Source organism: Clostridium akagii DSM 12554 (assembly GCF_000686725.1).
Taxonomy (GTDB): Bacteria; Bacillota; Clostridia; order Clostridiales; family Clostridiaceae; genus Clostridium_I; species Clostridium_I akagii.
In genome coordinates, this window is record NZ_JMLK01000016.1 from 1 (window position 1) to 115343 (window position 115343).

Genomic DNA, 115343 nt, shown 5'->3' on the forward strand with positions numbered 1-115343 from the left:
GAGATCATTATTCTTTACATGATTACTTAATTGTTTTATCTCTGGATACTGCATTATATCCTTTATTTCAAGACTCATACCATACTTTTGAAGCTTTGATACTATTAATATTGATTTTATAGAATCTCCGCCCAGTTCATAATAATTATGATCAATTCCAATATGGTCTATGCAAAGTACATCTTCCCACACCTTTACTAAGATTTCTTCTGTTTTATTTCTTGGCGCTTCATATTTTGTTTCAAGTTCCTGAGTAATATCTATTGAAGCCAATACCTTTTGGTCAACTTTCCCATTTTGTGTAATTGGCATTTTATCCAATTGTATTATATAGTTAGGTATCATATAAATTGGTAATTTCTTTGATAGTTTTTCCTTTAATTTTTTAGTGGTTATTTCAGAATTTGTAGTTACATATGCACATATATATTTGTTGTTGTTTTTATCATTTCTACTTGTAACTACAGCTTCTATTATTTCTTTTTGATCTAATAAATTTCGTTCTATTTCACCTACCTCTATTCTGTATCCTCTTATTTTTATTTGATTATCCATTCTTCCTAGATACTCTATATTTCCATCAGGTAGCCATCTTGCCAAATCTCCTGTTCTATACATTTTCGTTCCAATATAAAAAGGATTATCCACAAAACTTTCTACAGTTGATTTTTCATTATTCAAATATCCTCTGGCTAAACTCTCTCCTCCAATGCATAATTCACCTGCTACCCCTATTGGGACCAATTGGTTATTTGAATTTACAATATAACATTTTACGTTACTTATCGGTTTACCAATAGGTATATTATTACATTGCTTAGTTACCACAAAACTTGTAGTAACTACCGTACCTTCCGTTGGTCCATAATTGTTTACCAATTTATAGCTTTGCTTTTTATAAGTATTAAGTTTATCTGCCCCCGTTAATAATATTCTTAATGAATTATTTTTTAGCCTCATAAATTGTTCGCACAACTGAGTTGGTAGAAAACTTATTGTTATATTGTTCTTGTTATAAAATTCATTAAGTTTCATAACATTTAATCGTATTTCATTTGGAATTAAAAATATAGCCGCCCCTTTAATTATATAAGGTAATATTTCCCACACAGATGCGTCAAAACCAAATCCAGCATATTTTGTTACCTTATCGTTTTGCGTGACATTAAAGCATGTATTATGCCAGAAGCATAAGTTTACCAATGATTTATTTTCTACCATTACACCCTTAGGCTTTCCTGTAGACCCTGATGTATATATTACATAAGCTAAATTTTCAGGTCTACTAACTATTTTCAAGTTACTTTTGTCCCTTTCATATAGCAAATTATTTTCTAAGTTTATAATTTCACAACCATGATTTATTCTCCCAATAAATTTACTTTGTGTTAATATTATATTTGCTTTACTATTTTCTAGCATATACTCTATTCTGTTATCTGGATATTCTGAATCAATTGGTAGATATGACCCTCCTACCTTCAGTATTCCCATTATTCCTACTATCATTTCCAGTGAACCTTCTACCATTATTCCTACTATGGTTTCTCTAACTACTCCCTTTTCTTTTAATACCCTTGCTAAAGAATTTGCTCTTTCATTAAGCTCTTTGTAGGTTAATTGCTCATTGCCAAATACCACCGCAATATTATTAGGTGTTCTCTCAACTTGTTCTTCAAATAATTCGTTTATGTTTTTTCCTTTACTATATTCCTCTTTTGTATTATTAAATTGATATAATATCCTGTTATTTTCCTCCACAGTGAGTACTTCTATTTCTGATATCTTTATATCTGCATTTGTGGTTATAATTTTCAGTATATTTTTGTAATGATTTATCATTCTCTCTATTGTTTCTTTTTTAAACAAACTTGTACTATATTCTAAGTCAAAATTTATTGTATCTTCTTTTTCGACTACTATTAAACTCAAATCAAACTTTACTAGATTAGATTTTAATTCAATTACATCATTTTCATTATTTATACTCATGTTTTCAACTGTAAACATAACATCAAACAATGGATTTCTACTTACATCTCTTTCTATATTTAATTTACCAATTAGATCTTCAAATTGATATTCGCTATTTTTAAGATCATTTATTGTATTCTTCTTTACCTCTTCTAAGAATTTCCTATAAGTCTTATTACCATTTGGGTAATTTCTAAGTGCTACAGTATTTACAAACATTCCCACTACATTTCTAAATTCAGCCTTTGCTCTTCCAGCCTCTGCAGTACCCACTATAATGTCTTCTTGACTGCTGTATTTTGATAATAATATATTTAAAGCTGACAAAAGTACCATATACAGTGTTGTTCCTGTTTCTCTTGCCATATAGTTAATCTTTGATGTCAATTTCTCACTTACTGTAAAACTTATTTTATTTCCTTCAAGTTTTCTAATTATAGGCCTTTCATAATCAGTGATTAAATTTAGTATAGGTATTTCACCTTTAAACCTGTTCACCCAATACGCTTCTTGGTCTTTTACCTTTTCTTTTTCCTCTAATCCATTTTGCCACTCTGAATAGTCCTTATATTGAAATTCCACTTCACCTAATTTGTCACCTCTATAAAGCCTCTTAAACTCGTCCATAATTACAACATTTGATACACCGTCAAATATTATGTGATGAAAATCCAAGAGAAATATATAGTTGTTTTCTTCTGTTTTTATAAGTTCACTTCTTAATAAAGGTGCTTTTGCTAGGCTAAATGGTTTTATAAAGTCACCTATTTCCTTTTTTATATCCTTTTTATACAATTCTTTATACTTAAAATCTAATTTCCATTGTTTTAGTACCTTTTGAAGTATTTCTCCATCTATGATTTCAAAGCTTGTCCTTAATGCTTCATGCCTGCTTATAAGGCTGTTTAATACTTCTTCCACTTTATCTTTATCCATTTTTTCTTTTATTTCTACAATCATTGGAATATTATATTCCACACTATTTTTATTTATTTCCCACAATGTATATATTCTTTTTTCTGCAGATGAAGCCTTATAATATTTCTTCTCTTCTGCCTTTTTAATTTTTATATATTGTTTTTTATCCAATTTTTCAACTAGTTTACTTAACATTTTTATAGTTGGATTATTAAATATATCCCCAACATCTATATCTATTTCCAATTTCATTTTCATCTCAGATATAGCTATTAATGCCTTTAATGAATGTCCTCCTAAATCAAAGAAATCCTCGTTTATTCCTATAGTTTTTCTTTCTAATACTTTTTCCCATATGTTTACAAGATTCTTTTCTGTTTCATTTCGTGGTGCTTCATATTCTTGCTGCATAACGTTTGTATCATCTATTTTGGATAGTGCTTTTATATCTATTTTCCCATTAAGTGTTAATGGCATTTTTTCAACTCTTATATAAGATGACGGTAACATATATGCTGGTAACTTACTCTTTAGGTAGCTTTTTATTTTAAGTAATAGTTTTTTTTCTAACTTACCTTTTACAGGATTATTACAATATTTTCCCCAATCACAACTGAGTGTATTGCTATCTTGCCAAGAAGGTAGTGCATAGTTATTTTCTTTAGTATACATTGCTTTATCCATAAATATCACATTATAATATCTGTCGTTTCCATCTCCTGCCCAAATAACTTCGGTAATATAATCTTCATTATTTATTTTAAAAAATTCTTCAGGCTCAACTCCATTGTTATATAATTCGTTATTTACTGCTTTATTTAATTCTCCAATATTTTTAAAATATTTTCCATTAGCCAATATTTTTTCTTGTTTTAATACTTCCGCTAATCTAGCGTTTGGAACATTCTTAACTTTAAGTATTTTAGGCTTTTCTTCTACAAGAATGTTATTTATTGCATCAACACTTAATCTATTGCTACTCCAATCGATGGCAGTATCAACCTCATCTTTTATTACTGGATCTATTTCTGAATTTATATGAAGAATAGCATCATATCTGAATTTAGTTAACTCATTATGACTATTGCCACGCTTATATCTAATTTCTACATGAGTAATTTGAGACAAGGACTGCTTTAATGCATAAAAAAACATAGGATTAATAGTTAATTCCTTTTCATTTAAAACAGATTTAACTATTCTATTTTTCAACAAATCTATTTGAGTATCATTAGATAATTGATATATTGATATAGACGTATAAAATGCTTTTAAGAGAGAATAATTTCTTATATCTCCAAGAAATATCACTCCTCTACCATTTATTTTGCTGATAGAATCTTTTATTACATTAATTAAATAATGAATGTTAGGAAAATATTGTATTACAGAATTTATAATTACAGTATCAAAGTCATTCTCTTTAATTTTTGAAAAATCTTCTGCACTACTTCTTATAAGTGTAACCTTATCTTTAATATTTTCTTTCTTTCCAATAACATTCCTAACATATTCAATTGCTTTATTAGAAATATCTGTTCCATGATATTTTTTGAATTTATCTGCTATACCAAAAATCAACATACCAGATCCACAGCCTATTTCCAATAAACTATTTGGTTTTAGGGAAAGTATACGATCTATCGTGAATTTAATCCATTCTTGCATTTCCTCATTTTTAATATTTTTACCGGTATAACTACTTTTCCATTCAGAAATTTGTTGTTTTTGCATATCTTCATTCTTAGTGCATTTATCATCATTAACTACAATATATGCAACTAATTTTAATTCTCTACTACTATCTTGCCTAGCTAATACCACACTTTCTTTTACTTCATTACATTGATTTAACAAATTTTGAATTTCTCCAAGCTCTATTCTAAATCCTCTTATCTTAACTTGACTATCTATTCTACCTAAGTACTCTATATTACCATCTTTTAACCACCTACCAAAATCTCCAGTTTTATACATTGTATTTCCTGGTCTAAATGGATCTTCCACAAATCTTTCTTTTGTGATTTCTTCTCTATTTAAATAACCTCTAGCTAAACTATCTCCAGATACACATATTTCACCTTCTACCCCTATTGGCGCTAAATTATTATTTTCATCCACAATGTAAGTTCTTAGATTATTTATTGGTTTTCCTATTGGTACTGCATCCAATTTCGCAACATTATCATTGTAATGCCATATACTAGAACAAATTGTAACTTCAGTTGGTCCATATGCATTTATATACTTTACTTTATTACTCCACTTATTTAATAATTTTTTATCTATTGATGACCCAGCTGTAATTAATAGTCTTAAAGTTTTAACTTCAGTGCTATCCAAACTATTTAAATATGCTGGTGGCAAAGTGGCAACCGTAATTTTGTTACTATTTAAGTAGTCTTGAAATTTTATGTAATTCATGGTTGTTTCTTTTTGGGGTATATTTAGTTGTGCACCATTTAACAAAGCCATTGTAATTTCCCACACAGATGCATCAAATGAAAAGCTTGCAAATTGTAATATCCTATCGCCTTCACATATTTGCATCTCATTTTTAAACAGGACTTTTAAGTTGCTTACTCCTAAATGGCTTATCATTACTCCTTTAGGTTTTCCTGTAGTACCCGAAGTATATATAATATATGCCAAATTTGTTGCTTTACTTGCTATTGGTAAATTTTCTTTATTTTCTTCGAATAAATTTGAACTTTGTAAATCTATAGTCTCACCATTGTAACCTTTAATTTCGTACTTCTTCCCTTGTGTCAATAATACCGATGCGCCACTATCTTGAAGCATATATTCTATTCTGTCTATTGGATAATCTGGATCTATTGGAAGGTACGCTCCACCTGCTTTTAATACCCCAAGCATTGCTATTATCATTTTTGTGGATTTTTGAACTAATATTCCTACTATTTTCTCTTTATCCACTCCACTTTTCCTTAAGACTCTTGCAAGAGAGTTGGCTTTTTCATTTAATTCTTTATATGTCATTTGTTTGTCCTTAAATACTAATGCTATATTATTAGGCGTTTTTTCTACTTGATTTTCAAACAACTCCTGTATTGTCTTATCTTTTCCGTATTCAACATCTATATTATTAAAATCATATAGTATTTTTCTTTTTTCCTCATCACTAATAATTTTACATTCATCAGTACTTAAATTATCGGTAAGTGCACTATAAGGTTTATCTGCTGCTTTTTTCATACTCATCCCCCCCCCCAAATATTTAACTTTATGTATTTCATGCAATTATTAAAATCATGTTGTTTTACACTCCATACTGGCATTTAATATATGATTGTCTTAACTTATAATAAAGTGCTTTCAATTAAATTTATAATTTTATCAACATTATCGTTAATAAAAAAATGTCCTCCCTTAAATGTAACTATTCTTGTGTTTTTTGAAGAATGCTTTCTCCATTCATTTAGTTCTTCAAAAGTTATTTTATCTTCCCTACCACTCAAGATAGTTATATCACATTGTATAGATTTGTTTTTCTCTATATATTCATGTGTTTCCAGTATTCTAAAATCATTTTTTAATATTGGAATTACTAAATTATAAAGTTCTTTATTTTCAATTACTTCAATTGGTGTACCACCAAGCTTTATAACCTCACTCATAAATTCAAAATCAGGAAGTTTATGCATCATTCTATTTTTTTTATGGCACTGTGGTGCCTTGCATCCGGAAAAGAATATACATTTTGGTACTTTACCACCACTTTCAATTATTTTATAATAGAGTTCAAAAGCAAGACTACTTCCCATACTATGTCCAAAAATCGCGTATTCGTCATCTACTATTTTATCTTTTATGTTCATATATACATCGTCAACTGCCTCTTCAAAATCAGCATAAAATCCATCATTATATCTAGACCCCCTGCCCTTTAATTCAACCAGTTGTAGTTTTATGTTACTGTTTAGTACACTCTTCCATTTATGATATGAAACACTGGATCCACCTGCATAAGGTAAACAAAATAATATCATCTTTCTCACCTTTACTTTAATATTTTAGTGATTTTGGGTATATATTTTCAATTATTTAAATTAATAATATAATTTTTTTATAATTGGCACTATTAATTCTTCTTAAGATTTTCATTACAGTCTTCGCACAATACAAATTCATCTAGATATGCTGCAAATTCTGCAATACTTGGCTTCTTTAAAACCTCTTGCATATCTATTTTTTTATTCATTGTAGTACTTATAATATTTACTACCTTCATTGCTATTATGGAATCTCCACCTAAATCAGCAAAATTATCAAATATATTAATTTCATAAAATCCAAGAGACTCAGCCCAAATACGTGCAACCATTTTTTCAGTGTAAGTATAAACTTCATCTTTTCTGCCTTTAATCTTTACCTCTATAACCTCGTTATCACTATATTCTAACCTTTGTGGAATAACATATTCTGCATCATCCAAAACGGCATTTTTTTCATAAGTTCCGTCACTTTCAGCAACTATTATTGATAAAACAGAATGTTGTTTTTCAGAGCTATCCGAATATAGGTCTCCAAATGCATCTACATTTTTAAATCCAATGCTTTTCAACAATTTTTTCCAAAGATTGCGGTCTAAAAGTGGAGAGTATTTAATTCTTTCTTCTTCATCCTCAAAAGCCCACCATCCAGATGTTAATCCAAATGTAAGTGTTGTAAAATCTTGAACTCTTGTCACTTCATTTAAAAGCAAAATTCCATTTGTCCTAAGCAGCTTCTTAACCTCATTTAATGAGTTCTTCAAATTACGCATACCATGAATAACATTTGCAGCTATGATAATATCAAACTCTCCTGGATTAAATCCCTGGCTCTCTATTGTTTTCTCCATATTTAGCGGTCTGAATTTAATGAAAGGATACTTTCCAGCATAATTTTCCCTTCCATAATTAACAAATCCTAAAGAAATATCTGTATAATAATATTCAACATTATCTGAAAATTTACTTATCGCAGGAAATATATATTCACTAGTTCCTCCAGTACCTGCACCTATTTCAAGTATTTTTAATTTAATCTGTGAATCCATATCACCATTTAATTTTTCCTCCACATATTTTGTCGTACTTACCGCAACTAATTCATTAAAATAATCCACCCCTCTATTTCCTTGATATATATCTCCCACTAAATCCATTGAACAATTTGGGAACATTATTGAAACAGCTGATGTTTTGCCTGTGAGTATTTTATCGTAGTTACCAACACAATTTTCAATTAATTTAAAATAAGCCTCCATATCAGGATATTTCTTTACTATATGTTTTTCCATATTCTCAAGATTTTCAATATTGTAAATAGTTTCACTACTATTTACTAATTCACTTACATTAATTACGTCGTCCTCAATCTTTACAAAACCACCTTTTTCAAGTATATTCATTAGTGCCATAAATAGTCTTCTATAAAGATCTACAATCCCTAGTTCCTTAATAAGTGTATCCTTATGATAACTTATTCCAGGTCGTAACAATATTCCCATATTTTTTAAAACTTTAAGTAGCATAAATCTTCCGTAATCTTCAATCAAAGAAAATACATCCTCTTTGTCATTTTCACTTTCATTGGTGCTTGTCTCTGCTATTAACTTGGATCTTTCAAATCCTCTCATTCCCTGAATAACTCTATCTACAACTGAAAAATCCTGCTCTTTTAACTGATGGGTTACTATAACTTTTTCTTTACTATTATTTTCTTTAATTGCTTTATAATGGCTCAAATCTACCCAGTAACGTGTTTTTTCAAAAGGATATAGTGGTAACATGACTCTTTTTGTTTTCTTTTCTGAATAAATTAATCCCCATTGTATATCTGCTCCTTTTACATATTTACTACATATTTCTTCAAATAATCCTTGACATTCATTATGTGAAGCCACTGTTTCCCTTATCTTTGAATTGATAGCTACACTAAGCTGTCTTTTTTCACCTTCAGTGATTTCCCCCTCATCCTTGTCATGTTTTGTGCTACTAACAAGTTTGTATTTACCATAATATATTCCATGGACTTCATTATTCTCAAAGCCTTTTTCGCTAAGTATATTTATTTTCTCTCTAAGGTCTTCAATGCTGTCTATAATCATAGCAATCCTAAATCCATAATGTCCTCTTCCTACACATGAAGTAAAACATATATTAGAAATACTTTCATTATGATTCCTATGTAAGTATTTTTTATAGTTTTCTATGCTATCTTCAAGGGCTTTCTTAGTTTTGCAAGATAAAATAAATATTGAAAATTCCTCATTTTCAACAGATTGTAATTTATTGTTATATGGTGGTTCTTCAACTACTATATGGCAATTGGTTCCTGTAAAACTAAAGCAACTTATTCCTGCCCTACGCACTTCATTAGATCTTTTCCAAGGGGTTGGCTTGTCCACAACATACACAGATGAATTACTTAAATTTGCATATGGATTAGGTTCCTGATAATTTATGGTTGATGGTATCACTTCATTTTTCATACCAAGTATTACCTTAAACAATGAAGCCATTGCGGAACAGGAAACCAAGTGCCCGATGTTTCCTTTAACAGAACCTATTCCACAAAAATTCTTTTTCTTTGTATGCTCTCTAAATGCGTTATTAATACCACTAATCTCAATTGCATCCCCCATAACTGAACTCGTTCCATGGGCCTCAATATAAGATATAGTTTCTGGATTAATCTCTGCATCCTGCCATGCTCTTAGTAACAAATCTTTATGTGCCTCGGCACTTAAAGCAGTAATAGCATTGGAGGAGGCACCATTATTATTTACTGCACTTCCTTTTATTACAGCATAAATATGATCACCATCTTCAATAGCATTTTTCAGTGGTTTTAGAAGTACAGCTCCAACACCTTCACCCCATAGCGTACCCTCAGCATTCTTATCAAATGGTCTTACTATTCCATTATTAGACTCCACACCACCAAACATATCATTTTCCTGTACTGGACACAGTAACAGATTTACTCCTCCTGCTAAAGCCATAGTGCATTCATTATTCCTCAATGATCTACATGCGTTATGCAATGCAACTGCAGAAGATGAACACCCTGTATCTATTACCATACTTGCACCACGAAGGTTTAATAAATACGAAACCCTAGTAGCCTGCATACCTGACCATGAACCTGTCATTGCAAGAAAACTTGGTCTGTCAATCTCCTTTAGATAAGCAAATCTTAATTTTGGGGTGTGATCAACTCCGACAAAAACATCTGTTCTACTACCACCTAAGCTATCTCCTCCATATCCTGCATCTTCCGTAGCTTCATATGCCACCTGCAAGAAGAGTCTTTGATATGGATCCATCATCGTAGCTTCTTTTGGTGAAATATTAAAAAATCCAGCATCAAATTTATCTATTTCATCAAGATAACCAGCTTTTAAGTATGGATCTTTTTTAAGTTTTTGATCTTTGGTTAGAAATAAATCTGTATCTTCTCTTCTTAATTTGGGAAAGCAGCCTATTTTACTTTTACCATTTTTTAAAATTTCCCAATATTCATTTATATTATTTACTCCTGGAAATCTTAATGACGACCCTATAATGGCAATATCCTTGTTTTGCTTAACCTCACTCTTATTATTAAGTGCACTTAGTATACTTTGTGCCAAATCCTTGGTCATTTTTCCGTCCTTTACCATACCAAGGACTTGCTTATTTATTTGATTTATATTTTTATTCATCTTATCCTCCCTCTATATTTTATTCATCTTCCTTTAACATACTTCCGTTAAGAGATTCCATTGCATCTTCTACTGAGGTGAATCCACCTTCCAAATCATCTAACAATTCTTTAAATTTCATTTCTGAAAACTCTTCCTCTGATTCTCCATCTATTTCCCTACTACTAGATTCTTTCGTTAATATACCAATTTTTCTATCAATGTATTTTGCAAGATCTACCACTGTTGAATATGTAAAAATGTCAGATATATCAACTATCCCAGTGTATTGTTTTTCGATAATCATTAAAAGATTAGTTGCAAGTATGGAATTTCCGCCCATGGAATTGAAAGCCCCATAGACATCAATTTCTTTCAAACCTAAAACAGTAGCATATGCATATGCTATATTTTTTTCTATTTCCGTATATTCTTCATTTTTACCAATAATAACTGTTGCATTTCTATTAAAATTTTTTTCTTTTTCCAGTTCCATTGAAAAATCACCCCTCATATTATATATATTTTTTAATATTTTTTTACATTTAGATGCATATATTGTGTATAATTTCCATATAAGTTTTATTTGTTTGCCCGCTAACTCTTCTAACTTAAGATAAAGTAGGATAAAATATGTTTTTAATTTGTACGAATTTTCGTAATTTGTACGAATTTTCGTAATTTGTATATGTTTTTGTAATATGTACAAATTATACATTTGTATTATAGTAATGTCAATTGTTATTTATATCTATAAATGAGCGAAAATGCTTGAATAGTTTTCGAAAAAAGAAAAGAAAAAAACATCTATGAAATCTCCTGTTATAATTAAGTTACGACACAAAACATAACTTATGGATGATATAGTACGAGAATTAGATGAAAAATATGCCTTAAATGAATTTTATTTATCAATAATTACAACAATCTTATTAACACTAGCATATAGCTTTCTCATAACAGTACTCATTGGATTTCTCACAAAAATAAAGCTACTAGGAATAGATAATTCCTAGTAGCTTATGAGTACGTAATCTAGAGAAACAAACAAGATTTTCATAAAGTATTTCCTTATTTATTATTTTTGAAAGCGATACCTTCCTAAAAGTTTTTGCTTTGTTGCTATTCCAATCGTATTCATTAAAAATACAGTAAATAGCTTCATGAATTTTTTCCAATTATATTTTATCAAAATATTGATTTTATATGTTCAAGCCTATAACTTTTGCCATTCATATTAATAAATTGGCATTTGTAAGTAATCCGTTCCTACATACATTAAGACGTTATGTGGGTTGACTAGATAAAGTCTTGCAAGTAAATTACAAGCTCAGTCCGGTTAGTTACTTGCAGCTTTTCTAGTATCTTAGACACATAATTTTTCACAGTGCCTTCAGTAACGAATAAAGCCTCACTTATTGCTTTGTTACTTTTTCCATCCATGATGTGTTTGACTACGTCAATTTCACGGGGAGTTAATGTTTGTAGCAATTTTCCTTTTTCTTGATTTTTCTTTTGGGCAGAGGTCTCAGCGGGCCTGGAGTTTAAAGCTTTAATAACTTTTTCAGTAACTTTAGGATTTAAAAGTATACTTCCTTCTAAAGCAGTTTTTATAGAATTTATTATTTCTTTTGAGCCAGAATCTTTAAGAATGTACCCGTCAGCTCCATATTTTAATCCTTGAAAAATATAGTCGTCTTCGTTAAAGGTAGTTAATATAATAACCTTTATACCTGGGTAATTTTCTTTAACAAATTTTGTTGTTTCTATACCGTCCATAACGGGCATCCTGATGTCCATTAATATTACTTGGGGAGAAAGTTTTTTAAGCAGCTCCATTAATTGTTTACCATTAGAAGCCTCACCTATACAATTTATTTCTTCGTTTAAACTTAAAACCATTTTAAGACCTTCACGTACAATTTCTTGGTCGTCTACAATAACTAAATCAATCATGAATTACCCTCCACTATAATGTTTTCTGGAATTTTTCCTTCAATAGTAAATCCATCTTTATCCTCGGAATAAAAAGTAATTTCACCATTAAGTAAATGTATTCTTTCTTCCATGCCTATGATGCCATTAGAAGGTACAATTTCCTTGCATGGACTGCCGTTATTCTCTATTTTGAAAATTATGTCCTTTGATGATTTATAAATATGTATATTAAAAGAAGTAGCATTCCCATGTTTTATGCCATTGGTAATTGCTTCTCTTAATGTCTTATAAATACAAGTTTTAATTTTGCTATCTACCTTTTCTACGGTTTCATCAAAATCTAAATTAAACTCATATTTGTCTGCAATTTTAAAGTCAAGGAAAATTTGGTCAATATCATTTTTTAAGGTAATGGTACTATTTTCTTTAAGCACGCTAACTGCTTCTCTTAAATTATTCAAGCAATCTTTAGAAAGGGAATAACAATTTTGAATAGTGATTTTAGCTTTCCCTGGTTTTATATCAATGATATTTTCTGTATATTCTAAATTCATACTTAATGCCACCAGAGAATGTCCCATGGAATCATGAAGTTCTTGGGCAATTCTAGTTCTTTCTTTTGTAATGGTAAGCTCTTCTATTTTTCTTGAATACTCTTTTAATGTTAAATTATTTTCTTTAAGTTCTTCATAAAGTTGTGTTTTTTTCTTTTTTTCTATAATCATTCTTCTAATTAAAAAGCAAATAATAAGTGTAAGAGCATAACTAGATAATGCGTTTGTAATAGTAACATGAAGATTATTTGAATATAAAATTCCATTCGAAATAATATTAGAAATGAAATTGACAATTACTATACTTTTTAAAATTTTCTTATTCAATATGATTAAATCAACAACCATAAGAATATAGTAAAATGATGCTCCATACGTTTTAAATTTGTATAAAAGGTAACATATTATTAAGTTGCTTAAAATATAAGAAATATATTTTATGGGTTCGCTGAAATCTCTTGCAAAATAATCGTTTATAGCTAAGAAAACAATTAAGCATATATTTAATATTTGTATATGGCCATTTAATGAAGTTTTTAAAATTGGTAAAAGCGATAATAATTGCAAAATTTTGAAAATCATATATCCATCTTTGCTAGATGAAAAAAATTTCATAATGTATACCTCACATAATTAAGTTTAACTTTATAATAACATATTATACCATTATAGCTATATAAAAGTATAGTGCTTTCAGAGCTGAAGATTAATAACTTTTATATGCCGAACGAATCCTATACTTGGACTTTTGAAAATATTAATGATATGATATCTACGATAACAGAACTTAGTGGAAAAATTTCAGAAGATGTTTCGCCTCAATGGAAGAGCAGGAAGCATCTTTTGGGATAATAAATGGTAGTGCAAAAAAGCTTAAAGCAATTGTGCTGAATTAAACAGTGTAGTTGAAAAATTCAAACTATAGAACAAACTCAAATATCATCCCCAAATATACTTTTTATTGTATTCATATAAACGTTGTAGTCATAAGCTTTTTAGTTATTATTAGGTATTATATTGAATCCCACCATCCTCACCAGATTACTATAAAAAAAGACTGCACCAAATAGCTGTGAAGCTATTTGGTGCAGTCTTTTTTATTTGTTTGCAAGAGCTGGAATTAAAGATTGATAAGTCACCTTTATATATCTTTTAGTCAAATTATTAAGTAAATCTGAGCTAATTAGATCTAAAGTCGCCATGTATCCATAAATGTTAAATTTAAGGTCAAAATAGGCATTTTTTTGACTTGAGTATATATAAGTGTAATCATATAATGAACTTGTCACTACATAGTGATAACTTATCTAGCAGGAGTGAATATATTATGAAGGACATTAGTATTATTACAACAGATGATAGAAGACTATTCCCAGCAAAAATTTATGACAATATTGATAATTTACATATGAAATTGGCCACTGGTATCAACGATATTTATAATTTACTTTATGAAAAACAAAATATATTTGTTATATCAAATCAATATGATAAATATGGCAGTAAGCTAGATGTCTTTAATGGGACTTTAGGAAAAGATGATATAAAGGCTTTGTTTGCTACAAATGATGAGGAATCAACCACAGATTTAAGTGCTATTATGACATTATCGGAGGCAGCAAAAAAATGGAATTTATCAGATGGTTCTACTATTAGGAAAGCTATAGAGAGAAAAAAATTTCAGAAAAATGAGATAAAACTGGCAGGAGATATATGGATTGTAACTTATTCTGCTATGGAAAGAGTATTTGGATCAGTAAAGAATGAAGAAAGTGAATATATACTTTATGATGACTTTGAAATCTATTTATACAAAACATATTTAAACAATTATAAATTAGATTATTTAGAAGGGAATCTATATGATAAAAAAGTGAAGGAAAATGAAACGCAGTATCAGTATGTAAAAAAAATATTTGTTGATGCCTTAGATGCTATAAGAAACAATCAAAAAGTAATTATAAAAAGAAGTAAAAATAACAAGGTTAGGCAGATAATATCCTCAGAGAAGGAATTATTTTCTTATATAGAAGTATTTTCAGTTAGAAGTAGAAGTGCGATTACTCCCTTGGGTGCCCTAAAATACAGGCTAATAGAAGAATTGGTGGAAATTGATAAAAAATAAGGAGATCTTAATATGGGTATGTACAAATTTTCAGTGAAAATGTTAAAGACAAATTTAAAGCAAAGCACTCTATATCTGCTATCTATAATTTTGTCTACTAGCATTATAGTAAATCTTCTGAACATAATAACTAATAGTGATTTCATTTTAGCTAAAAGCAAAGAAGGTGATGTAGCAGCTAATATACCAACTGATGTCATTTTTTTGTTAATACTTCTTGTATGTGTATTTACTTTTTATGCTAATTCGTATTTTGTTATGAGCAAAACAAAGGAAATGGCTATTGTAGAATTAAGTGGTATATGGCCAAGTAAATTGGCAAGAATGATGCTTTTTCAAAATGCTATTATTGAAATAATGGGTGGTGCCATTGGAATATTAGTTGGTATAATATTCGTCCCAGCTTTCCTTTCCCTTATGTATATTATATTAGGAACGAGTGGAAATATATTGGTACTATCAACTCCAGTTATATGGGGAACTGCTGCAATTATAATTTTGCAGCTTTTATATGTGAGTCTAGGTGATTTTGCTTTTACAGCTAATAGAGAGATTATTGATTTAATAGGTGAACAAAAAAAAGTTAGATCTAAGGATGTAAGAGTTATCAAAATAAATTCAATTGTATATATTATTGCATATTTTATTCCAGTTGGTTCTCTATTTCTAAAATCAATACCTCAAAATGCTGTTTCAGTTGGGCTGGTTGATATTTTCTTTACTATCGTTTCTATTAGTGGTATTTTAAGCTATTATGTTCCGGAAAAAATATTAAAACTTAAAAAGACGAAATATTCGGATAATAAGATAAAATTGATATCCTTAAGTAATTTATATGTATCATTAAAACAACTAAAAATTTTGATTATAACATTGACCGTCACTTCAGAAATGCTTTTATGTGTTATTGGAATCTACAAAAATTCACAGCAGGTAAAAACTATATGTATATGTTCATATATTACTTTAATAATTCTTATCGCAGTGAGTATTATATATAAAATCATGCTGGAGACCGATAATAAGAAACATAATTTTAGGCAGTTAGGTCTCATTGGATATACTACTCTAGAAATCGAAGAAATTATTCGGCATGAGTTTAAGATGTTTTATTCTATAACTATGGGAATACCATTATTTCATATTTTAATATTTCTAATTCTCTTTAAAAAGAATTATATTTTATCTATTGGTTTATTAGGAATGTTATTATTTACATTTGTAGTTGTGTTTTTAATTACAGGTGTAGTTTCTTATAATCTGTATAAAAAATTAGTACTTAAAAATAATTCATATAGATTTTTATAATATGTGGCAGCACTCAAATATTATTATAGGGGGATTTAAGTTGAAAGAAATAATATCAGCAAAAAATATCATTAAAATTTATGGTGAAAAAAGTAAATTAAAAGTCTTGGACAATGTTAATTTGACAGTTAATGAAGGAGATTTTGTGTGTATAATGGGCCCATCAGGATCTGGGAAATCCACCTTTTTGAATGTATTATCTACTGTGGACACGCCAACTAGAGGTACTATTAAATTTAATGATAAAAATATATTTGATATGACAGAGGCACATGTTGCAAAGCTTAGATATGAAAGCATAGGTTTTGTTTTTCAAGATTTTAATCTTATAGATTCGTTAACTATAAGAGAGAATATTGGAGTGTCATTAGTATTAGCTAATGTTGGAAAAGTAGAAATAAATAAGAAAACTGAAGACATTTCTAAAAATTTAGATATTTTTGAAGTACTTGATAAATTTCCTAATGAATGTTCTGGTGGACAAAGGCAGAGGGCTGCATCGGCAAGAGCATTAATCACTAATCCTAAACTAATTGTAGCAGATGAGCCAACAGGCAATTTGGATACAACTAATTCTCACCAATTGCTAAAGATATTTCAGAAGCGTAATGAAGATGATGGAACTGCAATACTTATGGTTACCCATGATTCCATGATAGCAAGTTATGCGAAAAAACTTGTATTTTTAAGGGATGGAAAAATCGCAGAAGTCCTTGATAGAGGAGATTTAACTCAGAAAGAATTTTTCTATAAAATTGTAGATATAACTTCTAAAGAATCTCAAAATTTGTTTGACGTAATGGGATAATAAGCTGTGTGGTTGTTTTAAATAGACATGCTTATCATCATATTTTTCACTCATTAAATATTTGATTTCATATCACTTTTTTTAAAACAAATTTATACTATTTGCCTTAAAAAAAGAAAATAGGAATAGCAAAATCCAGTGAACATCTTGAAAAACTAAATGATAAAATTAATTATTATAAAACTACAGGTAATACTGTTGAAAATAGAGGTGCTACACTAATTTCTTAGTGCAACACCCCCTTTCTCAATGGTATATTTCTTTAACTATTTAATGATTCTATATCAATATGTGCAAGATAAAAATTAAATTCCATTTTTGCTTGTTTAAATATCTCGTTTTTCAAAAATAAAGTAACCTAAAAAGCAAAACAGTACACTATATGCAAGTGATATTATAAGAGCAAAAGAAAGACTTGTACCTGCTATTGTTGTACCGGTAGATACAAATCCTGAAAAATTAGTCACTGCTAATGGTAAATATTTTCCCCATGTGAAAAGTGTAGCTAGCAATGTAAGAATAGATGTTCCGATAACAACCAAAAATATTGAAAATCCAGTTGCAATAGACCGTGATCTAGATATTGCGGAAATTGCGAAAGCTACTATTATAAATACAATGGTTTGAAGAAAATCAAGACCAAATATAAATAGTGTTTTTAGTGCAGAAGGAGCATAAACTATTTTGCTACTTATCCAAATCATTCCCTTTGCATTTATTCCATTAAATCCGAAAAATATCCCCAAACATAAGAATAGTAGCACAAATGTTGTTATTAAAAGAACTATTCCATAAATTAATGTAGATATTAATTTTGCTGAAAGAATCTCATAACGACGGTAAGGCCTGGATATCATCATTTTCATAGTGCCTTCTGAGAATTCACCAGCTACTGAAGCTGTGCATACAATTACTACAAAAAGTACAATAAGTGAACTAAACCCAGATGTATACAGACCAGTTACCATTGTCCAAATACTTGACTTTGATTCTGGCTTTATATTATTATTAATTCTATATTCATTTTCTGCTATACTTTTTTGGATAGGTCCTATGCTTGCAGCTGCTGTCTTACTTGTTGATTTTTCAGTTTGGTCTAGCTGAATTTTTTCAGCAGTGACAGTCTTTTGGAGTTCTTGCTTCCAATTTTGTGAAACTGTAGTTGTTGTAGAAGTTTTGCTAGACACTATATAATATTTATAAATACCAGTACCTAAAACTATTAAAACTACCATTATTATTAACATTACTTTTGCAGAAATTCTTTTCCATAACTTCGTATTTTCTATTGAAACCAGTGTAATAAAGTTCCCCATATTATTTTCCCTCCCCTGTAAGCTTCATAAATACATCTTCAAGTGATTGTGCATCTTGTTTATCCATGCCATAAACAGATATGCCTGCAGTTGTTAATGTTGTAATTATTTCAGGAACGCGCTCCTGGGTGGTCTCAACGTGTATTCCATCACTCATAACGCTACTATTAATGTTTACATTTAAAAGAAGCGAAGCGGCCTTTTCATTATTATCAGTTTTTACTAATAAAATACTTTTGCCATCTGCTGCTGTCATATTAAGTATCTCATCAACTGTTTTCACTGTTATTATCTTTCCTTTGTTAATTATACATACACGGTCACAAATCTGCTGCATTTCACCTAGTATATGGCTGGAGATAAGAACTGTAAGTCCAGTTTCTGTTGCAAGTTTTTTAAGCAGATTACGCATGTCTTTAATTCCAGCAGGATCAAGACCATTGGTAGGTTCATCAAGTATGAGTAACTTTGGATTATGTAAAAGTGCTTGGCCAATACCTAGCCTCTGCTTCATTCCAAGAGAATATGTCTTTACTTTATCTTTTATTGCCTTTTCAAGATCCACAATTTTCACAACTTCATTAATTCGTTCCTCACCTACACCTTTATACATTTTTGCAAATACTCTTAGGTTGTCTAGTCCGGACATATACTTGTACATATCTGGATTTTCAACAATGCAACCAATATTGCGCATTGCACCCTTAAAATCATCTTTTACTGAACATTGGTTTACAAATACATCACCTTCTGTTATTTTTGATAAACCAACAATCATCTTAATAGTTGTTGACTTACCCGCGCCATTAGGTCCAAGAAAACCAAATATTTCTCCACTTTCAAGTTCCATGGAAATATCTGAAACAATGGTACGCTTGCCAATTACTTTTTTTAAATCTTTAATTTTTAATACTGCATTAGCCATAAATATGTCCCCCTTATAAATTGAGCCTAGTGCAATTATATATGTTATAATTTATTATGTCAATACCTTAGTAGTACACTGTTATATTGAATGAGTATATTAAATATATTTGACATTTATGTTTTAATTAGCTATTATCCTATTAAGTACTTACTAGGATAATAGTAAATATATTTAAAGGGGATTAAAAAAAATGCAAAAAGTCAGAAAGATAGGTTTAAATATACTGTTGGCGGTTCTTCTTATAGCTTTTAGTTACAAGGTTTTACCTGTGATATCCCTAAGATTTGCAGCATTATGGATAATAGCAGCATTAATACTAGCACTTGTATCCATTAATGTAAGTGGTATAAACACCTTATTTAAACAAATAGTACTACCTTTACTTCCAATCATAATATTTGCACTAATTAGTTTATTCTCTACTCCAATGTTTAGGTCATCAAGTTATAAATCGCTACTACCCAAAATAAGTACAGTAAGCTTTACTCAAAAAATTAATCCTATAGACCCTAAACAGTTACCTACCGTGAATGCTGCAGTTGCCTTGAATTTAGCTGATAAGGTGTTAGGTCAAGATGCAACTATAGGAAGCAAATCAGAACTTGGGGATTTAACACTACAAAGTGTTAATGGCAAAATGTACTATGTAGCCCCTTTATTGCATAGTGGATTTATGAAGTGGCTATTAAATGATGGCACTCCAGGATATGTAATTGTATCAGCAACAGACCAGACAGATGTTAGATTAGTTACCACTCTTAATGGTCAACCCTTGCACATTAAATACCAGACAAAAGCATTTTTTAATGATTATGTGTATAGGAAAGCCTACTACTCAGGTAATATGAGTAAAGGATTGACAGATGCTACATTTGAGATTGATAACAGTGGTAGACCGTTTTGGACAATATCTACTTACGATAAGACAATCGGAACCCAAGGCGCTAAAGTTACAGGGGTTGTAACTGTGGATGCTCAAACAGGAAATGTATCTAACTATAACATGACAGATATACCTAAATGGATAGATAGAGTACAACCATATAATATAGTTGAAAATCATATAAATTCCTATGGTGACTATATTCATGGTTTTTTTAATTTTGACAATTCAGGTAAATTCTCAACTTCATCAGACTTAACCTTGGTATATGATAAAGGTAATTGTTACTACTATTCTGGATTAACTTCCGTGGGTAAAGACACTGGAACTATAGGATTCATTCTAGTTAATTCTAGAACAGAACAACCTTTTGTATTTAATATGTCTGGCGCTAGTGAAAAATCTGCCGAGGCATCCGCAGAAGGTAAAGTACAAAATCTAGGCTATAAAGCATCTCCATCTGTATTAGTTAATGTAGACAGTATCCCAACTTACTTTACCACACTTAATGACAAAAATAATCTTACTAAGTTATATGCAATGGTTTCTGTAAAAGATTATAATGTAGTAGGTACAGGAGATACATTACAGGAATGTAAAAATAATTACTTGCAATACTTATCATCAAGTGGTGGTAGCTCAGGTGTAGGTAGCACCGGAATTAGTAAATCTTTAACCGGAACAGTAGACAGAATAGGTTCATTTACAATTAATAGTACAACCTATTTTAACTTTACTCTTAAAGAAGCACCCGGCGTTATCTACACCGTAGCTTCAAATTTGGATGCCTCTGTACCTGTAACTGAACCAGGTGACAGTATTAGTATTAGTTATGTAGATATAGGTCAACCCAATATCACTGTTAACTCTTTCTCTAATACAAAATATGGAGTTTTGAGATCAACAATAAAAACTTCAAATAAATGAAAATTTCAGAATCAAATTAAATCCTATAATTCTTACTTATGAAGGATATCATAATCCATATTATTTTCATATCACATATGAACTATTTACTTGGATTGTTTAATTTATCAGCAATAACTTTTGATATTTTATCATATCCTGCTGCACTAGGGTGAAGATTATCAAAAGTATATTGCGATAGATTGTTTTCATTGATGCCACTATCATTAAATAAGTCGATTACCTGTATTGATTTTTCACCACAGATTACCTTAATTGCTTCTACATACTGCTTAAGTTTAAACCCTGCCTTATTTGATTTTGGATAAACAGGTTGATTTGCAAATTTCCCTCTTTTTAAGGGAGTAAAAAAAACAATTTTGGCTTTAGGATTTAATATTGATATTTTATTAATAACATTTTTTATATTCCCATAAAATGTGTCTATAGTTTTATCATCGCTTATTTTCCCTAGTAATTTATTTTTACCATAATCATTAGTACCCCCAAATACAGTTACTAAATCCACATTTGCTAGGTTCTTTTTTGTTAACGTGCACGCCATAGATCCAAGTTGTTCGCCATAAACCGCATCAGTAGTAACTGTATGGATTTTACACAGATTTGCCACTATGCTCTGATATTTATTATAATGTGTAATACTATCACCAACTGCTAACCAATTTCTATTTTCGTATGGAAATTTAAGTTTCTCTATTTTTTCGTCTTTATTTTCTTTAACTTCTATTTGTCTATTAACTATTTTTGCTTTATATGCATTTACCTTGTCAATTTTATTATCCTTATAAAAACCAATGGTTAGTACCCCTATTGTTAATATAATTAAAAAATTTATTAAAATATTTATTTTATAACTTTTATATCTTCCTAACATTTTTTTCCCCCAATATACTGTAACAATACTCACTATATTAGCATAAAATCAAATAACCTTGTATAAAAATATATAAAATAGAAGTTTCAATAACTATAAAATGAACTAGGGTTTTCCCCCTAGTTCATTTTACTGATTACTAGATTTTGCCTGGCTACCAATTTTTTCATTACATTAACCTTTGAGTATCCGGAGCATTTTTCGTAAAAATACTCTAAATTGAAATATCCATTTCTTGTTTCATTTTAAAAATCTCTTCAACTGCTTTTTTATAACCACCCGTTTGCTTAAAAGAATCACTTATTTTTTTAATGTTTTCAAGATAGCTTGGATTAGATAAAACTTTTTCCACAGAACTTTTTAGAATTTCTTCAGTTAGCTTGTCTTTATCAAGTGAAATGGCCGCTCCAAGATCTTCTGCTCTTCCAGCCATATATGGTTGATCTGCCCCTATAGGTATGGCCACAAAAGGTATATTATTATACAATAAATCATTTGTACTATTCATTCCAGCATGTGTTATAGCAACATCTGTATACTTTAGAATTTCAGATTGTGGTACATAATTCCTAACAATAAAGTTATCTGGTATATCAAATGATGATAAATCCACGTTATATGCGGCCATAACTACAACCATTCCATTATTCCCAAAACTTTTGAAGAATATATCATAAAAATCACTATTAGTATTATTAAAAACTGTACCTAGTGAAATGTACATAACCTTTTTCCCTTGTAATTTTTCAAAGGGAAAATCCAAATTTTCCTCCCTATCGTATATTGGTGGTCCAATAAATATAAAGCTGTTATCATAATATTCTGGATGTGAAACAAAATAATTAGAGGTGTATGCAATATTAATATTTCCTTTACTATAAAACATATCAATAATTTCAGGCATTTTTATTCTGTATTTATTTTCTAGTTTACTCCCTATCTTTTTATAAATATCAATAACTTGATTATTTAATATTTGTTCTTTTGATATAGATAATGAGTTCAGCGATATAATTTCTTTTGGTGTGGCAAATACTGCAAATGAAGAAACAGATGGAAGTTTTAATATTTGAGCAATCATATTCCCATATGGAAAATTAGCGCTGTGTATTAGGTAATCAAATTTCTTATCTTTGATCTTATCCAAAATTCCTTGTATAACTACTTCGCTTAAATTAAGAGTTTTAATCATGAAAGCAATATAATCATTAATATTATTTTTCTTATGATTATTATGGTCCATTTTGAACAAATCATTTTCTTCTCCATAGCTCATAAAAGTAGCACCAGTTTTTTCAATTTTGTCCTTAAATTCATCTGTACAAAAGTAAGTTACATTTTCTCCCTGTTTAACTAATTCATCTACCAGTCCTAGAGTTGGATTAACATGACCATGGGCTGGAACATTTAAAAAAAGCACATTTGACATATCATCACATCCTAATATTATTTGTATACATATATTTTACTATAATGTTGCATATTGTCAATAGATTGCAAAAATGTAAATAAAAAAACTCTAGCAATAATTTATTTCATTCCATGATGATCCGCGGAATGAAATAAACTGCTAGAGTTTTTTTAAAATCATATTAAGATTGTTTATTCTTTTTTATTAGAAATAGTTTTTCCAATTTCTTTTGATAATGCTGAGATTAATTGTTTAGAATCATCCTTAGTTATACCATGATTTAATTCTATAGATTTAATTTCTTTATCGTATTTCTCAGCCTTTTCTGCATCATTTTCATCCTCAGCAACTTCTCTTTTATCTATTAAATCAAATAAATCAACTAAGTAATTATTTTCAATTAGTTCTTCATAAGCTTGAGATCCTAAATTAGAAGATCCAGGAAGTCTATCGATTACATTTGCTAGAAGCACTAAATCATGTTTAACTCCACCTGTTTTCTCTAAAAATCTCTGAACTGCTATAGTTATTTTCTGCTTGGTTGTCTTATCTTTCATTTGACACTCCCCTTTTATATAATTAGTCATTTGCTTAGAATTCCTGTTAATTAAATGAAATTTTTACTGAAAAGATCATTATTTTAAAATATACAATACATAGAGTTTATCATATATTTTAATATATACCTACTCTTCTTTATTTATTCTACTTGAAAAATGAGGATGTAAGAAGATTTATTTATACAAATTTTCTTACATCCTCATTATATTCATTTTTCTCCTAATGCAGAAAAGTCCTAATCTTTAGTATTTGCCAAATTCATTATTACCCAAAGATATTTTGGGTTTATTTTTAGTTAGTGCGATTTCAGTACGGGATGAAAATTTATTATTTAATCTATTTGTACTTTTCTCCGATACTATACCATTATTTAATAAAGTTGTATCTCTTTTTAGTATAAATTTTCCTACCATACTTTTTAGCATTGATGCTTGACCTGATAGTTCTTCGCTGGCTGCTGCACTTTGCTCTGCAGTTGCGGAATTAGTTTGCACCACATCTGAAACTTGCTCTATCCCCTTATTTATTTGATATATGGCAGTTGCTTGTTCATTTGAAGCAGATGCTATTTCTCCAACTAAAGTTGCGGCTTTAGTTACACCTACCACTATTCCGTTTAGAGATTCTGCAGTATTATTAGCAATTTTTGTTCCGAATTCTACCTTTTTAATTGATCCTTCAATTAATTCCGTTGTTTCCTTTGCAGCACTAGTACTTCTTGCTGCAAGATTTCTTACTTCTTCTGCAACTACTGCAAATCCTTTCCCATGTTGCCCTGCTCTCGCCGCTTCTACCGCAGCATTTAATGCTAGCATATTGGTTTGGAAAGCAATATCATCAATAACCTTAATTATTTTTGAAATATTTGATGATGACTGATTTATTTCCTCCATGGATTTAAGCATATCTTTCATATGTGAATTTCCAAGTGTTGCTCCTTCTTTGGCACTAAGTGCAAGCTCATTTGCCTGTCCTGCATTAACTGCATTCTGTTTAGTTTGAGCTGCTACTTCTGTTATGGATGAAGTTAATTCTTCTATAGAACTTGCTTGTTCTGTAGTTCCTTGAGATAGTGCTTGGCTACCATCTGACACTTGATTTGAACCAGATAGAACTTGATCTGATGCATCAGCAATGCTACCTAACACTTCATTAAAAGCTTCTAAAGTATGGTTTATTGACTCTTTTATAATGCCATAACTACCTTGGTAATCTCCATCCATACTTATAGTTAAATTTCCCTCCGCCATTGCCTTTAATACTTCTAGAGTTTCATTTATTGGTCCTTCTATAGCATCAAGTGTATTATTAAATCCTTCTAACACCTCTCGATATCCTCCCTGGAATTTTGATATATCACTTCTAACCTTAAGGTTACCTTCTACAGCATAATCTGCTATTGTATTAGCCTCTTTTACTAGATTTTCTATTGTTGTCATCATAACTATCATTGAAGGCATTAACTCGTCATTTTCAGACCTTTTTCCAATGGTAATAAGTCCCTGAATCCCACTTATATCCCCAACTGATATTTCAATAAGCAATTTTACTACAGCTGAAATTCTTGCATGAACAGAATTTATGTCTTCCGCAAAGTCCTTCATATTCCCTTTGTATGTTCCTGTCATTGTAAGAGAAAGATCATTTAAAGCCATTTTAGACAGCACTTTCCTTGATTCATTTATTGGTGCTGTAATGGCATCAATAGTATTATTTACACCCTCAACTATTTTCTTATAATCTCCATAGTGTTTACTTGCATCAGCACGTATATCCAGCTTTCCATTTTCAGCAGCTTCAACTAACATATCTGTATCCTTTACTAGGTTTTTAAGTGAAAAAATTATCTTTTCAAAATCTTTTCCTAAATCCCCCACCTCATCTTTAGTATTAAAAGATAACTTTACATTAAGGTTTCCCGCAGCTATACTTTTTGATGCCTCAACAAGTTCTTTTATTGGTTTTCCAATAATTCTTGAAATCACAATTTCCAAAATTATTGCGATAATTATGGCCAATAAAATAACCAGTACTATTATAATCACATCTCTAGTGCCTTCAGCCTTATTATCTGCTTGACGCTGAGCTGCCTCATCAATACTTATTTGAAATGCCTTAGTAATACTTGCATCAAGTTTGCTAGTTAAAATTGATGCATCCCCATTCATTAGCGCTATAGCATCATCAATTTTATTTGAATTTATTAGTCCTCTTATTTGATCTTTGTCATTATCATATTTTTCAATGTATTCTTGCATTATTTTAAGATTGGCTATTTCTTCTGGTGATGAAGCACCTTTAGAATAGTTTTGTACGTTGTCTTTTAAATCTTTATATAATGTGTCAACTTCATTGCTTAATTTAGCCCTATCTTCTGTGTTTTTACTAAGGATCATATCTCTTAGTTTGACCCTCACAGTTAAAAAGTCAGTTTCAATTTTTGATGCTGGTTTAAGTGGCACCAAATTTTCTTCATATAGTTGTGTACCTCGGCTAATAATTCCATTTGTGTTTACAATAGCCACAATTCCAACTACACCACTTAACAAGGCTACCATAATAAATCCAATTAAAAGTTTGGTAGATATTTTTAAATTTCTATAAGATTTCATTTAATATTCCCCCTTTATTCTCTATCGCCATGATTTCCCCTAATTTTTCTTTGTCTATTCTTTCCTGTAAACTGCAGGCATAATGTATTTATATTTAGTCTCGTTTTTATTTATTGACTCAGAATGACCTATAAAAAGATAACCGCCTGTTTCAGTCATGTCATAAAATTTATTAATCAGCTCCATCTTTGTTTTAGGCTCAAAATATATCATCACATTTCTACAGAATATAACATGAAACTTTTTTTTAAAAGGAAATATTCCAGTCATTAAATTAAAATCCCTGTATATTATTTCATTTCTTATTTCCTCACAAATTTGATATTTTCCATCTTTAATCTTATTAAAATATTTTAGCGTCCAATATTTAGGTATAATATTTACCGCTTCTTCGGTATAAATTCCATTTTTAGCTTGTTCTAATACTTTTTCGGATATATCAGTAGCCAATATTTTTGTATTCCAAATAGATTTTTCGTTTTCAAAATAATCTGCAATTATCATAGAAAGAGTGTAGGGCTCCTCTCCACTAGAACATCCTGCACTCCAAATCCTTAAATCATTATTTTTAGAGCTAGATGCTAAATATGGAAGCACCTTATCCCCAAAATATTTAAAATGTTCTGCTTCTCTCATAAAATAGGTATGATTGGTAGTAAGCCTGTTTATAAGTATATTGATTTCATTCCCCGAAGCATTTTTAAAAACAAATTTCAGATAATCCGAAAAATTAGTGAAACCCATTTCTGTAACCATGTTGGCAAGTCTACCCTCAATAAGAAGCCTTTTTGCAATAAGATTTATTCCATAATTTGCTTTCATATATGTAGTTAGTTCTCTAAATTCACTGTCTTTTAGTGTTATCATCTCTTCACCTTTAATTCTCATATAAGAACATGAGTCTTAGTAAAATAACTGCTCATGTTCTACTATGAATTTTTTCTTAGTATTTTCCGAAATCATTATTACTTAAAGATATTGTTGGCCTATTTCTTGCCACTGGCAAATCGTCATTATTTTTGAATTTGCCTTTTTCTACTTTCACACTGTTATGTTCATCATATTGTATAGATGCACTGGTTTTTAACTTAAATTTTCCAACCATATTTTTAAGCATTGATGCTTGACCTGAAAGTTCTTCGCTAGCCGCTGCACTTTGTTCTGCAGTTGCTGAATTAGTTTGTACTACATCTGAAACTTGTTCTATTCCCTTATTTATTTGATATATTGCAGTTGCCTGTTCATTAGAAGCAGATGCTATTTCTCCAACCAAGGTTGCTGCCTTAGTTACCCCAGAAACTATTTCATCAAGTGATTCTGCTGTATTGTCAGCAATTTTTCTTCCTAATTCAACTTTCTTAATTGATCCTTCAATTAATTCCGTTGTTTCCTTTGCAGCACTTGTGCTTCTTGCTGCAAGATTTCTTACTTCTTCTGCCACTACTGCAAACCCTTTCCCATGTTGTCCTGCTCTTGCTGCTTCCACTGCAGCATTTAGGGCTAACATATTAGTTTGAAAAGCAATATCATCAATAACCTTAATTATTTTTGAAATATTAGATGATGATTCGTTTATCTCCTCCATAGATTTAAGCATTTCTTTCATATGAGAATTACCAAGTGTAGCACCATCTTTTGCCTTAAGAGCCAACTCATTTGCTTGGCTAGAATTAACTGCATTCTGTTTTGTCTGGGCAGCTACTTCTGTAATCGAAGATGTTAGTTCTTCTATGGAACTTGCTTGTTCAGTTGTTCCTTGTGAAAGTGCCTGACTTCCATCCGATACTTGATTTGACCCTGAAGAAACTTGATCTGCAGCATTATTAATCTCTCTAAACACTTCATTAAGGGATTTTATTGTAAGGTTTAATGCGTTTTTAATATCAGCATGTTCTCCTTTATAATCTCCATTAACATTCACCCTTAAATCTCCCTTTGAAATTTCCTCAAGTACCGCTGCTGATTCTTTAATTGGCTCGACAATAGCATCTATCATCTCATTGATTCCAGATATAAGTTCTTTCCATCCGCCATTAAATATATCAGCATTACCTCTTGTATCTAATTTCCCTTCTTGTGTGGCTTTTATAAGCTTACCTGTTTCTAATAATAGTTCTTTAATAGTTTCTACCATTCCCACTATATTTTTACCTAACACATCTTTTTCAGATTTAACTTTAAATTCAACTGTCAAATCACCGGCAGCTATCTTTTCAACTGCATTTACTTGTTCTCTAATATTGTCTAGCATTTTCTTAAAAGCTAGCATCAATATTCCTGTTTCATCCTTTGAAAAATTACTAATTTCTATGTCAGTATCTCCAATGGAAAGTCTATCTGCAAATTCAACTAATTTTTTTATTGGTTTTGTAATTGATGCAGAAATTAATATTCCTAAAAGTATAGCCAGTGCTGCACCAATTATTATAAATCCTAGCATTATACTTTTTGAATTTGATGCAGTAGCTGTATTTGAAGCTGCTGAAGTTTTTGCTAGGGAAATTTTCAAATCTAACAATTGTTGCATATTTTTTTCCACCAGGTTGTCTGCCTTAGCGCCCTCTCCTTTTAGCAATGCCATTGCTTCATCATCTTTATTTTCTTTTGCCAGTACCATGATTTTATCTACCACATTTTCATAAGATGCGATTGACTGATCTGTGGTTTTAGTAAGTTCTTTACCTGAGTCTGTTAATAAAGTTTTTTTCAATATATCAGAACTTTTATTGTAATTCACTTGATTTATTTTTATTTGATCTTCAGAATCCAACATATCCTTTTCATTGCTAGATATAACTACATCTCTTAAGTTCGACCTCATTTTCTGGAAAGCCTCATCCATATCATAAAGATCATTCATTGGAACCGTCATTTTTTCATACATCTCAGTGCCCTTAATATCCAGAGTGTTTAAATTTACCATTCCAACTATACCAATTACAGTGGCTATAATTGCCACCATAAAAAAGCCAGTTAATATTTTTGTACCTATCTTTAAATTGTATAGTAGTTTCATCTGTAGTCCCCCCTTATATACCATTTGAATCATTTATCTTTTATCTTGAAGAATAGTGTATATTAGCCTTGGAATATTTCTTAATGATGCTTGTTTCATAACGCCACCAATGTCATAGGCAACTTTGGGCATTCCATAAACTACGCTGGACTGTTCATCCTGCCCAATGGTAACTGCACCTTTTTGCTTCATTTTCATAAGTCCTTTTGCTCCATCGTAACCCATTCCTGTTAATATGATACCAATAGCATTACTTCCTACATTTTCTGCCACAGAATTAAATAGTACATCCACTGACGGGCAATGACCATTTACTTTATCACCAGTAAAACATTCTACAAAATAATTATTTCCACGTCGCACTAATGACATATGTCTATCCCCAGGAGCAAGAAGTATTTTTCCTGGAAGAACAACATCCCCATTTTCTGCTTCTTTCACTTCCATAGAGCAAATATTATTTAATCTATCAGCATATATTTTTGTAAACACTGGAGGCATATGTTGCACAATTACAACACCTGGCATATCTTTAGGGAATCCTTTTATTACTTCAATAATGGCTTGAGTTCCACCAGTAGAAGCACCTATAGCAATTATTGAATTACTACTTTTAGTGTTGATTTTATCTATATGTGCTTCATTTAAAATGTTTTTTTTAAGCTGCCCGATTTTTGCCATAGATGCAATTTTAACCTTTATAATTAATTCATTAATAAATACGTCCTTACTTGTTCCTGCTACTGAGTTTATTTTTGTAACAAAATCCACTGCTCCTGCGTTTAACGCATCAAAAACATTTTCTCCTACAGAACTTACCACCACCACAGGTATAGGATACTGTGGCATAAGTCTTTTTAAAAATTCAATTCCGCTCATTTTGGGCATTTCTACATCCAACGTCATAACATCTGGTTCTAGTTCTATTATTTTATCTCTTGCCTCGAAAGCATTTGCTGCTGTTCCAACTACCTCAATTCCACGATCCGAGCCTATTCCTCTAGCAATTGTTTCTCTGAATAGTAATGAATCATCAACAACTAGCACCCTTACTTTTTTTGCTATATTCATATCCAAGAATCCTTTCCTCTTTACTAATTAATGAGTTTTAAGGCATCTGAAAGAAAATAACAAGTCAAAGATGCGACGGATATTTTGCGCCAGACAAGGCGACATGTCCCGCTAATAGTGGTGCTATTTAAGGGTTATGTCTACGCAGTATGGCACAAAATAGACTAGCATACTGACTAGTTATTTTTTTGAAGATGCCTCGTTAATATTTTCCGAACTCCGTACTACTTAAAGATATTCTTGGTTTATTTTTAGTTATAACCATATCATCATCCACTTGTTTGTCCTTTTGCCAATTATAATTTTTCTCAAGCCCTAAGGATTGTTCAGTATAATTCGCATTGTTATCTGTTTTTAGTCTAAACTTCCCTACCATGCCCTTAAGCAGAGCCGCTTGACTTGAAAGTTCTTCACTAGCTGCTGCACTTTCCTCTGCCGTTGCTGAATTAGTTTGTACCACATCAGAAACTTGTTCTATACCCTTATTTATTTGATATATTGCAGTTGCTTGTTCATTTGATGCTGAAGCAATTTCTCCCACTAAAGTTGTTGCCTTAGTTACCTCTAAAACTATTTGATCAAGAGATTCTGCTGTATTATTAGCAATTTTAGTTCCATATTCAACTTTTTTAATAGATCCTTCAATTAAATCCGTAGTTTCCTTTGCTGCATTAGCACTTCTTGCTGCTAGGTTTCTCACTTCCTCTGCTACTACCGCAAACCCCTTCCCGTGTTGACCTGCTCTTGCTGCTTCAACTGCAGCATTCAGTGCTAATATATTAGTTTGGAAAGCAATATCATCAATTACTTTGATTATTTTTGAAATATTAGAAGATGATTCATTTATCTCCTCCATAGATTTAAGCATGCCTTTCATATGGGAATTTCCAACTACTGCACCTTCCTTAGCCTTAAGCGAAAGTTCATTTGCCTGACCAGCATTAACTGCATTCTGCTTTGTTTGAGCTGCCACTTCTGTAATGGAAGATGTTAATTCTTCTATTGAGCTTGCTTGCTCAGTAGTTCCCTGCGATAATGCTTGACTCCCATCTGAAACCTGATTTGAACCTGAAGAAACTTGATCTGCAGCATTGTTTATTTCTATAAATACCTCATTAAATGAGTCCAGTGTATGGTTTAATGAATCTTTTATTACTTTATACTTACCTAAGTACTCTCCTACCATGCCTCCACTTAAATCACCTTTAGCCATTTGCCTAAGAGTTTCTGTGGCTTCATCTATTGGCAAAGATACAGCATCAAGTGTCTTATTTAATCCTTCCAATATGTTTCTATACCCACCTTGAAATTTTAATGCATCACTTCTAGTTTCAAGCTTTCCGGCTATTGCACCATCCGCTATGAACGTAATTTCTTTAATGAGATTTTCTATGGTTGACATCATTATAATCATTGCTGGCATTAATTTATCATTTTCTGATCTTCTTCCAATCTTGTTAAGCTCCTTAAGTCCGCTTGTATCGCCTAAAGATGCTTGTGTAAGAAAAAATGATATACTCTCAATTCTTTCATTAACGGAGTTTATATTTTCAGCAAATTCCTTCATAGTTCCCTGATAAGAACCTGTCATTTTATTGGTGAGGTCATTTAACGCCATACTTGCCAAAACTTTTTTGGACTCATTTATTGGTTTACTAATTGCATCAAGAGTTTTATTAAATCCTTCCACAATTTCGCGATAACCTCCTTTAAAATTTGAAACATCACTTCTAGTTTCAATATCCCCACTAACAGCAGCCTCTGATAAAACATTAACTTCTTTAATAAGGTTTTTTATGTTAGTCATCATAACAATCATTGTTGGCATTAACTTATCATTTTCTGACCGTCTACCAATATTAATGATTTCTTGAATTCCATCTATATTACCTACTGATATTTCTGTATTTAATTTCACTATATTTACAATTCTTTCATTAACTGAGTTTATATTTTCAGCAAATTCCTTCATCATTCCTTTGTATGAGCCTGTCATTTTAATTGTAAGATCATTTACAGCCATATTTGCTAAAACATTGTTTGATTCATTTAATGGTTTAATGATTTCATCAATAATTTTATTTATGCCTTGCATTATTTTTTTATGATCTCCATTGTGCATTGCTACATCTAACCTTGTTTGCACTTTGCCTTCAGCTATTGTATCCCCAAGTATATTTATATCAGAAACCACATTCTTAATAGATTTACTTATAAAATTAGATATTGTTAAATCTATTATAATAGCAATTAAAATAATCACTATTATAGAAATTACAAGCATTATAAATGTTGAATTATAAACTTGTTTTGAGCCTATGTTTTCAATTACTAAATGCATCATATAACCAATAAAACATCCTAAAATTGTTGTAATACTAAAACCAAATAATAATTTTGACGGTGTTTTCATATTATTAAACCATATCATAATTTATTTTCCTCCCATTTTTTGAAAATAATCAATGAATATTTAATATTTGCTAGTATTTTCCAAAATCATTGTTACTTAGAGATATTCTTGGTTTATTTTTAGTTAATGGTATATTTTCAGCAAAGACCCCTGGTTTTTTTGATGAATTCTGAATTTTATAAGAATTTGCAGATGATTTGCTGTTTTGTCCTGTTGCATCCATTTTTAGCTTGAACTTTCCTACCATATTCTTAAGCGTTGATGCTTGCCCTGAGAGTTCTTCACTAGCTGCTGCACTTTGCTCTGCAGTGGCAGAATTAGTTTGTACCACATCTGATACTTGCTCGATTCCCTTGTTTATTTGATATATTGCAGTTGCCTGTTCATTTGATGCGGCTGCTATTTCTCCTACTAGTGTGGCAGCTTTAGTTACCCCTACTACTATTTGGTCCAGTGATTCTGCTGTACTATTTGCAATTTTTGTTCCAAACTCTACTTTTTTAATTGAACCTTCTATTAAATCTGTAGTTTCTTTAGCCGCATTTGCACTTCTTGCTGCAAGATTTCTTACTTCCTCTGCAACTACTGCAAACCCTTTACCATGTTGTCCAGCTCTTGCTGCCTCAACTGCAGCGTTTAATGCTAATATGTTAGTTTGAAAAGCTATATCATCAATTACTTTAATTATTTTTGAAATACTTGATGACGAATCGTTGATTTCCTCCATGGATTTAAGCATGTCTTTCATATGAGAATTTCCAAGTGTTGCTCCTTCTTTGGCATCAAGTGCTAATTCATTTGCTTGACTTGCATTAACTGCATTCTGCTTTGTTTGAGCTGCCACTTCAGTAATAGAGGAAGTTAATTCTTCTATAGAACTTGCTTGCTCTGTTGTTCCTTGAGATAGTGCTTGACTTCCATCTGAAACTTGATTTGAACCTGAAGAGACCTGGTCCGCAGAATTATTTATTTCCGTAAATACTTCATTAAAAGATTCAATAATAAGGTTTAATGCATCCTTAATCTGAGCAAAATCACCTTTGTATTCATTATTAATTGATAAATTAAGATTTGAATTAGACATTTGTTCTAAAACTTCTGAGATTTCAGCTATATAAGAAGATAATGAGTTTATAGTACCATTTAAAGCATTTTTAATCTCCGCATGATCCCCTTTATAATCACCTTTCATATTTACCTTTAAGTTTCCATTTGACATTTCTTGCAATACTTGTGATGCTTCCTTAATAGGTTCAACTACAGCATCTAAAATGTTATTTAAGCCTTCAACTATGCTCTTATATCCTCCATTAAACTTTGTCACATCTCCACGTGTGGATAATTTACCATCTATAGCAGTTTTGGTTAACATGTTTGTTTCTGCTTCAAGCCTGCTAACAGCTTCAACTACAAGAATCATACTTTTTGCTAGTACATCTTTATCAGATTTAGGATTTATTTCAACACTAAAATCTCCCTTAGAAATTCTCTCAGCATAAACTGAGTTTTCATATATGTTCGCAACCATTTTCCTAAATGCTATCATTAATGTTCCTATCTCATCCTTTGATTCACCTGTGATTTTTATTTCAACATCACCAAGTGCAATTCTATCCGCATAATCCACTAATTTTTTTATTGGGCTCGTAATTGATTTTGCTATAATCATTCCTAGTACAATAGCCAGTGCTACACCAATAACTATAAATCCAATCATTAGATTTCTAGCACTTGATTGAGTAGCTTTATTTGAATCAGAAGCTGACTTAGCCAATGATATTTTTAATTCGGATAATTTTTGCATATTAGCTACAACTGTATTATTCGCCTTTACACCTTTATCATTTGTAAGTGCCATAGCTTCATCGTGTTTATTTTGCTCTGCTAGTGCTATAATTTCATCTACTACTTTCGCATAGGCTACTATTGAATTTTCCGTAGCTTTCGCAGATGCAATACCATTAGTTGTTAGTAGTGTTTTTTCAAATTCATCGGAATTAGTATTATACATGGCTTCATTATCTTTTACTTGCTGCTTAAGATCTGCTATGTTTTTTTCATTAGTTTCTAATAATATGTCTCTAACATTTATCCTGATTTTTTCAAATGCTTGATCCATATTATAAAGATTACTCATTGGAACTGTCATTTTTTCATACATTTCGCTATCTTTATTAGATACTGTATTTAAATTGATTATACCTGTTATACCAATTACCATCGCAACAATTGCCACAATAAAAAATCCTAATAATATTTTTGTACCTATCTTTACGTTGCTAAATAGTTTCATTTAATAATCTCCTTTTATACTAGAGCACCGATTTTCTCTAGTTCCTCGTCCTTGAGTAATTTTCCACAATCAAGCAATAACTTAACTTGGTTTCCCACTTTCCCTATTCCTCTAACATAGCGATTATGAAATCCTGTTTTTATATCTGGTGGAGGAACAATATCATTTTCATCAATATTGATTACTTCAGCAACATTATCTACAATAAGTCCTACAGATGTTGCCTTTATTTCAATTACAACGATACATGTCCTATCGTTATATTCCTTTGCTTCTTTTTTAAACCTAAGCCGTACATCAATAACTGGGATGATTTTTCCTCTAAGATTTATTATTCCCTTCACATAGCTTGGTAATTCAGGAACTTCTGTTATCTCTTGTATAACAATTATCTCTGTTACAAACTTAATTTCAATGCCATAGGATTCCTTACCAACAGAAAATGCTAAAAATTTTCCTTTTTGAGTATCCTCTGAAGTTTCCATAAATTCATCTAAAATTTCTTCCATTTTAATACCACCTTTCTTTAATTTTACCTGCTTAAAATTCCACTTACATCTAAAATGAGACTGATATTACCATCTCCAAGTATTGTACATCCAGCTATTCCTTTAATTTTCTTAATATAAGTTGGTAGCGCTTTAACAACCACCTGCTGTTCCCCAATTAATGAGTCTACGAATAAACAAGCAGCTCTTGTATTATCTTCTACCATAACCATTATTCCTTCAGTAGCTTTTTTTACTGTGGTATTTATATTAAATATTTTATGAAGTCTATATATTGGGTAGGCTCTGCCCCGTATCATTATCATTTCATTCCCCTCAGAATCAGCAATTACCTCGTTCTCTTTTGGTTTAAAAGATTCTCTAATGCTTGTAATTGGTATTGTGTATTTAGATTTTCCAACTGCCACCTCTAGTCCATCAATAATAGCTAACGTTAACGGAATTTTAATTGATATAGTGCTTCCTTTACCTTTCTCACTTTCAATTGAAATAGATCCCCCTATACTATCAATATTTTTTTTCACTACATCCATCCCAACTCCACGGCCAGAATACTCTGTTACGTTATCATTTGTGGAAAATCCAGGTAGTAAAATATTTGAGAATATTTCTTTATTCGATAATTCATCTTGAGATTTTGTAACTAAACCTTTAAGTTTAGCTTTATCATATATTCTTTTTTTGTCCAATCCTTTTCCATCATCTTTAACAATTATAAATACATCTCCACCAGCATTTTTTGCTTCTAATGTTATTTTTCCAATTTCAGGTTTACCAGAAGCAAGTCTTTCCTCTTTTTCTTCTATCCCATGATCTAAAGAATTCCTTACAAGATGCATAAGTGGATCGGAAATATGGTCGATAATATTTTTATCAACCTCTGTTTCCTCACCTATAATAACAAGTTCAACTTCCTTATCTAGTTTTTTACTCATATCCCTAACAATTCTATTCATCTTGTGGAATGTCATTGACACTGGTATCATCCTTATGGACATTACAATATCCTGTAGTTCATTGGTAAGTTTTCTAAGTTGCCTTGAAGCTTTTTTAAAATTGTCTAGTTGTAATCCCTCTAAATCTGGATTTTTTGCAACCATAGCCTCGGAAATAACTATCTCACCTACCAAATCTAGTAGCATGTCCAATTTTGAGATGTTAACACTTATAATACTTTGTTGCTTAGCACTTTTTGTTATATGCTCAGCTCCATCTTTATTTATTTGTGGCTGCTTTGCTAGTTCTCTCGTTACAATTGTTTCTGTATTTTCTACTAAATCTTCTAAAACTATTGTTTTTTTAGATTTTAATACATTAAGTTCTGGTGGATATTCTTTAACCTCAGCGAAATCTAACTCCTTTAAAAAAATAATTCCATTAAGTTGTTCCTCCACCTTTTCTTTTCCTATATCTGTACTAAATCCTATTAAAAGTCCATTTTTCCTAATTGCATCTGTACTATGTTCACTTTCAATAACATCCTCAGGTATGTGATAAATTTCACTTACAATATTCTTAAGATTGTGAATTACGGCGTAAGCTCTCACGTTCTCCATCTCACATCCATCTTCATAAAAAATTCTTGCTACATATTTACGTTTATCTTCCTCACTTGAGTTTTCACGTAAACCTATGTATTCTGGAGTATCTTCATGGTGTTCTAATACAATATCTTTAACAGCGCCTTCACTGGATTCTTTCATATTTTTAAGCAGGTTTGAACTTTTTAATACTAAAATTTCACTTGATCCATCAGCATTTCCATCATTCTCTATTTTTAAAACTTCCCCTTTAATAAAGTCAATTCCCGAAAGTACCAAATCAAATAAATTTTCAAAATCTATCTTAGCTTCATTGTTCTCTCTAATAAAATAGAACAAATCTTCCATTGAATGTGCTAAAACAGAAATATCGTTAAATGTCATCATAGCTGATGAGCTCTTAATAGTATGCATAATTCTAAAGATTTCATTTATTGCTTCAGGGCCGATTTTTTTGTTTTTTTCACATTCAATGCTAATTTTTTCAAGTTGCTCCATTAGCTGTGTTGCTTCAAAAAGATATATTTCTAACATCGGTTCTCTAGTAGTTCCATCATCTGACATAAGATTTCTCACCCTTTCTACAAAAATACTATAGTTTATTAAAAGCCTTTAGTAATGTTTCCTCATTAAATGGCTTTATTACAAATCCAGTTGCACCAGTCATCACGGCTTCTCTTACAATACTTTCTTGTCCCATTGAAGATATCATCATAACTTTTACATTTTTGTCCACATCTCTAATATGTTTTAATGCCTCTAAGCCGTCCATTACTGGCATTGTTATATCAAGTGTTATAATATCCGGTTTAAGTACCTTGTATTTTTCAACTGCTATAGCTCCATTTTCAGCTTCACCGACTATTTCAAATCCATTTTTTGCAAGCATAGTTTTTAAGGACATCCTCATAAATGCTGCATCATCTGTAATCAAAACTTTTTTCATAAGTCCCATCTCCTCTAAAATTTTTTTATATTTTCAACTGCTAAGAGAATTTACCCATTAACAGCCCTCCTTATTCAATGTTTTTTAGGAAAAGAAAGTGGAAAATGATATGTATTCTCGCATAATATACCTATAATTTAGTAATCATTAACTCATAGTACAATATAATTTTGCACAAATCAACATATTATGTGTTATTTTTTATAATATTGTATATTTTCTTTGAAAATTATAAATTTAGCTTAATTCTAAATTCAATATATTTTACATAAACAATGTAAAATATTCTAATTATTATTTAAAACATACCTCAAAAAGTCAAAAAACTCGCTTCTAAAATACTTAGAAAACGAGTTTTTAATATGGCAACTATTCCATATATTATTCTATTAGCCCTAAATTTTTCATGACCATAACGAATTTTTCAGTTTCAATTGGCTTCCAAGCATATGCTTCACACCCTTCGTCATATGCACTCAATACCGTATCTTTGTCGTTTAATGCTGTGGTCATAATTATTTTAACTTTTTCATCTCCCTCAATGCCCTTTTGTTTTTCAATATCCCTAATGGACTTAAGAGCCTTCATTCCATCGAGTCTTGGCATCATAATATCAAGACAAATCAAATCATATACATTATCTTCATTTGTTGCATTTATGTAGGAATCTATTGCTTCTATACCATCAACAACAACGTCACATTCCCCATATTTAGAAAGAAATTTTTTCATAAATAATCTGCTGGCAAAATCATCTTCCGCTATTAATATTCTCATTAATATCACACCCTTATTTATATTTTTCTTTTGGAATTTCAATATAAAAGCAAGTTCCTTCATTTTTATTTGAAGTAAAGCCAACATCACCTTTTAGATATTTCTCACCTAGAAGCTTCATACTGTATGTACCTAGTCCCCTAATATTTGCTTTAGTTGAAAAAGCACGCTTGAAAATATTTTTTTGTACTTCTTCACTAATGTAGCTACCATTTTTCACCCAATATTTTAAACTTCCATTGCTAATTTCATTACATCCAATAGTAACCACTCCATTTATATCTGTAGCTTCAAGGGCATTTTTAATCATGTTTCCTACTACTCTCTTTAATAAAGTAATATCATTTTTCATATTTATGCTTATAGAATCTTCATCTATATTAATTATCTTATTTATTGAATTACTATAGCCCTTATAAAGCTTTTTTAATGTAATTAATACTTCTTTAGAATTAAAATCTTCCATTGCAATAAAAAGTTCATTATTTTCAGCAGCTAAAATCTGCTTTTGAGATTGTATTTCATCTATGAGTCCTTCAAATAGCCCTTCAACCTGAATAATTTGATTTTCGTAAGTTGAAGGAATTTCATCCTTTAATAGGTTAAGTATTCCTTTTAAAGCCCCTGCAGTATTTATTACATCATGAAAAAATATTTTTTCCATAGTTCTTCTAATAACAGAGTCCGTGGCATCAATAAAAGAAACTAGATGGAATATTTCATCATTTATTTCTATAGGTGCAACCTTTTCAAATAGGTTAAGTGGTGTATCAAACCCATCTATTTTTCTAATTATTGAAATTTCATCTTCAAATTCTTCATTTACTATAATTGATTTTAGTACAATATTATCTGCGCTACAATTTTTGCAGGCAGATGCTGTTCCACATCCACACTGGTTTTTAAAAGCATGAATACAACTTAAAGTCTCACCTAGTGTTTTGCCTAAAATTTGTGATATACTATTTATGTTTATTAGTTTTAAATAGGTTTTATTTGCATAAACAACTTGTCTACAGGAATTCAATATAATTATGAAAATGTTCAAAGAGTCAAATGCTTTAAGATAAGGTTCGTTAAGATTAAAATTTTCAGCCTGCTTTTTTATACTGCTAATATCCAGCCTTTTTGCTAGATTACTAAAATTTTCTAAACGTTTTACATCCATTAGCTCCTCCATTCTGCCCAGCTATTTTTTATCCTCTAGAATAGAATAAATTAATTTTGGAATGCTTGCCAAGGGCACTTGTTTCATAACACCACCAATGTCATAAGCAACTTTAGGCATACCATAAACTACACTAGATTGCTCATCCTGCCCAATAGTATAAGCACCTTTTTCTTTCATTTTCATAAGTCCTTTTGCTCCATCGTAGCCCATTCCTGTTAATATGACTCCAATAGCATTACTTCCTGCCCTCTCCGCCACTGAATTAAACAGTACATCCACTGAAGGGCAGTGACCATTTACCTTTGCACCGGTAGAACATTCTACATAATAATTTGTTCCCCGCTTTGTTAACTCCATGTGCTTATCACCTGGCGCAATAAGAATTATCCCTGGAAGTACTATATCTCCCGTTTTAGCTTCTTTTACTTCCATTGGGCATAAATTGTTTAATCTGTCAGCATACATTTTTGTAAATACAGGTGGCATATGTTGTGTTATAACAACGCCTGGCATATCTATTGGGAATCCTTTAACTACTTCAAGAATAGCCTGAGTCCCTCCCGTTGATGCACCAATAGCAATTATTGTGTTACTCTTTCTTGCATTAATTTTATTTATGTGTCTCTCATTTGGGATATCTTTTTTAAGTTGACCTACCTTAGCCATGGATGCAATTTTCACTTTTATAATTAATTCGTTTATAAAAACTTCCTTACTAGTGCCAGTCACTGAATTTATTTTTGTAACAAAGTCCACGGCTCCTGCATTTAATGCATCAAAAACGTTATCACTTACTGCACTTACTACCACAACGGGTATAGGATATTGAGGCATAAGTCTTTTTAAGAACTCAATTCCATTCATCTTTGGCATTTCTACATCTAAAGTCATAACATCTGGCTCAAGTTCTATTATTTTGTCTCGTGCTTCAAAGGCATCTGCCGCAGTTCCAACTACTTCTATGCCACGATCTAGTGCTATACCTCTAGCGATTGTTTCCCTAAAAAGTAATGAATCATCAACAATTAATACCCTTACTTTTTTTGTTATACTCATATTCCACTATCCTTTCCTATAAACCGCAGGCATAATATAATCGTACTTAGTCTCATTCTTATCTATTGATTCAGAATGACCTATAAAAAGATATCCGCCCGGTTCAGTGATGTCGTAAAATTTATTTATTAATTCCACCTTTGTTTTTGGCTCAAAGTATATCATCACATTCCTGCAAAATATAACATGGAACTTTTTTTTAAAAGGGAATATTTCAGTCATTAAATTAAAATCCCTGTATATTATCTCGTTTCTAATTTCTTCACAAATTTCATAGTTTTCACCATCAATTTTGTTAAAATAATTTAATAACCAATACTTAGGTATAGTGTTTACTGCTTCTCCAGAATAAACTCCATTTTTTGCTTCATCTAATACTTTTTTAGATATATCAGTGGCTAGTATCTTTGTATTCCACATATCCTTTTGATTTCCAAAATAATCTTTAATTATCATAGCTAAAGTATATGGTTCTTCACCACTAGAACAACCTGCACTCCAAATTCTTAAATCTTTATTTTTAGAGTTTTCCTCTAAATATGGAACTACTGTATCCCTAAAGTATTTAAAATGATCTGCTTCTCTCATAAAATAAGTATGGTTAGTAGTAAGTTTATTTATCAGAATACTGATTTCATTTCCAGAAGTATCCTTAAATACAAATTTTAGGTAATCAGAAAAATTGCTAAATCCCTTTTCCATAATCATATTACTAAGTCTGCCTTCAATAAGGACTTTTTTTTCTGTTAGATTTATTCCATAATTTTTTTTCATATATGCAGTAAGTTCTTTAAATTCACTAATCTTTATATTTATCATATTTTCACCTTTAACTTTTTATATTAGACCATGATACTTAATAAAACTAAGCATTATGGTCTTAATAAATTTTTTCTTAGTATTTTCCAAAATCATTATTACTTAATGATATTCTTGGTTTGTTTTTATTCTTTGTAGCCTCTGCACTACTCGAAAATCTATTTTTAGTTGCATTATTTTGAGCTCCTACTACTTCATTCATTGCTGAAACATAGTTACCTCTTTTTAGTTTAAATTTTCCAACCATATTTTTAAGCATTGATGCTTGGCTTGATAGTTCTTCACTAGCTGCTGCACTTTGCTCTGCAGTTGCGGAGTTTGTCTGAACCACATCTGATACTTGCTCTATTCCTTTATTTATTTGATATATTGCGGTTGCCTGCTCATTTGACGCAGCTGCGATTTCCCCAACTAGTGTTGCTGCTTTAGTTACTCCTACAACTATTTGATCAAGGGATTCTGCTGTATTATTTGCAATTTTTGTTCCAAACTCAACTTTTTTAATTGACCCTTCTATTAAATCTGTAGTTTCTTTAGCCGCATTTGCACTTCTTGCTGCAAGATTTCTTACTTCCTCTGCTACTACTGCAAACCCTTTACCATGTTGTCCTGCTCTTGCTGCCTCCACTGCAGCATTTAATGCTAATATGTTAGTTTGAAAAGCTATATCATCAATAACTTTGATTATTTTTGAAATATTTGATGAAGACTCATTGATTTCCTCCATGGATTTAAGCATATCTTTCATATGAGAATTTCCAAGTGTTGCTCCTTGTTTAGCATCAAGTGCTAGTTCATTTGCCTGACTTGCATTAACTGCATTCTGCTTTGTCTGAGCTGCCACTTCAGTGATTGAAGATGTTAATTCTTCGATTGAACTTGCTTGTTCAGTGGTTCCTTGAGATAGTGCTTGACTTCCATCTGAAACCTGGTTTGATCCTGCTGAAACTTGATCTGCTGCATTATTAATTTCAGTAAATACTTCATTAAATGATTGAATTATAAGATTTAGTGCACCCTTAATTTGAGCAAAATCTCCTTTATACTCATTATTGATCGATAGTTCAAGATTTGAGTTTGACATTTGTTCTAAAACTTCTGAAATTTCAGTTACATAAGAAGCTAAAGAATCAATGGTGTCATTTAATGCATTTTTAATATCTGCATGATCTCCTTTATAATCTCCTTTAACATGTACCTTAAGATTACCATTTGACACTTCTTCTAATACTGCCGCTGCTTCTTTAACAGGTTCTATAACCGCATCTAATGTATTATTTATTCCTTCAACTATTTTTTTGTAATCTCCATTATGCTTGCTAGCATCTGCTCTAATAGAAAGTTTTCCCTCTAATGCAGCTTCAACTAGATTACCTGAATCTGAAACTAATAAATTAATGCTATCAATACATTGATTTAAATTGTTTTTTATTATGTTAAAGTCTCCATTATAGTTATCTGTTATCTTTTCTGGTATTTTACCTTTACTTATTTTATCCACATAGTCTGAAGTTACATTAATAGGTATTACAAACGCATCTATCATTTCATTTATTCCTACTATAAGCTCTCCCCATCCGCCATTAAATAATGTAGCATTACCTCTTGTTTCAAGTTTACCATCTTGTGTTGCTTTTATAAGTTTGTTTGTTTCAACTAATAATTCTTTAATGGTTTTTACCATACCTATTATATTTTTGCCCAGCACATCTTTTTCTGATTTTACATTAACTGTAACCGTCAAATCACCGGCTGCTATACTCTCCACTGCATTAACTTGCTCTTTAATGTTCTCTGTCATTTTTTTAAAAGCTATCATCAAAGTCCCAACTTCGTCCTTTGAAATATCATCTATTTCTACGTCAACATCTCCAAGTGTAAGTCTATCGGCATAATTCACTAATTTTTTTATAGGATTTACAATTATTTTTGAAATCACTAGCCCTAAAATTATTGATAAGACTATAGCTATAATAATTATTATTGTTATGGTTATTATTGAATTACTCCCTGCTGCATCATTAATTGTTTCATTTGCATCCCCTTGATCCATATTTAACTTAAAAGCTTTAGTAATACTTGCATCAAGTTGGCTAGTTAAAACTGCTGCTTCACCATTCATCAAAGCTAAAGCCGCATCAGTATTACCTGCATTTATTAAAGTCCTAGTTTGGTCTTTAACAACAATATACTTTGTAATTGAGTCTTTCATAGTTTTCAAATTGGCCGTTTCTGCAGTAGATGAAATACCATTAGAATAGGTTTGCACATTGTCTTGTAAATCTTGGAATACGGTATCAACATTATTACTAAATTTAACTTTAGCTTCTGGTGTTTTCGCTAGAGCCATGTCTCTTAGATTAACTCTTACCTTTAAAAAATCAATTTCAATTTGTGCAGCTGGCTTAAGTGGCAATAAGTTTTCATTATATATTTGGTTACTTCTGGTAATGATACCATTAGTATTAACGATGGCAACAACGCCAACCACCGCACTCAATAAAGCTACAATAACAAATCCAATTAAAAGCTTAGTGGATATTTTTAAATTTTTATAAAATTTCATTTAATAATCCCCCTTTTATACTAGTTCAGTAATTTTGTCTAATTCCTCATCATTAAGCAATTTGTCACAATCAAGTAGAAGCTTGATTTCGCTCCCAACCTTTCCTATTCCCCTAACATAGCGATTATGAAAACCAGTTTTTATATCTGGTGGAGGTACAATATTGCTGTCCTCTATAGTAATAACTTCAGCCACATTATCCACAATGAGCCCCACAGAAGTTGCCTTTATGTCTATTACAACTATACATGTTCTATCATTATAAACTTTTGCCTCTTTTTTAAACCTGAGCCTTACATCAATTACTGGAATTATTTTTCCCCTGAGATTTATTATTCCTTTCACATAATCAGGAAGTTCAGGTACTTCCGTTATATCCTGTATCCCTATTATTTCTGTAACAAACTTAATTTCAATGCCATAGGCCTCCTTGCCAACAGAGAATGTAAGAAATTTTCCCCTTTGAGTATCCTCAGAAGTTTCCATGACTTCATCCAATATTTCTTCCATCTTATTACCACCCTTCCTTTGCTTTATCTGTCTAAAATGCCACTTACATCTAAAATAAGACTTATATTTCCGTCACCTAGTATAGTGCATCCTGCAATACCTTTAGTTTTTTTTATATATGTTGGCAAAGCTTTAACCACTACCTGTTGTTCCCCAATTAATGAATCTACAAATAGACATGCTGCTCTTGTATTATCTTCTACCATTACCATTATTCCTTCTGTTGACGATGTTACTTTTGTATCAATGTTAAATATTTTATGAAGTCTGTATATTGTATAGGCTCTGCCCCTTATCATTATCATTTCATTTCCTTCGGCATCAGCAATTACATCATTCTCTTTTGGCTTGAAAGACTCTCTAATACTTGTAATTGGTATTGTATATTTAGATCTTCCTACTGCTATTTCCAGCCCATCTATTATTGCTAGAGTTAATGGAATCTTAATTGATATTTTACTCCCCTTTCCTGTTTTGCTTTCAATGGAAATAGCTCCCCCTATGCTATCAATATTTTTTTTCACTACATCCATGCCAACCCCACGTCCTGAATACTCTGTAACGTTTTCATTCGTAGAAAACCCCGGTAGTAATATATTGGAAAATATCTCTTTATCAGTTAATTCATCTTCTGCTTTTGTTACTAATCCTTTAATTCTTGCTTTTTCATATATCCTTTTTTTATCAAGACCTCTTCCATCATCGCTAACAATTATAAACACATCACCCCCAGCATTTTTTGCCTCTAAGGTGATTTTACCAATTTCAGATTTACCAGTAGTCATCCTTTCATCTTTTCCTTCTATTCCATGATCTAATGAATTCCTAACAAGATGCATAAGTGGGTCTGAAATATGATCAATAATGTTTTTGTCTACCTCTGTGTCTTCCCCTATAATTTCAAGTTCAATTTCTTTATTTAGCTTCTTACTCATGTCTCTCACAATTCTATTCATCTTGTGAAAAGTCATAGATACTGGTATCATCCTTATGGACATTACAATATCCTGTAACTCATTGGTAAGTTTTCTAAGTTGCCTTGAAGCTTTTTTGAAATTATCTAGTTGCAATCCCTGTAAATCCGGATTTTTTGTAACCATTGCTTCTGAAATCACAATTTCTCCTACTAAATCTAGTAGCGTATCCAATTTTGAAATGTTAACGCTTATAATGCTTTGTTGCTTTGGGATTTTCGCTATATGATCATTATCATCTTTATTCTTCTCTACCTGTCCTATAGGCTCTTCTAGAATAATTTCTTTTTTAACCTTTCCCCCTAATGCTTTAAGCTCCTGTGGATACTCCTGAACTTCCAAAAGTTCTAATTCTCTTAAAAAAATAATTGAATTTAGTTGTTCTTCAACTTTTTCTCTGCTCATATCAGTGGCAAACCCTATTAAAAAACCACTTTTTCTAATTACTTCTGTGCTATGGTCACTTTCTATAACGTCTTCTGGTATGTGATACATTTCCCAAACGTTATCTTTTAGATTATGAATTACAGCGTAGGCTCTAACATTTTCCATTTCACATCCATCTTCAAAAAAGATTCTTGCTACAAATTTTTGCTGTTTCAAATCTTTATTTGAGCTTTCGTAGGAACTTATGTAATATTTAGTATCTTCTTCTGCTTGAACTACATCGCTTTTTATAACCGATCCCGTTGCTTGTTTCATATTCTGAAGAAGACCAGAGCTTTTTAGTACTAATGCCTCGCTAAGTCCATCAGCTTCCCCATCATTTTCAATTTTTGAAACTTCCCCTTTTATAAAATCAATACCAGAAAGAACTAAATCAAACAAATTTTCGAAATCGATACTTGCTTCTTTGTTTTCTCTTATAAAATAGAACAAATCTTCCATAGAATGAGCTAAAACAGATATATTATTAAACATCATCATAGCTGAGGAGCTTTTTATAGTGTGCATAATCCTGAAGATTTCATTTATTGCTTCTGTACCAATTTTTTTGTTTTTTTCACACTCAATACTAATTTCTTCAAGTTGTTCCATTAGCTGCGTTGCTTCAAATAGATATATTTCTAACATTGGTTCTCTGCTGCTTCCATCTTCTGACATAGATTCCCCCTACTTTCTACAAAATTATTACAATTTGTTAAAAGCTTTTATTATTGTTTCTTCATTAAATGGTTTTACAACAAACCCTACTGCACCTAAAATTACAGCTTGTCTTACAATTGTTTGTTGCCCAAGTGCTGAAATCATCATTATTTTTGCATTTTTATCAAATGCAATTATCTGCTTTAATGCCTCAATACCATCCATTACTGGCATAGTAATATCTAATGTTACAATATCAGGTTTGAAAATTTTATATTTTTCAATAGCAATCTTCCCATTTTCCGCCTCCCCAATTATTTCAAATTTATTTCTTTCAAGCATAGTTTTTAATGCCATCCTCATAAAAGCTGCATCATCTGTAATCAAAACCGTTTTCATAAATCTCATCTCCCTCTAAAACTTTATTATATTATCAACTGCCAAAATAATTCTCTGTTTAACATTAAAACTACAATTTTTCATTCTCCATAGAAAAGTTGTCCCCCATAAAATACTAAATATTGAATCTGTGAGCACCTCAACACCTTTATTAAATGGAATTTCCTCCTTTTCAATAGCTTTTGAAACAAAAGAAAATAATAAATTATACCTATCTTCCATAATATTTTTCATTTTTTGGTTAATATCCTCAAAATATTTAAAAGTATCAAAAGAAAACATTATAGTGGTGATTTCTGGATAATTTTGGTAATATTCTGCATAAGCTTTGCAAAAATATTTTATTGCTTCTTTACCTTCTATTTTGTTATCAACAATTGTATTTTTTATTACTTCATCGTAGATAGAATATCTTCTGAAAATTTCTTTGATAATTTCTTTTTTCCCATTAAAATGTCTGTAAATGGCTGGCTCTGATATATTCTGTCTTGTAGCTATTTCTTTAATCGTCATTCCATTAATTCCAACTTCATATAACACCTCAATAGCTGTTATAATTATACTTTCTTTTCTCTGCACTATATCAAATTTCACCTTGTTTACCTCCAAGTTAGTTATAGCTAACTAACTTATCAATATAATACTATACAAAATTATATAATTCAACATATTTCGACCATTTTTTTAGAAATATTTACTAATATTTTTAATTCACAATTAAAACATTAAATTTGATTATAATATCATTTAATATTATAATGTAACAAGAATCACTTTAATTCGTTAATAGTACGATAATTATCATATATTGTCAATAAGATTAATTATTTGAACCCATGTTAAATAGACAACTGATGTCAGAGGGGGCTACTATATGAGAAAAATATTTAGTTTGAAATATCAGATGTTATTAAATAATATGTTAATATTTATCTTACCTGCTTTAATTCTCGGATATATTTCTATATCTAGTAACGGAGATTTTTTTTCATTGAATAATATCAAAACTCACCAGTACATAACTTTAGTTGTGATTCTTTTATTTTGTTTTGTTTTATCTACAATGTGTGTACTAAATATAACAAAAACTTTTAAAAATCTTATACATAAAACAGAACTTATTTCTACCGGTGATTACAGCATCTCTCCTGACACTAATATTTATAAAGAATTCGCTCAGTTATCTTATTATTTTGAAATAATAAAGGAAACTATGCGCCAAAAGGAAAATGAAATACAAGCATTAAATTTAGAATTGGAGAATAATGTTCTTTCTAGGACTAAACAGCTACATGAGACAAACTGCGAGCTTGAAGAATTAAATGAGGAATTAGACAATACCGTAATAAAACGAACCATAGAATTACAAGACATGAATGCAGAACTTGAAGAAACTAACGCTCTCCTTGAGGAAGAAGTTTTAGAAAGAATGAAAATAGAGAAGGCACTTCAAAAAAGTGAAGAATTTTATCGTAGTGTATATGAAAACTCTCCACTTGCTTTTGGTATTTGGGATAAAGATTTTAAGTTTATAGATTGGAACAAAAGGGCGGAAGAACTTTTTGTATGGTCCAAAGAAGAGGTAATTGGAAAAAAATTAATGGATTTTCTTGTGCCAAAGGAAATTATTCCTTCACCTTCAATAAGTGATATGGCACAAACCCTAATTAATAATGGAATACAACGCATTACAAGCAATGAAAATCTAACAAAGGATGGTCGCATATTATTCTGTGAATGGCATAGCTCAATGCTTCACGATGAAAAAGGGAATATTATGGGCTTTATATCTATGGGACTTGATAAAACTGAAAATATTAAGGCTGAAAAATCAGCAGTAGACTCTAAAAAACAAACTGATAAACTTAATGTGAAATTACAACAAGCTAATAGTGAACTAAAAAATGAAATTTTTGAACGTATTGAAATTCAAGAGGAGCTAACCAAGTCAAAACTCCAGGCTGAGCAAGCAAATATTGCCAAAAGTCAATTCCTTGCAAACATGAGTCATGAAATTAGAACCCCTATGAATGGGATAATGGGAATGATCCAATTAGCTTTAATGACTGATTTAGATGAAGAGCCAAGGGAATATTTAAGCCTGGTAATGAAATCGACTAAAGTACTACTTACAATAATTAACGATGTTTTAGATCTTTCTAGAATTGAAGCAGGTAAAATCGTAATAGAATCTAAACCATTTAAAATCAAAGATATTGTTAATGAGGTTACAACTTTATTTCAAATTAGTGCAAATCAAAAAAATATAGCACTAACCGTTGAAATAGATAAAAATATACCGGCTATTTTGAGTGGTGATGAAGCCAGACTAAGGCAGGTATTATCAAACGTAATTGGAAATTCAGTTAAATTTACGAAAATTGGTAACATAACAATAAAGGTTTTACCATACCATTTGGATGCAAATTTTATAAAAGTAAAATTTGCAATTAAAGATACTGGAATAGGGATAGCTAAGGAGAAACAGAACTTATTATTTGAAAGATTTAACCAACTAGATATCACCTACACTAAGCAGTATCAAGGTGCTGGTTTAGGCCTCGCTATATCTAAGAGTCTAGTACATTTAATGGGCGGAACTATATGGTTAGAAAGTGCTGAGAATGTTGGTACTACATTCTATTTCACTGTTAATCTTAAAAAAATTGGATCTATGGTAAATAACAACTACCTTGTAAAGGATAGTTCTAGAATCAAGTCTGATTATAATAAAACTGTGCTATTAGTTGAGGATGAAAAAATAAATCAAAGAATAGTGGAAATAGTTCTTAAGAAAAAGCATCTAAATGTTCTAATCGCTGAAAATGGTAAAGCAGCAATTGAATTATATGATAAATTCCCATTCAACCTGATAATTATGGATATCAATATGCCCATCATGGACGGGCATACTGCAACATTAATAATAAGAGAAAAAGAATTATTATCCAAAAGACATACGCCTATTATTGCTATGACTGCCTATGCATTATCAAGCGATAAAGAAAATTTCATTTCTGCAGGTATGGATGATTATATATCAAAGCCAGTGGATTTAAATTATTTAACATCAAAAATCGATAAATGGATTAAGTGAATCTATATTGATTTTATAATTTAAAACCATATTTAACTATAGGTGTGAACAATTTTAATATCTACTTCTCATATAGTGTATTTTAATGTAAAATATAAAATAAAAGAGAGGTAAATATATGGAGCTAAAGATAATAAAAAAAGTAATAAGATTCATGATAAAGTTTATAATTTCAATTTCCTTGTTGTTTTCTATATTCATGTTATTAGTTTTTTATTGTAATTTTAACCCATTCACAAACTTGAGAACCTTGTGGGTTACTACTGCTATGAGCACTTTTAAGCACCAGTGGTTAGCAACAATGTTTATATCAAAGACCGAAATAGATAAAATTTTAAATGAAAATAAAGTGGTACCTACAAGTGCTAAAACAGATATAAGTAAAATCAAAATAATAAATCATGACCCACCCGAAAGCGTTGTGAGTGAAGCTAGTAACACTACCAGCACAGATACCGTTTACAGCAATTCTAATAATATATCAATAATAAACATTAAAGATACCAATTATATTGGGAAACTTATGATAGTAGACAACCCTGCTAGAATTCAATTAGCCTTAATTAATGAATTTGGTAAAAATCATTCTGGACTCAAGTTATCCGTACTTGCAAAAAAATATAATGCAGAAGCCGCAATTACCGCCAGTGGATTTCAAGATTATAATGGAGAAGGTAATGGCGGAATTCCAACAGGCATTGTAGTTAAAAATGGAAAAGTTTTATACAATGATGGTATGCAATCATTTAACATTGTTGGCTTTGACTATAATAATAGGCTTATTACTGGCGATTTTACATTAGCCGATATTAGAAAAAATAATATTAAGGATGCGGTTTCTTTTGGTCCTGCACTAATTATAAACGGAACCGCAACTACTATTATAGGCGACGGTGGCTGGGGAATTCAACCTAGAAGCGCAATTGGACAAACAGTGGATGGAAGGGTTTTGTTACTTGAGATTGATGGCAGACAACCTACTTACAGTTTAGGTGCTACCATAAGAGAAGTCCAAAATATAATGATCAAATATGGTGCTATTAATGCTTCAAATCTTGATGGTGGTTCTTCAACAGTAATGTATTATGATGGAGATATTATAAATAAACCATGTGGTCCTCTAGGAAGTACAGGAGGGCGATATTTACCTACAGCCTTTATTGTTACTAAATAAAGAAGTTTCAAATGACAAGTTAAAAACTTTTTTTTGCCTTGTCACTATTAACGCCAATTTTTATCTTATCCATTATTCCTTGTGATTATTTCCTTTATGTCACAAATAACTTGAAGCATGTCTCTATTTGCGTCAACAACATAATCACATTTAATGCTATTAAAAATTCCTGTATGAGATTCGTGTTGCATCCTTCTTTCAGCTATTTCTTCACCTCTGTCCTTTTTCATTCTTTTATATCTTTCATTTTTATCTACTTTTAAATAGATCAATAATACTTCACAATCCTTAATACTATTTTTAAGTTCTATAGCTCCACAAGGTTCTATTATGTAAATGGAACTACCCTTACCCATGAATTGTTCCCTAGTGCTCCAATATCTACATTTATCAAACTCGACATAGGCAATAAGCTCCTCTTTTTTAAATTTACTAAAGGAGCTTTCATTTGAAAATATATGCCCATCTTCTGTTTTGTTTCTCTTAGCTCTAGTTGTATAACTTTTAATATAATTATATCCATCTTGTTCCAAAATTTTTGCTACGCTTGATTTTCCAGAACCAGACTCTCCAATTAAACATATTATTTTGTCCATATAGCACTCTCACAATCACCTGTTAATAATCTTTAGTGGTTTTTATTTTGCAAACTTTCGTATCTGTTTAATGCTGCATTAAGCTCTTTACTTACATTTACAACTTCGGAATCTAATAAATTCCCGTGTTTTTCTTTTATTAGACTCTCAAGCCGATCTCTAAGAATATCAATTTCAGAAACTTCTCTATGAAATTCAGACGTAAACAAACACCTCCTGTATACTTTTAGGAATCAATATTATATTAAATATTTAATTCCCTTTAGTATTTTAACCAACTTATGTATATATTAATCTTAATGTTATATTTTATAGAATGCCAGTTCTCAAAAATTGTTTTAATTTTTTATTTTTAATTAGCTTCGCCACAAAATAAATTACAATAACAAGTCCAAGAATTTCAGTTACATAGTAAGTAGGATCTGTTAGTAGTCTTTGGAAGCCCTCCATAAGCCACTTGCCCTCTGGTCTAGTTGGAAACTTCCATCCAAGAAATGGCCAGTAAAAAGTCCTAGCATATAGCCACATACTATCAAGAATCTGATGGATAAGGCTACATATACCTAAAACAAAAAAATTATTAGCTCTATTTTTATTTTTTATCATTAAATATAAACCGATTAACAATAAAATCCCTGAAAATAAAAGTGAATGAGCAAAAAGCCTAGTATTTTGAAATTCTTTTCTAAAAAATACATCGCCAATAGGTTTGTCAATTAAATCCGGTAGAACAGAACCAATTACAACAAATCTATAATCAATTGGAGTCCCATTTTTTTTCTCAGTGAGTTTATCGTAAGCTTTAAGTATTAAAGTTGTAGGTCCAACATGTCCAAAAAATATCATGTGATTTTTCCTTTCTGCCTTATATTGCTCTTATTATTACATTAATTTTGTAATTTATCAACTGTTTCCCTAACATATATTTTTTATTTTAACACAATATATTATCATAAAGTGCAACTTACTTTGAGATAAGGCTTTAGACCAAGTCTTGCCGTTAGTTGAACTGATCCTTTTTATCTATTGTTAGTTATAAACTTAAGAATGATAAAAAAAGGATAAAATTATAAGGAGGTAATTAACTTGGCTAGTAGAGGAAATAGAGTTTTAGTTCCAGAAGCAAAAGAAGCTTTAAACAAATTTAAAATGGAAGCAGCTCAAGAAGTTGGAACTCCATTAAAAGAAGGTTATAATGGAAACCTTACTTCAAAACAAAATGGCTCCGTTGGTGGTCAAATGACTAAAAAGATTGTTGAAGACTATGAAAAGAAAATAAGTGGAAAGTAGTATTTGCATAAAAAGATGAAAGCATAAATGCTTTCATCTTTTTATTTATAAAATACAAAAACAATACCATATATGGAGATTGGTATTGTTTTTGGAGGTTTCCGAGTGAATACAAAAACAAATAAACTATGGAGGCAAGTTGGCTTATTCTCACTAACCTACTTGCCTCCATATTAAAGTTTTTTATTTTTTCTTGTTTTCGGCTTTGAATTTTGCACTTCTGGAGTGATACTTTTCACTAGTAGGATCAGTAGACCATTTTTTAGGTTCATTCCCCGTATCTTCTCTTTTATGCTTAATATTTGTGTTTTCTTCCATTTAGTAAATCACCTCTTAACCAAATAATCCTTTATGCTTATGTTCTACTAAGTCAATAGATCCAAGCACAATGTGCGCCAAACCAAATCCTAATATGCCAGCAGATACTGCTGGTGACATTTTCCTTGCAATTAATGTTGCTCCTGCAGCTGTAACTATTGTACCAAGTGCCGTTGGAACTAAACCTTCTTTAATCATCATAAAAAAACTCCTTTCAAAATTTTATCGAGATTTTTTTTCATTATCTTTTGCTCCAAAAATGGCTCTAGTGCTTTCATCTTGAGGACTATGTTTAATATTTTTCTTTGTAAATTTGCCATCTTCGCCTTTATTATTATTAGTATTAGTTAGTTTATTATTCATATCAATTCCCCTTTCCAAAATATTTTCCCCAATTTTAATTAATAATTACTATGTTTTTTATTCAAATTATGGCTTAATAAGGTTTATGAAAAACGTCCCAAACATAGATTTTATTCCATGTTCAGGACGTTTAAATAAGAAAATTTAGTTTTACGCTAGTTTATTTTTTTCATAGAATTTATATACAGGATTTTCAATAAAATCGTCTACGATATTCCAAGATTCATCATAATCTTTATCAATCATAAATTCATAGTATAGCTTGCCACCCATAAGTCTTTTGATTATATCTTCTTTTTTATAACCTTCTTTGTATAGCTTGAATTTTTTGCATATAGTTCTAGCTTGAGATGGGTTTAAAAGTAAAAGCTTAATTAATTCATCCATAAAATAATATTTTTTCACTAAAATTTTGAATATCTCTTTTTGAAATTTTAGTTTATATGCTATATTTACCTTCATATCTCTGTGTGGACTATGCTTGCCTCTATGATGCTCAGCACAAAGATATACATAATTTAAGCAAAAATCAAGACCACCATCTCTTTTAAATATTATATGATGTTTTTCTCCTACTTTTCCACAAACTATACATTTTTCTTCCTGCAAAAACTAACACTCCTCCCAAAGTTATTTATATTAATAATATTTGCTTTTTTACTTGTATTCTTACTATATATTATGCCAATATATTTTGTGTGACTCACTTATATATTTAAATATTCGCCTGAAAATTGTATACTTTTTTCTAAATTATCCTCCTGATTATGGGTACTATAAAAGGATCATAAAGTACTTTTAAAAATATAAATAGAATTCCACCTATTAGACCTCCAACTACAGATCCATTAATTCTTATCCATTGAAGGTCTTCCCCAAATTTGTCCTCTACAAATGCATTGAGTTTTTTATCATCATACTCATTTAAGGTTTCACTTACTAATGAACCAATGAATCTAAAATTTCTTTCTGTAAACTTTATCAATGCATATTTTATAACATTATCTAAGCCTAAATTAAATTCATGATTTTTTGAAATTTTATGAAAATAAATCTGTATGTTTTTAACTATAAATTTTGTTAAAAGTGATGATTTATTATCACTTTTAGTGATTTTGTCTACAATCTTATTTATATCAATTGAATCTATAAATTTTTCTTTAGTAAATTCTATTTTTTCTCTATGCTGCTCTATGCTAAGAAACATTTGGAAAATCTCTTTTTTTATGATTTCTCTAAAGCTATTATCACTATTATTCATTTTAAAAAGTTCATCTATTATCCCTTGCTTGAAATTTGTAGCAGCATTTCTTAAATTCACATTATCTGTTTTTTCTAAAAAATCAAAACTTAATTTTGATAAAAAGTTATCACATTTTTCTTCTTTTAAATCCATAAGTACCTTATAAACTAATGCTTCGAATTTTTCATTTCTACATAATATTATAATCTGCTGAATAATATTATCAATTATTTTCTCATCATATCCTGAGCTATATACTTTCTTAGAAAATAAGTTAAGAAGATTTGTGAGACTATACGATTTTAGCTGCTCATTTTTTATTTTTTCACTTATTTCCACTAGTTTATCTTTTCCACCACTAGAGAAATATTCATTTAAATATTTTTCCAAATAGTTTAACATTGTCGTTTCATTTTCTTCTAATATGCCTAAGACTACTTTTGATAAATCAAGTTGAGAAATTTTTTCTTCTATAATCTCTTTAGTAAGAAGTTGATTTTCTACTGCCGAAGTTATACCCTGTATTATTTTCTCCCTATTTCTAGGTATAATTGCAGTATGAAACGATATACCTAACGGTTTTCTAAATATAGCAGTGATTGCAAACCAATCCGCAGCGCCACCTACCAGTGAAGCCTCAGACACCATAAATAGGAAGTTTATTAGAATTAAATCTCCATAAATATATTTTAAAATTGAAATCACTATAAATGTTATAAACACAAATAGTAATGTAATATTTGCTTTATTTTTATAATTCATAAAAACCATCCTATCTTATCCAAAATGTTAATAAGTAAGTAATTATACCAACTACCCCACCAACAACAGAACCGTTTATTCTTATAATCTGTAAATCATCTTCCACCTTTTCTTTAAGCAGATTTGTTATTTCATCATTATTGTACTTATCTAAATTTTTCTTAACAAGTTTTCCTATCTCTCCATGCTTTTCGTCAATTGCCTTGAATATGAGCTCCTTGATGGTTTCATCCATCTTTTGCATTTTTTCTTCTTCCCTTAGTAAATTATATAATATTTTACGTTTTTCAAATTTAAGATTTTTGAAAAGTTCATAAGGTCTATTAACATTATTTTCAATATAATTCACCGTAATATCTTTTATACTTTCCTTTAATCCATGATTTTCCAGTAACCATTTATTTTTAAAATCTTGTATTTTATTAATTAAAACTTGATCATATTTTAATTTTTTAATATACTGATTCATGATATTTTTAATAGCTATTCTGTTCTTGTCATCTTTAATTAACATATGATTTAAAAGAATTATTAATTTATCCTGTATTATCTTTGCGGCTTTATCACTGGATATACCTAGTACATTTCCCAAAAGAAATTTATTTACTAGTTTTCTTCCTGTGCTGTTTTTTTCATAACTCTTCATGGAATCATGGTAAATCTTTTGCACTAAGTTAAAGCTATCTTCGCTCTGAACATTTTTTAGTATCACTGGTATGATTTTGTCTATAGCTTTATCTTGGTATCCATTAACTAGTGTCCACTGTAAACCTTCATATAAAAAATCATTTAGGTTAATTTCGTGCAATACACCTAATATAACTTCATATGAAAGCGTTCCTATTTTCTCCTTCTCCACCAAAGCCATGCTAGTAAATTCATCTATTACTTTGTCTAAAAGCTTATCACCGATTTTTGATTTAAGGAAAATAATTAAGACCACAGATAATTTATAACTTGCAAATTTAGCTTTTAGCTTATCTTTATTCAGCAAGTCATTCTCAACAGCATCTACCATTGTATCTATAATTCTATCTCTGTTTCTATTTATAATATTCGTTCGAAAAATTACACTTGGCCAGTTTATATTCATCGGCTTTTTAAATATAGCTGTAATTCCAAACCAATCAGCAAGACCTCCAATTAGAGCTGCAGCACTACAACCTGAAATTAATCCACCGATAAAATTATCCTTAAAAGCATAGGAAAATAAAAATACTATAGCAAAAATTAACAAGATAATATTTGCCATTCTTCTATTAGTTCTTTTCAATATTAATCACCACGTTTTATTTATTATACACTGCTATTTTTCCCATTATATTATTAAATAAATCACTTATATATCTATTAGTTTATCACAGCTACATATATAAAACTATATTTTAAGTATTTTCTATAAAATTGTTTACAATTTATCAATAGTGAGCATAGTATAATATAGTAATTTTTTGTAATTTATTAATTTAATCCAGGAGATAGATATGAAAAAACAGCAAGCAGCACTTCTGTCTATAATTTCAAACTCAATTTTAATATTATTTAAGTTATTTACTGGCATTTGCATTAATTCTGTAAGTGTAATATCTGAGGGGATACACTCTTCAATTGACTTAATAGCCAGTGTTATTTCCTTTCTTTCAATAAAAAAATCTAATAAAAAGGAAGATGCTGAGCATCCTTTTGGGCACGGAAAATATGAAAATGTATCTGGCTTTTTTGAAGCCATACTTATTTTAGTTACTGGAGTCATAATTATGTATGAAGCTTTTAGTAATCTTATTTTGCAGCACAATATTAAATATTTATATTCAGGTATGCTAGTAATGGCTTTATCCTGTTTTTTAAACTTTATGGTATCTATAAATATACTGCGTACTTCAATAAAAACAAAGTCAATATCATTAAAAGCAGATGGTCTGCATTTACTTACAGATTCTGCTACTTCTTTGGGTGTACTAATAGGTTTAGCACTTGTAAAGATTACAAGTCTTTCATTTTTTGATTCCCTATCCGCCATTTTTGTAGCACTACTTATTATTAGAACTTCAGTTACTCTTATAAAAAATTCAGTGAAAGATCTTGTTGATAGTAGCCTTTCACGAATAGATCTGGAAAAAATCATAGATATTTTAAAAAATCATCCCGAAATAAAGTCCTTTCATAAACTTAGAACAAGAAAAAGTGGTGAAACCTGTGAGATTAATATACATCTATTATTCGATTCTAATAAATCATTAATAGAAGTTCATGATGTATGCACTTGCGTGGAGGTTGAAATTAATAAACTTTTCAGTAATTCTAATACATTGATTCATGCTGAACCTTTCATTAATAACAAAATGTAAAAGATCCAAACTAAAACTTGCATGATAAGTTTTATTGTATTATAATTTTATTATACAAAATAATAACAAATTAGCTAGGGGTGCCTTAAGGCTGAGAGATGTTTTTGCATTAACCCTTTAACCTGATCTAGATAATTCTAGCGTAGGGAAGCAGTTTATATATCTGCTGTAATTACAAATTACAGTTTTTTATTTTAAATAAAGCTTTCTCATTGATCCTTTAGGTCTCCTAGTTAAAATACAGGAGGTCTTTTTATATGTTTTCTTTTATTAAAAACCTAGTTCCATCATTTTTAACAAATGTAACTGAAATATCACATCATCCATCATCCGTTATAACTTTAGTAGGTTTATTACTTCTTGTTTTGGGATTTGTGAAAATTAGAAAGGTTAAACTAAATACTAAAATGATAACTCAGATTGGTATCGCTTTGGCGCTTTCTGCTGTGCTTCAAATATTTAGGATATACCATTTTCCCCAAGGTGGCGGTGTAACCTTTGGAAGTCTTGTACCAATACTTTTAATAGCCTTTATTTATGGACCAGAAGTTGGAATACTGGCTGGATTTTTACACGGAATGTTAACCTTAATAATAGATCCATATATACTTTATCCAACACAGCTTTTATTTGATTATCCTCTTCCTTCTATGGCACTAGGCCTTGCTGGATACTTTAGAAATCAAAAAATACTAGGAAGCGTAGTAGCATTATTTGTTAAATTTATATGTCATTTTATATCTGGAGTTTTGTTTTTTGGGAGTTTTGCTCCAAAAGGAACTTCACCTATAATTTATTCTCTTTCAGTAAATGGTTCACTTATGCTTGCAGAAGGTGCTATATGTGTTATTATAATTGGTCTACTACCAATGAAGATACTTTCAAAGGCACTCACCGGCGAAAGAGCTCTAACATAATTAGTTGTCAATTAGCAGTGATTTTTATATGATAATTTGCTTACAGAGGAGATGTTACAAATGGTAATTGCAGACATAGCTGTTATGCCTTTAGTTCCAGCAGTTTCTGAAGAAGAACTGTATAAACAAGTTGATGCAGCAATAGATTATATTAAAGATAGTGGCTTAAAATACGAAATTGGTGCTATGAGCACTACTGTTGAAGGTGAATATGATGAAGTATTTGATTTAATAAAAAAAGTACACAGAATACCCTTTGAACTTGGTAGCGAAAGAGTTATTACTATCGTAAGAATAGATGAGAAAAAAGGTGGCTTAACCATTGATGGAAAACTGAAAAACCACCCGGCTGGCAGAAAGTCACTTTAGTAATATAAGGCATCTTTAAAAATAGCTTTCTATTAGAATTAATATTTCTAATAGAAAGCTATTTTTTTTACTTTTATCTTTATTGCACCCTAATTATGTCTTTAATAACTTCTCCACCGATTATCATCCCCGCAACTGGTGGAACAAAGGAAATACTTCCTGGAATTTGCCTTTTAGCAAGGCACTTCTTACTTCCTCCAGTACAGACGCAGCCTTCTTTACATGTAATAACCTCATCAGATTTTGGTTTTAAAGGCATTTCTTCGGAATAAAGCACTTTTAGAGACTCTACCCCTCTCTTTCTAAGTTCATGTCTCATGACTTTTGACAATGGACAAACTTTTGTCTTGTAAATATCTGAAATCTTAAATTGTGTTGGGTCAAGTTTATTACCTGTTCCCATACAACTAATAATTTTAACTTTATGATCTCTGCACCACATTATTAATGCTAATTTTGAAGTTACAGTATCAATAGCATCCACAACGTAATCTGCATCTTCCCCAATTATTTCATCTATATTATCCTCTTTTACATAAGTCTGATGAAGTATAACTTCACACTTAGGATTAATGCTTAAAATTCTTTCCTTCATAACTTGAACTTTTGGTTTACTTATAGTGCCAAAAGTTGCATGAATCTGCCTATTCAAATTTGTAAGGCAAATTGTATCATCATCTACAAGAACTATTTTCCCAACTCCGCTTCGTACTAAGGCTTCTACGGTATAACTACCTACACCACCTATACCAAAGACTACTACTTTACTGCTTTTCAATTTCTCTAATGCTTCTTTACCTATAAGAAGCTCCGTTCTTGATAATGAATGTTGCGGCATTATTACATCTCCTCGTGAATTTATCTTATAGCATATTCAAAAAAATAACAAGCCAGTATGCTATTTTTTTCTTTCAAATGACTAATAATATTATATTATAACATAACTGTATTTACTAAACCAACCCTATCTATGTTATATAAATTTGTACTAAAAGTTACTTACATATCATATCATATTTTAAGACACTGATGAAGGGATGATATAAGTGAAAAAGAAACTGTACATATTTATTTTATTATTTTTTTGCATAAGCCTAACTTCTTGTTCAAATCTCCCCACCTTTCAGCAAAAAAAGCCGAATAATTTTTATTATACTGAATTATTGTGCGGAGACTTAAAACTAAATAATGATTATAAAATATTATTGCTAGACACTAATTTCTATAAAAAAGTTACTCTAGATAAAGCTGAATGTAATCTTATAAAAAATTCTACACTAACTCTTCGTAGTGTGGATTTTATTAATAAACCAAACGATCTAACAATGAAGGCACCATACAAGTTATATTTTATTTTTAAAAATACAAGTTATGTGGCTGAGGTTTATAATGAAAAATATTTATCAATCTATCCCTGGGATGGAGACTATCCTAGAGATTATATTAATATGGACAGTCTTCCAGTTTCCTATAATCTATTTCAATTTTGTAAAAATATAATACCAAGAGATTAGTAATAATTGACATCTAAAAAAAATAGATTTAGTATAATTATTATTTTGAAATAATATCATATACCTTAACATCATCTTGTTCATTTTTAATTAAATTTTCCTTTAGATTTATTATCCTCTCCCTTAGTACTGGGTGAAGTTTGTATGGTGCTAAATCGCATAATGGCTGAAGTACAAATAGCCTTTCATGCATTCTAGGATGAGGAACTATTAAATTTTCCTGAGACACGATTTCATCATCAAATAATAATACATCCAAATCTATTGTCCTTGGTCCCCATTTTATAGTTCTTTCCCTTTTGAGTTGTCCTTCAATTCCTAATAGTTCTACTAACAATTCTTCTGGTTTAAATAGTGTTTTTATTTCTATCACACAATTCAAAAAATCTTCTTGTTCTATATATCCTACAGGTTTAGTCTCATAAAGCTTAGAAACTTTAGGAACAGTAGATGTGGCTATACCTATTTTTTCTATAGCACTATGTATATTTTCTTCTCTGCTACCCATATTGGATCCAATCCCAACGTATGCCAAATGCCAAAATCTGCTTATCTCCACACCTGCAAAATCTAGAGGTTTACCAATTGGTGCCCATGGTTTTTTAATATTCACCTTAACTCCCTGTACTAAATTAAAACTACTAAGAATAAATTTTGCAATACTTTCAGCAACTGCCTCAATAAGGTCAAATTTATTTTCCCTGAATTTTTCTTCCACCTTTTCGCATATTTCTGCATAATTTACCGTATGTTTAAGATTGTCTGATTTACCAGGAACACTTAAATCCATGTAAAGCTCAAGTGAAATTAAAAATCTCTGACCCATTTTTTTTTCTTCTTTATTAACGCCGTGATACCCATAGACCTGCAAGTCTTTAATAAATATTTTATCCATTATATTTCACTCCTTGGCCTTATTATGGCATCAGTCATCATTGCTGCCCTTTTATTTTCCAAAACATCATGAACTCTTACAAAGTCGCATCCCTTCATTATACCAATTACAGTAGTTGCAACTGTTCCCTCAACTCTTTCATTTACAGGAAGTTTTAATACATTGCCTATCATAGACTTTCTGGAGGTGCCAAGAAGAACTGAATAGCCCATGGCTATTATTTTTTCCAATTCATTCATTACTCTAAGGTTTTCCTCATGATTTTTAGCAAAGCCGATGCCTGGATCTATTATTATATTTTCAGGTTTTACTCCTGCTTCAATTGCTATTTCAATACTTTCATTTAAATCAATAATTATATCTTCCATTAGATTATTATAAACGGCATTCTCTCTATTGTGCATAATACAACATGGTACATTATATTTGACTGCAACCTTTGCCATATTCCTATCTCTTTTAAATCCCCATACGTCATTTATCAAACTGGCACCATTTTTTATTGCAATCTCTGCAACATTTGATTTATAAGTATCTATGGATATTGGTATATCAAACTCTCTTACCAGAAGTTGTATAATAGGCACTACCCTTTTTATTTCTTCATTTTCACTAATGGGAGCATAATTAGGTCTCGTTGATTCTCCGCCTATATCAATAATGTCTGCTCCATCAGCTATAAGCTTCCTAGCTTGTTCAATTGCTTTGTCAGTATTGTTGAATTTTCCTCCATCGGAAAATGAATCTGGAGTTACATTAAGTATTCCCATTACATATGTTTTTTTCCCTAAATCAAATTTTTTATTTCCAATCATCATTTTTAAAATTCACTCCTTAGGCATACTAATATTTTATTGTATTATTTTTCTTATCTTCTTTCCAATTGCATTTTTTTTTCACCTTACATGAAAAACATTTTCTTGAAAGTTTGTCCCCTTCATAAATTATTTTTCCAAGTGCAGAAGTTTTACCATGATTTTGTCTATGTTCTTCAATAGCATTTACTATATCATTTATTTCTTCTGCACTAAATCCTGAATCCATTAATATACCTGGCGCTATTTCAGCACTTGCTTTTTCATGAGGTATCCCCTCTTCATACTGCTTATGTCTTCCTATATCATGAAGAAATGCTGCTGCATATATAATTTCCTTATTAATATTTATCTTTCTTTCAAGATTCAAAATATATGCAATCCTTGCCACATCTAAAAAGTGTTTTTTATTGTGTTTACAAAATTTTCTGCTTTTCTCCAGCGACTTTATTTCACTTAAACAAGCTTTATATCTACGATTTTCCACTATTTTTGTTATTCTTTCCATTTATATTTCCTCTCATTTTTAATGGTTGTCTCATTTTATTATTATAGTATATACTATATACTATATACTATATAATAATTCTAACACTATATGGAAGAAGTGATAAAATGTACTTTAAAGGAGATTTTCATACCCACTCAAATAAATCAGATGGATCCTTTTCACCAATGGACCTGATTAATCTTGCCAAAAATAAAAATATAAATATTATGGCAATTACAGATCATGACACCACTGCAGGCATTGATGAAGCAATACTAGAAAGTAAAAAATTAAATATAAAAGTAATTCCAGCCATGGAACTTTCGACTCGCTATAATGGTGAAAGCGTACATGTCCTTGGATATTTTAAGGACCAATCTTATAAAAATAAGAACTTTCAAGCTTTTTTGAAAGAAATAACTGACTTTAGGGTCATTCGAGCAAAACTCATTGTGGAAGGGCTAGAAAAATATTTTAACATATCTATTGATTATAAAAAAGTGCTTAAAAATTCTAATGGTGTTGTTGCGCGACCACACATTGCCAGAGCAATAATTGATGCTGGTTACAAATATTCTTTAAATTATATATTTGATAATATAATAAATGAGGGCAGTCCTGCCTATGTGCCAAACAAAAACCTTGAACTTGAAGATGGAATAAAGCTTTTAAAATCAGCTAATGCATTAGTTGTCCTAGCTCATCCTATTCTAGTTAAAAAGAGCCCCATTCCTAAACTTATGGAATTAGATTTTGATGGAATAGAGGCAATTTATCCATTAAACAGCACAAATGATACAATAAGATTTATTAAAATAGCCTCTGATTACAATAAAATTATTACAGCTGGCTCAGATTTTCATACTAGTAAATCTGATGATACAAAACACGGCTCACTAGCTTCAGTTTTTTTAGATGAAAAAAGAATAGACATTTTTTTGAAAAAGCTAAAAGAATAATAAGTAAGCTATTTCAAAATTATTTACATCATTTTGAAATAGCCCCTTTCTTTTAAATATACCTAATTAAATATCCTTAAAAAATGCCACATATGCATTTTTTGCTTCGTATATATCAACTTTACTTGCTATTTCCCAAGGTGCATGCATATTAAGAAGTGCAACTCCACAATCTATTACTTCCATTCCATATTGAGCCAAAATGTATGCAATAGTTCCACCGCCGCCTTGGTCAACCTTACCAAGCTCAGATGTTTGCCATGATACATTATTTTTATCCATAACCTGTCTTATCTGTCCAAGAAATTCTGCATTAGCATCATTACAACCTAATTTTCCTCTAGAACCTGTGTATTTATTAAAAACTACACCTTTTCCAAGATAGGCACAATTTTTCTTTTCCATTACCGATGGGTAATTTGGATCAAAGGCAGCACTTACGTCTGAAGACAACATCTTTGAATTAGAAAGTGCTCTTCTAAGTTTTAAATCATTGTAGTCCTCATATAATGCAATAACTTCTGCTGTTGTATTTTCAAAAAATCTTGAATTCATTCCAGTTGACCCAGCGCTTCCAATCTCTTCTTTATCCACAAGAATTGTTACACATGTTTTATCAGTTTCCTTAATTTCAAGCATAGCTTCGAAAGACGTATAAGCACATATTCTGTCGTCTTGACCATAACCCATCACCATACTTCTATCTAAACCATAATCTCTTGCTGCACCTGCTGGAACAACCTCAAGTTCAGCTGAAACAAAATCAGCTTCGTCTATACCATATTTTTCATTTAAAATATTAAGCATATTGTATTTAACCTTTTCCTTAATATCCTTATCTTTTACTGGTATACTTCCTATTAGAATGTTTAAATTTTCGCCTTCTATAGCTGTAGCTAATGGTTTTTTTAGCTGGTCCTGAGATAAATGTACTAAAAGATCAGACACCCCAAACACAGGGTCCGTATCATCTTCACCAATTTTTATATTCACTACTTCTCCATCTTTTTTAACAACTACACCGTGAATTGCAAGTGGAATAGTAACCCATTGATACTTTTTAATTCCGCCATAATAATGTGTTTCAAGATGTGCTAAATCACTATCCTCATATAGTGGATTTTGCTTTAAATCAAGCCTAGGTGAATCAATATGTGCTCCTAAAATTTTCATTCCACTTTCAAATGAATCTTTCCCAATTAGATATAATGCTAAATTTTTTCCCTTATTATTAGCATATACCTTATCTCCCATTTTTAATTTTCTGTTACTACTTATAATTTTATTTAAATCCTCATAACCATTTGCTTCTGCAAGCTTTATGAATTCTGTTACGCATTCTCTTTCAGTCTTGCACTTTGAGATAAATTTTCTATATGTATCTGAAATTTCGAATACCTTATCTAGGGTCTTACTTGTATACTTTTCCCAAGCATATTCATGTTTACTCTCTAATACATTTTTTTTCTGTGCCAATTTAATTCCCCCTGTATTTTATAGCAATTTTAACATTAAATATTAAAATCTATAAAATCTTTTTCTGTTATTACGCCATCTATTAATACATCATATTTTTCCATTGGGATAGCTTTTAACATTTGGAATTCATATGCTAAAGCTATCTTTTTACATACGCCACATGAAAAAAATCTATCATAAAACCCACCACCATAACCAATCCGACCACCAATTCTATCAAAAGCAAGTCCGGGAATTATGGCTATATCAATTTCATTTGGTAAAGATGAATTTTCACTGTCTTTTGGTTCTAATATACCAAATTTACTAACTACAAGCTCACTAAGAGAATTTATAAATAAAGCTTTCATTCCGCTTTGTTTATTTATAACCCTTGGCACACATACCCTTTTACCTAGTCTTAAAGCATATTCTATTATCCTATGAGTATCAACTTCATTATTAAAACTTACATATATAAATACAACACTAGCATTTACAAAAATACGATTATTTATAACACTATTATAAATTAACTCATCCATTTTTTTCTTTTCATCAAATACTAGCCTTTTCCTCTGGCTAAATATGTACTTTCTTATATCTTCTTTACTATCTATCTTCACTATCTGCCATTCCATCCATTCTTTCATTTATAGTCTGAACAGGTGATATTTTTGATGTGAGGCTATATCTATAGTTTGCAGCTGCCGCTTCAATTATTACGGCTAAGTTTCTACCTGGCCTTATTGGAATTGTCATTTTTCTTATAGGAACATTTAAAATCTGAATAAATTCATTATCTATTCCAAGTCTATCGTAGTCGCTGCCTTCTTTCCATTGTTCTAGATACACAACCATATCTATAGTTTTTGTATCTAATACTGAGCTAAGGCCATACAATGCAGGAACATCTATTATTCCCATACCCCTTACTTCAAGCATTCCATTGGTTATATATGGAGATTTTGCATGTAAAATACCTTCAATTGCTTTAATGTCTACAGCATCATCTGCCACTAACCTATGCCCTCTTTTTATAAGTTCCAAAGCAGTTTCGCTTTTACCTATACCGCTTTCACCCGTTATTAGTATTCCAAACCCATACATATCCACTAAAACGCCATGCATTCTTGTCTCTGGTGCCAATTTTTCATCAAGATAATTCATCACTTTGCTTATAAAACGTGTGGTAACCATGTCGGTTCTAAGAACCCAAGTATTGTGGGATTTAGCTTCATCCAAAAATTCTTCATGTGGCACCATATTTCTAGCGATAACTATACATGGCGTCTCGAATTGAAAAAACTTTTTCAACCTTTTTGTTCTTATTTCAACTCTCATTGCATCAAGAAAACTCCACTCTGCATTACCAATTACTTGAATTCTTTCACTGGCAAAATAATTGTAAAACCCAGAGAATTGTAATCCTGGCCTATTTATATCACTTTGGTAAACTTCAGCCTCTTTATTTCCTGTTATAATTACATCTAATTTCATGTCCTCAGCTAATGTTTCTATCTTAACAGGCATTGCATTCAAACCGCCTTTCTATTTATAACTAATTTTATTCTACCACGATTTTACTTTTATTCAAGTCATGTAATGCCTCTACAAATCTTATAGTGCCTGTTTTTGAACTCATTACAATGGAATGAGTTGTAACTATCTCATTTTTTGAATATATAACTCCTTTAAGTAAGTCACATTCTGTTATTCCAGTAGCTGCAAAAAATACATCATCGGATTTTGCTAGATCATCTATTCCAAATATTTTATTCACATCAGAAATGCCCATAGATTTACATCTAGCTATTTCTTCCTCACTATGTGGTACAAGTTTTGCTTGCATTTCTCCACCCATACATTTTATGGCCGCTGCTGCTATAACTCCCTCTGGAGCACCACCAATACCCATTAGCATATCTATACCGGTTTCTTCAAATCCGCAAGCAAGAGCTGCTGCAACATCCCCTTCTCCAAATAACTTAACTCTGGCTCCAACTTTTCTAGCTGCATCTACTATGTAATTATGTCTTTCTCGCTCTTGAACAATTATTGTAAGCTCAGTTACATCTTTTTTAAGAGCTCTTGCTACATTTATAATATTTTCTTCTGGAGATTTTTTTATATCAATAGCACCTTTTGCCCCAGGTCCTACAACAATCTTTTCCATATACATATCTGGCGCATGCAAAAGGCTACCTTTTGGTCCCATAGCAATTACTGCTATAGCATTAGGTAACCCTTTTGCGATTAAGATTGTTCCATCTAAAGGATCTACTGCTATATCCATTTCAGGCATATTAGCTTCACCAATACCAACCTTTTGTCCAATATATAACATTGGTGCTTCATCTAGTTCACCTTCACCAATAACAACTGTACCCCTAACTGGCATTAACGTAAATGCCTTTTCCATACCATCAACAGCCGCTTGATCAGCTCCCATTTTATCTCCTCTACCCATAAAGGTTGCTGATTGGATGGCTGCTGCCTCTGTAACCCTTACAAGTGCCATACTTATATCAATATTTAACATAAACTTCCTCCTAGACTTCTAATTATGCAGTACATGAATTTTACCTATATTGTAACATATAATTTACCTAGCTTCAATCTACAGAAGCCCTGAGAACAATCTGAAAAACCCTTCTTGAAACTTATACCATAAACTTCTTGATTTATACCATTCTGCAGTAACTAATTTACATATTTTCATATCATTTTCAAAAATATTAGAGCAATTTAATGAAAAGCCAGCATCATATATAAATGCATTGACTTCAAAATCCAATTTAAAACTTCTTATGTCCATGTTTGTTGTTCCAATTGAGGTTACCTCTTCATCTATAACTAGCATTTTAGAATGCAAAAATCCAGGATATATATATACCTTTATGCCATAATCCATTAAATCTTGTATGTATGAAAAAGTCACTCTATAAACCATTTTTTTGTCAGGAATACCAGGAATCATTACTCTCACATCCTTCCCCGACATAGCTGCAATCTGTAATGATTCTAAAAAAGTCTCATCTGGTATAAAGTATGGTGATTGAATATATATAGAATCCCTTGCACAATTTATCATTTTTATGAATCCTCTTTTTATTTGCTGACCACTAGCATCTGGACCACTAGATACAATTTGCATTGCTATTTTACCATTAGATTTCACCGGTGGGAATAATTCTACACTTATTCCCTGTTCATTTGAGGCGTAATACCAATCCTGCATAAGCCTTGTTTGAAGCATATAAACAGCTGATCCCGTAATTCTAATATGAGTATCTCTCCATGGCACCTTTTTCTTACCTAATCCCATGTATTCGTCACCTATATTCATACCACCTAAATATCCAATATTGCCATCAATAACTACAATTTTACGATGATTTCTGTAATTTGCCCTAAGATAAGTTCCAAACTTAATAGGGAAAAATCTACTAACCTTACCACCTGCATGTATTAAATCCTTAAACATTCCATCTGGTGTAAAATAACTCCCTAAGTGATCATATAAAAGACGTACTTCTATTCCCTCACTGGCCCTTTTAGTAAGTAGATTAACTATTTTTTTGCCTATGTTATCATCCTTAATTATAAAATATAAAAGATGTATTGTGTATTTTGCTTCTTCTATATCTTTTATAAGACATGCATACTTATCTTTTCCATCAATAAAAATTTTAATATCATTATCATTTGTCAATATACTTTTGCTCTCATTGATATGCATTTCAATGATATCATAGTAGGATCTGCTATTTTTATCTTCAAGTGAAAATTCTTTGTTTTCCAATAAATTTTTTTGTTCAATAATCCTAGTATTATACTCGTCATCATATTCTTTCTTTATCTTAAACAATTTCTTTTTACTAAACCTTAAACCTCTCCCTAAAAAAAGATATAATACAAAACCCACACCAGGTAAAAATGTAAATATAAGAATCCACATCCCAATCTCCATTGGTTTTTTTCTTTCTACGTATATTGCAACTATAATAAATAATAAATTCATAAAAAAAATTATTGATGAAGCCACCGAAACAAATGATATATTCATAAACTGCCTCCTTGTGTACTTAAAGCCTTCCTACCGCTACTTGATAGATTATAACACCTTTTATAACTAATGCTGACGTGATTTTTACTAAAAATATTTATGATAAAGACTAATTATATACAATTTTCCCATTTGTGTCAGCATTTTTTCATTAACAAGATAAAAATAAGGAAACATGTAAGCTTTCAAATCTAGAAACTTACATGTTTCCCTATTATTTTATCATATTTTCACGTAGATGGTGAATAATTACACTCAAGCTATTTACTAAATACTAGAATTACAATTGGATACGTTTCATATTCTACTAATTATGGTAAGCGCTGATACAAGCGTCCAGTCCATAATATTTAAAGGGACTGTTCCAATCAAAGATCTTATAACTGGAACATAAATTATACCAGTAAATAGTGCTACTGAAGATGCCATAGCTACCACCATATATTTGCTTAGCCTTATACTTGTATTGTTTCTGCAATAATAACAATTTATAATTTGAGTAAATACTAAATTTGTAAAGGCAATAGTTCTTGCTTTGGCTATTCCCATACCTAACAGTTGAGGAATTTCAAAAGCCGCAAATGTTGACAAGCCAATACCTATACCTCTTTTTAATACTTTTTTACTTAGTTCTCCATCAATAATAGGTTTTTCCTTTTTTAACGGTGGTTTATTCATGATGTCTTCACTAGGAACTTCTAGTGCTAGTGGTGCTCCTAGAATAGACTCGCAAATTACATTAACTAGTAATATCTGAATAGACAGTAGTGGCAAACTTCTAGTAAATGTTGTGGTCATAAAAATTGCTATCATCTCTCCAACACTACCTGTAAGTAAATAGCTAACTGATTTTGTTATATTATTAGATACGTTTCTACCTTCTTCTATAGCACTTACTATAGTTGAAAATTTATCATCCACTAAAGTTATATCTGCCACATCTTTTGCTACATCACTTCCATTGCAACCCATAGCAATTCCTATATTTGCCTCTTTAATGGCTGGAGCATCATTTACTCCATCTCCAGTCATAGCAACCACACAGCCGAATCGCTTAAATGCTTTTACAATTCTCAACTTCTGTTTTGGGGAAGTTCGTGCAAAAACCTGAACTTTTCCAATTTTAGAATCCAGTTCACTATCACTCATATTCTCCAGCTCAAAGCCTGAAATCACCATACCATTTGTTAATATGCCTAACTCATTTCCAATGGCTGACGCAGTATTTTTATTATCCCCAGTTATCATCACTACTTCAATACCAGCATTATGACACTTTTGTATAGATTTTTTCACATCTTCCCTTGGCGGATCCTCCATACCAACCATTCCAAGGAATACATGGTTATTTTCTATGTTTTTTTCTTCTCTCTTTTCAATTTTCTTAAAACTAAAGCCTAATACTCTAAGAGCACTTTTTCCCATGTCTGTACAAATTTCATTGAGTTTTTCCCTATGGGTTAAGGTCAAAAGCTTTTCCTCTCCATTCTCATAAATAGTTTTACAGTTTTTTATTACTGAACTCATGGCTCCCTTGCAAATAGCTATTTTCCCCTCTGGAGTCTCTACTAACACAGTCATATAGCGTCTTGAACTTTCAAAAGGTATTTCTTGTAACCGCTTGAAAGTTTCTTTTATATATTTAATATCTATACCGAATTTTTTTGCTACGGTTATAAGAGCTCCTTCAGTAGGATCTCCTTTTATAACCCATTTACACTCTTTTTCTTTCGAAAGACTTGAATTATTGCACAATACTCCATACCTTAAAAGTTCTCCTAGTGCACTTTTACTTGCACAGGTGCTTTCAGTAGATGTTATTTCACCTTTTGGATCATAGCCTGTTCCTGATACACTATAGAAGGTGTTGTCTACATAAATTTTTCTTACAGTCATTTCATTCATGGTTAAAGTTCCTGTCTTGTCGCAACATATAACATTTGCCGCACCTAAAGTTTCTACTGATGGAAGCTTTCTTACAATTGCTTTTCTCTTAGCCATTCTCTGAACACTTACTGCCATGGCAACAGTTACTATAGCTGGAAGACTTTCTGGCATTGCTCCTACTGAAAAACTTATTACCATAGTTAATATACCACCTATGGTTCTCCCCATTACCAAGCCTCCAATTCCTGCAATAAAACACATAGATATACAAATCTTAGTAAGATTATTCGTGAAATTCATCATTTTTTTTTGAAGTGGTGTAAGTTCAGTATTTATATTTTGAATCATAGTTGCTATTTTTCCAATTTCAGTGTTCATACCTGTGTTTACAACTAATGCCTTTCCTCTTCCAGATAATATGTCCGTCCCCATATAAACCATATTAAATCTGTCACCTAAATCCGCATATTTATTACATACTTCAGTAGATTTTGATACAGGAAGCGACTCCCCTGTGAGAGATGCCTCGGAAGTTTTAAGATTGTTACATTCAATTATCCTAGCATCTGCAGGTATTTTTTCCCCAGCCTCAAGCATTATAAGATCTCCTGGAACAATATATTTTGAATTTATCTCCTGCTCATATCCGTCTCTAATAACTTTTACCTTATGAACCATCATATCTTTTAAAGAATAAATAGAATTTTCTGCTTTGTTTTGCTGTAATGTGCTCAATGTGGTCTGAAGGATTACTATTCCAATTATAGCTATGGCATCTGGTATTTTGCCAATTAAAAATGAAGCACCACTTACTACAATTAATAATTTTGTTGAAAAGTCTTTTATATTTTGAATAAATCTATTAAAAATGGATTCTTTTTTCTTTTCTGATAATACATTAAATCCAAATTTTTTTGTACGCTGAGTAATACTATGGTGATTTAATCCTAGCCTTTTATCTGTCCCCAGAATAGTTGCTACTAACGAATAGTCCTTATAATGCCATAAACTACTTTCACTCAAATCTCTGCCCTGCATGATTTTTTTTGCATTAATTTCTAATTTGGCTTGTTTATCATTTCTTTTACTATTAAGTTTTATTACATTTCTTTGTGTTAAAGTTTTTGAATTTCCAATGAAAATTTTTAAGTGCTCTAAAATGTTTTTTTCATTAGCTAGTTCCTCATTAAATACCACTAAAACATTACCTGTTATTGGATTTGCTTTGCAATGAATTACTCCGCTTAACATAACCATATGTTTTACTAATCTCTGTGCTACTTCTCCATTTCTGTACACGATTTTAACAGGTATCCTAATCCTTTTAGACAATAATTTTTCATCATACACACTTTGGCTAATTATACTCTCGCTAGAATACAACATCTTTAACACCATCCATATTTTATAGTTATGTTAATTTCTTGTTAACTTCATCAATAAATTTTCCCCTAAAAATCTTCTGTTATTCATGGATGTATAAATCTATATTTTTTTATAGAATAAATTTTATTATTATGGAAAATATATATTTATAAAATGTATTGTAGAGGTGTATTAATATGAGTGACGAAAATATTGAATTACAACAAAATTCACAGAAAATGCAAAGGGATATTGATCAGTTGCATTCAAACTATGACAACTTAAGTAAAGAGGTAAGCCAATTAAAAATCAATACCACCAACATAGGTGGGGACCTTAAGCAAATTAATAAAAGTATAGAAATAATTCTCCTAAAACTAAACAAACTTTCTGATGAATACGAAGAAATAGGTAGTGAACTGGCTGAAGAAAAACCAATAACACATTCTATGAAAAAAATTTTTACAAATCCTTTAAGAAATATTGCGGTGGGTGCATTGAGTGCAGTTTATTCCATAGCAGATGTAACAATAGAAAAAGCCTCAAGTTTAAGAGAAAACTTGGAAGATATTGTGGCAGAAGCTCAATATTCAAATAAAAAGAAAAAAATGCCACCTGTAGAAAATAGTTAATATAGTTTATGTATGCCACAAATTATCATCTAAGTAAAAGGAGCATTTTAATGAAATCCAACCTTCAAAATACAATACTAAATGATAATATTAGAGATTTAGATAATAATCTTAGTAACATTGAGAAAACATTAGAAGACCTAGTTAAAGTTAGTGTTCAGCAAATAAAAGATAACCCAACACAAGAAAAGCAGCTAATTTCTTTATGGGCAAGTCACGCTAATAAAATAAGTAATTTTTTCTTTAATGAATGCCAAATCACAGATAATAAACAGCTTTACAAAAACATTATAAAGTATATGCTATTCAACAAATAATGATTAAAACCTCTCTATTAGTCAATAATTTAGATGTTAATTAATTGGAGGTGTTTAATATATATGAATAATAAAAAGTTTTTATATGGTGTTGGAGTTGGAGTTTTAGGTTACAATATAATTTATTCTTTAATCAAAGACAAATTGCACCCCATGGCTGTTAACATAGCCGCAGGTGCAATATCCATGGGAAGCGCTACTAAATCCTTCATTGAAGATGTTAATGAAAAAGCAATGACTCATCGCGAAGAACGTTTTAAAAGAGTTGCTAGTAGCTTTGATACAAAACCCATAAAACGTAATGAGCAAATGTCTGAAAATATCCAGACATTAAAAAAACAACTTACTGAGTTAAAAAATAAAATTAAATAAACATAACTTTTTAAAGGAGGCAGTCCCTGTGCTTAATGAAATAAGTGTCATCCCCGGGCGAATACATTTTAGACTTCGGGAAGTTTACGGCGACGCACTAAAGGCAAGATATATAAATTCTTATATATCTTGCCTTTATGGAGTTGTTTGTAGTAGGACTAACCATACTACTGGCTCTATTTTAATTGTATATGATGCAAAAAAAACAAACCATAACCTTCTTTCACAAAATATTGAATCTGCTATTGCTTCAATGGATTATTCAACCAAAGAAAAAAAGCAGAATCATGAGCTTTATTATAAAACTATAGAAAAAAAAGATAAGGTTAAATGGAAATTTCTTTTCTTTGACATGTTATATTTACTGCTTAAAGTAAAACATTATACTATTGGAAAGTTTTCTATAAGTAAAAATGTTGTAGCACTTGAAGCTGCCTCTGCCGTAACAATTATAGGTGGATATCCTCTATTAAAAAAACTGTATAAAAAATTCAGTAGTGACATCCCAACTGATTCAGATATACTGCTTAAACTTATTGCTACATCATTTACCATATTACGTGAGAGTAGTAAAGGTGTCTTAGTACTTATTTTAAAAAGTCTTAGTGAATACATTAAATATTCTGCTGAAGTCCAATGCATTGAAACTCTAACCTTAGGAATGGGCAAAACCGCAGAAATGATTTGGACAGCATTGGATAATGATGAACAAATACTTGTACCTGTAAGCACTTTAAGTATTGGTGATATAGTCTATATCCATAAGGGAGAAGTTTCACCTATTAATGGTGATATTATAAATGGTACTGCCATAGTTAATAATCTATATACTACTGGTCAACCTATAGCAAATCAGGTAACAAGTGGTGAAAAAATACAAGAAGGTCAGGTTATTGTTTTTGGAGATTTGAAAATAAAAATGCAAAGTGCTCCAATGTCATTTACAAAAAAAGATATTTCATTAGATAATTTAAATATACATAAAAAAGTTGGTGCCTATCAAAATAAAATAACAAAAGCAGCTTTGGGTCTAGCAGGTCTAAACTATATTTTCACAGGTAACATGTTAAATGCTTTATCCTTACTACTTGTTCTTACCCCATCAGCCACAGCCACTGCACTTAGTCATGGCATGAAGAACTATATAGCTCTATTAAAAAATCACAATATATATTTAAGAAACCCCAATACCTTTGAAAACATCATAAACACAAATAATATTATGTTTGATAAAACAGGAACATTAACCTATGGACATATGAAAATTGTAAAAATCGAATCTTTTAACAATTCTTATTCTCCTCAAGAATTACTAAAGATATGTGATGCCTGCGAATCCAACAACTATCACCCAATTTCTATTAAACTCCAAAATAATGTAGGTGAAACCAATGATGTATCAAAACTAAAAAGCTCTGTAATAATCCCATCACAAGGAATAGAATCAGTTTATGACAACCATAAATTACTTATTGGTAATATGAAATTTTTTGAAAATAAAAATATTGATTTTTCTCATGGAATTGGCAAATATAATAAATATGAGCAACTATTATATTATCCCCTATTTATTGCCATTGACAATAAACTTGTTGGTATTATTTCTATGGAAGATGAAATTCGTAACAATGTCCACTTACTTATTGACAAACTAAAATACAGAGGTATACGCAATATTAGTTTATTGACTGGTGATACTTATGAAAAATCATGTTCTTTTGCCAAATCACTTGGCATTGAAAAAGTTTATGCTGAATGTAGCTGTGAAGATAAGTTATCAGTTATATCTGAAGCTAGAAGGTTTGGAACCATTATGATGGTTGGAGATGGCATAAATGACATTGATGCCATGAAATCGGCTGATGTAAGCATAAGTTTTTCTAGCTCTGCCTGTGATAAAATCAAGCTTCACTCTGACTGCATTATTTTTGATGACAATGCTAAAAGTCTATCAGACCTTATTTATATGTCGCAAAAATCTTACAAATTTATAAAACAAAATATTATTTTTTCACAATTTTATAATATTGCATTTGGTGCTTTATCATTTTTTCAATATTTTGATGCATTTACAGCTAAAAGTTTAAATACTATTAATTCCTTAATAGTCCTGCTACTCAATGAAAGAATAAGATGGATTGTGCCTGATAAGATGTTTGAGTATGAAAATAATGAAAATAAAAAAACCTTGAATAACAGTAGCTAGGCTTAATTTCAGTTATAAAGCAGGAAAATAATAACTTTTGTAGAATATAACTTTATAAGAAAGAAGGGATTTAATGAAATTTAATGAGTTTCCATACAAAAGACCTGATATTGGGTTACTTCAAGCTGATTTCAATTCTGTCTTAGACAAATTTATCGCAGCCGAAAATTTTAAAGAGCAAGATGAACTAATGGTAAAAATAAATAGTTTGCGAAGCGATTTTGAATCTTTATACCAGATTGTATATATTAGAAATACTGTTGATACTACTGATAAATTTTATGATGAAGAACGAACTTTTTTTGATGAAAATGGCCCTTTGTATGAAGAACTGATTTCTAAATATTATACTGCATTAATAAATTCTAAGTTTAAAAATCAGCTGACAGATAAGTGGGGCAAACAGTTATTTACTATTGCTGAACTATCCCTTAAAACTTTTTCTCCTGAAATCATCGAAGATTTACAGGAAGAAAATAAGCTTTCAAGTCAATATACTAAATTAATTGCCTCAGCTAAAATTATTTTTCAGGGAGAAGAAAAAAATCTATCTGGATTAATACCCTTTCAGCAATCTACAGACAGAGACATTCGAAAATCCTCTAACATTGCAAGATGGGGATTTTTTAAAGACAATGAATCAGAATTAGATCGCATTTATGACTCATTGGTAAAGGTTAGAACAAAAATAGCCAAAAAACTGGGTTATGAAAATTTTGTTGAAGTTGCCTATGCTAGAATGCTTAGGTCAGATTATAATCCTGAAATGGTTGCAAATTACAGAAAACAAGTGGCGAAATATATTGTTCCAATAGCAAGTAGTCTAAGAGAAAAACAAAAGAAAAGATTAGGTGTTGAAACTCTAAACTATTATGATGAAAATATTACCTATAAGAATGGTAATGCAAAACCAAAGGGTGATGCAAAATGGATTGTAAATAACGGTAAAAAAATGTACTCTGAATTATCTCCTGAAACAGAAGAATATTTCAATTTTATGGTTGAAAATCAACTTTTAGACCTAGTAACTAAAAAGGGGAAAGCTGGGGGTGGTTATTGCACTTATATAAGCAAATATAAGTCACCTTTTATCTTTTCAAACTTTAATGGTACTTCAGGTGATGTAGATGTCTTAACCCATGAAGCCGGTCATGCTTTCCAATGCTACGAAAGCCGAAGTTACGAAATACCCGAATACCATTGGCCTACTTCAGAAGCTGCTGAAATACACTCTATGAGTATGGAATTTTTAACTTGGCCTTGGATGAACTTATTTTTTGAAGAACAGACAGATAAATATAAATTTTCTCATTTAAGTGAAGCTCTTCTATTCATTCCTTATGGAGTTACAGTAGATGAATTCCAACACTTTGTTTACGAAAATCCAGAAGCGACGCCTAAAGAAAGGAAGCAAGCTTGGAGAACTATAGAAAATAAATACTTACCACATAGAAATTATGAGGATAATGAATTTTTAGAAGACGGAGGCTACTGGCAGCAGCAAGCACATATTTATGAGGTGCCTTTTTATTATATTGATTATACCCTAGCCCAAATTTGTGCTTTTCAATTTTGGAAAAAAGCAAATGAAAATAGACCTAAGGCCTGGGAAGATTACAAAACTTTATGCCAGGCTGGCGGAAGTAAATCCTTTCTAGAGCTGTTAAAGCTAGCAAATTTAGATTCTCCTTTTGAAGAAGAAAGCTTCAAAGGAATAACTTCCTGCATTGAAGCATGGCTAAACAATATAGACGATTTAAAACTATAAACAGAGTTTTTGGTTTCAGGTGGAGTTTTTTACTCCATCCGAAACTTATTAACATAGTTTTCTGATTTTCCCATTTAAAGAAGATGGCAGTATTCAAATAGTCTCCATGGGATAAATTTTAATCTAGTGTGTTGATTTAACACCATTCACCGACATCCATGTTGATGAAGGAGTGGACAATTTTACAACAATACAACCATTTAATTCTTTAATGCTATATCTGCTTGGCCAATTTATCAAATTCTTAGAATTATCATATGCATATTTTATTTGACTAGTAGAAGGCATAATAACCCCATAACCTTCCGATCTTAAAAAGTTTATTATTCTAGTATTATTACCATCATCCCAGCTAAAAAAAGATCCACCGGTGGACCCTGAAGTATTTGAAATGATCTTTCTATCTACATCATGCATGCCTATAAAAACAATAGGTACACTATTATAAGCATATCCATCAATACCAATATCATGAATAATTTCATTTCCTACATTTGTGTCAAACTGATATACCATATAGCTATCGTAAAAGAGCCTATTCATATACATTGAATTGAAAAACAAAATGAGCACACTTGCCATTATTACTATTGGATTAATTATTCTAATCTTAATTGTTTGATTGTTAACTAAAAGAAGTTCGATTGCTCCAGCCAAAGGAAGTGCAATATAAGTACGCCCAGTTATCCCTGAAGTTCCAAGCACAATAGACAACATAAAAGGAGATATTAGCAATAAAATTGCTAATACGCAGTTTATAGATTTATTAATAATTTTTTTTGTATTAATAAAAGAAAAAATTGAATAAATAAAAAATAAGCACGTCACTACTAAAATAACTTTGCCTCCGTACACAGCTGAATCACCAAATAATATTTTTTCTACATAATGCAAAGTGGTTAGCATTACATGGATATTACTTTTCCCTCTGTTCCAACCTATATATCCTGTAAGATAATTTCCTGGATCAGGGGCAATAAACTTAGTTATAATTTTATTAATCAAATAATATGATAAAACTCCAAATATAAATGCAAATATAGCCTTTATGATATTTATTAGAATTTGTTTATTATAATTATGTATTAGACCAAAAATCAATACATATGCAATAATCATTACTATATACACAACCACAAATGCCTGATAAATTGAGATGGATACAAATAATAGTATTGAACTAATAATAATATATTTTTCATGCCTAAATTTAAAATATGTATATATAAATAATACCGAGATTGACATAAGTAACATACCTAATGATTGTTGCAAGTTAAACATGGAATATGAAAGAATTTCTCCTACGACAAGTGGAAGTGAAGAAAAATAAGAACAAAATACAAATGATGAGAATTTATTGAATTTTGTATAAAACATCGAAATACAAAATAAAAAACAAACACCAGAAAAATTCCATATTAGCACTGATAAAAAGTCCCATAAGAATGGAATATAATTACCAGTTGGTGAAATAACTTTATCAATTAAAAAAACTCCAAACCTCCCTTGCATTAGCCATAATCTAATATTACTAGGATCACTACTATTAATCCAAGTTTCTTCATCTATAGTCAATGAATGATTGGTTAGCATAAATCCAAAACAAATCAAACTAAATATAAGAGAACAAATTATAGGAATCTTATATTCAACAATAAACTCCTTAAAATTGCGAATTTGTTCAGATATATTTTCACTTATTACTAAAAAATCCATATTTTCACCTCAACATTTATTTTTTAAAAAATCAGTTTTACGACAAGATTTTTTTTCATACTTATCAACAAGTTACTTTCCCTGACTAACTTAATACTTCTTACTTTTTATGTATCCAATAGCAAATAATATAAAAGACAAGAAAACTGATGTCAATACAATAATAAAAACTGATATATTATTTCCACTTCTCCTTTTCAAAAAGTTATCTATAGTATTCATACCAACTTTATCGCTATTCTCCTTTGTACTGAATTCACCATTTAGAAGTTCTCCAGTTGTAACTTCTAGAATTTCAGCTAATGTAGGGATTGTTGTTATCTCAGGATATCCTTGCCCGGTTTCCCATTTTGATACCGCCTTGCTTGTAACGTTAAGTTTATCAGCTAAGCTTTGTTGTGTCATAGATTTTTCTTTTCGTTGACTGGCAATAAAACAACCAACCTTTTTATTATCCATTCTTTACCCTCCCCATAGCATCGTCTTATAATTAAAATAATATCATAAGTCTTCCAATTATATCAACCTACGTATGCTTGAATCTGATGTCTACGTAAAGTGGAATATTATTTTTTTTATAATAAACCTTATCTTCTGATTTTCCAAAAGTTATTGGAGCTGTATTACTTTAAATTTTTAGTTATAACTTCGCTGCCTTCAAATGGGAGAATGCTGTAACAGTAGTTACCAAATAAATAAAGCTAGATATCTAATTTTAGATATCTAGCTTTATTTTACTAAACATTGATTATTTTGTGAACAATCAATTAAATACTCTTTTAAGCGTATTTCTACCTTTATCTGTTATATTCCAAATTCCAATTTCTATATTACTTTTACCATCACAACAACTACTTTTGCTCTTTGTAGTACTTGGCATGCAGTCACTACAACAATCACAACTTGAAGATGCATTCATATTATCTTTGTTAATGTATCCCATGTTTTGAAGTTGTATTATCATATCTTCTACCATAGACTCATCGACCCCAAGCTCTTCAGCCATTGAGCTATTTGAATACAGCCCACCTTTAGATAATCTTTGTAATATTTTCATTAACATTTTCATCAACCCTTTCTGTTAAAGCATTTCGCATAATTTATAATAATGAATTTCATTATCAATGTATAAACTAGTTAAACCCCAAAAGCCTTCCACCTTGATACACTACAACTGCTAAAACCCATGCAATTGTGCATGTATAAATTACAACAATAATAGCCCATTTAGCTGAATTTGTTTCTCTTTTTATTGCACCAATAGTTGCAACACATGGTACATAAAGAAGTGTAAATACCATAAATGATAGTGCTGAAAGAGGTGTGTATGCGCTATGAACTGCGGCTATAAGTTTAGCACCCTCGCCCACTCCATATATTGTGGCCATAGTTCCTACTACCGCCTCTTTTGCCACAAATCCGGTTATAAGCGCTATTCCTGCCTGCCATGTACCAAACCCAGCTGGAGCAAATACTGGGGCTATAAACGCACCAATTATACCAACCAAACTATCTCTAGATCCTGCCTCTACTCCAAATGGAAGATTTGAAAGAACCCAAACAACTATAACAGCGCCTAAAATAACCGTTCCTGCTTTTTTTACAAAGGCTCCTGCTTTTTCCCACATATGAATTAATGTACCTTTAGCTGTGGGGATGCGGTATGGTGGTAGTTCCATTATAAAATATGATTCCTCACCCTTAAATACTGTACTGCTTAAAAACTTACCAACAGCTATTGAAACAACAATTCCTAAAACATAAAGTCCAAATACAACAACTCCACTTGCATCAAAAATCCCCACTTTTATTTTTGAAAAGAAAGCACTAGCAAATACAGCATAAATTGCAAGTCTTGCAGTACAAGACATAAATGGGCTTATTAAAATTGCTATCATTCTATCTTTTTTACTTTCCAAAGTTCTTGTAGACATAACTCCTGCAACATTGCAACCTGTACCTATTATAAGTGATACAGCTGTTTTTCCATGAAGTCCAACGGCATTCATGAACCTGTCCATAACATAAGCTGCTCTTGCCATATAACCAGTATCCTCAAGTATTGATATCAAAAGATACATTAAAAAGATCATTGGCGTAAACCCAATTACTGAACCAAGCCCTGCAATAAGTCCATCTGCAACAAATGAACGAATCAAATGAGGAGCGCCTAAATAAGCTAAATTGTTAGAAGACCAAGAACCTAAAGAATCAAAAAGTCTGCCAACTAAATCTGTTAATATTCCATTTCCTATAGTCATAGTTATTTGATACATTATGAACATTATAATTGCAAAAATCGGTATACCGAGCCATTTATTAGTTACTACAGCATCAATTTTATCTGACACGTTTTTTTTGCTTTCATTTGATTTATCTCGTTTTACAGCTTGTTTTACTACGTTACCTATAAATTCATAACGTTTATCAACTATATATGCATCAACGTCATAACCAATTGAATTTTCCAATATATCCTTGCTATTTTTTAATTGATTCTCTACCTTTTCAGCATTCTCAGTGTCATGTACATATTTATTTATAAATTCGTCATTTTCTAATAATTTTATAGCAAGCCAAAAAGGCGGGTATTCTAATTTTAGATTATTTTCATGAAATGTACTTTCTATTTTGGAAACTTCAGTTGCTACAGCTGTTCCATAGTCAATTTTATATTTATCTACCCTATCATCTTCCTTAGTTTCACCTAAACTTATAGCTGCTTCAATAAGTTTCTTCACTCCAAGACCTTTAGTAGCTGTAGTTGGAATCACTGGAATATTTAAGAGCGTTGCTAATTTATGTACTTGTATTTCTATTTTTTTATTTTCAGCTTCATCCATCATGTTTAATGCTAAAATAACTTTAGCTCCAGTTTCTAAAATTTGAGTTGTTAAATATAAGTTTCTTTCGATGTTGCTTGCATCGATTACGTTTATCACTACGTCTGGATTATCCTTTAGTATAAAATCACGTGCAACCACTTCATCTTCTGAATAAGCTCCTAAGCTATATGTACCAGGTAAATCTACCACAGTAATTTCTCTTCCACTAGATGTAAGTTTACCTTCTTTTTTTTCAACAGTTACCCCGGGCCAGTTTCCAACATGTTGTCTTGCACCTGTTAATTCATTAAACAAACTTGTCTTACCACAATTCGGATTACCTGCTAAAGCAAATACTAAATTTTTATTCATTATTACCTCCCAATATACTTTATTAAACTTCTCGTGCCATCACCTTTTGCGCCATAGCCCTGCCTAAAACTAACCTTGATTCTCCTACCCTAATTAACATAGGCCCTGACTCATTATTTATAATTTCAACTACGGCACCTTTATTAAATCCCATCTCCATAAGTCTTTTACAAATTGTTTCTGTTCCTACAACCCTATCAATCTCTGCTAATTTTCCCATAGTGATAAAACTTAGCGGCATATAGATTTTATCCATAATAGTCCTCCCTTTATAAAATTAGTTTTACAGCAATTCTACAATAATATCCCTTGCTTCTTTTTTTCTAAGACTTAAATTATATCCTCTTAGTTGTAGTTCAATTGGATCTCCCATAGGTGCTTTTCCTGATACCAATATCTCTGTTCCTCTAACAATACCCATGTCCATTATTCGTCGTCTAGTCTTACTAGTTGGGTCTACTCTCAGTACTTTTGCTTTGAAGTTTATTTGTACTTCATCTAGAGTTATTTCCTTAGACATAACACACCACCTCATTATTTTCTATTAATAATCATTCTCAACACCGCATCAAAAAATAAATGCCTTTCAGCATTGTTTAATATTGATTATCATTCTCGTTTATATAATACAATAGCCCTTTTAAATTGTCAAGTTAATTTATTCTAAGTAGCGGACGTATATCGAGAATATCAAAACAAGAAAAGTAAGTGTATTGATAAGATTAACTTTATGACTAACAAAATTAGAGATTTTTAGCCTAAATTAAAATAAGCAAGTTTACAAACTACGTAAACTTGCTTATTTTATATATCTGGTAGCCCCAACGGGAATCGGACCCGTGACTCCGCCTTGAGAGGGCGATGTCTTAACCTCTTGACCATGGGGCCATATCATAATCATGTGACATGAATACACTCCATGTCACATATTTTTTAATTAATATTTTACAATATTATTCCCAACGTGCCGTTACACCTAAGAGTCACACCCGCACTTTCGCAGGTGGGTTTCCCTCAAATTATTTCTGCCTACTTCTCCTAATATGGAAGCTTGACATCCACAACTATTATTGAAAATCCCTAAATATATCTGTCGGTTGAACATATAAGTTTTACGAACACCTCAGGACTTGCTACTTGTATTATTATATCATTTTAAATTTTAGTTTCAAGTTATAATTATGCTGTTATTTATGATTATAAGACTGTAGCTCTATTATTATACACATTTCTTGTAAAAGCTTGTATTCTTATAATTTTAAATCATCTATAACTTTTTCTATGTCTAAATCTTGACCACGTTTTCCAAATTCAACGATTACTTCAACGCAATCAATTTCTTCTTCATCTATATCGTAAGTGATATACTGCGCTTCCACTGAAAATTTTTCCATGCAATCCTCAATTATTTCTCCTACATTATCTATCACTAAATCATTAAGATAAGGTATAAAAAATTCTTGATTCCATTTTTCCCCGCCAGACACCTCTGTACATTCATCGTTTGCATAAGCTGTTGCAGCTTCGATTTCAGGATCATCAAAATCATAATAAAATCTTGCAAGAAAAACATCATCTTTATATTTGATTTCTTCTATATCTCCTAAATCATTTTCTTTTAAATAATCTATTATAGCGTTTTTTTCCATAATAATCCTCCTACTTTGCTTTTATTAAAATATATATCAGATTATCCACATATTTCAATAAAAAATTTTTCTAATATTTATAAGTTTTTTTTGATTAAATTTAATAGTAAAAACTCATCTACTAACTATAATAACACATTTATGGCTATATTATAAATATAATATATTATTATTGTGCATGATTATGTATTATTATAATTTTGCAAATATTCCGCATATTGCTTAAACTCTTTATATATTTTAAAATTGCTATATAATCAAACAGTACGCAACAATATCATTAATATCTAAAGAAATAACTAGTCAGTATGCTAGTCTATTTTCTTCCAGATGTTTTACTCGGAGGTATGTGAAATGAACGTAAATTTAATCGGCGTTCCATTGTTTTATGGATCTGATAAAAAGGGCGTGGACCTTGGCCCTGATAAATTAAGAGAAAATAAAATAGTAGATGTCATAAAAAATAATCATCATACAATACATGATTTAGGTAATATATATGTACCAAGCGTTAATACTGATGAAAAATACTCTTCAGATACTAATATGAAATATCTTTCACCCATTGTAGATGTAAACACAGATTTAGCAAAACAAGTATACAATTCGCTTAAATCGAATTGTTTTCCTTTTGTGGTAGGTGGGGACCATTCACTAGGAATTGGAAGCATCGCAGGTGTAAGCAAATATTATAAAAATATTGCGGTAATATGGGTTGATGCTCATGGTGACATAAATACTGATAAAACTTCTGATACAGGGAATGTTCATGGAATGCCACTGGCCGCATCGATGGGATTTGGTTCATCTTCACTTACAGATATCTATTATAAAGGTATTAAGGTTAATCCTAAAAATGTTTTCATCATAGGTGCTAGATCATTAGATAATGGTGAAAAAGACCTTACAATACAAAAACATCTAAATGTTTATTCAACTCAAGATGTTAAAAATAAAGGTATTGATACAATACTTGATGAAATTCACAAAAAAATATCTGAAAATAAAGTAGATGCTATACATCTTAGCTTTGATATAGATTGTCTTGACCCAACCCTAGTTCCTGGAACTGGAACACCAGTTTCAAATGGAATGAATCTTGAGGATGCTAAATATCTAATTAAATATTTAATGGAAACTGAGCTTGTAAAATCCATGGATTTAGTTGAGCTGAATACCTTACTTGATAAGGGAAATACTACAACTGAACTTGTAATGGGACTTGTTGACTGGACCTTTAAATATTTACAGTAATAGTTTTGAAGGTTTCTTATAGTTATTATAAATTGCTACAAATCAATAATTATATAATTCAACAGTTACAAGTGATAAATGACAAGTTAATGAAGATTTTCTGCTCGCGCAGAGAAATCATTAAAAGGATGGAAGCAGATTTGTGTGAACAAATCTGCTTCCATCCTTTTTTATTTACAACAATTATAAAAACCTGTAACTCGCCACTTATCGCTTGTAACTCTAAAACTTATTCATAATTTCTAGCTACTTTGATATATTCACTATTAATAGATTAAAGTAGTTCTATAAACTTTTCTATAAATTCATCTGCTGCTTTATATTCTTTTTCTGCTGGTACAAATTTAAATTTCAAACCACCTGGTACGATTTTAAATTTAAGTGATTTAAGTCTTTCTGTAATCATTGGAACACCTTCACCGCTCCAACCAAATGAACCAAATGCACCAGCTGCTTTACCTCTACCAGTGATAGCACTTGCATGTGAAAGTAAATCCCATGATGGTTTTACAGCATCCTGATTTATAGTAGGTGATCCTACTAATATGCCACTTGCATTCTCAAGGAGCTGGGAAGCTTTTTCTGGATCAGTCTCTGTTATTTCATGTACTTCTGCTTTTATTCCTTTTTTATTTATAGACTCTGCAAGATACTCTGCCATTGCTTTTGTATTGCCATAAGCACTTATATAAAAAACCTGAACGTTTTTTTCCTTTTCTTCTTCTTTTGCCCATTCTCTGTAAAGTTTTATGTATTTATCAGCATCAGTCATATGAACTGGACCATGGCTTGGTGCAACTATATCTATCTTTAGTCCTTCTATTTTATCAAGTCCTGCATTGACAAATCTCTTAAAAGGCGACATTATAACTTCAAAGTAATATTTCATTTCATCTAAATAATCCCCTTGGCATTTATCCTTAAGACAATATTCAGGGCAGTAATGACATCCCATTACATCACAAGTAAATAAAGTACTTGCTTCTTCATAATATGTAAACATAGTGTCTGGCCAATGCAAATTAGGAGCCGAAATAAATTTAAGAGTAGACTTTCCCAAATTAAGAGTTCCCAGTGCTATTGCATCCTGATTATTAAAATCTCTATTTACAATTTCCTTTGCATAGTTAATTGCTGCCTTTGATGCAACTACTATTGCATCTGGATAAGCCTCTATAAGTTTTATTAATGAACCACTGTGATCTAATTCTGTATGTTGAACAATTATATAGTCAACTTTTCTCTCTCCTATTACTTCCTTTATATTCGCCATAAATTCATCAAAAAATCCACTTTTAACACAATCTATTACGGCTACCTTTTCATCATCAATTAAATAGGAATTGTATGTACTTCCTCTCTTTGTTTCCATTATTATATCAAAAACTCTTAGTTTTTCATCTTTCACTCCAACCCAGTGAATATTATCTTTTAATTTTTCAGTACTCATAAAATCATCCTCCTATTATTACCTTGAATCCTAAATATTATTTAGTCTCCTTTATTGCTCTATATTATATTGGGATTTAAACAAATATAAAACTTCCTTATCCACCATTCTACCACATTAAATTATTTTTTCAATTAATGTTTAGTCTAAAAGTGGTGAAATATCCCCCTCGTAACATACATATTCAAGGTGTAATGCCCTAGTTAATGAAACATAAAGTATCTTCTTGTCAAGTTCATTATCATCATAATTATCTTTATTACAATTATATATTACACTACAATCAAACTCTAACCCCTTAGTCATATACGATGGAATAATTATCTTCTCCATTTTAACATTTTTTTCTGTGTCTTTAATTAGTTCCCAATTATGCTTGCTGTATTTTTTTAAGAATTCCTTTATTGTTTTGCATTCTTCATAAGTTCTGCCAATAATGGCCACACTATTTTTACCTCTTTTGTCGCATAGTTTTACAATATCATCTAATTTATCAGAAAAATCTTTATTTCCTTTGAAATTGATTACTTCAGGTTCCATTCCATGTCTTAAAACAGGCATGGCTGGCTTCAAGCTATTTTCTTGTTTTTTTAGTACCTTATTAGCAAACTTAATTATTTCTACAGTAGAACGATAACTTTGGGTCAATTGAACATAAGTAGCAGAATTATTAAATACGTCCTTAATGAGATTTTCCCAACTATTTATACCCTTATAAAAATAGATTCCTTGTCCTGTATCCCCAACAATTGTAAACGAATCATTTGTTGCCATATGCCTAATTACTGCATATTGAAATGCACTGTAATCTTGTGCTTCATCAATTACTATATGTTTAAATATATATCCTTCTGGAACACCTTCAAGCTTGAATTTCAAGTACATTATAGTAGTTAAATCATCACTATCGATGGACCCATTTTCTTCATTACTTTGAAATTCATCTCGAATATATCTCCAAAGTTTTATAGGAATAGTTTGCTCAGCTATTCTCCCTATTATTTCTTCATTTTCAAACATTGTTTGTAAAAGTTTTTTTGTATCTGAATGTTTCCAATTATCAAAGTAGATTTCCATGCTCTCTCTTGACAACTTTAAAATTTGTTTTTTTCTAATATCTCTTTCATCATAAATTTGTATTATTATTTTTCTTCTCTCTTCTCCATCTTCCATATTGTTTTTTACTGTAGCTATTTTATATTCAAAATCAGCTGATATTTTTGCAACAAATTCAGGTAATTTTTCTTTGAGTTTATTATTAAAATACTTTTTTATTTCATCTTTTCGCTTATCAAGAGGTAGGTGTGCCATATCTCTTACAAATAATCTTTTTATTTCAGAAGCTTTAAAAAGTGGAAACCCATTTACGTTTATATTGTCCACATTGGCATCCTCAATCTCAATATATCTTATATACCTATCTAAGATTGTTTTGTAAAATAAGGACCCTTTAAACTTGCTACTCTCCGTTATATATTTATTTTTTTCTTTTGACTCAAGTACTGACGATAGTTTTTTGTCCTTGGTAATCACTTTACCCTTTATTTTAAGGCTCTTTACTGCCAGCTCTTCAAATGTCATCTGTTTAACCATATCTATACCAAGACTTGGAAGCACCATGGATATATAATCTAAAAATAGTTTATTAGGTGCAATTACTAAAATATCTTTTCCAGCTAATGTTTTATTGTATTTATATAATAGATACGCAAGCCTGTGAAGTGCAATTGTAGTTTTTCCCGAACCTGCAGACCCTTGTACTATTAAAGGTGCATTTTTACCTGCTCTTATAATATCATTTTGCTCTTTTTGTATTGTTGCAACTACATCCTTAAGTTTACTACTGACGCTTTCTTCAAGATTTATCTTCAAAAATTCATCTGTAAGTGTATTTTCTCCATCTGCGGACTTTAAAATTATTTCATTAATACCTTCATCAAAAGCGTCTGCAAGTTCTCGTTCCCTTATGAGAAATTTGCGTTTCATGTTAAGTTCTCCATCAATAAAGCCATCCGGTACTTCATAGGATGCTTCTCCTTGAGTTTTACTGTAGTATAGATCAGCTATGGGAGCTCTCCAATCAATTACTATTTCGTCACCAGTTTTACTATCTCCAAGCCCAAATTTTCCTATGTAAAAGCTTTCGTTATCTCTAAGTCTTTCTCTGAAGTCAATTCTTGCAAAATAAGGTTCATCTTTTGTTTCAATATATTTTTCTAGATTTTTATGAGTTATGGCATATAGTTTTTGAGCAGTCTCTAATTCTTCGCTATATCTTCCTCTGGATTCTTTTTTTAACTCTGCAATTTTCATCTTAAGTTCATTATCATTTTTATCAGCTAAAATTCTTTCATTTTCTATCCACTTTTGTGTGGTTTTAAGTTTACCCTTTTCAAATTCAAATTCGCCTTTTTCTATGGACACTTTGGCACCTCATTTCCTACGAAAATTATATACATGCAAGATATTATTATATATCTACTAATTGATTTATTCAATAGTTCTATTTTAAGACTTTGTTTCATATAATATATTGTTATTATTTGTGTTTTGGAGGTAATTCTACTTTATGAAAATTCTAATTACAGGAGTTGAAAGTAATTTAGGAAAATATATAGAAAGCTACTTTGCTCAAAACAATCAAGTATTTGCTTTCACAAGGCAGATACTTGATATATCAAAAAAAGATCTTACCTATAAGACCATAACCTCAGTGAGCCCTGATATAGTTATACATTTAGATTCACAAGATAATATTGACACCTGTGAAATGGATGAGTCCAGCGCATATACACAAAATACTATAGGTACACTAAATGTTGCCTATCCTTGTAGCATACTTAACATACCAATAATTTACCTTTCAACATCCTATGTATATAGTAACAATTGTAAATGCAGTAATTTTGAAACTGATGAATGTAATCCTGTTAATATATATGGTAAAACAAAACTCGCTGGTGAAAAACTAATCAGAACTCTTTGCAAAAAGTACTTTATACTTAGAGCAGGCTGGTTATTTGGCTATGATGATTGTTTTGTTAACAAAATAATCAATAATCGAAATTTTTCCATATTTGTATGTAGTACAGAAATTGGTAACCCAACCTACTGCAAGGATTTTTGTGATGCAATAAAAGAAATGCTTCATTCTGACTTATATGGAATTTACAACTGTTGTAATCCTCCTAGCATAAGTAAATCCCTTTGGATTAAGGAGATATTTAGTCTTGCACAAATTGAAAGAACCATTTTAGAACTGCCTGAAAATTTTATTTCTAACACAGCAAAACGCCCACAAAATTCTTCTCTTAATACATCGCTTATAAAAAATTGCTTCAACATAGATTTTCCAAGCTCTGACGTACGTCTTTTAGAATATATGAATAAGAAAGGTTATATATTAAAAGAGTGAATTCGTTGTGGAAGGTTTTTAACCCACAATGCCTTCCACAACACTAAAAAGTTATATTTATTTTCTAAACATAACTTTTTTTACCTCTTATTGATACCTCTCCCGAAATAAGTGCTTCATGTTTTCCATCTTCATATTCTACAACTAAGCTACCATCTTCCTTTAATTCTAAAGCTCTAGCATTTATTTCAATACCCTTTCTTATTACCCTAATTTCTTTTCCAATTAAAATAGATTTTTCTCTACAGATTGAAATTGATTTTTTTATATCCTCTCTTTCAATATAATCATCATATAAATTTTCAAGATTATTAAGAATACGTGCTACTAATTTTTTCCTATCAATTTCCATACCCACTTCTAATTTAAGAGAAGTTGCAATTTTACTTATGTCTTCACCAAAATCAGAAGCATCAACATTAACATTTATACCAATCCCTAGTACTACAAAGTTCACCATAGTAAGCTCACAACTCATCTCTGTCAATATGCCACAAACTTTTTTATTGTTTATTATTATATCATTAGGCCATTTTATAAGACTTTCTATATTTATGTCAGAAAGAGCCATATTAACTGCTGCTGCTGCAATTTGAGTAAGCAGTGAAACTTTCATCGGATCTATGCACGGCTTCATTATTATTGACATCCACACACCTTTACCCTTAGGTGAAACAAAGTTTCTTCCAAGCCTACCTTTTCCATTAGTTTGCTCTTCACTTATCACCACTGTTCCATGTGCAGCATCTAGTGCTAATTCTTTAGCCGTAATATTTGTTGATTCTAAAGAATCAAAATGTATTATCGTTCTTCCTAATCTATCTGTTACTAATTTGTCTTCTATTTCCTCGTAGGTTAATACGTCCGGGCAAGATAATAATCTATATCCTCGTTTTGATATAGATTCAATGTCATATCCTTCCTCCTTTAGCTGATTAATACACTTCCAAATTGTAGTTCTGCTTACTCCAAAATTCTCACTTATATTTTCCCCAGAAACAAAAACTTCTCTGCTATCTTTTAATAATTTCAATATTTCTTTTTTCAATGTTTTACCTCCAAAATACTTAATCCAGTGCATGCAATGATTTTATTCAAGTATAACTCATATTGTATTTTTTCCAAAACCCAATATTACTTGAACTTTGCTGAAAATATTATAAAGTAGTTGCACAAAACAAAATACCATTATAAATATCAATGGAAAAAAATATCTACTCTGTCCTTCTGTTACAAATTGAGTAACACTAAACATATAAAACAGCATAAGAATGTATACCTGAAATTTATAATTTATACTATCCCTATTCCCTTTATTTTTAATTAAGTCAACAATTTTTGTTACACTTAAAAATAATATATATATAACCCCAGGTATAAATACTATTTTTCTTATATTTTGGGTAAACTTTTGCAGTGCATGTTCTTGTTCATATTTAAAATTGGTCCCTGGAAATACCCATGATATATCTTCACCTGCAAAATATGTGTTTCTTAATCTCATAATTCCCAATTGAATAAACCTTATAGGATGCGATGTTATCCATTTTGATGCTGCTGCCTTAAATATTTTACATCGTGTTGCCCTATTTCCGTCTTTGTAAACCTGCAAATTAACAACTGAATTTTTTACACTAGCTGATGACATCCAGCCACCAGTGTTATTTTGAGAATTATTATTTATGTAAAGAACTACCCCACTATTTGTTGATACATAGGTAAATTGTCCCATAAGCTTAGAATTTCGAAGGACTAGTGGTGAAATGGTCAAAAATGTAAATAAAAGAATAATTAAACTTACTGTCACTGCTTTTTTTAATTTTCTTGTACAAATCAATTCCACTAAAAAAATTCCTAACACATATACTAAAAATGATGCATGTATAATTGTAATAAATCCTGTTAGAATTCCCATGTAAATATACTTATATTTAACTTTACTTAAATAAATTGCCGTTACCATTAATAATATAGTAGTCATTAGTATTTCCTTAGCCAAAATACTGTTATAAAATATATTATTAGGAAATAGCACAAATATAGTAAAAATTATTTTCCTTACTATTTCCTTAATCTCTAATTTTCTCAATATATAATAAAATAATAAATAACTTATACCAGTTAAAATCAAGTTAAATATCTTTGCCTTAATAATACCCGCGCCAAATATCCAATATACAAATCCCAAAGTAATCGGATAACCTATGGCCTGCCTAGTATCTCCCCAAAAGCCTCCATTTGCAATATCTGTTGCAAGTTGGTTATAGTAATTAAAATCTGAAATAGGTTTAGTCTTAATAAAAACAACCCATAATATACTTAATATTATTCCCAAAAGCAAAACTATATAATAGTAATAATTTTTTATTTTATTTATATAAAGCATCACTAAGCTATTCCCCCGTCCGATGAATTTCTAATTACAAAAAAGCACTATATAAAGAATATCATATACAGTGCTTTTTCTACAAGTCAAATTCTCTTGAGATATTTAATTTTAATAGTTTCAAGTGCTTTACTGTATTTTTTACTTGCGGTTTTAAATAACTCAGGCTTTATTATAACCTATAATAAGTTCAGCGATTGGATAAAATCACTACTAATCAGCTCTTCTTAAATTTTGATTGCACCGCTCGCTTTACAACATCAAAAAAGCTTAACGAACTAACCATATGACTTGGATCAACATATTTTCTAACAACACGAAGTACTTTTTTTGGTTCTTTAGAAGAAAAAGTGTAGGTAACATTTTCCTTTGTTTTGATGGCATATCGTGGAATCCACTTTCCTTTTAACAACACGGATGCAATGACATAGTCAACCTTTTCCCAAGGAATTTGAATGCATTTTTGAGAATCACGAGAATTATAAAACTCAAAACTTTTGTCCCCAATCATGATTTTACCATAATCCGTAAAACCTCCAAAAGATGTTGCATCAACTACTATATCCACCTTAGTATTTAATGATTGAACCATACGCTCTACCCCTTTTCTCTTTATATATAAATTTTTTCTATTATATGTTTTATATTTGTTTCTAATAATTAATATCTATATTTTAAAACTTAGTGGGAATTTTTAAATACTTTCAAAATATTTACCATGCTCTCCGGACAATAACTGCCATGCTTGCTCTAAATTAATAAACCATTGTACAATGATTGTTGACTATAGTATATAATATACCTTCTTAAGATGCAATAATCCTCAAATTAAAAATTCGCAATTGTTATCCCAAAGCTAATTCACGAACAACTATTTAATAGATAAATTAATATATTATCCAAAGTTCTTCTAATCATCATTACCTTTAGTTATAAACTTTAAAATTTTTTTCGAGCCAGCTTTTTCTATTAAACTAACCTCTGAACTTTCACTAGCAATACACAAAGCATTCTTGGAAAAATCGAAATGCTCAAAATTAACAGATAGATTATTACGATCAATAATATCATGACCATCATATAGTAAATCAGTCATCGGAGACGAATACCAATCTTCATTGAATAATTTACTTAATGACTCTTTTGCCGTCCAAAAAAAAGTGGGGAGTTGAGAATTTTCTTTTATCTGATATTGTTCTTTCTTGGAGCAAACCATTGATAAAATTTCATAATTAACTTTATTATACTGCTCAATATCAATACCTATATTTTGATTTGAAATAGCTACAACTACCATATTATCAGTGTGCGATATAGAAAAATGATTTTCCAAAAAATCATTTTTAAAATATGGTTTACCATTTGCTCCAAGCGATAATTCACCAATGAGTTGCTCAGAAGCCACACAAAGTAATACGTAAGCCATTAAAGCATTATATCGATCTTTTTTTTGGTGGTATTTCATTGCATAAGCGTAACGAAAAGGTGCATATCTACGAACAAATGATAATACCGGTTCGTAGAGCATCTCATCTTCAAAATGATAAATTATTTTTTTCATTTTATAATTACTCCATTGGAACTAAATCAAGCTCTTTCTGGATGAATTGTCGTGCATCATCATCTACAAAGAGATAATCGTGTCCAGCATAAACATCTTTAATGACAACATTATCAAAAACAGAGTGAATTTTCTCATCACTTAGTGGTTTCTCTTCAATCATACTTCGTATATAGGTGGTAGGAGTGTAGGTTTTATTAACTTTATAATTAAATATGTCTAGAAAAACCTGATGATTATTCTCAATCAAGTGTTCAGTGGTTATATTTTTTTCATCCATTCCTTCAAAGATATGTGTTTCCTCAAAATATTTTCTATAGTATCCATTTGCTTCGCGTCCACGAACTCGATCTAAATCAGATTGCTCTAGATAAAAAGGGGAGTCTAATAGTGTTAACTTATCAACCTTTTTTTTTCTTGTATTACTTTCAAGTTGATGACAAATTTCATTAGCAATCACACCACCGTAACTCCAACCCATTAGATTAAACCTCGACATATCTATTTCAGGCATAAAATTCTCGATAAGTTTTATATAGTAATCTGCGATGTTCTCGATACCCTCAATTCTGTCCTCAGGTGTTAATAAATTATGAGGTTCTATAACATAAATTGGAAATCTTGAATTTTTTATATTGTTGAATAGTGGCTTATAAACATCGCTGCCAGTATTTCCTGAATGGATTACAAAAAGAGCTGGTATATTTTCCATCTGAGGAGTACGTTTAACAAATGTATAAATTGGTTGAAAATTATCATTTCGATCAATAAATCCTACCATGTCATATAGTTTTGTGTGATAGTGCAAATCAACAAAGTTTAATTTTTTCCCTAAATCTTGCAGTAATTTTATGCCTAATTCCATAATTTGAAGGGACGTCGCCCCCAATTTTTTAAAATCACTATTTACATTAATGTGTTTTAAATCAATATTTAAAATTTCGCTCCAAGCCTTTTTTAAATATTGAATGCTGGCACTATTGATGGCTGATGGCACTTTTACTTCTCTGTTACTTTCGTTTTCCTCTTCTAATGCCTTGAATAATTTTTTTTCGTCAATTTTGCTATTACCATTTACAGGTAATTCATTTACTTGTTTAATGCGAGATGGAATCATAATTGATGGTAATAAATCTGCTATACCTTGAAGAAGATTCTCTTCCTCTAACTTCTTATCGTTAGCAAACCAGCAATAAAGTTGTTCATTGTAAACAACCACATGTAATTGTTTCGTTGTTGGTACTAATTTATAAAAAGCACGTTCAATTTCTGATAAATCTATACGGACACCATTAATCTTATACTGTCGATCACGTCTACCTAGATATTCAATATTTCCATCAGGTAAAACACGAGCAAAGTCCCCTGTTCGATACCCTCTTAGATTTTTTCCTAAATAATTGATATTTATAAAGGCTTCTTTTGTAGCTTTACTATTCATAAAATATTCTCTGGAAACTTGTACACCATAAATAAATAACTCACCAATTTCTCCTTCAGGCAATACCTGAAGATTATTTCCTAAAATTAATGCCTTCGTATTTTTTACAGGTTTTCCAATGGTTACTTTTTGAGTTTTTGAATTTATTTTACAGATAGACGCAGCTCCACATTCCGTATTTCCATAAACATTAATTACTTTAAATGATAAATGACTAAGGTCTATATCAGGAAATCTCTGACCTGCTAGTGTTAATAAACGTAAGCTTGGAATATCCATTGAACGGATAATAATATCCCCAATCATAGTTGTTGCATTCATAAATGTAATTTTATGCTTATTCAAATATTCTTCTAAAGCAGCTAAATCGTGTCTCAAAAATTCACTTAATATATATAATGTACCACCTGCACAAATTACTGAAAAAAGATCCATATAACTTACTGCAAACGAATAAGGTGTGAATGCAGCAGCCTTGTCTTGATCTGTTAGTTCATATTCTTCTTTTTGCCATATAACTGTATTTTCTACATTTTGTTCGGAAATTTCAACAGCTTTAGGAGTTCCTGTTGACCCCGAAGTAAAATATATTGACCATGCATCTGATGAACTCTTACTGGCAGGATTAACTTCATCAAACATATATTTTCCTTCTTCAAGTGAAATTACAACTTGTGCCCCTGCTAACTGAACCATTTCCTCTAACCTTGCTATGGGTTGAGCAATATCTTGAGGAATAAACGTAATATTCTCTTTTGTTAATGCAAAAACTAAAATAGGAAAATAAATACTTCGAGGAATTTGCAACGCAACGATTTTCCCCCTCAAATTTTGCTCACGTATGATTTTAGAAACCTCTTCAATTGCTTCTACAAGCTCTTGGTAAGTCAATTGTAAAAATTCATCTACTAAAGCAATTTTATGGGGATTTATCTTTTCATAATTAAAAATTTTTAAAAGTACATCTTTATCATTCATAACTTTTCCACTTCACCCTTCATATAAAATTTGTAATTAAATGCTTATCTAATTTAAATATATTTTTCTTGATATTTATCATAATCAATAACCTCTATAAAAACTAATTTCAGTTTGATATTATTACCTGGTGACTATTTTGTTTCCTCTTTGTGGATCTTTTGATATGCAATTTTTACAGAGTAACAAATTTCATTTTCACAATCTGACTTCTGTTGATGATACAAAATTGCTTGAAGTAATTCAGGATCATCAATTCCAAATCTATTCTTTGCAAAGTAATGACTCAATTTGGGAAGTAGTGATTCATTAGTTTCATGTCCAGTTTTTAGCCCAAACTTATTTGCTACATATTGTCGCTGATTTTCAAAAATAGTATTTGCACTATTTGATAATACAGCTGCAATAAAAGCTTTGTTAAAGCTATCACTTCCCTTTGGAAACAATTCCGATGCTTTTTCCCCCATTCCAAAAGCTTTTTGAAATTCACAAACAATCTCATTTAAAAAATATTTTTTTTTGATATCTTCACTCACATAAACATTTCTAGTTTCTCTGGTCAATGCTTGGAAATTTTGCCCTTTCAAGTAATAACCATAACTTCTAACGAGAAAAGGATGAACCACATAAAGATCAGAGTTCCACAGCCATTCAAGAAAATAGCAACAGCCTTCATCTAAAGAGCGATCTAAGGCATTTAACAAACCTTTCAAATATGGAGGTTCACCATTTCGATCCCAGTGAATCTTGTCAGCAATAAAAATAATTTTAACTAAATTACTTGCATTATCAATACAGGTAGTGTGATAGCGAATTGAATCTAACACATCATGACTTTCAATTCCAAACAAGACTTGTGCAAAATAATCTCCCTGCTTTGCGTGAACAAGCATCGGCACCTCACGTTCTTCTTGAAATAACTCAATACCTAAAGATTCAGCCACTTCAACCCGATTGCTATCAGGAATTGCTCCGCCTAGATCATGGAGACTACCTGCAATAAAGGCAGTCTCTGGATCTACATTGAATTTTAAAGCTAATTCAAAAGCAACTTTCCCAACACCATAGGCATGTAGGAAATTTTCAGTTACTGGGGTTAAAAATCCACAATCTCTCATAAGCTTTTCAACTCTTCGGTTAATAGTCCATATTTTTCATATCTTACTTTTTTTTCAATCATGTTTTTTTCATCCACTAAAACCACGTAAGGCTGTAACTCTTTTGCTTCCTTTGGTTCCATTTGAGCATAACTCATAATAATAACCTTATCCCCTATAGAAACACAACGAGCAGTTGCACCATTCATACAAATCATTCCTGAATGGCGTGGACCTGCAATGACGTAGGTTTCAAATCGTTTTCCATTATTAACATCAGCAATCTGAACTTTTTCATATTCAATAATTCCACTAGCTTCAATTAATTCTTCATCAATTGTGATACTACCTACGTAATCCAATTCTGCTTGCGTGACAGTCGCACGATGAATTTTTCCCTTTAACATCTCAATTAACATTTAGTTTATCTCCAATCAAATTTTTAATTTTAATATCTATATTATTTACTATTTCTTCTAAAATAGTTTTGTAAATACGCGAAAATCTCTCAATTGTTTCAGCTTGGAACAATGTTCGCTTATAGTTAAAATCTATGTTTTGTCCCCATACAAAAATCGTAAGATCGCAAAATGCATCCTTATCTGAATGTCCAGTCATTTCTGAAATAGAAGTAAACAATTTCGAGTGTTCTAAAGCTTCACCTTTAAATCCTTGAATGCCAAAATAAACATCATTACCAGTTAGTCTTATATCTAGTTCATGAATTAGTTGTTCAAGGGGAATATCTTGATTATTTTGGGCATCAATAATCTTGTTATTCAGCTGATGAACAAACGTTGAAAAGCTTTGGTTTTTATCAATATCCATTGTTAATAGGAACTGATTTATAAATAATCCAATTACATTCTCTAGTCCCTGCATATTTCGATTTACAGTCGGTATAGCAATGGGAATATGTTGTTGTCCACTTACACTTGATAGCATCAAATAATAAGTGCCAAGCAACACATTGTGTAGCGTCATACTTCTTTCTTTAACCACTTTAGTCAATCGATTATAAAAATCATCTTCCAAATGGAGATATACATCTCCACCATTGTTTTTAGCAGTCTCGCCTGAAATATGATCTTCTGGAAGATTTAAGCCTTCATAATTCTTGAATTCTTCGCGCCAGAAGTTTACTTGTTGATTCTTTTTAGCACTGTTTAAGAAATCATTCTGACATCTAGCAAAGTCTCTAAATTGATAAGGTAACACAGGTAATTCATCTCCGTAATAAGACTTTTCAATCTCATCTAAGAATAAGGATGTTGACCAACCATCAAATGCCACATGATCTATTACACATACAAACTCTCCATTAAATATATTAACTCGTATAGGAATTTCATTTTCCAAATGAAATTGATGATCGAAATATTCATAGCGATGGATATTATTATGAGTTATCACTAAAGGTCGTTCATCTACCACTTGATAGGTGTCATAAATTCTAGTCCGTAATATTTCTTGTCGATCAACAACTTCAATTACTACTTTTGCTAATTTTTCAGGATCTATTCCTTCGTTAATTTTGAAAGCCATCTTGATATTGCTATAAGAATTTACAGGTACTATTTTGTATTTCTGTTGTGCAAATGAAAGTTTTTGATCTTCTTTATTTTTAAAGTATTGTTTTGTCACAACGAGCCTATTTATTTCGTTACTATAATGAGAAGCTTGAATCACTTGTGCAATTCCCTTAATCGTTTTAGCATCAAAGATCTCTTTTATAGTAATTTTCTTATTAAAGATTTCCTTCAATATGTTTACTAACTTGATTGCTTTAATTGAATCTCCACCAATCATAAAGAAGCTTTCTAATATAGATGTAGCCTTCGGATCGACATCAAGTAAACCACACATTGCATCTAATACACATCGTTCTACATCATTCTGAGGAGCAGCAAACTCTACATTATTTTCATATGTGATTTCTGGTAGTGCACTTCTATCGATTTTACCGTTAATAGTCAGTGGGAATTCTTTTACATGTTTATAACCGGCTGGCATCATATAATCTGTTAAATAAAGAGACAATACCTTTTCAATCTCAACACGTTGAATTTCTTCATCGCTCTGGTAATATACGCCTAAATGTTTACTCCCCTCCTTGCCTAACGCTAAAGCAATTACTTGTTTTATACCTTTGACTTTAAACATGGCACTTTCAATTTCACCTAATTCAATTCTGAATCCTCTGATTTTCACTTGGAAATCATTTCTACCTATCAATTCGAACTCATCATTTGGCAATACTCGCACGATATCTCCAGTTTTGTAAATACGACTGTATTCTTCAATTCCTTTTGTGTTATATGGATTTTTAGCAAAAGATTTCTCTGTTAACTCTGTTTGACCATAGTACCCTCGTGAAAGTTGAGGCCCACCTACATAAAGTTCTCCTACTGCGCCTTTTGGAAGAAGTTTTCTATTTTCATCCAATACGAAGTGAGAATAGTTTGGAAATGGTAACCCAATATTTGAATAGTTATCTGAAACTTTCTTCATTGATGTCCAAACAGTTCCTTCAGTAGGTCCGTAAATATTAATTAAGTTAATATCTTGGAAGCGATTTGCAAAAGCATCATTCATCTTCTCTCCGCCCACCATGATTGTTGTAAGAGATGTGGAAATAATCTCCTTATCGTTATCTTGGAATAGGTAGCTAATCTTTCCAGGAGTCGATTGTAAAGTAGTCACATAATGATTCTTCATGAACGCAGGAAATTCTTCTGGAGTCCCAGCAAATAGATTTACTGTCTTACCTCTCAATAATTGTCCAAATACTTCAGTACCAAAGATGTCAAAAACGTACTCTGCAATACAACCAAATTCGATATCTTCAGTTCCAGTATTATTGATAGCAGCAAGTATATCTTCCAAATAAATTATGAAATTCCGATGTTCTACCATTACCCCCTTTGGCCTACCTGTTGTTCCAGATGTAAAGATAATATATGCTAAATCACTTGGTTCAACTTTTATTGGAAGGTCTTCTTTTTTACTTGAAAACTCTTGTTTCATAAACTCTTCATCAATCACAATTTTTGCTTTTACTTGCCCTTTAATATATTCAATTCTTTCTAAAGAGTAAGTCGGTGACATCGGAACATAAATAGCACCTGCTTTCAATATTGCAATAATTGCAATAATCATGTTTTCTGATTTTTCTAGTAAAAGAGGTACACGATCACTTGGTTTTATTCCAGTTTTTTCAACAAGTGTGTGTGCTACTTGGTTTGCTTTTGAGTTCAATTCATCAAAACTATAGTTTAAATTTCCAAATTTTAAAGCAACATTATTTGGATGAAGTTTCACTTGTTTCTCAAGTTGTTCAATAATAGTAGTTTCTGGATAATGTGCTGTACCAAAATCAGGTATTTCATTTACATAAGTGAATTCATCAACCTCTTGAATTAGTTGTTCAATTATGCTTTGCATGAAGTAAAACAATTCAGCTATGACATTATCCGCAAAAATTTCACCTGAATATTTAAATTGGAAATTTAATCCATGCTCATTTTCATAGAGTACAACGGTTATTGGATAATCTAATTTTTCTTGTCCATCAAAATGAGTTATTCGCAATTTATCTCTATCTCCATCCTCCTTTGGTAATGGATAATTTTCATAGATAAATAACGTTTCAAAGAGCCGTGTGCCATTTAATTGAAGGCTTGCAAGGCTAACATTACTATGCATCATGCAATCATTATTAATATCTTGTAATCTCTGAAGCTGAGAGTCAATACCATCATTTGTGTGAGTAAATTGTACAGGTAAAGTACGAATATATAGACCGACACTTTCTTCTATACCCTCTACAGGGATATTTCGCCCTGCATTGACAACACCCACAGTTGTTTCTTTAACACCACCATAAACACTTAACAATTTGTGCCATGCATATTGAACAATAATATTAATTGTGAAACCTTTATTATTTGCAAATCCTTTAAGTTTGTCATAATTATCGCCGCTAATTTCAAATACACTGTCTTTTGGTTCTTTAATTCTGTTTATTTCCTCAAGTTTTACTGTGTGTTTTTCCTTTTTAAATAAACCAGCTAAATCAGGATGAAATACTTCTCCAAGATATTGTTTCCAAAAAACAGCTGAATCGTTTTTAGTGCTCTCAAGATATTTTTGAGATTTAATATATGTAATATCTTCACGAATAGTCACCTGCTGATTTTTGCACAACTTATCATAGGTATCATTTACAAAATCTAGCATAAGAGGATTAGACCATCCATCTAATATGGCATGATGGTTTGTTAAGACACAAGTATAATGACTGTCATTATGCTTGATGAGTCTAATTCTAAACAAACTTCCAGATTTTAAATCAAAAGGAGTCATTCTTTGAGCTTGGACAACTTTATTTAAATCAATATTTTCTACTAGCTCAAAATCTAGATTACCATCTTTAGGAATCACTTGAAGTATCTCTTCATAATCAGAATTCAAACATAAACGCAAGCTTGGATATTTTTTCTGAGCTATAGACCATGCTTTACGATATTTATCAACATTTATTGTCTGTTCGTAGTCAAAAATGTAAGAGCAAATATATGCATCATCATTTGTAACATTATTTAATGCATGGTATATAAATCCTTCTTGCAAGGTATTAGCGGATATAACGTCTTCCAATTCTTGATCTTTTTGAAGTTCATTTAATTTTTCTTGAGATATGGATGAATCGATATCTTCACTGGTCAAGTAAGTTCTATGGAATGATAACAGTTCATCTACTAATTCTTTTAATTTAACCTTATATTGGCTTGCCAAGCTTTCAATACCTTCTAAATTACCACTTATTTCAAGAGTTAATTTTTTTTGGAATATCCCACCATTTACAGTCAGATAGTCTTTGAAATTAACATTAGTTGTGTCTCCAAGATCACTAGTAATAATTGACCAGTCATCTGAAGAACCATTATCCATTTGCCCTAAATAGTTAAACAATATACCTGGTAGATTATTTGAGTGAATTCCATATTTGGCACCATAGCTAACTCCATAATCCGTGGCAGATCTGTTATAATGCTTCGTTTTCATCAAATCAGTTGAAATTTTTTTGGGATATATTGCTGTAAACCAACCCACCGTTCGTTGAATATTAATATTTTCGGTGATTTCGGCTCGTCCGTGAGATTCCAATTTAATATGGCTAATGTCTTGACCATGGACAGATTTTAATGCTCGTGCAAAGGCTGTGAACAATACTTCATTAATTTGAGTATTATAAACTTGATTAACTTTATTTAATAATTGTTTCGTCAACTTATAATCAAATTTAATAGTGACTTTCTTGTACTTATCAGATGTTTTAAACACTTCTTTATCGCTTACATTGATTTCTGAAGACACACCTTTAGTGTTCAGTTTTCGGATTTCTTCAGACCACTGACGATAACTAGTTCCTTTTTGTGGAAGTGCATGTCCCGCATAAAGTTCTTTTAGATCTGAAGCAATAATCTGCCAAGAAACAGTATCAATTATCAAGTGATGACATATCACAGCTAAAACATTCTCACTTTGTTTAAATACGAAACGGTAAAGATTTCCACTAAGATTAAAACTTTCTTGAATATGACTGAATTCTTCTGGAGAATCGGCTACCAATATATCAATATTATCTATTTTCTCAGTATAATACTGATTTTTCCCATGGAAAGATAACCGTAGCGCATCATGATAATTTACTAAATCAACTAGAGCTTTTTTCAGACGATCTAGATCAATGTTTCTTGGTAAAGAAATAGCAAAAGCCTGGTTAAAGTAATTGGAATTAAAATCTTCGAAGAACCATTCCTGGATTGGAAGTAATTTAACGTCTCCTGTTAATTCTCCTTGCTCACTTAATACTTCTATCTTTTTAGCTTTTCCAACATATCGTGAAAGATTCCTAATAGTTTTTGCGGCGAAAATTTGTTTTATCGTTATTGTTTGATTCAATTTTTGCTTAATTCGATTACTTAACTGAATTACCTTAATTGAATCTCCTCCAAGATGGAAAAAACTTACCGTTACACTTACATCCTTATTATCTAAACCTAGAATATCTGCTATTATTTCTTGCAGTTGAATTTCAATTTCAGTTTCTGGTGGTACAAATTCCTCTAATCTGAATTTAGGTATAGGCAACCTTTTTTTATCTAATTTACCATTAATAGTAAGTGGAAAGCTTTCCATAAAAACAAACGCACTAGGAATCATATAATCAGTTAAACTTTCTTCCAATTCAAGTTCAAGAAATTCATCTGATAACTCTTGATCAGCTTGATAGTAAGCAACTAGATGTTCGTTGACTGCTAACACAACCGCCTGTTTAATTTCTGTAATTTGAGTAAGTCTCGCTTCAATTTCTCCAAGTTCAATACGTAACCCATGAATTTTAACTTGAAAGTCGTTACGTCCTAGATATTCAAATTCTCCCGTATCTAGTAGTCTAACAAGATCGCCTGTTTTATAAATTCGTCCAAGCATAGTATGTTGGATAAATTTATCAGCTGTTAGTTTCGGTTGATTGATATATCCTCTAGCTAATTGAATACCACCTAAAGCTAGTTCACCAATTGCTCCGTTTGGTAATAAACGCTCTGAACGACTCAATACATAACAGTTAGTATTTGGAACAGGCTTACCAATAAGCACTTTTTCTAGTGAATGATCGTTACAATCAAAATATGTCACGTCGATACTTGCCTCAGTTGGACCATACAAATTGTACATTTTAGCGTTAGGAACAAGATTTTTAAACTTTCTAACACTATTAACGTTTAATGCTTCGCCTGAACAAAATACATATTTCAAGGAACTAATATCAAAACTTTCTGTATTAAGGTCTTTTTTATACATTTTCAAAGTATCAACAAATGCATCTAACATGCTTGGAACAAAATGCATTACTGTTATTTGTTTATCCTTAATCTCTTTCGCTAAATAAAGCGGATCTTTGTGACCGCATTCTAAAGCAAATACAATACGCGCACCTGCTAATAATGCCCATACTTGTTCCCAAACAGAAACATCAAATACATAATTGGTTTTTTGATAAATTTTATCAGTTTCTGTTATTGGGTAAGCTTCATTCATCCATTGAACACGATTGCTAAGTCCTGCATGTTCAATCATTACACCTTTTGGTTTTCCAGTTGTTCCAGAAGTGAAAATGATATAAGCAAGATCATTCATAGAAGGCCTTATTTCTGGATCATGATCACTAGTTTTCTTATAGACATCAAACGATTCATCAATAATTAGTTTCGCTCCTATTTGTTTAATAATATATTGTTTTCTTTCTTCTGGAAATTGAGGAGAAATAGGAACATAAACACAACCTGCTTTTAAAACTCCCCAGATGGCAATTGACATTTTTTCGCTACGTTCAAGTATCAAAGGAATTCGATCTCCAGGTTTAACACCATTTACTAGCAAATAATTTGCTAAATGGTTAGTTTGCTTATCAAATTCTGCATATGTCAATTGGATATTCTGGTATTCAACTGCAATAATGTCTGGTGTGCGTGCTACTTGTTCTTTAAATAGATCCACAACCGTTTTATTTGGATAATGGACAATTTTACCTTTTGCATAATCATCAGATACTGCGAACTCTCCTATTGATGCCTTGTCATTTTCAATTATTCTATTCAATACTAAAACATAAGTTTTTAACATCGCTTGGATGGTTGATTCTTTGAAAAGATCGTTGCAGTAATTAAAACCGATATAGCCATTTTCGACTAAAACAGATAAATCATATTTTGCAGTATTATAGTTTATTCCACTATTCATATCCGTAAATAAGTCGTTTTGAACTAATGCATTCGGTGAAAAATCTTGAACACTAAACAATATTTGGAAAATAGCATTTCTTGACGAATCTTGCGACACATTAAGTGCTTTTACAATTTGTTCAAAAGGAATATCTTGATGGTTTTGAATTTGAATAACCTCATGATGATTTTCTTTAATAAGTTTTTCAAATGTCATGTCTTCAGTAATCAATGTTCGTACTGGTAATGTATTGATGAAAAATCCAATTAAGTCTTCTGTCCCCTCAATGTGACGATTGGCAAATGGTGTCCCAACAACAATATCTTGCTGATAACTAAACTGTGCCAACATTACATCTAATGCACTTAACATTATAGTATAAAGACTAGTTTGGTGTTTTCTTGCCAGTGCCTCTAAATCTTGCTGCAGTTTCCCATGAAACGCTTCATGAACATCTGAACCCTTATAAGTGAAATTCTTCGGTCTTTCGTAATCAGTTGGAAGATATAAGTTTTCGTAAGAATCAAGAGCTGACTTCCAAAAATCAATCTGTTCTGCAACTTTTTCATGTGCAAGATATTTTCTTTGCCAACTAGCATAGTCTTTATATTGTACCCTTAATGGGTCTAGTTCTTCACCGTGATAAAGTTTTATCAGTTCTTTTAGTAAAAGTTCTGTTGACCAACCATCGAAAGCAATGTGATGGATAACTAATGCCAATTGATTATCAAAAATATTTACTCGTATTGGAATTTCATTTTCTAGGTCAAAAACTTGATCAGCATATTTCTGAACACTAATTGAATCATGGCTTACCTTAAACGAATCATGAGTCACGACTTGGTAATTATCCGTAATTATTGTTCGCAGTATTTCATGCCTATCTACAATTTTATAGAGAGCTTTTTCAAGATTTTCTACTGAAACATCATTTGATAGATGCAGTATTAATGGAACATTATAAGCACTGGTACCTCGCTCAAACTGTTCAATAAACCATAAACTTTCTTGAGCAAAGGAAAGAACCTGTTCATCCTCAGATGAGAAATTCTCTTTTGTTACTTTTATCGATCTTGGTTTTAGCTTCGCTAAATTACGAATATTTTTTGCTTCAAATATTTGTTTTACTTGTAGATTTATTTTATTTGATAGTTTTAGAGCAAGAATGGAGTTCCCTCCGAGTCCATAAAAATCATCCAGTACCGAAACTTTATCAATTTCTAATAACTCGGTAAATGCCTTTGCTATTTCTTTCTCTCTGGCATTTTCAGGTTCAATAAATTTTTTGTGTTCTATTGCAGGTTCTGGTAGTTTTCTAAGATCAATTTTCCCATTCAGTGTCAATGGAAATTCAACTAGTTGCACGTAACTAGTTGGAAGCATATATGTTGGTAATAAACCTTCCAATGTATTTTGTAACTCACCTTTATAGTAGGCAACTATATTGTTACCTTTGACTAAGGCTAGACATTGAACAATAGAATCTTGTTCAATTAATTTCGCTTCAATTTCACCTAACTCTATTCTGAATCCTCTAACCTTAACTTGAAAATCATTTCTACCAATATAAATTAAATCTCCAGATGACAATTGCTTAACCAAATCGCCAGTTTTATATAGTCTTCCAAATTTCGGATGATTGATAAAGGAACTATTCGTTTTTTCCTCATCTCCGATATAACCTCTTGCAAGCCCTACTCCACCAATAAATAATTCACCTATGGCATTTATTGGGACTTCATGCAATGAATCATTTAATACATGCACAGCAACATTTTTTAAAGGTTTGCCTATGTTATTCGAGTTCATTCCATGTTCATAGATTTTAATAGTCGCACATACTGTTGTTTCAGTTGGGCCATATCCATTAACTATGGTTGTACCACTATTTTCATAAGCATGGTAAATATTATTTGGCGTTGATTCACCTTCAACAATCAAAATATTTAATGACAACAAGGTTTCCGAATTTAGAATTGCTGGAGGTAGCACTGCTAATGAAATATTATTTTTTTCAATTATTTCCTTTAGCAATTGATAATCCATACGAGTTTGGTCATCTAATAAATAAGTAGTTGCACCTGCTAGTAATGTATAGAATAATTCAGAAACAGAGGTATCAAATACAAAATTAGCAAAATGTACGGCTTTCGTAGCTGTAGTGATATTAAATAACTGAATTTGATTATATATCGCATTTACAATTCCATGGTGTTCAATCATAACTCCTTTAGGAACTCCTGTTGTTCCTGATGTGAAAATAATATAAGCTAATGAATTTTCAAATACTGGCACATTAGGATTTGTTACTTCCATGGAACTAATTTCAAAATCATCAGTAACGATAAACGGTGCATCAACCTTTTTTGTAATATAGTCTATCCTTGATTGAGGATATTCATAACTCATTGGTACATAGTTTGCTCCAGCTTTTAATATACCTATTATTGCTATTACAAATTTTTCACTTCGTTTCATCAAAATAGGAATGTGCATCCCAGAAACTACACCATAATTATCAATGAGCGTGTGGGCAAATTGATTTGAAATTTCGTTTAATTCTTTATATGTCAGACTATTTTCGCCAAACACAATGGCTTTGTTGTCTGGATGAAGTTTTGCTTGTTTTTCAAATAGTGTATGAACTGGAAGGTTAGGATATTCTTCTTTCTCTTTCTGTCCTAATTCACGGTTGTAAATAATATCTGAAATTGCGACTTTGGGTTCTTTAACTATTTGTTTTAAAACTAGTTCATAAGTTTTTGCTAGTTCTTCAATAGTTTTTTCTTTAAAAAGTTTTGTTGAAAAAGTAAAATTCACTATGTTTTTTATATGAATAAGCGAAATATCAAACTTTGTACTATTGATATGAAGGTCTTCATTAACTGAAGTGAACAAATCATTACGTTCAACCTCTTCAACAATATCTTGGAATCCAAACGTAATTTGAAAAATCGGATTTCTTGATAAATCTTTTTCTTCTTCAAGTGCATCAACTATTTGTCCAAAAGATAAATCTTGTTGCTTTTGAGCCTCTAACATCTGATCATTATTTTGATTTATTAATTCACTAAAAGTATCATCTGAGTTAATAACAGAACGAATAACCAATGTGTTCACGAAGATTCCAATCATATTCTCGGTACCTTGAATATTACGGTTTGCAATTGGAGTCCCCAAAACAATATCCTTTTGATTTGTATATGCTGACAAAACTAACATAAATGCACTAAGCGTTACACAAAAAAGACTAGTGTTATGTTCCTTGGCAATTTCATTCAATTGTTGAATTAGCAATTCATCTAATTCATAGTCGAACTCTTTTCCATCATAATCAAATTGTTTTGGTCTAGGAAAATCAGTTGGGAAATCAAGTGTTTCATAACCAGAAAGTTTTTCTAGCCAATACTCTTTCTCTTCTCTTAATAAGTCTTTACTTTGTGATGTAACTTGCCATTTAGCATAATCTTTATATTGTACTTCCACAGGTTCAAGATACTCGCCATCATACAAATGAACTATTTCTTCCAAAAATATATTAGTAGACCAACCATCAAAAGCAATATGATGAATATTTATAGCCATTGTATCTTCATAAATATTTACTTTAATGGGTATTTCTTTTTCAAGATCAAATGAATACGCAAAGAAATCATCTATATCTATTCGTTCATATGTTATTTCAATGGTTTTATCTAATACCTTTTGATAAGAGTCCACAATGATTGTTCTTAAGATTTCATGACGTTTAACTACTTCTTTAATTGCTCGTTCAAGTTTTTCATGATTTGCTTCTTTATTAAGTGTTAAAAGTAAAGGAATATTATATGCATCAGTTCCTTGCTCTAGCTTATCAATAAAGAAGAGACGTTCCTGTGCATAGGATAGATTTTGATCTTTCTCTCCATTAAACACTTGTTTTTCAACAATTTGAGTTCTTTCACATACTTTAGCAAGATTTGAAATGGTTTTTTGTTCAAATATTGCTTTTACTGGAATATTTATTAAACTAGCAAGAGAAATTGCGGCGATAGAGTTTCCTCCTAAACGAAAGAAATTTGCGTTTATTGAAACCTTCTCTAGTCCTAAAACCTTACATAAAGCTTTCTCAATTTCTTTCTCACGTGATGTTTTTGGAGCAATATACTCATCTTTATATACTGGTTCAGGTAGAGATCTAATATCTAATTTTCCATTAATAGTAAGTGGTAATTCTGTCATATGTATATATGCCATTGGAATCATGTAATTAGGTAAAGATTTTGCTAACTCGTCATATAGTTCATCACTTTCAAAGTCCAGGTTAGAAACATAATAAGCAACCAAGTTATCATTCTTCGCAATAACAGCAACTTGATCTATTTCTTCGATATCGTTAAGTTTATTTTCGATTTCACCTAATTCAACACGATAGCCACGAATTTTTACTTGGAAATCTTTTCTCCCAAGATATTGATATGAGCCATCATTCAAACATCGAACCAAATCACCTGTATCATAGATTATGCCTTCTCCAAAGGGATTTTTAATATATCTTTCAGCTGTTTCTGTAGGTTGATTTACATAACCGCAAGTTACCTGATTTCCACCAATATATAAGTTACCAACTGCTCCTTTAGGTAGAAGTTGTTTATTATCTTCTAACACATAAGGTTCAACCCCACCTATTGGTCTACCAATGGATAAATCCGTAACATCATTATTTACAAAACTTAACACAGTTGTTTCTGTTGGACCATAACAATTATTCAATTGGATTGAGGAGTCTTTATACTTGTTAATTACTTCCTGTGTAATTGCCTCTCCACCACAATGTATAACTTGCATGGTTGGTACTTTTTTCAAATTTATCCTGGCTGCCAAGGATGGTGTCATACCAATGGCATTCACTTGAAATTTATTCAAAGTATGAATAAAAAGGTCAATATCATAAATTAAATCTGTATCTAAAATGACTACACTTTCGCCCATAGTAAATGGTCTAACCAAATCATGAATTGATGAATCAAAGACATATTCAAAAAAGGCACCATTCACAACTCCTTCATGCATCCCAGACTTGTCCATTTTGGCAACTTCAGTAACATAATTACTCAAGTTTTTATGTTTGACCATAACACCTTTTGGTTTTCCACTAGTGCCTGAAGTGAAAATTATATAGGCCAGTTGTTTAGATGTTATTTCTTTTTCAGGGTTACTCACGTGATTAGGAAATTCTTGATTCATAAATTTATCATCTATAACAAAATTAGCTTCACAAGTATCTAAGATATATTGGATACGTTCCTTGGGATATTTCAGACTAATCGGTACATATGCTGCACCAGCTTTTAATACAGCAAGGATTGCAATAACCATTTTATGAGTCCGTTTAATCATTAATGGTATCTTTTGTTCAGTTTGAACTTCTAGTTCATCTATTAGATAATTCGCTAACTTATTGACTTCTGTATTTAATTCTTTATAACTGAAAGATTTATCGTTGTACCTTAAAGCAGTATCATCAGGTAGTAATCTTACTTGATTCTCAAATAAGGCAACAACATTTTTATAATCTCCTGCTTTCTTAAAATCTAGGAGTTTTGAATGCTCTTGTTCTGTTACAAAAGATATATTTGAAAGTTTCTTCTCTGAGCTACTGATAACGATTTTTAAAGTATCTATGAAATTAGCAGCAAGGCTTTCAATTGTTTTAGCCATAAATAATGAAGAATCATAATTAAGTAGCAATTCCATGTTCGAGTTTGAATTCTCAACTTCAAAAGTTAGAGGAAATTTTGCTTTAGTTGTTTTATATGAATTTTTCTTTGCTTTACCATCAAAATAGTGTGTGCTTACTTCAGTATTTTGATAAACAAACATACAATCAAAGAGCGGATTTCTGTTTCCACTTGTGGCATGAAGATCTTTTACTATTTCTTCAAATTGATAGTTCTGATTTGAAATTGCAGTTAATACATTATCTTTTATGTTGTTTATAAACTCTTTCACTGTTAATTTTGGATGTGGTTTTACACGTATGGGCAATGTATTAACAAACATCCCTAACATATTTTCAGTAGCTTCGTTAATTCTACCATTAGTAACCGTTCCCAAAATGAAATCTTCACTATGATACATCTTTGATAAAAGAATACTAATTGAACTAAAGAAAACCATATACTTACTAATTCCATTCTGTATAGCAAATGTATGAATATTTTCTACCAAAGTTTTATCTATTGAAATTCTATATGTTTTACCCACAGGACTATGATATTTATCCTGTTTGTAATCGTTTGCCAATTCGAGCTGTTGGTAATCACAAAGGTAATCATTCCACCATTTCCTTTCATCGGCACAATTAAGTTCATTAAACCAAGTGCTATAGTCTTTATAGTGTAATTCATGAGCGTTTAAGTGATTACCTCCATATAATTGTCCTAATTCTTGATAAAATATTTCTTCACTTCTACCATCAGTAATTATGTGATGTTTGTCGATAAAAAGCGAATTATATTCTGAACCTTGTAATAATCGAACTCTCATTGTTTGTCCTGTATGCAGATTTAATGGTTTCACAAATCCTGAGTAGTCTTCAGTGTAAGGTACCTCTTCAAAATCCAGAGTATTTTCAGCCATTACTTCTTGAACATACTCTCCATTTATATTTGAAAATTTTGTACGCAAAGATTCATGTCTCATAATCATTTCTTTTAGAGCGTATTTTAACTTTGATTTGTCCACTTTAAAAGAGAAATCTATTACTGTTTGTTCATTATAAGTTGTTTCATTTTTATTCATTTCATGGGAGATGAACATTCTTTTTTGTGCAGGACTCATTGGATAAAATTCTTTTTTACCTGCGGGTTCAATTGTATTTTCATCTTCAATTTCTAATGATCCTAATAATTTAGCTAATTCTTTGACTTGCTGATTATCAAAAATATCTCGCGTACTTAATCTTTTATAAGTCTTTTCATATACGTAATTTGACAATCGCATAGCATTCAACGAATTGCCGCCCAAATGGAAAAAGTTATCTAGTAACCCCACATGAGTTGATTTTAAAATTTGTTCTATTGCTTCAACAATAAACTTTTCTGTTTCTGTAGTAGGAGCTTGATATTGAGCCATATCAATTTCTATTTTGGGTAACTTAGCTCTATCAAGTTTTCCATTCACATTAAGAGGCAATTGTTCTAACCAAACATACATTTGTGGCTGCATATATTCTGGCAAGTATTTATTTGTAATTGATCTAATGTATTCTTCTTCTAGCTCTTTATGACTTACATAGTAAGCTGCGATGAATTTATCATCATATCCAACAACTACCGATTTTTCAATTTCAGGAATTTTTTCAATCTGAGCCTCTATTTCAGCAGGTTCAGTACGTATACCATTAATATTTAATTGAAAATCATTACGACCAACAAACTCAAATTCATCGTTATCAAGTCTTTTTACTAAATCACCAGTTCGACAAAGTATTCCTTCGCCAAATGGATTAGAAACAAAATGTGATTTTGTTTCCCCTTCTAATTTAAGATACCCTTTTGAAAGTTGATTACCAGTAACACACATTTCACCAACCTGACCAATTGCTACTTCATTTATATTATCATCCAAGACATAAGCAGTCATGTTATCTAAGGCTGCTCCAATTTTTTTAATATCTTCTACCCTTTCTATCGTCTTCGCAGTTCCAGCGTGGAATTCTGATTGTCCATACACATTGACTAATTTAATATCATTTCCATGAGTATTGTAAAAAAGACTTTTGGGAATTTTTTCTCCAGCTACAGCTACAGTATGGACATGCTTTAATTTTTTATAATCTAAACTATCAGCAAGTGACGGCGTGCACTGAAAATAATTAATCTTTTTTTCATTGATATAGTCTGAAAATTTTTGAATATTTTCAAGACAATCTTGTGATGAAATCACTAATGTATGACCATTGAATAGTGCTCCAAATATTTGAGTTGTTGCAACCGAAAATACATAGTTAACTAGAAGCAACATATTATAACTATTATTAATATCAAGTTTAAGGTATTTACAATAAGACTGAATATGACTCACAACACTTTTATGAGTATGCAATACCCCTTTAGGATTTCCTGTTGTTCCTGACGTATAAACAATATAGGCTAAATCATTGGTATCAATTGATACATTCAAATTACTATCATATTGCTTGAAATTTTGAGAAAGGAATT

84 protein-coding genes, 1 tRNA gene, 1 other RNA gene and 1 riboswitch (1 of these 87 running past the window's edge) are annotated in these 115343 nt (G+C 30.8%); of the genes, 19 read left to right on the forward strand and 67 right to left on the reverse strand.

The genetic code is table 11. The annotated features are described in order from the left end of the window. The 6 genes from BR66_RS24775 to BR66_RS0109645 all read right to left on the reverse strand — a co-directional run. On the reverse strand, positions 1–6108 hold a 6108-nt coding region (locus tag BR66_RS24775), incomplete at its 3' end, for a non-ribosomal peptide synthetase (RefSeq protein ID WP_026882751.1). Between the two features lie 104 nt (positions 6109–6212). Beyond that, positions 6213–6902 carry a thioesterase II family protein gene (locus BR66_RS0109625; RefSeq protein ID WP_026882752.1) on the reverse strand — a complete coding sequence of 230 codons (690 nt, stop codon included), beginning with the start codon at positions 6900–6902 and terminating at the stop codon, positions 6213–6215. A 92-nt stretch (positions 6903–6994) separates the two neighbouring features. Then, positions 6995–10606, reverse strand: a complete 3612-nt coding sequence (locus tag BR66_RS24780) for a beta-ketoacyl synthase N-terminal-like domain-containing protein (protein WP_051624170.1) — start codon at positions 10604–10606, stop codon at positions 6995–6997. Between the two features lie 19 nt (positions 10607–10625). Beyond that, positions 10626–11081, reverse strand: a complete 456-nt coding sequence (locus BR66_RS0109635) for a phosphopantetheine-binding protein (protein ID WP_026882753.1) — start codon at positions 11079–11081, stop codon at positions 10626–10628. 803 nt (positions 11082–11884) lie between these two features. Beyond that, entirely contained in the window at positions 11885–12541 is a 657-nt protein-coding gene (locus BR66_RS0109640; RefSeq protein WP_026882754.1) for a response regulator transcription factor, read from the reverse strand. Next, complete coding sequence (locus tag BR66_RS0109645; RefSeq protein WP_026882755.1) at positions 12538–13692, reverse strand: sensor histidine kinase; 1155 nt, start codon at positions 13690–13692, stop codon at positions 12538–12540. The genes BR66_RS0109640 and BR66_RS0109645 overlap by 4 nt, the downstream gene beginning before the upstream one ends. A 712-nt stretch (positions 13693–14404) precedes the next feature. On the opposite strand from BR66_RS0109645, the gene BR66_RS0109650 reads away from it, so the two are divergent. The 3 genes from BR66_RS0109650 to BR66_RS0109660 are packed head-to-tail and all read left to right on the forward strand — an operon-like array spanning position 14405 to position 17318. After that, entirely contained in the window at positions 14405–15202 is a 798-nt protein-coding gene (locus BR66_RS0109650; protein ID WP_035795918.1) for a helix-turn-helix domain-containing protein, read from the forward strand. 12 nt (positions 15203–15214) lie between these two features. After that, on the forward strand, positions 15215–16510 hold the full coding sequence (locus BR66_RS0109655) for an ABC transporter permease family protein (RefSeq protein WP_026882757.1): 1296 nt from the start codon (positions 15215–15217) through the stop codon (positions 16508–16510). A gap of 40 nt (positions 16511–16550) precedes the next feature. After that, positions 16551–17318, forward strand: a complete 768-nt coding sequence (locus BR66_RS0109660) for an ABC transporter ATP-binding protein (RefSeq protein WP_242841139.1) — start codon at positions 16551–16553, stop codon at positions 17316–17318. A gap of 326 nt (positions 17319–17644) precedes the next feature. On the opposite strand, the gene BR66_RS0109665 is transcribed toward BR66_RS0109660, so the two are convergent. After that, positions 17645–18634: an ABC transporter permease subunit gene (locus BR66_RS0109665; protein WP_026882759.1), complete on the reverse strand. Its 990-nt coding sequence runs from the start codon at positions 18632–18634 to the stop codon at positions 17645–17647. Position 18635: 1 nt separating this feature from the next. Continuing rightward, positions 18636–19559: an ABC transporter ATP-binding protein gene (locus BR66_RS0109670; protein ID WP_026882760.1), complete on the reverse strand. Its 924-nt coding sequence runs from the start codon at positions 19557–19559 to the stop codon at positions 18636–18638. Positions 19560–19752: 193 nt separating this feature from the next. On the opposite strand from BR66_RS0109670, the gene BR66_RS0109675 reads away from it, so the two are divergent. Then, the gene (locus tag BR66_RS0109675) at positions 19753–21372 is read left to right on the forward strand and encodes an energy-coupling factor transporter transmembrane component T family protein (protein WP_026882761.1); all 1620 of its coding nucleotides are present in this window, start codon (positions 19753–19755) and stop codon (positions 21370–21372) included. Between the two features lie 82 nt (positions 21373–21454). On the opposite strand, the gene BR66_RS0109680 is transcribed toward BR66_RS0109675, so the two are convergent. The 21 genes from BR66_RS0109680 to BR66_RS0109780 form a co-directional block, all read right to left on the reverse strand. Continuing rightward, positions 21455–22246, reverse strand: a complete 792-nt coding sequence (locus BR66_RS0109680; protein WP_026882762.1) for an SGNH/GDSL hydrolase family protein — start codon at positions 22244–22246, stop codon at positions 21455–21457. A 214-nt stretch (positions 22247–22460) separates the two neighbouring features. Continuing rightward, positions 22461–23675, reverse strand: a complete 1215-nt coding sequence (locus tag BR66_RS0109685) for a macrolide family glycosyltransferase (RefSeq protein WP_026882763.1) — start codon at positions 23673–23675, stop codon at positions 22461–22463. Positions 23676–23848: 173 nt separating this feature from the next. Further along, complete coding sequence (locus BR66_RS0109690; protein ID WP_026882764.1) at positions 23849–24214, reverse strand: hypothetical protein; 366 nt, start codon at positions 24212–24214, stop codon at positions 23849–23851. Positions 24215–24460: 246 nt separating this feature from the next. Further along, entirely contained in the window at positions 24461–26830 is a 2370-nt protein-coding gene (locus tag BR66_RS23515; RefSeq protein WP_026882765.1) for a methyl-accepting chemotaxis protein, read from the reverse strand. A 54-nt stretch (positions 26831–26884) separates the two neighbouring features. Next, on the reverse strand, positions 26885–27697 hold the full coding sequence (locus BR66_RS0109700; RefSeq protein ID WP_026882766.1) for a CheR family methyltransferase: 813 nt from the start codon (positions 27695–27697) through the stop codon (positions 26885–26887). Between the two features lie 76 nt (positions 27698–27773). Further along, positions 27774–29846, reverse strand: coding sequence for a HAMP domain-containing methyl-accepting chemotaxis protein (locus BR66_RS23520; RefSeq protein ID WP_035795919.1), 2073 nt, complete (start codon positions 29844–29846; stop codon positions 27774–27776). A 33-nt stretch (positions 29847–29879) separates the two neighbouring features. Next, the gene (locus BR66_RS0109710; protein WP_026882767.1) at positions 29880–30917 is read right to left on the reverse strand and encodes a protein-glutamate methylesterase/protein-glutamine glutaminase; all 1038 of its coding nucleotides are present in this window, start codon (positions 30915–30917) and stop codon (positions 29880–29882) included. Positions 30918–31119: 202 nt separating this feature from the next. Then, positions 31120–33348 (reverse strand): methyl-accepting chemotaxis protein, encoded by a 2229-nt coding sequence (locus tag BR66_RS23525; RefSeq protein ID WP_242841140.1) that lies wholly within the window; start codon positions 33346–33348, stop codon positions 31120–31122. Between the two features lie 52 nt (positions 33349–33400). Beyond that, positions 33401–35623: a HAMP domain-containing methyl-accepting chemotaxis protein gene (locus BR66_RS0109720; RefSeq protein WP_026882768.1), complete on the reverse strand. Its 2223-nt coding sequence runs from the start codon at positions 35621–35623 to the stop codon at positions 33401–33403. A 14-nt stretch (positions 35624–35637) separates the two neighbouring features. After that, positions 35638–36132 (reverse strand): chemotaxis protein CheW, encoded by a 495-nt coding sequence (locus BR66_RS0109725; protein ID WP_026882769.1) that lies wholly within the window; start codon positions 36130–36132, stop codon positions 35638–35640. Positions 36133–36155: 23 nt separating this feature from the next. Continuing rightward, the gene (locus BR66_RS0109730; RefSeq protein WP_026882770.1) at positions 36156–38237 is read right to left on the reverse strand and encodes a chemotaxis protein CheA; all 2082 of its coding nucleotides are present in this window, start codon (positions 38235–38237) and stop codon (positions 36156–36158) included. A 28-nt stretch (positions 38238–38265) separates the two neighbouring features. Continuing rightward, a complete protein-coding gene (locus BR66_RS0109735; RefSeq protein WP_026882771.1) occupies positions 38266–38619 on the reverse strand; it encodes a response regulator in 354 nt (117 codons plus the stop codon). A 381-nt stretch (positions 38620–39000) separates the two neighbouring features. Beyond that, a complete protein-coding gene (locus BR66_RS0109740) occupies positions 39001–39396 on the reverse strand; it encodes a response regulator (protein WP_026882772.1) in 396 nt (131 codons plus the stop codon). A gap of 13 nt (positions 39397–39409) precedes the next feature. Then, positions 39410–40564 (reverse strand): sensor histidine kinase, encoded by a 1155-nt coding sequence (locus BR66_RS0109745; RefSeq protein ID WP_026882773.1) that lies wholly within the window; start codon positions 40562–40564, stop codon positions 39410–39412. Positions 40565–40585: 21 nt separating this feature from the next. Beyond that, on the reverse strand, positions 40586–41623 hold the full coding sequence (locus tag BR66_RS0109750) for a protein-glutamate methylesterase/protein-glutamine glutaminase (RefSeq protein WP_026882774.1): 1038 nt from the start codon (positions 41621–41623) through the stop codon (positions 40586–40588). 6 nt (positions 41624–41629) lie between these two features. Further along, positions 41630–42442 carry a CheR family methyltransferase gene (locus BR66_RS0109755; RefSeq protein WP_026882775.1) on the reverse strand — a complete coding sequence of 271 codons (813 nt, stop codon included), beginning with the start codon at positions 42440–42442 and terminating at the stop codon, positions 41630–41632. Between the two features lie 76 nt (positions 42443–42518). Next, the gene (locus BR66_RS25155) at positions 42519–45008 is read right to left on the reverse strand and encodes a methyl-accepting chemotaxis protein (protein WP_026882776.1); all 2490 of its coding nucleotides are present in this window, start codon (positions 45006–45008) and stop codon (positions 42519–42521) included. Positions 45009–45023: 15 nt separating this feature from the next. Continuing rightward, positions 45024–45518, reverse strand: a complete 495-nt coding sequence (locus BR66_RS0109765) for a chemotaxis protein CheW (RefSeq protein ID WP_026882777.1) — start codon at positions 45516–45518, stop codon at positions 45024–45026. A 23-nt stretch (positions 45519–45541) separates the two neighbouring features. Continuing rightward, positions 45542–47596, reverse strand: a complete 2055-nt coding sequence (locus BR66_RS0109770) for a chemotaxis protein CheA (RefSeq protein WP_026882778.1) — start codon at positions 47594–47596, stop codon at positions 45542–45544. A 27-nt stretch (positions 47597–47623) separates the two neighbouring features. Next, positions 47624–47977, reverse strand: a complete 354-nt coding sequence (locus BR66_RS0109775; RefSeq protein WP_026882779.1) for a response regulator — start codon at positions 47975–47977, stop codon at positions 47624–47626. A gap of 15 nt (positions 47978–47992) precedes the next feature. Then, positions 47993–48571 carry a TetR/AcrR family transcriptional regulator gene (locus BR66_RS0109780; protein ID WP_026882780.1) on the reverse strand — a complete coding sequence of 193 codons (579 nt, stop codon included), beginning with the start codon at positions 48569–48571 and terminating at the stop codon, positions 47993–47995. Positions 48572–48851: 280 nt separating this feature from the next. Here BR66_RS0109780 and BR66_RS23535 point away from each other — a divergent pair, with 280 nt between their 5' ends. Together BR66_RS23535 and BR66_RS0109790 are read left to right on the forward strand one after the other, a co-directional pair. After that, entirely contained in the window at positions 48852–51074 is a 2223-nt protein-coding gene (locus tag BR66_RS23535; protein ID WP_026882781.1) for an ATP-binding protein, read from the forward strand. A gap of 268 nt (positions 51075–51342) precedes the next feature. Continuing rightward, positions 51343–52248 carry a phosphodiester glycosidase family protein gene (locus tag BR66_RS0109790; protein WP_162174146.1) on the forward strand — a complete coding sequence of 302 codons (906 nt, stop codon included), beginning with the start codon at positions 51343–51345 and terminating at the stop codon, positions 52246–52248. 65 nt (positions 52249–52313) lie between these two features. Here BR66_RS0109790 and BR66_RS0109795 read toward each other — a convergent pair whose 3' ends face one another. The 3 genes from BR66_RS0109795 to BR66_RS0109805 form a co-directional block, all read right to left on the reverse strand. Continuing rightward, on the reverse strand, positions 52314–52844 hold the full coding sequence (locus BR66_RS0109795; protein WP_026882783.1) for an AAA family ATPase: 531 nt from the start codon (positions 52842–52844) through the stop codon (positions 52314–52316). A gap of 32 nt (positions 52845–52876) precedes the next feature. Then, entirely contained in the window at positions 52877–53053 is a 177-nt protein-coding gene (locus BR66_RS25160) for an aspartyl-phosphate phosphatase Spo0E family protein (protein WP_084156446.1), read from the reverse strand. 100 nt (positions 53054–53153) lie between these two features. After that, the gene (locus tag BR66_RS0109805; RefSeq protein ID WP_026882784.1) at positions 53154–53690 is read right to left on the reverse strand and encodes a metal-dependent hydrolase; all 537 of its coding nucleotides are present in this window, start codon (positions 53688–53690) and stop codon (positions 53154–53156) included. A gap of 240 nt (positions 53691–53930) precedes the next feature. On the opposite strand from BR66_RS0109805, the gene BR66_RS0109810 reads away from it, so the two are divergent. After that, positions 53931–54134, forward strand: a complete 204-nt coding sequence (locus BR66_RS0109810; RefSeq protein ID WP_026882785.1) for an alpha/beta-type small acid-soluble spore protein — start codon at positions 53931–53933, stop codon at positions 54132–54134. Between the two features lie 183 nt (positions 54135–54317). Here the strand turns inward: BR66_RS0109810 and BR66_RS26630 are convergent, their stop codons facing one another. The 6 genes from BR66_RS26630 to BR66_RS0109840 all read right to left on the reverse strand — a co-directional run bounded on the left by BR66_RS26630 (position 54318) and on the right by BR66_RS0109840 (position 58093). Next, a complete protein-coding gene (locus BR66_RS26630; protein ID WP_278246807.1) occupies positions 54318–54452 on the reverse strand; it encodes a hypothetical protein in 135 nt (44 codons plus the stop codon). 15 nt (positions 54453–54467) lie between these two features. Then, positions 54468–54653, reverse strand: coding sequence for a hypothetical protein (locus tag BR66_RS0109820; RefSeq protein ID WP_026882786.1), 186 nt, complete (start codon positions 54651–54653; stop codon positions 54468–54470). Positions 54654–54674: 21 nt separating this feature from the next. Next, positions 54675–54815: a CPC_1213 family protein gene (locus BR66_RS26135; protein ID WP_169738169.1), complete on the reverse strand. Its 141-nt coding sequence runs from the start codon at positions 54813–54815 to the stop codon at positions 54675–54677. A 150-nt stretch (positions 54816–54965) separates the two neighbouring features. Beyond that, the gene (locus BR66_RS0109830) at positions 54966–55424 is read right to left on the reverse strand and encodes an HNH endonuclease signature motif containing protein (RefSeq protein ID WP_026882787.1); all 459 of its coding nucleotides are present in this window, start codon (positions 55422–55424) and stop codon (positions 54966–54968) included. Positions 55425–55563: 139 nt separating this feature from the next. Next, a complete protein-coding gene (locus BR66_RS0109835; protein ID WP_026882788.1) occupies positions 55564–56820 on the reverse strand; it encodes a DUF445 family protein in 1257 nt (418 codons plus the stop codon). Positions 56821–56830: 10 nt separating this feature from the next. Then, on the reverse strand, positions 56831–58093 hold the full coding sequence (locus BR66_RS0109840; RefSeq protein WP_026882789.1) for a DUF445 family protein: 1263 nt from the start codon (positions 58091–58093) through the stop codon (positions 56831–56833). Between the two features lie 211 nt (positions 58094–58304). Here BR66_RS0109840 and BR66_RS0109845 point away from each other — a divergent pair, with 211 nt between their 5' ends. The 3 genes from BR66_RS0109845 to BR66_RS0109855 all read left to right on the forward strand — a co-directional run bounded on the left by BR66_RS0109845 (position 58305) and on the right by BR66_RS0109855 (position 60454). Further along, positions 58305–59168, forward strand: coding sequence for a cation diffusion facilitator family transporter (locus tag BR66_RS0109845; protein ID WP_026882790.1), 864 nt, complete (start codon positions 58305–58307; stop codon positions 59166–59168). 66 nt (positions 59169–59234) lie between these two features. Beyond that, positions 59235–59334, forward strand: a riboswitch (TPP riboswitch). 91 nt (positions 59335–59425) lie between these two features. Beyond that, positions 59426–60085 carry an energy-coupled thiamine transporter ThiT gene (gene thiT, locus BR66_RS0109850; protein ID WP_026882791.1) on the forward strand — a complete coding sequence of 220 codons (660 nt, stop codon included), beginning with the start codon at positions 59426–59428 and terminating at the stop codon, positions 60083–60085. Positions 60086–60145: 60 nt separating this feature from the next. Then, entirely contained in the window at positions 60146–60454 is a 309-nt protein-coding gene (locus tag BR66_RS0109855) for an MTH1187 family thiamine-binding protein (protein WP_026882792.1), read from the forward strand. Between the two features lie 79 nt (positions 60455–60533). On the opposite strand, the gene BR66_RS0109860 is transcribed toward BR66_RS0109855, so the two are convergent. Further along, positions 60534–61292 carry a tRNA threonylcarbamoyladenosine dehydratase gene (locus BR66_RS0109860; protein ID WP_026882793.1) on the reverse strand — a complete coding sequence of 253 codons (759 nt, stop codon included), beginning with the start codon at positions 61290–61292 and terminating at the stop codon, positions 60534–60536. Positions 61293–61500: 208 nt separating this feature from the next. Here BR66_RS0109860 and BR66_RS0109865 point away from each other — a divergent pair, with 208 nt between their 5' ends. Next, positions 61501–61968 carry a DUF4883 family protein gene (locus BR66_RS0109865; protein WP_026882794.1) on the forward strand — a complete coding sequence of 156 codons (468 nt, stop codon included), beginning with the start codon at positions 61501–61503 and terminating at the stop codon, positions 61966–61968. A gap of 40 nt (positions 61969–62008) precedes the next feature. Here the strand turns inward: BR66_RS0109865 and folK are convergent, their stop codons facing one another. From folK to BR66_RS0109880, 3 genes are read right to left on the reverse strand one after another with little or no spacing between them, the layout of a single operon-like run. Then, positions 62009–62863: a 2-amino-4-hydroxy-6-hydroxymethyldihydropteridine diphosphokinase gene (folK, locus tag BR66_RS23540; protein WP_051624173.1), complete on the reverse strand. Its 855-nt coding sequence runs from the start codon at positions 62861–62863 to the stop codon at positions 62009–62011. Next, positions 62863–63681, reverse strand: coding sequence for a dihydropteroate synthase (gene folP, locus BR66_RS0109875; RefSeq protein WP_026882795.1), 819 nt, complete (start codon positions 63679–63681; stop codon positions 62863–62865). The genes folK and folP overlap by 1 nt, the downstream gene beginning before the upstream one ends. A 25-nt stretch (positions 63682–63706) precedes the next feature. Continuing rightward, positions 63707–64186, reverse strand: coding sequence for an HD domain-containing protein (locus BR66_RS0109880; RefSeq protein WP_026882796.1), 480 nt, complete (start codon positions 64184–64186; stop codon positions 63707–63709). Positions 64187–64293: 107 nt separating this feature from the next. Between BR66_RS0109880 and BR66_RS0109885 the strand changes: the two genes are divergently transcribed. Continuing rightward, on the forward strand, positions 64294–65127 hold the full coding sequence (locus BR66_RS0109885; protein WP_026882797.1) for a phosphatase: 834 nt from the start codon (positions 64294–64296) through the stop codon (positions 65125–65127). Between the two features lie 66 nt (positions 65128–65193). Here the strand turns inward: BR66_RS0109885 and BR66_RS0109890 are convergent, their stop codons facing one another. The 6 genes from BR66_RS0109890 to BR66_RS0109915 all read right to left on the reverse strand — a co-directional run bounded on the left by BR66_RS0109890 (position 65194) and on the right by BR66_RS0109915 (position 73927). Further along, entirely contained in the window at positions 65194–66603 is a 1410-nt protein-coding gene (locus tag BR66_RS0109890; protein ID WP_026882798.1) for an aminopeptidase, read from the reverse strand. A gap of 35 nt (positions 66604–66638) precedes the next feature. Beyond that, a complete protein-coding gene (locus BR66_RS0109895; protein ID WP_242841141.1) occupies positions 66639–67211 on the reverse strand; it encodes a 5-formyltetrahydrofolate cyclo-ligase in 573 nt (190 codons plus the stop codon). Continuing rightward, a complete protein-coding gene (gene hprK / locus BR66_RS0109900) occupies positions 67198–68118 on the reverse strand; it encodes an HPr(Ser) kinase/phosphatase (protein WP_026882800.1) in 921 nt (306 codons plus the stop codon). The genes BR66_RS0109895 and hprK overlap by 14 nt, the downstream gene beginning before the upstream one ends. A gap of 34 nt (positions 68119–68152) precedes the next feature. Continuing rightward, a complete protein-coding gene (gene glpX, locus BR66_RS0109905) occupies positions 68153–69127 on the reverse strand; it encodes a class II fructose-bisphosphatase (RefSeq protein WP_026882801.1) in 975 nt (324 codons plus the stop codon). A gap of 78 nt (positions 69128–69205) precedes the next feature. Next, on the reverse strand, positions 69206–70654 hold the full coding sequence (cls, locus tag BR66_RS0109910) for a cardiolipin synthase (protein WP_026882802.1): 1449 nt from the start codon (positions 70652–70654) through the stop codon (positions 69206–69208). Positions 70655–70951: 297 nt separating this feature from the next. Then, positions 70952–73927 (reverse strand): cation-translocating P-type ATPase, encoded by a 2976-nt coding sequence (locus BR66_RS0109915; protein ID WP_035795923.1) that lies wholly within the window; start codon positions 73925–73927, stop codon positions 70952–70954. Positions 73928–74103: 176 nt separating this feature from the next. On the opposite strand from BR66_RS0109915, the gene BR66_RS0109920 reads away from it, so the two are divergent. The 5 genes from BR66_RS0109920 (at position 74104) to BR66_RS0109940 (ending at position 79201) form a co-directional block, all read left to right on the forward strand. Further along, a complete protein-coding gene (locus BR66_RS0109920; RefSeq protein WP_026882804.1) occupies positions 74104–74538 on the forward strand; it encodes a hypothetical protein in 435 nt (144 codons plus the stop codon). Positions 74539–74588: 50 nt separating this feature from the next. Next, a complete protein-coding gene (locus BR66_RS0109925; RefSeq protein WP_026882805.1) occupies positions 74589–74855 on the forward strand; it encodes a hypothetical protein in 267 nt (88 codons plus the stop codon). A 63-nt stretch (positions 74856–74918) separates the two neighbouring features. Next, positions 74919–75227 (forward strand): hypothetical protein, encoded by a 309-nt coding sequence (locus BR66_RS0109930; protein WP_026882806.1) that lies wholly within the window; start codon positions 74919–74921, stop codon positions 75225–75227. Between the two features lie 28 nt (positions 75228–75255). Then, positions 75256–77433, forward strand: coding sequence for an HAD-IC family P-type ATPase (locus BR66_RS23545; RefSeq protein WP_035795926.1), 2178 nt, complete (start codon positions 75256–75258; stop codon positions 77431–77433). Positions 77434–77506: 73 nt separating this feature from the next. After that, complete coding sequence (locus BR66_RS0109940) at positions 77507–79201, forward strand: M3 family oligoendopeptidase (RefSeq protein ID WP_026882807.1); 1695 nt, start codon at positions 77507–77509, stop codon at positions 79199–79201. A 123-nt stretch (positions 79202–79324) separates the two neighbouring features. On the opposite strand, the gene BR66_RS0109945 is transcribed toward BR66_RS0109940, so the two are convergent. The 9 genes from BR66_RS0109945 to BR66_RS0109980 form a co-directional block, all read right to left on the reverse strand. After that, positions 79325–80920 carry a glucosyltransferase domain-containing protein gene (locus tag BR66_RS0109945; RefSeq protein WP_026882808.1) on the reverse strand — a complete coding sequence of 532 codons (1596 nt, stop codon included), beginning with the start codon at positions 80918–80920 and terminating at the stop codon, positions 79325–79327. A gap of 90 nt (positions 80921–81010) precedes the next feature. Further along, positions 81011–81379, reverse strand: a complete 369-nt coding sequence (locus tag BR66_RS24785) for a helix-turn-helix domain-containing protein (protein WP_051624174.1) — start codon at positions 81377–81379, stop codon at positions 81011–81013. A 304-nt stretch (positions 81380–81683) separates the two neighbouring features. Continuing rightward, complete coding sequence (locus tag BR66_RS0109955; RefSeq protein ID WP_026882809.1) at positions 81684–81983, reverse strand: FeoC-like transcriptional regulator; 300 nt, start codon at positions 81981–81983, stop codon at positions 81684–81686. Between the two features lie 70 nt (positions 81984–82053). Next, a complete protein-coding gene (feoB, locus tag BR66_RS0109960; RefSeq protein ID WP_035795929.1) occupies positions 82054–84117 on the reverse strand; it encodes a ferrous iron transport protein B in 2064 nt (687 codons plus the stop codon). A 22-nt stretch (positions 84118–84139) separates the two neighbouring features. After that, the gene (locus BR66_RS0109965) at positions 84140–84373 is read right to left on the reverse strand and encodes a FeoA family protein (RefSeq protein ID WP_035795933.1); all 234 of its coding nucleotides are present in this window, start codon (positions 84371–84373) and stop codon (positions 84140–84142) included. A gap of 27 nt (positions 84374–84400) precedes the next feature. Next, complete coding sequence (locus tag BR66_RS0109970; protein WP_026882812.1) at positions 84401–84637, reverse strand: FeoA family protein; 237 nt, start codon at positions 84635–84637, stop codon at positions 84401–84403. Between the two features lie 293 nt (positions 84638–84930). Beyond that, positions 84931–85005: transfer RNA gene (locus BR66_RS0109975), tRNA-Glu, on the reverse strand. 64 nt (positions 85006–85069) lie between these two features. Then, positions 85070–85250, reverse strand: a non-coding RNA gene (gene ssrS, locus BR66_RS25165) — 6S RNA. A 117-nt stretch (positions 85251–85367) separates the two neighbouring features. Beyond that, positions 85368–85766 (reverse strand): hypothetical protein, encoded by a 399-nt coding sequence (locus BR66_RS0109980; protein WP_026882813.1) that lies wholly within the window; start codon positions 85764–85766, stop codon positions 85368–85370. Positions 85767–86120: 354 nt separating this feature from the next. Between BR66_RS0109980 and rocF the strand changes: the two genes are divergently transcribed. After that, the gene (gene rocF / locus BR66_RS0109985; RefSeq protein ID WP_026882814.1) at positions 86121–87020 is read left to right on the forward strand and encodes an arginase; all 900 of its coding nucleotides are present in this window, start codon (positions 86121–86123) and stop codon (positions 87018–87020) included. 274 nt (positions 87021–87294) lie between these two features. Here rocF and BR66_RS0109990 read toward each other — a convergent pair whose 3' ends face one another. Together BR66_RS0109990 and helD are read right to left on the reverse strand one after the other, a co-directional pair. Beyond that, on the reverse strand, positions 87295–88470 hold the full coding sequence (locus BR66_RS0109990) for an FprA family A-type flavoprotein (protein WP_026882815.1): 1176 nt from the start codon (positions 88468–88470) through the stop codon (positions 87295–87297). 141 nt (positions 88471–88611) lie between these two features. After that, entirely contained in the window at positions 88612–90894 is a 2283-nt protein-coding gene (helD, locus tag BR66_RS0109995) for an RNA polymerase recycling motor HelD (RefSeq protein ID WP_026882816.1), read from the reverse strand. Positions 90895–91039: 145 nt separating this feature from the next. Between helD and BR66_RS0110000 the strand changes: the two genes are divergently transcribed. Further along, positions 91040–91885: an SDR family oxidoreductase gene (locus BR66_RS0110000; RefSeq protein WP_026882817.1), complete on the forward strand. Its 846-nt coding sequence runs from the start codon at positions 91040–91042 to the stop codon at positions 91883–91885. 64 nt (positions 91886–91949) lie between these two features. Here BR66_RS0110000 and BR66_RS0110005 read toward each other — a convergent pair whose 3' ends face one another. The 8 genes from BR66_RS0110005 to BR66_RS0110040 all read right to left on the reverse strand — a co-directional run. Further along, a complete protein-coding gene (locus BR66_RS0110005) occupies positions 91950–92933 on the reverse strand; it encodes a biotin--[acetyl-CoA-carboxylase] ligase (RefSeq protein WP_026882818.1) in 984 nt (327 codons plus the stop codon). Positions 92934–92990: 57 nt separating this feature from the next. Then, positions 92991–94271 carry a hypothetical protein gene (locus BR66_RS0110010; protein ID WP_035795955.1) on the reverse strand — a complete coding sequence of 427 codons (1281 nt, stop codon included), beginning with the start codon at positions 94269–94271 and terminating at the stop codon, positions 92991–92993. A gap of 217 nt (positions 94272–94488) precedes the next feature. Then, positions 94489–94863, reverse strand: coding sequence for a DUF956 family protein (locus BR66_RS0110015; protein WP_026882820.1), 375 nt, complete (start codon positions 94861–94863; stop codon positions 94489–94491). Between the two features lie 318 nt (positions 94864–95181). Then, positions 95182–95832 carry a 4'-phosphopantetheinyl transferase family protein gene (locus BR66_RS24790; protein ID WP_026882821.1) on the reverse strand — a complete coding sequence of 217 codons (651 nt, stop codon included), beginning with the start codon at positions 95830–95832 and terminating at the stop codon, positions 95182–95184. 7 nt (positions 95833–95839) lie between these two features. Further along, entirely contained in the window at positions 95840–98251 is a 2412-nt protein-coding gene (locus BR66_RS0110025) for an AMP-binding protein (protein WP_026882822.1), read from the reverse strand. Positions 98252–98385: 134 nt separating this feature from the next. Then, complete coding sequence (gene yqeK, locus BR66_RS24795) at positions 98386–99369, reverse strand: bis(5'-nucleosyl)-tetraphosphatase (symmetrical) YqeK (RefSeq protein ID WP_051624175.1); 984 nt, start codon at positions 99367–99369, stop codon at positions 98386–98388. Continuing rightward, positions 99366–99767 carry an aspartate 1-decarboxylase gene (panD, locus tag BR66_RS0110035; RefSeq protein WP_026882823.1) on the reverse strand — a complete coding sequence of 134 codons (402 nt, stop codon included), beginning with the start codon at positions 99765–99767 and terminating at the stop codon, positions 99366–99368. The genes yqeK and panD overlap by 4 nt, the downstream gene beginning before the upstream one ends. After that, positions 99757–115343, reverse strand: partial view of a non-ribosomal peptide synthetase gene (locus BR66_RS0110040; protein WP_026882824.1) — the 3' portion only. 325 nt of this gene lie beyond the right edge of the window; only the last 15587 of its 15912 coding nucleotides appear in the window; the start codon falls outside the window, past its right edge — the gene reads right to left on this strand; its stop codon occupies positions 99757–99759. Before BR66_RS0110040 ends, panD begins: the two co-directional genes overlap by 11 nt.

Excerpts from the sequence above, each read along its gene's own strand:
- BR66_RS0109625 (WP_026882752.1), bottom strand. The coding sequence starts at position 6,902 with ATGATATTATTTTGTTTACCTTATGCAGGTGGATCCAGTGTTTCATAT.
- BR66_RS24780 (WP_051624170.1), bottom strand. The coding sequence starts at position 10,606 with ATGAATAAAAATATAAATCAAATAAATAAGCAAGTCCTTGGTATGGTA.
- BR66_RS0109635 (WP_026882753.1), bottom strand. The coding sequence starts at position 11,081 with ATGGAACTGGAAAAAGAAAAAAATTTTAATAGAAATGCAACAGTTATT.
- BR66_RS0109640 (WP_026882754.1), bottom strand. The coding sequence starts at position 12,541 with ATGATTGATTTAGTTATTGTAGACGACCAAGAAATTGTACGTGAAGGT.
- BR66_RS0109645 (WP_026882755.1), bottom strand. The coding sequence starts at position 13,692 with ATGAAATTTTTTTCATCTAGCAAAGATGGATATATGATTTTCAAAATT.
- BR66_RS0109650 (WP_035795918.1), top strand. The coding sequence starts at position 14,405 with ATGAAGGACATTAGTATTATTACAACAGATGATAGAAGACTATTCCCA.
- BR66_RS0109655 (WP_026882757.1), top strand. The coding sequence starts at position 15,215 with ATGGGTATGTACAAATTTTCAGTGAAAATGTTAAAGACAAATTTAAAG.
- BR66_RS0109665 (WP_026882759.1), bottom strand. The coding sequence starts at position 18,634 with ATGGGGAACTTTATTACACTGGTTTCAATAGAAAATACGAAGTTATGG.
- BR66_RS0109670 (WP_026882760.1), bottom strand. The coding sequence starts at position 19,559 with ATGGCTAATGCAGTATTAAAAATTAAAGATTTAAAAAAAGTAATTGGC.
- BR66_RS0109675 (WP_026882761.1), top strand. The coding sequence starts at position 19,753 with ATGCAAAAAGTCAGAAAGATAGGTTTAAATATACTGTTGGCGGTTCTT.
- BR66_RS0109680 (WP_026882762.1), bottom strand. The coding sequence starts at position 22,246 with ATGTTAGGAAGATATAAAAGTTATAAAATAAATATTTTAATAAATTTT.
- BR66_RS0109685 (WP_026882763.1), bottom strand. The coding sequence starts at position 23,675 with ATGTCAAATGTGCTTTTTTTAAATGTTCCAGCCCATGGTCATGTTAAT.
- BR66_RS0109690 (WP_026882764.1), bottom strand. The coding sequence starts at position 24,214 with ATGAAAGATAAGACAACCAAGCAGAAAATAACTATAGCAGTTCAGAGA.
- BR66_RS23515 (WP_026882765.1), bottom strand. The coding sequence starts at position 26,830 with ATGAAATCTTATAGAAATTTAAAAATATCTACCAAACTTTTAATTGGA.
- BR66_RS0109700 (WP_026882766.1), bottom strand. The coding sequence starts at position 27,697 with ATGATAACACTAAAAGACAGTGAATTTAGAGAACTAACTACATATATG.
- BR66_RS23520 (WP_035795919.1), bottom strand. The coding sequence starts at position 29,846 with ATGAAACTACTATACAATTTAAAGATAGGTACAAAAATATTAACTGGC.
- BR66_RS0109710 (WP_026882767.1), bottom strand. The coding sequence starts at position 30,917 with ATGAATATAGCAAAAAAAGTAAGGGTGCTAGTTGTTGATGATTCATTA.
- BR66_RS23525 (WP_242841140.1), bottom strand. The coding sequence starts at position 33,348 with ATGATATGGTTTAATAATATGAAAACACCGTCAAAATTATTATTTGGT.
- BR66_RS0109720 (WP_026882768.1), bottom strand. The coding sequence starts at position 35,623 with ATGAAACTATTTAGCAACGTAAAGATAGGTACAAAAATATTATTAGGA.
- BR66_RS0109725 (WP_026882769.1), bottom strand. The coding sequence starts at position 36,132 with ATGGAAGAAATTTTAGATGAATTTATGGAAACTTCAGAGGATACTCAA.
- BR66_RS0109730 (WP_026882770.1), bottom strand. The coding sequence starts at position 38,237 with ATGTCAGATGATGGAACTACTAGAGAACCGATGTTAGAAATATATCTT.
- BR66_RS0109735 (WP_026882771.1), bottom strand. The coding sequence starts at position 38,619 with ATGAAAAAAGTTTTGATTACAGATGATGCAGCATTTATGAGGATGTCC.
- BR66_RS0109740 (WP_026882772.1), bottom strand. The coding sequence starts at position 39,396 with ATGAGAATATTAATAGCGGAAGATGATTTTGCCAGCAGATTATTTATG.
- BR66_RS0109745 (WP_026882773.1), bottom strand. The coding sequence starts at position 40,564 with ATGGATGTAAAACGTTTAGAAAATTTTAGTAATCTAGCAAAAAGGCTG.
- BR66_RS0109750 (WP_026882774.1), bottom strand. The coding sequence starts at position 41,623 with ATGAGTATAACAAAAAAAGTAAGGGTATTAATTGTTGATGATTCATTA.
- BR66_RS0109755 (WP_026882775.1), bottom strand. The coding sequence starts at position 42,442 with ATGATAAATATAAAGATTAGTGAATTTAAAGAACTTACTGCATATATG.
- BR66_RS25155 (WP_026882776.1), bottom strand. The coding sequence starts at position 45,008 with ATGAAATTTTATAAAAATTTAAAAATATCCACTAAGCTTTTAATTGGA.
- BR66_RS0109765 (WP_026882777.1), bottom strand. The coding sequence starts at position 45,518 with ATGGAAGAAATATTGGATGAAGTCATGGAAACTTCTGAGGATACTCAA.
- BR66_RS0109770 (WP_026882778.1), bottom strand. The coding sequence starts at position 47,596 with ATGTCAGAAGATGGAAGCAGCAGAGAACCAATGTTAGAAATATATCTA.
- BR66_RS0109775 (WP_026882779.1), bottom strand. The coding sequence starts at position 47,977 with ATGAAAACGGTTTTGATTACAGATGATGCAGCTTTTATGAGGATGGCA.
- BR66_RS23535 (WP_026882781.1), top strand. The coding sequence starts at position 48,852 with ATGAGAAAAATATTTAGTTTGAAATATCAGATGTTATTAAATAATATG.
- BR66_RS0109790 (WP_162174146.1), top strand. The coding sequence starts at position 51,343 with ATGAGCACTTTTAAGCACCAGTGGTTAGCAACAATGTTTATATCAAAG.
- BR66_RS0109795 (WP_026882783.1), bottom strand. The coding sequence starts at position 52,844 with ATGGACAAAATAATATGTTTAATTGGAGAGTCTGGTTCTGGAAAATCA.
- BR66_RS0109805 (WP_026882784.1), bottom strand. The coding sequence starts at position 53,690 with ATGATATTTTTTGGACATGTTGGACCTACAACTTTAATACTTAAAGCT.
- BR66_RS26630 (WP_278246807.1), bottom strand. The coding sequence starts at position 54,452 with ATGGAAGAAAACACAAATATTAAGCATAAAAGAGAAGATACGGGGAAT.
- BR66_RS0109820 (WP_026882786.1), bottom strand. The coding sequence starts at position 54,653 with ATGATGATTAAAGAAGGTTTAGTTCCAACGGCACTTGGTACAATAGTT.
- BR66_RS26135 (WP_169738169.1), bottom strand. The coding sequence starts at position 54,815 with ATGAATAATAAACTAACTAATACTAATAATAATAAAGGCGAAGATGGC.
- BR66_RS0109835 (WP_026882788.1), bottom strand. The coding sequence starts at position 56,820 with ATGAATTATAAAAATAAAGCAAATATTACATTACTATTTGTGTTTATA.
- BR66_RS0109845 (WP_026882790.1), top strand. The coding sequence starts at position 58,305 with ATGAAAAAACAGCAAGCAGCACTTCTGTCTATAATTTCAAACTCAATT.
- thiT (WP_026882791.1), top strand. The coding sequence starts at position 59,426 with ATGTTTTCTTTTATTAAAAACCTAGTTCCATCATTTTTAACAAATGTA.
- BR66_RS0109855 (WP_026882792.1), top strand. The coding sequence starts at position 60,146 with ATGGTAATTGCAGACATAGCTGTTATGCCTTTAGTTCCAGCAGTTTCT.
- BR66_RS0109860 (WP_026882793.1), bottom strand. The coding sequence starts at position 61,292 with ATGCCGCAACATTCATTATCAAGAACGGAGCTTCTTATAGGTAAAGAA.
- folK (WP_051624173.1), bottom strand. The coding sequence starts at position 62,863 with ATGGATAAAATATTTATTAAAGACTTGCAGGTCTATGGGTATCACGGC.
- folP (WP_026882795.1), bottom strand. The coding sequence starts at position 63,681 with ATGATGATTGGAAATAAAAAATTTGATTTAGGGAAAAAAACATATGTA.
- BR66_RS0109880 (WP_026882796.1), bottom strand. The coding sequence starts at position 64,186 with ATGGAAAGAATAACAAAAATAGTGGAAAATCGTAGATATAAAGCTTGT.
- BR66_RS0109885 (WP_026882797.1), top strand. The coding sequence starts at position 64,294 with ATGTACTTTAAAGGAGATTTTCATACCCACTCAAATAAATCAGATGGA.
- hprK (WP_026882800.1), bottom strand. The coding sequence starts at position 68,118 with ATGCCTGTTAAGATAGAAACATTAGCTGAGGACATGAAATTAGATGTA.
- glpX (WP_026882801.1), bottom strand. The coding sequence starts at position 69,127 with ATGTTAAATATTGATATAAGTATGGCACTTGTAAGGGTTACAGAGGCA.
- cls (WP_026882802.1), bottom strand. The coding sequence starts at position 70,654 with ATGAATATATCATTTGTTTCGGTGGCTTCATCAATAATTTTTTTTATG.
- BR66_RS0109915 (WP_035795923.1), bottom strand. The coding sequence starts at position 73,927 with ATGTTGTATTCTAGCGAGAGTATAATTAGCCAAAGTGTGTATGATGAA.
- BR66_RS0109920 (WP_026882804.1), top strand. The coding sequence starts at position 74,104 with ATGAGTGACGAAAATATTGAATTACAACAAAATTCACAGAAAATGCAA.
- BR66_RS0109925 (WP_026882805.1), top strand. The coding sequence starts at position 74,589 with ATGAAATCCAACCTTCAAAATACAATACTAAATGATAATATTAGAGAT.
- BR66_RS0109930 (WP_026882806.1), top strand. The coding sequence starts at position 74,919 with ATGAATAATAAAAAGTTTTTATATGGTGTTGGAGTTGGAGTTTTAGGT.
- BR66_RS0109940 (WP_026882807.1), top strand. The coding sequence starts at position 77,507 with ATGAAATTTAATGAGTTTCCATACAAAAGACCTGATATTGGGTTACTT.
- BR66_RS0109945 (WP_026882808.1), bottom strand. The coding sequence starts at position 80,920 with ATGGATTTTTTAGTAATAAGTGAAAATATATCTGAACAAATTCGCAAT.
- BR66_RS24785 (WP_051624174.1), bottom strand. The coding sequence starts at position 81,379 with ATGGATAATAAAAAGGTTGGTTGTTTTATTGCCAGTCAACGAAAAGAA.
- BR66_RS0109955 (WP_026882809.1), bottom strand. The coding sequence starts at position 81,983 with ATGTTAATGAAAATATTACAAAGATTATCTAAAGGTGGGCTGTATTCA.
- feoB (WP_035795929.1), bottom strand. The coding sequence starts at position 84,117 with ATGAATAAAAATTTAGTATTTGCTTTAGCAGGTAATCCGAATTGTGGT.
- BR66_RS0109965 (WP_035795933.1), bottom strand. The coding sequence starts at position 84,373 with ATGGATAAAATCTATATGCCGCTAAGTTTTATCACTATGGGAAAATTA.
- BR66_RS0109970 (WP_026882812.1), bottom strand. The coding sequence starts at position 84,637 with ATGTCTAAGGAAATAACTCTAGATGAAGTACAAATAAACTTCAAAGCA.
- BR66_RS0109980 (WP_026882813.1), bottom strand. The coding sequence starts at position 85,766 with ATGGAAAAAAACGCTATAATAGATTATTTAAAAGAAAATGATTTAGGA.
- rocF (WP_026882814.1), top strand. The coding sequence starts at position 86,121 with ATGAACGTAAATTTAATCGGCGTTCCATTGTTTTATGGATCTGATAAA.
- BR66_RS0109990 (WP_026882815.1), bottom strand. The coding sequence starts at position 88,470 with ATGAGTACTGAAAAATTAAAAGATAATATTCACTGGGTTGGAGTGAAA.
- BR66_RS0110000 (WP_026882817.1), top strand. The coding sequence starts at position 91,040 with ATGAAAATTCTAATTACAGGAGTTGAAAGTAATTTAGGAAAATATATA.
- BR66_RS0110010 (WP_035795955.1), bottom strand. The coding sequence starts at position 94,271 with ATGCTTTATATAAATAAAATAAAAAATTATTACTATTATATAGTTTTG.
- BR66_RS0110015 (WP_026882820.1), bottom strand. The coding sequence starts at position 94,863 with ATGGTTCAATCATTAAATACTAAGGTGGATATAGTAGTTGATGCAACA.
- BR66_RS24790 (WP_026882821.1), bottom strand. The coding sequence starts at position 95,832 with ATGAAAAAAATAATTTATCATTTTGAAGATGAGATGCTCTACGAACCG.
- BR66_RS0110025 (WP_026882822.1), bottom strand. The coding sequence starts at position 98,251 with ATGAATGATAAAGATGTACTTTTAAAAATTTTTAATTATGAAAAGATA.
- yqeK (WP_051624175.1), bottom strand. The coding sequence starts at position 99,369 with ATGAGAGATTGTGGATTTTTAACCCCAGTAACTGAAAATTTCCTACAT.
- panD (WP_026882823.1), bottom strand. The coding sequence starts at position 99,767 with ATGTTAATTGAGATGTTAAAGGGAAAAATTCATCGTGCGACTGTCACG.